Source organism: Streptomyces sp. NBC_00576 (assembly GCF_036345175.1).
Lineage (GTDB): Bacteria > Actinomycetota > Actinomycetes > Streptomycetales > Streptomycetaceae > Streptomyces.
This window is the reverse complement of record NZ_CP107780.1, coordinates 9,940,661-10,053,714: the sequence shown is the minus strand read 5'-3', so window position 1 is coordinate 10,053,714 and position 113,054 is coordinate 9,940,661. Positions and strand designations below refer to the sequence as shown.

Below are 113,054 nucleotides of genomic sequence, written 5' to 3'. Positions count from 1 at the left end.
CGCAGGCCCGCGAGGGCGCCGGCCGCGACGCCCACCAGGGCCACGATCACGAGCTGGGTGGGCGGCAGTGCGAAGGCGAAGTCGCTGTCGCTCGTGCCGTCCGAGGCCTTCACCAGCACCCAGCCGAGAAAGCCGCCGAGGGCGAGCCCGCCCACCGTGCCGAATGCGGCGACGAGGACCGACTCCCAGCGGACCATGGCGCGCAGTTGGGCGCGCGTCTGGCCGACGGCCCTCAACAGGCCGAGTTCGCGGGTGCGTTCGTGGATGGCGAGGGTCAGCGTGTTGGCGATGCCGAGCAGTGCGATGAGCACCGCGAGGGCGAGGAGCGCGTAGACGAGGGTGAGCATCATGTCGATGCCTCCGGCCGACGACTCGGCGAACTCGTCCCGGGTCTGCACCTCGGGGTCGCCGTACCGCGCGGCGACCTGTTTCACGGCGGCCTTGCCCGCGTCCGTGCTCACGCCGTCCTTGAAGGAGACCGCGATCAACGTGTCGGAGTCCTGGGTGCGGTGCGGGGCCCAGGCGGCTCGGGTGATGACGTAGTCGCCGGCGAGTTCCGACTGGCCGTAGACCGCGCGGACCGTGAAGTTCTCCTTCTCACCGTCGGTGAAGGTGAGTTGGGCGGTGTCGCCGGTCTTCAGGCGCTGCCGGTCGGCCTCCGCCTCGGTGATGGCGATACCGCCGGTGCCGAGGTCGTCGAGCGAGCCGCGGATCTGGCCGAGGTCGAATACCCGGCCGAGGGTGACGGGGTCGGTGACGGTCAACGCCCGTCCCTTGCCGTCGACTTCGGCGACACCTCGGCCGAGTCCGACCGCGTCCGCCACCTCGGGCCGCTGGGCGATGGCGGGTGCGAGGCCGGGGCTGAGTCCGCTGCCGCCCGCCCCGAACAACGGGGTGCTCACGGCCACTTGGCCCGCGAAGGACCGCGACACGGTCTGGTCCATCGTCGCCTTCAGGGAGGCGCCGAACACCGTGAACAACGAGACGACGGCAACGCCGATCATCAGGGCACTCGCGGTGGCGGCGGTCCGCTTCGGGCTGCGCAGGGCGTTGCGCCGGGCAAGGCCACCGGTGACTCCGCGCAGCCGGTCGAGGGGGATGCCGAGTATCCGTACGGCCGTCGTCGACGCGACCGGGCCCAGGACGACAAAGGCCGCAAGCGCCAGCACGGCGCCAAGTCCCGCCAGCCACAATGACGGCGAGACCAGGACGCCGGTCAGGGTCATGGCGATCGCGAGGGCGCCGAGGCCCGCGCCGGTGACCGCCCGGACGAGTGAGGTGCCCGACTGGTCGACGGCCGTCTCGCGGAGCGCGGCCAGGGGCGCGGTGCGGCCGGCACGCACGGCGGGCAGCAGGGCGGAGCCCAGGCAGACCACGATGCCGACCGCGAGCGGCAGCGCCATGGACAACCAGCTGATCACCAAGTCCCCCTCGGGGAAGGGGAATCCGATGGCCGGGAACAGTGCCTGGAGGCCTGCGGCGACGCCGATGCCGCCTGCGAGGCCCGCGATCGACGCCAGCACGGCGACCGCGGTCGCCTCGACGAGCGTGGCCGCGGTGATTTGACGGCGAGAGGCGCCCAGGGCCCGCAACAGGGCGTTCTCGCGGGTGCGTTGGGCGATGACGATCGCGAAGGTGTTGTGGATGGAGAAGGTCGCGACCAGGATCGCCACGCCCGAGAAGACGAGAAGGAAGAGGGTGAAGACGGTCAGGAACTGGCTGGAGATCATCTCGGTGTTCTCCTCGGCCGACTCCTGGCCGGTGATGGCTTCAACTCCGCTGGGCAGTGCGGGAGTCAGCCGGTCGACCAGTTCCTGCTGACCGACCCCGGGGCCGGCCCGTACCTGGATGCTCGCCGCCCGGCCGGGTGTGGAGGTCAGGTATTTCTCGGCGTCGGCCTGGGTCATCCCGGTGAACGTCACCTGTGCCATGCCGTCCTCGCCGGCGAAGGTCGCGAGGCCGACGATCGTCACCCTGACCGGGTCGGGCGTACGCAGGATCGTCCTGTCGCCGATCCTCAGGTCGCCCTTCTTGGCCGTACCCCGGTTGACGACGACCTCCCCGGACTTCGACGGGGCTCGTCCTTCGGCGAGTTGGTACGGGTTCAGCTTCGGGTCGGTGATCCAGTTGCCGGCGAGGGTGGGCGGGCCCTGGCCGCCGATGGGGTCGCCGTCGGAGCCGATTAGCTGGCCCGCGCCCTGGATGTTGGGCGCGGCGGCGGCGACCCCGGGGATCTGCTCGACGGCCTTGACCAGGTCGGTGGGGACCGGCTGGCGTACGCCCTCGCTCTCGCCGGGGGTGGTGATGGCGTCGGCGCTGCGGACGACGGCGTCGGTGCCGCTCGTCGCCTCGCCGAACATGGTGTCGAAACCGGCTCGCAGGGTGTCGCCCATGACCAGGGTCCCGGCCAGGAAGGCGACACCGAGGAACACCGCCAGGAACGTACCGGCGAAGCGCCGCTTGTGGGCGCGCAGCGAGGAGAGGCTGATGCGGACAGTGGGACGGAGGGTGCGTGGAGGACTGTTCATGACGGCACCTCGAAGGCTTTCAACCGGTCCAGGACCCTGTCGGCGGTCGGGGACTCCATCCGGTCGACCAGGCGGCCGTCGGCCAGGAAGAGGACCTGGTCGGCGTGGGCGGCGGCGACCGGGTCGTGGGTGACCATGACGACCGTGCGGTCCATCTCCCGCACCGCGCGGCCGAGCAGGCCGAGGACCTCCTCGCCGGAGCGCGAGTCGAGATTGCCGGTCGGTTCGTCGGCGAAGACGACGTCGGGCCGGCCGGCGAACGCCCGGGCCACGGCGACACGTTGCTGCTGGCCGCCGGAGAGTTCGGAGGGGCGGTGGTGGAGCCGGTCGCGCAGGCCGACCACGTCGATGAGCGCGTCGATCCACTCCGGGTCGCCTTGTCCGCCCGCCAGGTCGATCGGCAGCGTGATGTTCTCGGCGACGGTCAGCGTCGGTACCAGGTTGAACGCCTGGAAGACGAAGCCGATCCGGTCGCGGCGCAGGAGGGTGAGGCGCCGGTCATCGAGCGCGCCCAGTTGGGTGTCGCCGATGAACGCGGCGCCGGAGGTGAGAGTGTCCAGGCCTGCCGCGCAGTGCATCAGGGTGGACTTGCCGGAGCCCGAGGGCCCCATGATCGCGGTGAAGCGTCCGGCCGGAAACCCGACGCTCACCGCGTCGAGGGCCCGTACGGCGGTGTCGCCACCGCCGTACACCTTCACCGCGTCGACGACATGGGCCGCCGTACGGGTCGTGGTGGCGGTGGTGGTCATACCGCACCGCCCTTGCCGGCTCGGCCGCCCGTGGCGCCGAACTGTTCGTCCAGGACGGAGAGCCGCCGCCAGTACTCGTCCTCGTCGATCTCGCCGGAGGCGAAGCGCCGGCCCAGTACGGCGAGCGGCGCGTCGCCGGAGAGGCGGTCCTGGGCGTCGTGGCGGCCGTCCATGGCGCGCCATGGGCCGCGGCGCCCGCGCCAGACCGTGCGGCGCAGGACGGTGACGACGCCGATCACGACGGCCGCCCAGATCAGCGGGAAGAAGAGGATCCACGGCCCGGGGCCGCCGTTCCAGTTCGCGAGGGTCTGCATGTCGAGTCATCTCCCAGGTCGGGTTGTCCGTGATGACTCCACGTTCGCGCCGGGAGGGGGTCCGGGTCGTCGTACGGCCAGCGGCAGTGCGCGTACCTCCCCGGGAGTACGCGGGCCCCTTCCGGCTGCTTCCCGGAGGGTGTCACGGGAGACGGCGGGCCCCGACGACTACTGCGCCAGCGCTCCGAGGGGATCGTCGAGCACCGGTTGCCACGCCAACTCGGCTGCTCCGACGAGGCTGTTGTGGTCCAGCGTGCAGGCCAGGATGGGGACGCCACCGCTGCGGCCCCACAGACTGCGGTCGGCGACCACCGCGCGCAGGCGGTCCGGGTCGGCGTCGAGGAGGGTGCGGTGCAGGCCGCCGAGGACGATGCGGTCCGGGTTGAGGATGTTGACGAGGCCTGCCAGGCCCAGGCCCAGCCGGTCGATCAGGGTCTCGGCGGCCGTGCGGATCGCCGGGTCCTGGTACTGGTCGCGGATCAGGTCGTTGGCCTGCTGGAGCAGGGACACCTCGGGGCCGGGGTCGCGGCCCGCCGCAGTGAGGAAGGCGAGCGGGTCGGCCTCGACATCCAGGCAGCCCCGGCTGCCGCAGTGGCAGGGGCGCCCCTCGGGGTTCACGGTGAGGTGGCCGACTTCGAGCGCGAGGCCCGAACTACCGGTGTGCAGGCGCCCGTCGAGGACCAGCGCCCCGCCGACCCCCCGGTGCCCGGTGGCCACGCACAGCAGGTCGCGGGCGCCGCGTCCGGCGCCGTGCCGGTGTTCGGCGAGCGCGGCGAGGTTGACGTCGTTGCCGGCGAAGGCCGGTCCGGCGATGCCCGCCGCCCTTACCCGCTCGGCGAATATCTCCCGTACCGGCGAGCCCGCAGGCCAGGCCAGGTGCAGCGGGTTCAGGGCCAGGCCCTCGGGTTCGGCGACTGCGGACGGCACGGCGAGACCGGCCCCCACGCATCGCCGTCCGGTGTCGCGCAGCAGCTCGGTGCCCGCGTCGACGACCGAGCCGAGCACCTTCGCCGGGTCGGCGTCAACGGTCTCGCAGCCGGGCGCGGTGGCGACGATCCGCCCGCCGAGCCCGACCAGCGCGGCCCGGAATCCGTCGGCGTGCACCTGCGCTGCCAGTACGACCGGGCCGTCCTCGGCGACGTCGAGCCGGTGCGAGGGGCGCCCCTGCGAGCCGGCCGCCGCGCCGGGCCGGGCGTCGACACTGATCAGCCCGAGCGCCTCCAGCTCGGCGGCCACCGCGCCGGCCGTCGCCCGGGTGACCCCCAGCTCGGCGGTGAGCACGGCCCGGGTGGGTGCCCGGCCGGTGTGCACGAGCTCCAGGGCGGGCCCGAGCGCCCCGCGCCCCCGGTCCAACCGCGTCCTTGAGGTCGTCCCCTCAGCCTTGCCGCTCATGAGGGCGAGTCTCCCATGATCCGTACGGCCGGGAGCGCGCCATCGGTCTAGAAACCGCTGACCCGAAGGGTGACGTTCAGCCGGCCGGTCAGCCCCAGCTCCGGCGGCGCCGTGCCCTCGTACACCCGTGGCACTCCGTGGTACGCGAGCCGGGAGTCACCGCCGAACACGAACAGGTCCCCGCTGCGCAGCTCGACGTCCGTGTACGGCCGGGTCCGCGTCGCGGTGTTCCCGAAGCGGAAGAGGCAGGTGTCGCCGAGGCTCAGGGACACCACGGGCGCGTCCGACTTCTCGTCGCTGTCGCGATGCATGCCCATGCGGGCGTCGGCGTCGTAGAAGTTGATCAGCGCGATGTCGTAGTCGACGTCACCGTCGTACGCCGCTGCCGTGGCCGCCTCTCTCCCCAGCTCGCCCAGCCACTCGGGGAACGGTTTCACGGGCGCGCCGTCGCCGTCGGCCACTGTGCGGGCGTAGGCGTACGGGTACCAGTGCCAGCCGAGGCAGACCTGCCGGGCGGTCATCGTGCCGCCGCCGGGGGTCCGGACCGTGCGCAGGCCGGCGGGTGGGCGCGCCCAGTCGCGGCAGGCGTCCAGCAGCTCGCGCTGACGCCCCGCGTCCAGCCAGTCCGGTACATGCACCGCGCCCGGCGCGATCTCCGTACGGGCTCTGGGGAACAGCTCGGCGTCCATGGATCCCATCCTGCCCGACGGGGCCGACGGGGCGTGAGCTGCGGCTCGATAGGGTGGGGCCACGATGAACGACCGTATGGCGACTCCCTGGTCCGAGCTGACACTGACCCGCTTCCCCGCCGACCCGCGTGAGCGGTTGCGTGCGTGGGACGCCTCCGACGAGTACCTCCTCGGGCATCTCGCGGAGTCCGGGACCGATCTGTCGGGCACGGTCGTGGTCGTCGGTGACCGCTGGGGCGCGCTCACCACGGCGCTGGCCGCGCACCGGCCGACGCAGATCACCGACTCGTTCCTGACCCAGGAGGCGACCCGGGCGAACCTGCGGCGGGCCGGCGCGGACGAGGATTCCGTACGACTGCTCACCACCCGGGACACTCCGCCCGAACCCATCGACGTGCTGCTCCTGCGGATGCCGAAGAGTCTGGCGCTCCTTGAGGACCAGCTGCTGCGGGTGGCGCCCGCGCTGCACGAGGGCACGGTCGTCGTGGGCACCGGCATGGTGAAGGAGATCCACACCTCGACACTGAAGCTGTTCGAGCGAATCATCGGCCCGACCCGGACCTCCCTCGCGGAGAGGAAAGCCCGGCTCATCCACTCCACCGTCAATCCGTCGATGGAGCGGCGTGCCAGTCCCTGGCCGTACCGCTACGCGCTTCCCGACGGGATCGGCCCGGCTTCCGGGCGCACCGTCGTCAACCACGCCGGCGTCTTCTGCGCCGAGCGCCTCGACATCGGCACCCGGTTCTTCCTCCAGCATCTGCCGGAGCCGTCGGGCGCCCCCCGTGTGGTGGATCTGGGCTGCGGGAACGGCGTGGTCGGTACGGCGGTGGCGCTGGCCGCGCCGGAGGCCGAGCTGCTGTTCGTCGACGAGTCGTTCCAGGCGGTGGCCTCGGCAGAGGCGACGTACCGGACCAACGGGCTGCTGGACGGGCGTGCCGAGTTCCGGGTCGGGGACGGGCTGGCCGGGATCGCGGAGGGGAGTGTCGACGTCGTGCTCAACAATCCGCCCTTCCACACCCACCAGGCGACGACGGATGCCACGGCCTGGCGAATGTTCACCGGCGCGCGGCGGGCGCTGCGGCCCGGCGGTGAGCTGTGGGTGATCGGCAACCGGCATCTCGGCTATCACATCAAGCTGCGGAAGCTGTTCGGCAACAGCCGACTCGTCGCGAGCGATGCGAAGTTCGTGGTCCTGAAGGCTGTGAAGCAGTGACGTGGTGAAGTGGTGCGGTGAATTTTGACCACTTTACAGAACGGTCGCGGACGTCTCTCCCCGTAGGGCGCGTGGTGACGCGCCGAGTTCGCGTCGGCATGCCTTGTTGAAGGCCTGCAGGTCGGGGATGCCGACGGAGGCGGCCACGGCGGGGATGGAGAGGGTCGAGGCACGCAGCAGGTGGTTTGCGCGGTCCAGTCTGCGGCGGCGGACATAGCCGACCACCGTGTCGCCGGTCGCGGCCTTGAACAGCCTGGTCAGGTGGTTGTGTGAGACGCCTGCCGCCTGGGCGACGGCCGGCACGGTGAGCGGGGCGGCCAGCCGGCCCTCGATGTACGCGATGGCGGCACTGACCGCCGGGTGCGGGCCGGGGCCGGGGCGTTCGGCGGCCGGGGTGAGGTCGGCGACGCGCCACAGCGCCGTCCAGATCTCGGCCCTCGTGCGCTCGGGTGCGCGCGGCACGGCAGCGATCGCCGCGAGCAACAGGCCGGTGAGGGTGGGGAGTTCGAGGCCGGCGTCCTGGACTACGGGCACCGTGCGGGACGGGCCGACGGCCGGGATGCGCAGGTGTGCGTAGAGGTGCTCGGAGTGGCCCTGGTAGCGGAAGCGGACGGTGGTGCCGGGCGGTACGAGGCTGACGCGGCCGGGGCGGACGACATGCGGTGTGCCGTCGACGATGAGCTCGGCCTCGTACTGGTAGAGGTGCAACTGCCACAGCTCCGGCAGCCGGAAGACGTCGGTGCGGCTCGCGACGCCGTGCACGCCGACGCCGGCGTTCGCCACGTGGGGCGGCTCACCGAGATACAGCTCCGTTTCACGCATGGTGAAAAACTACCAGTGACTGGTCTCCGTCAGCGGAGTACGCCGATGATCTGTGTCACCGCCCGCGCCATCGCCTCCCGGCCCACGCTCAGATACCTGCGCGAGTCGACCGCCTCTGGGTGGGCGGCGAGGAACTCCCTGATGGCGCCGGTCATGGCGATGTTGAGGGCCGTACCGACGTTGACCTTGGTGATGCCGCCCGCGACGGCGGCCATGAGTTGCTCGTCCGGCACACCGGACGAGCCGTGCAGGACGAGAGGGACGTCCAGGGTGGCGGACAGGCGTTTCAGGAGGTCCTGGTCGAGGGCCGCCGTACGGGTGGTCATGGCGTGCGAGCTGCCGACGGCAACGGCCAGGGCGTCCACCCCCGAGTCGGCGACAAAGGCACGGGCCTCGGCGGGGTCCGTACGGGCTCCGGGTTCGTGCGCGTCCAGCGGCGGCTGTCCGCCTTTGCCGCCCACCTGCCCCAACTCGGCCTCGATCCAGAGCCCTTGGGCATGCGCCCAGTCGGTGGCCGCCCGGGTCGCGGCGAGGTTCTCGGCGTACGGCAGCCGCGCCGCGTCGTACATCACGGAGCTGAATCCGGCGCCGGCCGCCTGCCGCAGCAGGTCGTCACTCTGTACGTGGTCGAGGTGCAACGCGACGGGTACGGCGGCGCGTTCGGCGGCCGAGGCGGCGGCTCGAGCCAGCGGGAGTAGTCGTCCGTAGCGGAACTTGACGGCGTTCTCGCTGACTTGGAGGACAACCGGCGAACTCACCTTCTCAGCACCGGCGATGACGGCCTCGACATGCTCCAGGGTGATGACGTTGAACGCGGCGACGGCCGAGCGCTCGGCGGCGGCCCGGGTGATGAGTTCGCCGGTGGTGACGATCGGCATGGCCACTCCATTCCGGTCAACGAGGGTGCGGTGACTGTGTATTGACGTGGCCTCAGGAGGCGAGGATCACCGAGCGGGTGAGGTGACGCGGGCTGTCCGGGTCGAGGCCTCGCGCCGCCGCCACCGCGACCGCGAGGCGCTGCGCGCGCACGAGTTCGGCGAGCGGGTCGAGGCCTCCGGCCACCCACAGGGCGCCGGTGTCCCGCACCTGTTCGGCCAGCCCCTCCGGTGCCTCGCCGAACATCCAGGTCGCCGTACCGTGGGTGGTGACGCTGATGGGACCGTGCCGGTACTCCATCGCCGGGTACGCCTCGGTCCAGGACAGGGACGCCTCGCGCATCTTCAGCCCGGCCTCGTTGGCGAGCCCCACCGTCCAGCCCCGGCCGAGGAAGGTGAACTGCGTGCACTCGACAAGCCCTTCGGGCAGCGGAGTCGCCAGCGCCGTACGGCAGTCGTCGACCACGGCCTCCCCGTGCAGTCCCAGGTGGGCGCGGAGAAGCGTGAGGGCGGTGGTGGCGAACCGTGTCTGCACGACGGACCGTTCGTCCGCGTAGTCGAGTACGACCAGGTCATCGGCGGCTTCCATCACGGGAGTTCGAGGGTCGGCGGTTATCGCGGTCGTCCGTGTCCGCGCACCGGCGGGCGTGCCGTCCCGCAGTCGCCCGAGCAGTTCGAGCACCTCGGTGGTGGTGCCGGACCGGGTGAGGGCGACGACCCGGTCGTACGGGCGGCCGTAGGGGAACTCGGAGGCGGCGAATGCGTCCGTCTCGCCCTGGCCCGCGCCTTCCCGCAGGGCCGCGACGGCCTGTGCCATGAAGTACGAGGTGCCGCAGCCCACGATCGCGACCCGTTCCCCCGCCGCCGGCAGCGCACCGGCATGCCCGGCCGCCTCCGCGGCGGCGCGGGTCCAGCACTTGGGCTGGCTGTTCAGCTCGTCCTCGACATGGGTCATGCCCTGTGCCTCCCCAGAGAGCCAACATGAAGCTTGATGCTCATTCCTGCAAGATATAGCCACTATTCAAGCAGAATCAAGCATTCAGGCAGCATGCTCTGTGAACTTTCGGTGCGCTAGGGTCGCGGAAGATCGAGGAACGGAGAGTCCGGATGTCCCGGGACGCCCGCTGGAAGTCCCTGCTGGAACTGCTCGTCGAGCGGGGCCGGCTGGAGGTCGAGGAGGTGGCGACCGAGCTGGAGGTGTCGGCCGCGACGATCCGCCGGGACTTCGACCAGCTCGCCGAGCAGCAGATGCTCGTGCGCACCAGGGGCGGCGCGGTCGTGCACGGCGTGTCGTACGAACTGCCGCTGCGCTACAAGACCGCCCGCCGCGCCTCCGAGAAACAGCGCATCGCGAGGGCGGTCGCGGGCCTGGTCTCCCCCGGTGAGGCGGTGGGTCTGACGGGCGGTACGACCACGACGGAGGTAGCGCGCGCGTTGGCCGTGCGCAGCGATCTGGCCGCCGCCTCGCCCGCGCTGACGATCGTCACGAACGCGCTGAACATCGCCAACGAGCTTGCTGTACGGCCCCAGTTCAAGATCGTGGTGACGGGCGGGGTCGCGCGCCCGCAGTCGTACGAGCTTGTCGGGCCGCTCGCCGACGGTGTGCTGAGCCAGATCACCATCGACGTCGCCGTGCTGGGCGTGGTCGCCTTCGACGTCACGCACGGGGCGGCGGCGAACGACGAGGCCGAGGCCGCGATCAACCGGCTGCTGTGCGAGCGCGCCGAGCGCGTGGTGGTCGCCGCCGACTCCAGCAAGCTGCGGCGGCGGGCGTTCGCCCGGATCTGCTCGGTGGGGGCCGTCGACATTCTGGTCACGGACACGGCGGCGGACGCGGAGACGGTGGGACGGTTCGAGGAGGCCGGACTCAGGGTGATCACGGTCTGAACGGCGGACCGGCGTCAGGCGCCGGTCGCCTCAACTCCCTTGATTCACGACGCACTTCTGCCGTTGTCGAGCCGTTCGACGCGGGCCACGTTCTCCCGGTCCGCGGCGTCCTCGCTCGCCTCGGCGGCGAACCAGGCGCCGAGGATCTCCTTGAGGAGCGGCTCCGAGGTCAGACGCAGACTGAGCGCGAGCACGTTGGCGTCGTTCCAGCGGCGCGCGCCGTCCGCTGTGTAGGCGTCCGTGCACAGGGCCGCGCGTACACCGGGCACCTTGTTCGCGGCGATCGACGCACCCGTACCGGTCCAGCAGCACACGACGGCCTGGTCGGCGGTTCCGGCGGCGACCTCTCGGGCGGCCGCCTCCGAGCAGGCGGCCCACTGCGGATCGTCGCCAGGGCTCAGCGCCCCGTAAGTCACCACCTCGTGGCCGCGGTCGCGCAGTAGCCCGAGGAGGGCGCGCGCCACGGGTTCGTCCATGTCAGAGGAAACGGAGATCCGCATAACCCGAGACTACCCAGCATGGAGAAGTCGCTGCCGAAGCAGATGTGTCCGGGTCCGTCGGGGGCGGCGAGGGGCGCGGCGTACGACAGCACGCCCGCGGCGATGGGCCGGCGGTCCATCATCGCGAGTGCGCTCGCCCCGTCCCGTGCGGGCGCGATCCGGTGGGATCAGGTGCTGGGGGACTCCGTGCCACAGGGCTGCGGTCGTCACCTCGGCAGGGCCGCGCACCTCATCCGCCGGGGCTCGCGCAGATGTCCTCCGGCGGCCGGAAGGAGCGGTCGGCGCCGGAGTTCTCGGCCGTCTGGGCACGTACGGACTCCAGTTGGCTCAGCAACGAGTCGAGATGTTTCGTCGAGTGGTCCCGGAAGAACTCCAGCACCGCACGGTAGAAGACGTCGCGCACCTCGGGCGGCATCACGTCGGACGCGTCGAAGCACAGGATGCGGGCCCGGGATGCGAGCAGGGAGTCGATCTCCTGGTCGATGGGGTCCGCGGTCGCCGCCGGGGGCAGTCCGGCCGCGTCCGGGAACAGCGGCCGTACCGCCGAGCCCGCCGCCGTCCGCCAGAGTTCGCGCCCGGCCGGGCCGGACAACCGCTCCACCAGTTCCTGGGCCGCCGGATCGGCACTGAACACGGCGGCCATGTCGCCCGCGACCTCGTACGCGTCCCGGTATTCGGACTGCCCGTCCAGGAAACGGGCGGACGGTTCCACTCGGACATCGTCGCCCGCGTAGACGTACCGGATGAAGGCGCTCTGGTGCTCGTGGGTGCAGTCGAAGCCCGGGGAGTCGAGCAGACCGCGCGGCTCTCCACCGGGTTGTGGTGTGCCTTCGTACGACGTGGTCAGGGACCGCTGGACCGACGTCCGGGAACGGTCGCCGAGCAGTTGCGCCCAGGTCTGCCAGGCCCGCTCGACCGCCGGGTGCTGCCAGCTCAGGGCGCCTGTGGCCCACTCGGTGTAACGGGCGGGGCCCGCCTGATGGAGCAGGATGTCCTCGATCCAGTCCGTGCCGGGCCAGCCCGAGGTCTGCTGCGAGGCGAGCCCCACGCACCACTCCGGATCCTCCGCGGAGGTGCCCTCTTTGCTCCACACGAGGCTCTTCAGATCGACCTTCAACGGCACCCAGTACGTCCGTCGTCTGCTGTCCACGATCAGGGTCGGCGCCCACGGCGGATAGGCGCGCTCGGCGGTCGCCTCGACGAGCGGCCTGAGTTTGTCGCGGCGCGCGTACTCGGTGAGTTCGCCGATGCTGTTGAGGATCGCCACGTCCGGTGGGGCCTCCGCCTCCAGCTGTGAGACGAGCGTCTCGCGCAGCGAGCGGGTTCCTTCATAGGTGTACGTCCGTCCTGTGCCGTCGTCCAGCTTCCGCAGGGCCGCCTCGAAAGCCTGGCCCTCCGCACCGGTCCAAGGGCCGAGAACGACCAGGGGGTCGGGGGCGTCCGACGAACAGCCGGGGACCAGGACGAGGAGGCAGGCCGCCAGCAGGGCGCGCAGCACGCGGCTCATGAGACGGCTCCTCTACGGGTCACAACGAGGTACTCGCGGCGGTACCCGTGCAGGGCGCCGCCGGTGACCGCCGCGCAGGCCAGACCCGCGGGGAACACGAACGGTGCCGCTCCGTCCAGGAAGGCGAGCCGTCCGTCGGCCAGGCCGTCGTCCAAGCGGGTCTCCAGTACTTCGATGGCCCCCGGATCGGGGCCGTCGAACGGGTGTTCCTCCACAATCGACTCCGTTGTCGGCGAGGTCCGCTCGGCGAGCGCGTCCGCCACCGGGACGGCTCCGTCCTGGGCGTGCTGCGCGAGCAGCGCGTCGGCCGTCAGGAACGGCAGGGCGAGCAGCGGCAGAGAGGCGGCGGTGAGGGGAATGCTGAGCCGGATGCGAAAGCGACGGCGCAGGAAGGACACGGTCCGCCAGAGACCGGCAGCGAGGAGCACGAAGGCGAGCCCGGAGACGATCGCGGCGGCGATCACCCCCGCGCCCCAGGCGGCCCGGTCCGCGAGCCGCTCCCGCAACCGCTCCTCCAGGCCCGACACCCGGTCCACGATCGCGGTCGCGCCGGAGCCGGTCCCGGGCTGACACTCCGGATAGCGGCTCGCGCGCTCCGCGGCGGCCGGCGCCGAGCAGAGCATGCTGCGCGCGTACGTCAGTTCCGCGTCCCGCAGGACCGGGTCGGCCGCATGGCCCTGCGCCCGGCCGATCCAGCCCGTGTAGTCCACGACCAGTGCGGACGCCACGCGCAGGTCCTGCTCCTCGGCGACGGTGAGCGCCCCGCCACGGGTGACCTGGTTCAGGCGCTGTGTCGCTCGCGCGATCCGCGTGCGGTACCGCTCGCTGAGCCCGCCGAGTTCCGCCGCCCGCCCCTCGTCGAGGCTCTGCTCGGCCTCGCCCTGCGCGATGAGCAGCGAGGCCTTGGCGTCCGCGAGGTCGACGAGCGCGGGCGCCACCCGGTCCCGGACGTACGCGGAGTCTCCGCGCACACCCGCGTAGGCCCACCCGAACGCCCCGAAGGCCACCACCGCGAGCAGCGGCACCGCGACCAGCCGGTCCCGCAGATACACGCGGTTGCGGCGGCCTGCGGCCTGTGGCCAGGCGTAGCGCCGGATGCGGCGGGCGAGTTCGGCGGCTACGGAGGCAGCGGCCCGTCCGAGGCGGACGGCGCCCTGTGCGAGGGCGCGGAGGCGGCCGTCCGGAGCCAGTCGGCGAGTCTCTTTCCGGGCCATGGGCTGTCCCTGCGGTGTCGGAAAGCGAGCGGACGCACCTCGTAGGCGCGGTCCAGAAGGACTTCGGCGACGGCCGCGTCCTCGGGCGCGGCGGAACGGGTGGCCTGGTGGGCGAGGGCGACGTGGAGCCGGGAGAGGTCCTTGCGCAGGCCGGGCTCGTCGGGCGGGAGGCCCAGCCGTGGATCGGCGTCGGCGGCCAGGGCGGCGAGTTCCGTCGCGTCGAGGGCGCCTCGGGCGAGCGCGCCCTGTACGGCCTCCCACGTTTCGAGGGTCATCCGGGCCCTGGCCTCCTCGTCGGTCAGCCCGTGGGCATGGAAGAGCAGGGCCAGCCGTCGCAGCACCTCGCGCAGCCGCTCCGGGAGCTCTCCGCTCCGCTCGGCGGTCCGCAGGTGCTCGACGCCGATGCGAACAGCCGCCGTGCGGGCGGCAGTTCGATGCCGCGAGTGCTGCGGTACCGCGTCCAGTTCGCGCACGGCCTCCTCGCGCGAGCGTTCACCGCCCAGGGCGAGGCGGGCCCGTGCGGCGCCGAAGGCCGCGCTGCCCAACGACGGGTTGCGCAGCCGCACCGCCTCGTAGAACGTCAGTGCCTCGCGGCACCGCCCGAGGCGCTCGGCGCAGTACCCGAGGGCCAGCTTCGGCGCGTACTCGCCGGGGATCGCCGCGTACACCCGGTCGAAGTGATGCCTGGCGTCCGCCACTTGGCCCCGCGCGAGGGCGAGCAGTCCGCGGTGCCAGTCGAGTCGCCAGTCGTACGGGGCGTGTTCGGGCCCGACCGACTCCTCGGCGGCCCGCAGCTCCCGTTCGGCGGCGTCGGGTGCCTCGCCCGCTGTCCTGAGGCGTAGGCGGCAGCGCAGCAGATGGACTTCGGTGGAGTTCTGCCAGTCACCGGTGTGCTGGAGGAGCGCCTCGGGGGCGGCGTCGGCCAGTCTGCTCAGCTCGGCGTGGTGGTCGTCGTGGCGGTCGGGCCTCGGGACGGGCAGACGGTACGCGACCTCGGCGGGTGACGGCGGCGCGTACGGCGAGAGGGCGCCCGGCGCGGCCCAGTGTGCGAGGGGCGGCGCGGATCCGAGCGCGCCGTCGAGCGCGTAGGACGACTGGAGGAACAGCGGTGAGGGTTCGAAGGTCTCGGTGCCGGTTCGCAGGGATCTCAACTCTCGGAAGACACCGCCTAATTGCTCCGCCATCTCGCGCGCGTCTGCGAATCTCTCGTTCGGCTCGCTCCGGGTCGCGCGGTGCAGCACACGGGCGAGCGAGACCAGCCCGAGCCCGCGAGGAGCGGGAGCGGTGATCTCGTCGGTCGCCGCAGCGGCCGAGCCGTCCGGAGTGCCGAGGTCGGCGAGGTCGCCGAGCCGGGCCAGGTCCTGGGGCGAGGTGCCGAGGCCGCTCAGCCGCCGCAGGGTCTCCCCCAGGCTGAACAGGTCGTCCTGGCCGGTGCATTCGCCGTTCGTGCCCACTGTCGGGGCACGGAATCCCCTCGTGGTCAGCCCCGGCAGCCCGGTGGCACGAACGCTCCCGACATCGATGATCTTCGTCGCGGTGCCGTCGTGCATGACGTTGTCCGGTTTCAGATCGCCGTATACCTTGCCGGGCAGATCGGTGTGCAGATGCCCGAGGGCGGACAGGATCCGCAGGCCGTACGCGAGCACGAACTCGTGGAACCGCGCACCGCCGAACTCATGCGGATTCAGTCGCGCCCGCGCCCGTACCTCCTCCAGGGTCAGCCCGTCCACGTACTGGAGCACGAGGAAGTCGCCGACCTCGGGGTGATGCCCGTAGTTGTAGACGCGGATGATGTCGTCGTGGCTGAGGTCGACCAGGGCCCGCCGTTCCCGGACCAGGGCGCCCGCCGCGACCGCCGCCTGCTCGGGGTGCAGGATCTTGATGGCGACCTCGCGGTCGTCGACCTTCGTGTCGAGCGCGAGGTAGACCTCGCCCATCCCGCCGTAGCCGAGCGGCCGGATCAGCAGGTACTGTCCGGCGAGCAACTGCCCGGGCGGCAGCGGCAGTTCCTCCGGGTCGATGCCCCGGGACACCGCGCGTTCCAGCAGCGTGATCGTGGGCAGCACGGTCGGATCGGGGTTCTCCTCGGGGAGCTCGACGCGCGCGGCCCGCAGGAACGTCGGCTGTCCGGCGACCACGAGCGGCCCGAACGACCACTCGGAGTCCGGCACTTCACCGGACACGCCTTTGCTCACATCCCCCGTCATGCCTCCCCAGAGTAGGCCCGAGGCCGCCAAATGACCCCTCGCGTTCCGTGTGGACCGTGCGGAACTCCTATGGCGGCGCTCTCAGCCCCCGCTCTCCGGACTGCAGCACCCCTCGCGCCGCATCTGACGGCTGACCTCCAGCCAGTCCTCGGCCGGGGCCGACCGCTGAAGGTCGTGGCGGCGCGTGGCAGTGGCGCCGAAGGCGTCGACCAGGTCCGCCTGCTCGAAGGGGACGCCGCCGCGCAGGACCGCGACGGTGCGGATCAGGGTGGCGAAGTCGGTGAACGGGTCGCCGTCCACGACTGTGAGGTCGGCGAGCTTGCCCTCCTCCAGCGTGCCCAGGTCGGCGTCGGCGCCGAAGACCCACGCGGGCAGCACGGTGGCGGTGCGCAGTGCCTCCGCCGGTGACAGGCCGGCTCGGTGCAGTGCGCGCAGGGACAGATGCAGGTGCAGGCCCACCGGGACGAGCGGCTGGTCCGTGCCGAGCGCGACCAGGCCGCCCCCCGCGAGGATCCGCCGGTAGACGTCCAACTCCCGGTTCAGAGTCGCCAGTTGGGCCCCGGTGGGCGGGAGCCCGGTCTGTTGCCGGACGAATGCGGTGTCCCACGGTGGCATGAGCGTGGTGACGCGCGGGTCGTCCGCGAGCGCGGGGTCGGCGCCGAGCAGGGGCAGCGCCGTGAACGGGGTGGCGACGAGGTGGAAGTCGGTACGGGTGTAGATCTCCTCCACATCCTGGTAGGCGCGCCCCGAGGCCGTGGTCGCGTGCCCGAACTCCAGCCGTTGCGTGGCCTGCAGATGGGTCGTCAGATCCTGTCCGAGCTGTACGCCGGGGCTGCACAGATGACTTCCGCTGCGCACGCCGAGCCGGTCGTGGGCGAAGTCGGCGGCCTCCTTCATCACCCAGCCGGGGGCTCGTACGTACGTCTTCACGAAGTCCCACTCCAGCGCCTTCGCCCGGGCCAGCGAGCGGCGCAGGCCCTCGGGGGTGCGGTGGGCGCGGGCCATGCTGTAGGCCACCCGGTCCCCGTCGAGCAGTTCGCCGGTGGACAGAAGTCGGGGTCCGGCGAGGGCGCCGGCGGCGACCGCCTCGCGGATGCGGGCCTGTTCGTAGGCGAAGCCGCCGAGCGAGACGGCCGTCGTGATGCCGTAGGCGACCTGCAGCGCGGTCTGGCGGCCCCCGTACGTGGACTGCCAGGGGTGGGTGTGCGCGTCCCACAGGCCCGGGATCACGGTGCGGTCGCTCGCGTCGACCCGGCGTACGGTCGGGCGGCCGGCCCGGTGCGCAGCGACCTCCGCGATCCGGCCGTCGCGGACCACGATGTCGATGTCCTCGCGGACGTCCGGCCCGGTGCCGTCCCAGAAGCGGCCGGCGTGCACGACCGTGTCGGCCGGCCGGGGTCTGCGGTAGTCCAGCGGGACGCGGACGGTACGGGTGCTGCCGTCGGCGATGTCGATCAGGCGCAGGGTGCCCGCGGAGAGGTAGAGGAGGGTGCGGGCGTCGGCGGACCAGGACGGGTGGTCGGCGGCTTCGGTGGTGAGTTGGCGGGGCTCACCGTCGGGAGTGCCGTCGGCGCGGACCGGCAGCAGCCACAGCGCGGACTCGGCGACGACGGCCATCCAGCGGCCGTCCGGGGACCAGGCGGGCCCGGAGTCGTAGCGGTCGGCGAGGGAGGTGTGCGGGGCGAGGGCGTGCAGAGCTGCGGTGCCGGTGGTGGTGTCGACGACCCGGATGAGGTTGTAGCCCTCGCGGAAGCGCTGGTTGACACGGTTCCGGTCGCACAGGGCCACGTACCGGCCGTCGGGCGACCAACTGGGGCGGCCGGGCAGGCCGCCCGCGCCGAGCGGTGCGGCGAGGACGCGTTCGGCGCCGTCGGGCAGGTCGCGCACGATCAGGTTGCCCGACATGTCCAGGCAGGCCAGGCGCGTCCCGTCGGGCGAGAGGGCGGGGAAGACGCGACCGCCCCCGGCGAGCACGGTCTCCGTACCGGAGTCGAGGTCGCGGCGCCGTACGGTGAACAGGCCGTCGCGGTCGTCGGCGTACACCAGCGCTGTGCCGTCGGACGTCCATGTCGGCGCCAACACATAGCGGGTGGTGGGGACTTGGAGCACTTTGCGGGGTGGACGGCCGCCCTTGGTACCGGCGGTCCACAGCGCGTTCAGCGCGGCGAAGGCGACGGATCGGCCGTCGGGTGAGAGAGCGGGCAGGTGGAGCGCGCGGACGGGGCGGGCGCCGGCGCCCTCGAAGTCGTATGCCTTCATACGGTACTTGGGGCGGTTGACGGGCAGTGTGGCCGTGAACGGGATCTCCTCGGCGGCGCCCGGCGCGTCCGGGTCGACCAGGCGGAAGTGGCCGTCGATGTTCAGCAGCAGCCGTTCGCCGTCCGTCCAGCGAGGCGGTGCCGGGAGAAGGTCGCCCTCGACGGCTACCGGCGTGCCGTCCACGACGAGGGTGCAGGAGGCTGCGGGCGCCGCCGTGGTGCGCAGGTACGCGAGGCGTCCGGCGGGCGAGACGGCGGGAGTCATGAGCTGGGCGCCGGAGTCGTCCGTGTGCTCGGTGGTGACCGGGCCCGAGCCGTCGGCGGCCACGGACGCGACGGTGGCCGCGCGCAGGGTGCCCGGCACCGGGACGGTCGCCCGCACGAACAGCACCCGCTCGCCGTCGGGCGACCAGGTCGGGTCGAAGTCCTCCCAGGCGGTGTCCTGCCCGGGGCCCTGCTGGCCGACGCGCCCGGTGAGCCGGGTCAGCGCGCCGGTGCGCACGTCCACGACCCAGACGCGGTACGGGGCGCCGGTCACCGTGTCGCCCCCGCGCTCGGAGGCGAACGCGATCCGGGTGCCGTCCGGCGACCAGGCCGGCCCCCGGTCGTCCCACGGTCCGTCGGTGAGCTGCCGCAGCCCGGTGCCGTCGGCCCGCAGCGTCAAGAGGTGGAAGCCTCCGCCACGGTAGGCGCAGACGACGAGACGGCTGCCGTCGGGCGAGAACTGCGGGCGGGTGGGTTCGAGGCCGGGCGAGGTCAGCGCGACGGCGGTGCCTTGGCCGCGCGGCACGGACCACAGCACGTTCTGGACCTCGGCGACCAGTCGGTCACCGGCGGGGGCGAGGGTCGCGGAGCCGCCCGTGGCGGCGGTGAAGGTGAGGATGGTCGCCTTACTGGGCTCGGCGGACGCGACCTGCGTACCGGCGGTGGCGAGTGCAGTGGCACCGACGGTGACCTGGAGGAATCTGCGGCGGGAGAGCGGGCCGAACCCGGTGTCGTCGTCCGTGATGCCTGAGGTGTCTTCGATGGCCAAGGGAGCTCCCGGTGCACGGAGTTGGCGTGTCGGACAGGTCGGACAGGAGAGACCGATGAGGGAAACGTACGGGGCGGAGCCCGCTTCCGGACCCCGCCCCGACGTTTCTCGGCTGATCTTCACCCGGTCGTGAGGCCGGTATTGGCGAAATGCTTTCGGTCCCCACAAGCCGCGCGGGCCAGGTGTCAGCAGCAGCGGCTCTGGGGGTGGGTCTCCCGGTGCAGGGTGCGCAGCACCTCGTACTCGCGCCGGGTCGGTACGGGGGTGTGCGGGTGGCGGCTGAGGTGGCGCTCGCGGTAGCGGTCGTACTCGGCTTCTCCGGTCAGTTCGCGCAGATACCAGCGCAGGTGCCGGAATCCGGCCCGGGCCCAGTGCCGGGCGTTCATGAGCGGGCCCCCACCAGCAGCTCGGCGGCGTCGTCCTCCCGTGTGCCGATGCGGGATTCGACGTACGGCGACTCGGTCGTCGGGAGCGGGACGGGCGAGCGTACGGCCCGTACGCAGACCACGGCCGCGTTGGCGATGACCACCGAGACCAGCAGCAGGAACAGGGCGATCAACACGCCGTCGACCGTGGAGTTGGTCACCACGGTGTGCATGTCGTCGAGGGTCTTGGCGGGTGGCAGTACCTGGCCGGAGTCGATGCCGTCGGCGTACTTGGCGCGCTGGGCGAAGAACCCGACCCGGGGGTCGTCGGAGAAGATCTTCTGCCAGCCGGCGGTGAAGGTGATCGCGACCACCCAGGCGAGCGGAACTCCGGTGACCCAGGCCCAGCGCAGCCGGCCGGACTTGATCAGCACTGTCGTGCAGACGGTGAGGGCGACGGCGGCCAGCAGTTGGTTGGCGATGCCGAACAGCGGGAAGAGCTGGTTGATTCCGCCGAGCGGGTCGGTGGCGCCGGTGTAGAGGAAGTAGCCCCAGGCGGCCACGACGAGTCCACTGCACAGCCAGATTCCGGGCTTCCAGTTGACCCGGCCGATGGGCTTCCAGACGTTGCCGAGCATGTCCTGGAGCATGAAGCGTCCGACCCGGGTGCCCGCGTCGACCGTCGTCAGGATGAACAGCGCCTCGAACATGATCGCGAAGTGGTACCAGAAGGCCTTCAGGGCCGCCCCGCCGAAGATGCCGGAGAAGATCTCCGACATGCCGACGGCCAGCGTCGGCGCACCGCCCGAGCGGGCGATCAGGGTCTGCTCCTCCACGGCCTTCGCCGCCTGCGTCAACTGGTCGGGGGTGATGGTGAAGCCGAGGCCCGCCACCGCGTGGGAGGCGGATTCGGCGGTGGTGCCGAGCAGTCCGGCGGGGGCGTTCATCGCGTAGTAGAGGCCGGGTTCGAGGGTGGCCGCGGCGATCAGGGCCATGATCGCGACGAACGACTCCATCAGCATGGCGCCGTAGCCGATCATCCGGACCTGGGACTCCTTCTGGATCAGCTTCGGAGTGGTCCCGGAGGCGACCAGCGCGTGGAATCCCGACAGGGCGCCGCAGGCGATGGTGATGAAGAGGAACGGGAAGAGCGACCCGGCGAAGACCGGGCCGGCGCCCGAGGAGGCGAAGTCGCTCACCGCGTCCGCCCGCATGACCGGCGCGGCGACCACGACGCCGACCGCGAGCAGCGCGATGGTGCCGATCTTCATGAAGGTGGAGAGGTAGTCGCGGGGCGCGAGCAGCATCCACACCGGGAGGACGGAGGCGACGAAGCCGTATCCGACCAGACAGAAGACCAGGGTCGTGGGGCTGAGGGTGAAGGTGTCGGCGAGCGAGGAGTTCTGGATCCAGCTGCCGCCGACGATCGCGAGCAGCAGCAGGGCGACGCCGATGAGGCTGGTCTCTACGACCCGGCCCGGTCGGATGACATGCATCCAGAAGCCCATGAACAGGGCGATGGGGATGGTCATGGCGACGGAGAAGGTGCCCCACGGCGAGTGGGCGAGCGCGTTGACCACGACCAGGGCCAGCACACCCAGCAGGATGATCATGATGGCGAACACGGCGATCAGTGCCGCGGCTCCGCCCGCCCTGCCGATCTCGTCCCGGGCCATCTGCCCGAGCGACTTCCCGTCCCGCCGCATGGACAGGAACAGCACCACCATGTCCTGCACCGCCCCGGCGAAGATCACTCCGGCGACGATCCACAGGGTGCCGGGCAGATACCCCATCTGGGCCGCGAGTACCGGACCCACCAGCGGACCGGCGCCCGCGATGGCGGCGAAGTGGTGGCCGAGGAGCACCCGGCGGTCGGTCGGCTGGAAGTCGACGCCGTCGTCGAGGCGTTCGGCGGGAGTGGCCCGGCGGTCGTCCGGCTTCAGGACGCGCCGGACGATGAAGCGGGAGTAGAAGCGGTAGGCGATGGCGTACGAGCCGAGGGCGGCCATCACCAGCCAGACCGCGGAGATCTCCTCGCCCCGGGCCAGCGCGAGGACGCCCCAGCCGACCGCGCCGACCAGGGCGACGGCGGCCCACAGCAGCATCGAGCGCGGTGTCATACGGCCGGGACCGGAGGGCGTGGACGGCGGGTCTTCCGGTGCCGGGAGAACGGATTCGGGCATGGCTGATGCGGGCATGGCGGCTCCTCACCTTGACGGTGGTGGGTGATGGCTGGGCGCGCGTCGGATGCGTGCGGCTCAGCGGAGGTGACGTCGGTGGCCGACCGACCCGGTCAGGGGTCGCGGCCTTCCTTCCTGGTCAGCGCGTAGGCGGCGAGCAGGCAGAGCCCGCTCCCCGGTACCCAGGCGAGCTGGTACCAGTAGAAGAACGGTGTCCCGGCGAGACGCGGGCTCGCACCGGCGTACCAGGGGACCCACAGCAGCCCTGCCGCGGGCGCGAGGAGCAGCACGGCGACGGCGACGTGCCGTAGCCGCTGGTGTCCGGTCCGTGCCATGACCTGCGCTCCCTTCCCGCTCGCTGTGGGTCTGTGCAAGAGTTGCCCACCCGCCGGAAACGGTTGACACCGAATTTCCAGAATATTTCCCGTCGGTTCCCTGTCCTCCGAACCGGCCACCCGCGCAACTCTCCGGCGAGGGGTTTCAGGCACACCAAGGACGGTGACCCATGGCGGACAGCGCCATGACCGCGACGTTCCTCGCCGTGATCGGCGGGGCGTCGCTGCTCGCCGTGACCGCGCGCCGCCTGCGCCCGAACGACCGGTTGCCCTCGCTGGAGGGGTGGGCGCTGGCCGACCGGAGCCTCGGCCCGGTGTGGACGTGGCTGCTGCTCGGCGGCACGATCTTCACCGCGTACACCTTCACCGCCGTGCCCGGACTGGCGTACGGCAACGGGGCGTCCGCCTTCTTCGCGGTGCCGTACACGGTGATCGTCTGCCCGCTCGCGTTCGTGCTGCTGACCCGGCTGTGGGCGGTGGCCCGGCGGCACGGCTACATCACCGTCGCCGACTTCGTGCGCGGGCGGTACGGTTCACCGCCGCTGGCGCTGGTGGTCGCGCTGACCGGGATCCTCGCCACGATGCCGTATCTGGCGCTGCAACTCCTGGGCATACGTGCCGTGTTGACCGCCGGGGGTCTCTATCCGCGGGGCGCCGCCGGGGACCTGGTCATGGTGGCGCTGTTCGCGGGGCTCGCGGTGGCCACGTACCGGTACGGGCTGCGCGCGCCCGCCGTGATCTCGGCGCTCAAGGCGGTGGCCGTCTTCGTCTCGCTGGGCGTCGTCTGCTGGCTGGTCCTCGACCGGTTCGGCGGGCCCGGCTCGGTTTTCGACGGGGCGGCGCGCCGGCTCGGCGGAACGGACGCCGCCCACTCGCCGCTGCTCCTGTCCCCTGCGCAGCAGCCGGCCTACGCCACGCTCGCCCTCGGCTCCGCACTGGCGCTGCTGATGTACCCGCATGTGCTCACCGCCGGTTTCGCGGCCGACGGTACGCGCACCGTCCGCAAGGTCACCGTGGCGCTGCCCGCGTGGACAGGGCTGCTGGCGCTCTTCGGCTTCCTCGGCATCGCGGCACTGGCGGCGGGGGTACGGGCACCGGAGGGCGGTGCTGAGGCCGCCGTGCCGATGCTGGTCGACCGGTTGATGCCCGGGCCGCTGGCGGGCCTGGTGTTCGGCGCGATCACCGTGGGCGCGCTGGTCCCGGCCGCCGTGATGTCGATCGCGGCCGCCACCAGCTTCGTACGCAATGTGTACGTCGAGTACGTGCATCCGACGGCCACGCCCAAGCGGCAGGTGCGCATCGCCAAGGCGGTGTCGCTCACCGCGAAGGTGGGGGCCGTCGCGTTCGTGTTCGGCCTGCGCGACCAGGACGCCGTCAATCTCCAACTGCTCGGCGGTGTCTGGATCCTGCAGATCTTCCCGGCCGTCGCCATCGGGCTGTTCACCGGCCGGCTGCATCCGCGCGCGCTGCTCGCCGGGTGGGCCACCGGTATGGCGGCCGGAACGTTCATGGTGGTGCGCGAGGGTTTCTCCTCCATCGTGCCGTTCGGTTCCGCCGACCAGCCCCTGCAGATCTACGCGGGGCTGGCCGCCCTTCTGCTCAACCTGGCCGTCGCCGTGCTCGGCACCGCGGCCCTGACACGTCTCGGCGTCCCGCGCGGCGCCGACGCGACCGACCTGCCGTCCCGCCTGACCGTCAGGCGACGCCCCGAGACGGGAGCGAACAACCCGTGAGACGCAGACAGCACACGCCCTTGCCGGTGATGCCACCGGTGGCCGCGGCCCTGGCCGAACCGGCCGGCACCGCGCCGAGCGTTCCGCGGCCGGCCGCCGCGAGCGAGGTCCTCGCCCCCGTGGTGGGCGATCCGGCCGAGCTCGAACGCGAAGCCGCCCTCGCCGGCCTCTTCGAGCTGCACTACGCCTCGATGTTGCGGCTGGCCGTCCTGCTCGGCGCGGACGACCCGGAGAACGTGGTGGCCGAGGCCTACTACCAGCTCTACCGGAAGTGGCGGCGGCTGCGCGAGACCGGGGCGGCGGAGGCGTATCTGCGCTCCACCGTGTGCAATCTGACCCGGATGCGCATACGTCACCTCCAGGTCGCCCGCAGACATGTGGAGAACCCGCCCCCGCCGGACGACTCCGTCGCCTCCGCCGAGAGCACCGCTCTGCTCCACGACGACCAGCGCGTACTGATCGGCGCCCTCCAGCAGCTGCCCGCCCGACAGCGCGAGGCTCTCGTCCTGCGGCACTGGCTGGGCCTCAAGGAGAGCGAGATCGCCGCCGCGATGGGCATCTCCTGCGGATCGGTCAAGACGCACACCGCACGCGGCATCGCCGCTCTGACCCAGGCGATGGAGACACGGCGATGAACGACATCAGCCCGGACCGGGCCGACAACAGCTTCGCGGAACAGCACCGCACGGAACGGGAGTTGCGCGCCGCCCTGGAGACGCTGGCCGGCGGAGTGAGCGCCGCCCCCTCCCCCGGCGCCTACCGCACGGCGCGCGGCGACTGGCTGCGACGGGAAAGACGCCGCCGGCTCGTCCTCGCCGTCCTGATCACCGTCGTCTTCACCCTCGCCGTACTGATCGGCCTGTGGGTCCTCAACCACGCCCCGTCCGACCCCGGCGTCATCTTCTCGGGCACCCGGAACGCGGTGGTTCCCGGCGCGGTGTCCGGGGGCTCGCCCTGACCGTCGCCCTCACCAGTGTTGCGGCACTGGCCGCCACGGCAGCCGTCATCGGATTCGTCACCCGACGCGCGGCAGAGCACTGATGCCACGCCCTTGCCGACTCAGCTCTGCGATGGAGTGAGCACCACGAAGTCCGCGTTCGACGGATCGAGGCAGACGGCCAGTCGGCCGACACCCTCCGCGTCCTCGGGTCCCATCTGCACACTGCCGCCGTTCTCGGTGACCTTGGCGACCGCGGCGTCGCAGTCGGCGACGTTGAAGACCGGGTGCCAGTACGGCCGCCCGTCCGCCAGGGCGAGGTTCTCCTCGGGGAGTTGCATGAGGCCGCCCTGCATACGCTCCTCGGGAAGCCCGGCAGGGGTGATGAGGATGTACGTGCCGCCGCCGCCCGGCAATTCCATGTCGCTGAACCGCCAGTCGAAGACTCTGCCGTAGAACTCCTTGGCGGCCGCGGCATCGGACGTGTACAGCTCGGTCCAGGACAATGAGCCCGGCTCGTCCGCCAGCTCGAAGCCCGAGTTCTTCCCCGGCTGCCAGACCGCGAACTGGCCCCCCAGCGGGTCGCTGTAGTGCGCCATCCGACCCCAGTCGTCGAGGTCTCTCGGCGCCACCCGCACCGTGCCTCCCGCCCGCTCCACGGCCTGGGTCGAGGCATCCGCGTCGGTGACGGTGTAATAGATCATCCAGGCCGGGCGCGCGCCCTCTTCGGTGAGCTTGCCGAGCCCGGCGACGATCTTGCCGTCTTTCCGGAACATCCCGCCTTCCATGTCCTCCCCCTCGCCCATGGACTCGTACTCCCAGCCGAGCACCGCGCCGTAGAAGGCCGCGGCGGCCGGGACGTCGGGGGCACCGAGGTCGAGCCAGCAGGGGGAGCCAGGTGCGAGGTCAGTGGTGATCACGACGATTCCCTTTCGCAGATCCGTGTGACATCAGCCTGGCATCCGGCACTGACAATCGCGCGTCGGCCGCTTCGCGGTGCGGACCAGTCCGTCGCACCCCACCCCGTCACCGTAGCCAGGACGTGGTCCGAGCCCCGGATGATTCAATCGGCGACGCGGTACGTGGTCTCGCCGAAGTCCGCGTGCAGGCCCCCGCCCGTCAGGTCCCAGGCCCACAGGCCGACGAACGCGCCGGTGAATCCCAAGGACCGGATCTGGCCACGATCTCCTCGGCGTGCTCGTCGGACTGTCGAACACGCTCGCAAGCAACGCCCTGTCCGCAGGCCGACCCAGCCCAAAACCGGTTGCCCAGCCGGAACACCGCTGCGACAGTCATGGCCATGTCTGCCTTCTCCGCGTACGACGGAACCAAGCTGGCCTGCCGCGTACTCGGGGAGGGACCGCCGCTCATCTGTCTGCCCGGCGGGCCGATGCAGGACTCCGTCTATCTCGGGGACCTCGGCGGTCTGTCCGCGCACCGGCGCCTGATCATGCTCGATCTCCGGGGCACCGGCCGGTCGGCGGTGCCGGAGGACCCCGCGTCCTATCGCTGCGACCGTCTCGTCGACGACGTCGAGGCCCTGCGCGAGCACCTCGGCCTCGACCGACTGGACCTGCTCGGCCACTCCGCCGGCACGAATCTGGCCGCGCTGTACGCGGCCCGGCACCCCGAGCGCGTCGGCAGACTCGCGCTGATCACCCCGAGCGTGGCGGCCGTCGGCATCACCGTCACCGGAGACGTCCGGGTCGAAACGGCACGGCTGCGCCAGGACGAGCCGTGGTTCCCGGAGGCGTTCGCGGCCCTGGAGGCACTCGTCGCCGGCCGGGCGGGCGCCGACACCTTCCAGGCCATCGCCCCTTTCTGGTACGGCCGTTGGGACGAGGCTGCCCGCGCGCACCGGGCCGCGGAGGACGGGCAGCGCAACGCCGACGCAGCGGCCGTTTTCGCCGCCGAGGGCGCCTTCGACCCGGCAGCAACCCGGGCGGCACTGGCCCGTCTCGCCTCACCGGTCCTCGTGCTGGCCGGGGAGGCCGACCTCAACTCCCCACCGCCCGCGATGGCCGAGCTCTCGGGACTGTTCCCGCATGCCGAACTGGTCGTCCAGCCTGGCGCCGGACACTTCCCGTGGCTCGACGACGCGGACCGGTTCATGGCAACCACCGAAGCGTTCCTGACGTAGGGAACGACCGCACTCTCGAATGGAGAACGCCTTGATGGAATCCTTGATGGAAACCTCGCGATTCGTGGAAATCCTGGACGCGGAGGGCCAGTTGCTCGCCACCGCCGCCGAGCGGGCGGGGACCGACGCGAAGGTGCCGACCTGCCCGGGCTGGCAGGTGCGCGAGCTGGTGCGGCACACGGGCGCCGTGCACCGCTGGGCGACCTCTCACGTCGCCGAACGCCATCTGTCGCCCCAGCCCTTCGGCGGCCCGCCCGACCTCGACGGCAGCGCACTGCTCACCTGGTTCCGGGAGGGCCATCGCACCCTCGTCGACACCCTCGCCTCGGCGCCGCCCGACCTCGAGTGCTGGAGCTTCATGCCGGCCCCCTCACCGCTCGCGTTCTGGGCCCGGCGGCAAGCCCATGAGACCGCCGTCCACCGCGTGGACGCCGAATCCGCCCTCGCCACCGCACCCACCCCACTCGCCCCGGACTTCGCCACGGACGGGATCGACGAACTGCTGCTCGGTTTCCACGCCCGCGCCAAGAGCCAGGTCCGCACGGACGAGCCCCGGGTACTGCACGTCCGGGCGACCGACAGGGACGACGCGGTGTGGACCGTACGGCTGTCGTCGGAGCCGCCTGCGGCCGAGCGAACCACGGATCGGGCAGCCCAGGAAGCCGACTGCGAGGTGACCGGCCCCGCCGCCGCCCTCTACCTGGCGCTGTGGAACCGGCAGCCCTTTCCCGGCGTGAGCGGCGATCCCGCGCTCGCCGCCCTGTGGCAGGAGAAGTCCGCCGTCTGAAGCCGACCTGTCATTTGTTGCACGAGCATTACATGCGTTTGCATTCGATGCATGCGCATGTACTGTCTCTGCCATGACCTCTCCGCTCAACACCCCGGCGTCCGACGGACGCTGGACTCCCCGCCTGTGGGGCACCCTGCTGGTGCTCTGCGCAGCGATGTTCCTGGACGCGCTGGACGTGTCGATGGTCGGTGTCGCACTGCCGTCCATCGGCTCCGAACTCGACCTCTCCACCTCGACGCTGCAATGGATCGTCAGCGGCTACATCCTGGGATACGGCGGACTCCTGCTCCTCGGCGGCAGGACCGCCGACCTGCTCGGCCGCCGCCAGGTGTTCCTGGTGGCGCTCGGCGTCTTCGCGCTCGCCTCGCTGCTCGGCGGGCTCGTCGACTCGGGTCCGCTGCTGATCGCCAGCCGTTTCATCAAGGGGCTCAGCGCCGCATTCACCGCCCCGGCAGGCCTGTCCATCATCACCACGACCTTCGCGGAGGGCCCGCTGCGCAACCGGGCCCTGTCCATCTACACCACCTGCGCGGCCACCGGCTTCTCGATGGGCCTGGTCCTCTCCGGCCTGCTCACCGAGGCGAGTTGGCGCCTCACCATGCTGCTGCCGGCGCCGGTCGCCGTGCTCGCCCTGGTCGCGGGTCTGAAGCTGCTGCCGCGCAGCGAACGCGAGAAGGACCACAACGGCTACGACATCCCCGGCGCGATTCTCGGCACCGCCTCGATGCTGCTGCTGGTCTTCACCGTCGTACAGGCCCCGGAAGTCGGCTGGGCATCGGCCCGCACACTGCTGTCCTTCCTCGCGGTGGCCGCCTTGCTGACCGTCTTCGTCCGCGTCGAGCGGCGCTCCGCCGGGCCGCTCGTCCGGCTCGGTGTGCTGCGCTCCGGCAACCAGATCCGCGCCCAGCTCGGCGCGCTGACGCTCTTCGGCTCGTATGTCGGATTCCAGTTCCTGGTGACCATCTACATGCAGTCACTGCTCGGCTGGTCGGCGCTGCACACGGCGCTCGCCTTCCTCCCCGCGGGTGCGGTCGTCGCGCTGTCCGCGACGAAGATGGGCGCGATCGTCGACCGGTTCGGCACCCAGCGGCTGATCGTGGCGGGCTTCGCGCTGATGATCACCGGGTACGCCCTGTTCCTGCGCGTCAGCCTCGACCCGAGCTACGCCACCCTCATCCTGCCGTCGATGCTGCTGATCGGCGGGGCCTTCGCGCTGATCTTCCCCTCACTGAACATCCAGGCCACGAACGGCGTCGACGACCACGAACAGGGCATGGTCTCCGGCCTGTTGAACACCTCGGTCCAGGTGGGCGGCGCGATCTTCCTGGCCGTCGTGACGGCGGTCGTCACCGCGGGTACCCCTGACAACCCCTCGCCGCAGGCCGTCCTCGACGCCTACCGGCCCGGGCTGGTCGTGGTGACGGGCATCGCCCTCGTCGGCCTGCTCGTCTCGCTCCCCGGTCTGCGCACCCGGCGTCCGAGCCGGTCCGTCGTCGTCGCGAAGTCCCTCCAGCCTCAGGAGGAGACGGTGACCGAACGGGTGGCGGCCCGCGACTAGGGTCTGTCCGTCGTTCGTGCCCGGCCGGGGTGGCTTGCCCGGCCGGGCGCCCGCCTGCTTGACTCGACGGATGGACAACCACGGGGGACACATAGGGCAGGGCCGCGCGCGAGACTCCCAGGCGCGACGGGACGCGGTCACCGTGGAGATCGGATACGCCCTGTGCAGCGCCCTGTTCCTGGCGGCCGTCGTCTTCGGGGTGGTGGCCGGTCCGGCATTGGTCTTCGCGCTGTCGGATGCCGTGCAGGGCACGCTCGTCGCCTCAGGGGCGACCCTGGGCGCCATCCTGTTTACAGTGCGGGTGGTGAGCGTGCTGAACCGCTTCGCCCGCGATAACGCCGACGCCGGTGGGGATCAGCCGAGCCAGCCTGGCCGGACCAACCCCGACTCGTAGGCCAGGACGACCAGTTGGGCCCGGTCCCGGGCGCCCAGCTTGACCATCGTCCGGCTCACATGGGTCTTCGCGGTGAGCGGGCTGACCACCAGGCGCCGGGCGATCTCCTCGTTGGACAGACCCATTCCGACCAGGGCCATCACCTCCCGCTCCCGCTCGGTGAGCGCGGCGAGGGCGTCGGCGGCGGCCGGTTCCTTCGAGCGGGCGGCGAACTCGCCGATCAGACGCCGGGTGACCCCGGGCGAGAGCAGCGCGTCACCCGCGACCACCGCCCGTACGGCGCGCAGGAGTTCGTCCGGTTCGGTGTCCTTCACCAGAAAGCCGGAGGCACCGCAGCGGATCGCCTCGAAGACGTACTCGTCGAGTTCGAAGGTGGTCAGCATGACCACCCTGACGTCGTTCAGCGCCGCGTCGCCGGTGATCCGCCGGGTCGCGGCGAGCCCGTCCAGCACGGGCATCCGGATGTCCATCAGGACGACATCGGGGCGCAGTTCGCGGACACCGCGCAGCGCCTCCTCCCCGTCGGCGGCCTCGCCGGCCACCTCGATGTCCGGCTGCGCGTCGAGCAGTGCCCTGAACCCCGCGCGGACCAACGACTGGTCGTCGGCGAGCAGTACACGGATCACCGGTCCTCCTTCACCCTGATCGGCAGCACGGCCAGCACCCGGAAACCGCCGTCCGCGCGCGGCCCCGCCTCGATGGTGCCACCGAGGGCGGCGGCCCGCTCCCGCATCCCGGCCAGCCCGTTCCCGCTGCCACCCGCGTCGGCGCCGGTCGCGGGCCCGTCGTCGTCGACGCGCAGCCGCAGGGCGCCGTCCGCTTCGTCGACATCGACCTGCACGCGCGCGCGGCGCGAACCGGAGTGCCGTACGACATTGGTGAGGGCCTCCTGAACGATCCGGAAGGCGGCGAGATCGGCACCCGGCGACAGCTTCGGGACCGTGCCCCGCACCTCGACGGTCAGCCCCGCCCCGGCCGCCTGCTCCACCAGCTCGGACAGGCGGTCAAGACCGGGCGCCGGAGCGCGCGGCGCGTCCCCCGGCGTACGCAGGGTGTCGAGCACCTGACGCACCTCCCCGAGCGCCTCCTTGCTGGCCGCCTTGATGGTGGTGAGCGCGGTGCGGGCCTGCTCGGGGTCGGAGTCGAGCAGCGCGAGACCGACCCCGGCCTGCACGTTGATGACCGAAATACTGTGGGCGAGTACGTCGTGCAGCTCACGCGCGATCCGCAGCCGCTCCTCGTCGGCGCGCCGCCGGGCGGCCTGGGCACGCTCGGCCCGCTCCCGGTCCCACTGCTCCCGCCGTACCCGGACCAGCTCGGCGACCGCCACGATGGCCACCACCCAGGCTGCGACGACGATCTCCTGCCCCCAGGAGGCGGCCTTGTCCCCGGACGGCGGAAGCCATCGGTACAGCCAGTGCGCGATCAGTACGTGCCCGGCCCAGAGCATCCCGACGGCCGCCCACGCAGCCTTCCGGTGCCCGGCGACGACAGCGCTGAAGCAGCCCAGGGCCACGGTCAGGAACACCGGCCCGTACGGGTATCCCGCGCCGAGATAGACCATGGCCGCCGTGGCGGTGCCGAAGACCACGAGCACCGGGCGCCGCTGCCGCCAGAGCAGCAGTCCCGAACCGGCGACGAGCAGGACACGCGCGAAGAGGTCCAGGTGGGCGCGGTCACCCGCCTGCTGGTCGGCGGCGAACTTCGAGCCGACGAGCACGAAGACGGTCAGCAGTACGGTGGACCGCCAGGGCCACCGGCCGACGCCCCCGTCCGCATCGGGCCGGCCCTCACCGCCCTCACCGTCACCACGCCCCCACCATCGAGGCGGGCCGCCCCCGCGCACGCGCTGCTCGTCCATGTCCGCCACGCTAGACGGCACCGCCCGGCGACGGCGTCCGCCGGGCGAGGTGATCACCCGTACTCCCCGGGGAGTACGCGGCCGGGGCCGCCGCCCCTCTCCTACACCCGCCCTTGCTCCTGCTCCTTCTCCGGGAACACCAGCCCCACCCCATGGGCGATCCGGCTCACGGAATACCGGAAGAACGTCTCCCGGTCCTCCACCACCCGGTTGAACTGACCGAACAGCTCGAACCCGATCAGCCCGTACAGCTGGGCCCAGGCCGCGACGAGCGCCACCGCCACCTCCGGCGGCAGGTCGGGGGCGAGGTCGGCGCCCAACCGCTCGGCCTCGGGGCGCAGTTCGGCGGGGATCGGGGTCCTCGCAACGCCGACGCCACGGTGGGCGTCGCGCACGATGGCGCTCAGCAGCAGGCCGACGCGGGAGGCGGACGGCACCGTCGTGTCGGGCGCCTTGTAGCCGGGGACCGGCGAACCGTAGATCAGCGCGTACTCGTGGGGATGGGCGAGCGCCCAGCCGCGCACCGCCTCGCACACCGTGACCCAGCGCCGCAGCGATCCGGTGCCCGCGACGGCGGCGTGGGCGGCCTCCGCGGTCTCGCCCATGGAGTCGTAGGCGTCGATGATGAGAGCGGTCAGCAGGTCGTCACGGCTGGGGAAGTAGCGGTACAGCGCGGAGGAGACCACGCCGAGCTCGCGGGCGACGGCCCGCAGGGAGAGTCTGGCGGCGCCTTCCGCCGCGAGCTGTCTGCGTGCCTCGTCCTTGATCGCCGAGGTGACTTCGATCCGGGCGCGGGCGCGGGCTCCTTGTGCACTGCTCATGGATGCGAGTGTTCCATGTTTTCAGAGCAGTGCACACAAACGAGAGCACTGAACTAAAAAGAGAGCAGTGCTCTTGCTTTGGATCACCGATCTCCGGCAGACTGCTCTCAAGCGAGAGCAGTGCTCTCGCAAGCAGTGCTCCCGCGTTCCCTGATGCCAGGGTTCCGGTTCCAGAAGTCCAGGAGGACACCATGCCGTCGTCGTCAGCCCACTACGTGAAGCCCAAGGCGTTCGACAAGGCCATGAACGGGTTCATCGGATGGCTCGCACGCCACGGCGTCAGCCTCATGGGCACCGCCGAACTCTCCGTACTCGGCCGCAAGAGCGGCGAATGGCGCGGGGTGCCCGTCAACCCGCTCCCGTACGAGGGCGGCCCGTACCTCGTCTCGGCGCGCGGCCACTCCGAATGGGTGCGGAACATGCGCGCCGCCGGCGGCGGACGGCTCAAGGTCGGCCGCCGCGTCCAGGAGTTCACCGCGGTCGAGCTGCCCGACGCGGAGAAGCCGGTCGTACTGCGCACCTACCTCAAGAAGTGGGGCTGGGAGGTAGGGCGCTTCTTCGGCGACGTCGACGTGAACTCCACCGACGAGGAACTGCTCGCCGCCGCGCCGAAGCACCCCGTCTTCCGGATCACCGTCAAGCCGTGAACACTCCGCAGGACCTGTACGGCGTTCAGGGCCTGTCGAGCACGGTCAGGGCGCGCCCGGCCATGGGGTGGCTGCGCACCAGTTCGCCGAGTGAGGTGGAGCCGCGCGTGATGTCCCGGAAGGCGTTCCACGCGGGGCGGAAGCCGGTCAGGGCAGCGTGGAAGATGCCGGGGCGCCGCTCGAACGCCTTCAGCATGCTCCGGCCGACGGCCATCTCGACGCCGAGCCCCGCCTTGATCGCGAACGCGTAGTTCAGGGCCTGACGGCGCGTGTCCACGGCATCGTTCGCCTCCGCGATCCGTACGGCCCACTCCCCCGCGAGCCGCCCCGAGCGCAGCGCGAACGAGATGCCCTCGCGGGTCCACGGCTCCAGCAGGCCCGCCGCGTCCCCGCACACCAGCACCCGGCCGCGGGAGAGCGGCGAGTCGTCGGCGCGGCAGCGCGTCAGATGGCCGGAGGAGATGCTCGGTTCGAAGCCGGCCAGTCCCAGCCGGGCGATGAAGTCCTCCAGGTACCGCTTCGTGGCCGCGCCCTCACCACGCGCCGAGATCACGCCCACCGTCAGTGTGTCCCCCTTGGGGAACACCCAGCCGTAACTGCCCGGCATCGGGCCCCAGTCGATGAGCACCCGCCCCTGCCAGTCCTCGGCGACGGTCTGAGGCACCGGGATCTCCGCCTCCAGGCCGAGATCCACCTGGTCGAGTTTCACCCCGACGTGTGCTCCTATGCGGCTGGCGCTGCCGTCCGCGCCCACGACCGCGCGAGCGAGCACGGTCTCGCCGCCCTGCAGGACGACGGCGACCGTCCGCCGGTCCGGCACCGCCGAGCCGTGCTGCTCGACCCGCGTCACGGTGACGCCCGTACGCAGCTCGGCGCCCGCTTTCTGGGCGTGCTCGACGAGCTGCTGGTCGAACTCCGGCCGGTTGATCAGGCCGAAGAGCATCTGCTTGGAGCGGCGGGTGCGGGTGAAGCGGCCGTTGTTGGAGAACGTGACCGCGTGCACCCGGTCCTGGAAGGGCAGTTCGAAACCGGGCGGCAGGGAGTCCCGCGAAGGCCCGATGATCCCACCGCCGCACGTCTTGTAGCGCGGCAGTTCCGCTTTCTCCAGCAACAGCACACTGCGGCCCGCGACTGCCGCCGCATATGCGGCCGAAGCCCCCGCGGGTCCCGCGCCCACCACAACGACGTCCCACACCTGCGCCACGTCGTCCGCCGAAGAGTTCTCGCTGCTCACGATGGTCTGCTGCTCCTGATCCATCCGCCTGCCGCACCTGTTCCTCCGCATCCTACGGCGGGCGTCGCCACAGTCCGCTGTGGGAGGATCACAGGACTTCTCTCGCTACAACGTCGCACCCACAAGGAGCGTGCCCATGTCCTCGAATCCGGTCGCCGAGACCGTCGCCTCCCTCATACCGAGGGCCCGGGCGGAGCTCACCGAACTGGTGGCGTTCAAGTCGGTGGCGGACTTCGAGCAGTTCCCGAGGAGCGAGAGCGAGGCCGCCGCGAACTGGGTCGCCGACGCGCTGCGCGCCGACGGGTTCCAGGACGTGGCCCTGCTCGACACCCCCGACGGCACACAGTCGGTGTACGGCTTCCTGCCCGGCCCCGAGGGCGCGAAGACCGTCCTCCTCTACGCCCACTACGACGTGCAGCCGCCGCTCGACGAGGCCGGCTGGGTGAGCCCGCCGTTCGAGCTGACCGAGCGCGACGGCCGCTGGTACGGGCGCGGCGCCGCCGACTGCAAGGGCGGCGTCATCATGCACCTGCTCGCGCTGCGCGCCCTCCAGGCGAACGGCGGCGTCCCGGTCAACGTCAAGGTGATCGCCGAGGGTTCGGAGGAAATGGGCACGGGCGGGCTGCAGCGGTACGCCGAGGAACACCCGGAGCTGCTCGCCGCCGACACGATCGTCATCGGCGACGCAGGCAACTTCCGGGTCGGTCTGCCGACGGTCACCTCGACCCTGCGCGGCATGACCATGCTGCGGGTCCGCATCGACACCCTTGAGGGCAACCTCCACTCGGGCCAGTTCGGCGGGGCCGCGCCCGACGCGCTGGGTGCGTTGATCCGCGTACTCGACTCGCTGCGGGCAAAGGACGGTTCGACGACGGTCGACGGGCTGACGGACGAGGCGTCGTGGGACGGGCTCCAGTACGACGAGGAGCAGTTCCGCACGGACGCCAAGGTGCTCGACGGAGTGGAGCTGATCGGCTCCGGCCCGGTCGCCGACCGGATCTGGTCGCGCCCGGCGGTCACGGTCCTGGGCATCGACTGCCCGCCGGTGGTCGGCGCCACCCCGTCCGTGCAGGCGAGCGCCCGCGCGCTGGTCAGCCTGCGGGTGCCGCCGGGCGTGGACGCGGCGGCGGCGACCAAGCTCCTGGAGGCGCATCTGACGGCGCACACGCCGTGGGGCGCGCGGGTGAGCATGGAGCAGATCGGCCAGGGCCAGCCGTTCCGCGCCGACACCGCCAGCCCTGCGTACGCGGCGATGGCCGAGGCCATGGCGGTCGCGTATCCGGGCGAGGAGATGCAGTACGCCGGCCAGGGCGGCTCGATCCCCCTCTGCAACACGCTCGCGTCGCTCTACCCGCAGGCCGAGATCCTGCTGATCGGCCTGAGCGAGCCGGAGGCCCAGATCCACGCGGTGAACGAGAGCGTGTCCCCGGAGGAACTGGAGCGCCTGTCGGTGACAGAGGCCCTGTTCCTCCGGAACTACGCCGCCTCCTGAGCCCGTCCGGAACCGCTACTCCACCTCGGCCTGTCCCACCGCCACCCCCGCCTCCAGATAGAGGGCGGCGCCCCGCTCGCGCGCCCGCAGCGCCCCGCGCAGGCGCTCGTAGCGGACGGGAGGGAGCAGGCCGGCGGCCTCCTCCTCGGTGACGAAGCGCCAGCCCCGCAGTTCGGGGCCGGGCAGCAACACTTGCGTGGCCTCGGCACTGTCGAGCCGGCCGCCGTCGAAGAGGAGGCGCAGCCCGCCGTGGCCGGGGGGCGCGGGCGGCTCCCAGTCGATGACGAGGAGCCGGGGTACGTCGGTGAGGTGGATGCCCGTCTCCTCGGCGACCTCACGGATGCCCGCGCGCGCGGGTGCCTCGCCCCGCTCGACGACGCCGCCGGGGAACTCCCAGCCGGCCTTGTAGGTGGGGTCGACGAGCAGGACCCGGTCCTGCTCGTCGAAGAGCAGGACCCCGGAGGCCACCGTCTCGCCGGTGGGTTCCGGGGTCTGCACGATGTCGCACACCGGCGCGGTCCCGGCGCTGACGGCTTCGGCGATCCGTACGGCCGTCTCGTACGGGGTGAGGGCGCTGGTGTCGACCGGGTGCGCGTCGGCGGTGAGCCACGAGGCGAGCGCCGTCCGGTACGGCTCTATCTGGTCGTACGACCACTGCCGTACGCGTATCTCTGCGTCCGGGAGGTCCGGTGGGACCTCCCGGGTGGCTATTCGTTCGCGCAGGATCGTTTCCGCCGGGGCTAGGAGCACATGCCGGACCGTGATCCGGCGGGCGGCGAGACCCCCGAAGATCTCGTCACGGTACTCCTGACGAAGGAGTGTCATGGGCACCACGAGGGTGCCGCCGAGCTCTGCGAGCATGGCGGCCGCGGTGTCCACGACGAGCCGCCGCCAGATCGGCAGGGCCTGGAAGTCGCCGACCTCGGCGAGGCGCTTGGGCGGCAGCAGTTGTGCGAGTGCCCCGCCGATGACCTCGGGGTCGAAGAGCGTGCTGTTCGGGATCAGTTCGATCAGTTCGCGTGCGGTGGTGGTCTTTCCCGCACCGAACGCGCCGTTGACCCAGACGATCACGTTTCCCCCTCTTCTGTTGGACCCCTGAGGCTTGCCCGTTCCACCCTGCCACGGAAACCAGATCCAGTTGAGGGCGCCGACACAGTGGCGCCGGTGCCCCGTCACACGGGACACCGGCGCCACTCGGACAACTTCCGGCTCGTCAGCCGTTGATGCTGTCGCCTCCCAGCGCGTCCTCGTCCACGGCCAGGCTGTCGCTGGCGACGGTGTGGTCGAGAGTGCTGAGCGTGTCGTCCACGCTCAGATCACCGAGGGCGTCGGCCCCGAGACCGTGGGAGGGGGTGATCGCCGCGACGACGAACCCGGTGGCGAGGGAGGCGATGGCGAGCATGCTGCGCTTCTTCATGCCCGGTTCAACTGCCGAACCGGGGCGGGGGTCACGGCGTTCGCGTATCGCGTCACATTCCCGGCGGCCGCATCGTCCTACTTCTGAGGCACCGTCCGCAGACCAGAGGAGCAACAGCATGTCGACAGCCGGGGCAACCAGCAACACAGCGACTCTCAACCGCCTCCACTCCGCCGTGAACAGCGGCGACCCGGACATCATCTCGAAGGCCATCGACGAGCTCGTCGCACCGGACGTGCTCTTCCACGCGCCGGTACCGATGGGCGCGACGGGAGCGGAGGCCCTGAAGCGGGTGTGGGAGGTGCTCCTGCGCGCGTTCCCCGACATTCACGTCACCGTCGAGGAGACGGTCGCGGAAGGCGACAAGGTCGCCTCCAGGAACACGGTGACCGGGACCCACCGGGGCGAGTACCAGGGCCTGTCGCCGACCGGACGGACCGTCGCCTACAGCGAGATCTTCATCGTCCGCTTCGCCGACGGGAGGATCGCCGAGATCCGGGGCGTCGTCGACGTCCTCGCGCAACTGCGCCAGCTCGGCGCCCTGCCGGCCTGACATCGCGCGGAATGAAGGACCTCCTGGCGCGGCCGGGTCCCGGCACCGCGGCTGCGCCAGGAGGTCCTGCCGGTCGCGTCACTTCACCGGCTTCCCGCGCCGGAACAGGCGACCGGCTCGTGGCTCTCAGACGCTCGCCTCAGCCGGGTCGGCCGCCCTGCGCGTCAGCGCCGCCGCTGCCGCGCCCACCAGGCCCGCGTCCGTGCCCATCTGCGCCGGTACGACCTCCAGGTGCTGGACGAACGACAGGGTCGCGTAGGTCTTCAGCGCCGCGCGCAGGGGCGTGAACAGGATGTCCCCGGCCTTGCCCACGCCGCCGCCGATCACGGCGACGTCGATCTCCACGAGGGTCGCGGTGGCGGCGATGCCCGCAGCGAGCGCCTGGGCCGCGCGCTCGAACGAGGCGACGGCGACCGGGTCGCCGGCCCGCGCCGCCTCGGCCACAGCGGCGGCCGAGATGTCGCCCTCGGGGCCCGGCTGCCAGCCGTTCGCCAGTGCGCGGCGCGCGATGTTGGGGCCGCTGGCAATGCGCTCCACGCAGCCGCGGGAGCCGCAGGCGCACGGGTCACCGTCCAGCTCGACGCTGATGTGCCCGATGTGGCCCGCGTTGCCGGTGGGGCCGGGGTGCAGTCGCCCGTTGAGGACCAGGCCGCCGCCGACACCGGTCGAGACGACCATGCACAGCGCGTTGTCGTGGCCGCGGGCGGCGCCCTGCCAGTGTTCGGCCGCCGTGATCGCCACGCCGTCGCCGATCAGTTCGACGGGCAGGCCACCGGTCGCGGCCCGGACACGTGCGACGAGTGGATAGCCGCGCCAGCCGGGCACGTTCACCGGGCTCACCGTGCCCGCCAACGCGTCCACCGGTCCCGCGCTGCCGATACCGACGGCTGTCGCGCGTCCCCACAGCGGGGCGCCGGTCAGCTCGGCGAGGACCTCCTCGACGGCCCGCATCACGGTCTCGCCGTCCTCCCGCGCGGGCGTCGGGCGCTGTGCGCGCAGCAGGATCCGGCCGTGGCCGTCCACCAGCGCTCCGGCGATCTTGGTGCCGCCGATGTCGAGCGCTGCCACGAGGTCGGTGTGCATCAGTGTCAGATCTCCCTGTCAACCATGGCAAAAAGGGGCAGGCCGGTCTGATTGTGGGGGCGCAGGCCGGAGATAGTGGTGGACAGTGTCCCCTGCATCTGACAACGTTGTCCAGGCTCTATGCTCGACGCCACATCCTCATACACAACCAGGGACGACGCATCCCCCGGGCGCAACATGGTCCGGAGCCTCGCAGTGGATCGCCGTGGACCGCCGTCATCCCGTGGACGACAGGACAGGACAGCGCATCGTGGCCGACACCGCCCGCCGCCCGGAGAACCGCTACGGCAACCGTCCGACCATGAAGGACGTGGCCGCGCGCGCGGGGGTCGGTCTGAAGACGGTCTCGCGTGTCGTCAACGCCGAACCGGGGGTGACCCCGGAGACCGAGCGCCGCGTGCAGGAAGCGATCGACGCGCTGGGATTCCGCCGCAACGACAGCGCGCGGGTGCTGCGCAAAGGCAGTACGGCGAGTATCGGCCTCGTCCTGGAGGACCTCGCCGACCCGTTCTACGGCCCCCTGAGCCGGGCGGTCGAGGAGATCGCCCGGGCGCACGGCGCCCTGCTGATCAACGGGTCGAGCGCCGAGGACCCGGACCGCGAGCAGGAGTTGGTGCTGGCACTGTGTGCGCGGCGCGTGGACGGGCTGGTGATCATTCCGGCCGGTGACGACCACCGTTATCTGGAGCCCGAGTTGAAGGCGGGCGTCGCCACGGTGTTCGTGGACCGGCCGGCCGGGCAGATCGACGCCGATGTCGTCCTGTCGGACAGTTTCGGCGGCGCGCGCGACGGTGTGGCCCACCTGATCTCGCACGGCCACCGCCGGATCGGCTTCATCGGCGACATGCCCCGCATCCACACCGCCGCCGAGCGACTTCGCGGCTACCGCGCCGCGATGGAGGACGCCGGCATACCGGTCGAGGGCGCGTGGATGTCGCTCGGCGTCACCGACCCGGAACGGGTGCGCCGCGCGGCCGAGGAGATGCTCACCGGACCGTCTCCGGTCACGGCGATCTTCGCGGGCAACAACCGGGTGACGGTCACGGTCGTCCGGGTCCTCAACGAGCAGCGCCGGCCCGTCGCCCTCGTGGGCTTCGACGACTTCGAACTCGCCGACCTGCTCCAGCCGGGCGTCACCGTCGTCGCCCAGGACGCGGCCCAACTCGGTCGTACGGCCGCCGAACGCCTCTTCCGCCAACTGGACGGCACACTGCTCACTCCGGAGCGCATCGAACTCCCGACCCGCCTGATCAGCCGGGGGTCGGGGGAACTCCCGCCGGCGGACTGAGACGTAGACAGAGATGCCCACACTCGAGTCCCTCGGCCTCGCCGAGGCCCCCCGCGAGCACCCGCTCACCTATCCGGGCGTGTGGCCGACCGAGTCCGGGATCCTGGACGGCGACCGCTTCCTCCCGCTCCCCGTCGGCCCGCCGCCCGACCTCGCCCTCCTCTTCCCCGACCGCCTGCCTGTCCTGGCCGTCGGGTCCAACGCCTGCCCAGGTCAGCTGCGGCACAAGATGGCGCAGTACGACATCAGCGAGCCGCTCCCGATGACCCGGGCCCTGGTCACCGGGATCGATGTCGGTGTCTCGGCCCATGTGAGCAGGCTGGGGTACGTCTCCGCATCGCCCTTCAACGCCCCCGGAAACGTACGAGAGTTGTTCATCACCTGGCTCGACGCGAACCAGCTCGCCGTCATCGACGCCAGCGAGGGAGTACCGGTACCCGCAGGCCCGTACGACCGCGCCTGGCTCCCCTCCCCCGCGGTGAGCGTCGAGTTGGAGTCCGGCGAGCGGCTCCCCGGCGTGTACGCGTACATCAACCGGCGCGGAGTGCTGCACGACGGGTCCGGAAGTCCGCGCCGGCATCCGGGAGAACACCAGCTGCTCACCGAACTCCTGGACGGGTCACCGGCGTTGAGGGACCTGTTCGGCGGCACGCCCGAGGAGTTCTGCGCCCGGGCCCGCTTCGACCGGGACCGGTGCGAGCGCGGTACCCGGCTGTTCGCGACGGAGGGGCTGGTGATCGCGTCCGGGCTGGAACCGTACGTAGGGGCTCAGCAGACCGGGAGTCCGGGCACCGGGGCGTCGTTGTCGCCGCCCTTGAGATAGACGTCGCTGACGTAGACGCCGGCGTTGCCGCTGTCGTCGTCGGTCTTCGCCCACCAGACGTTCGTCCACTCGCCGTATGTCTCGCGCCGGCCCAGATTCTGCTGGCAGTAGAAGTAGTTGGTGCCCGCGTTGAGGACCCCGACCTCGGTGCCGGACGCGGTGTACGACTTGGCGGTGCGCCAGACCGTGCAGTTGTACTTGCCGTCGCCTGTCGACTCGCACGCGGGGTCGGGGGCGGGGGTCGCGCCACCGCTTGTAGTGCTCCCGCTACTCCCGCTGCTCCCGCCGGTGGTGCCGGTTCCTCCGGTTGTCCCTGCTCCCCCGGTGGTGCCCGAACCTCCGGTCGTCCCGGTTCCGGTGTCGCCCGAGGTACCGCCCGAGGTGCCGCCGGCCGTCGTGCCGCTTCCGGACGTCTTCGAGGGGTCCGGGGTCGCCTTGTCCCCGGGCTCGGTGCCGTCCCCCTTGCCTGGCACCGTCGTCGGGGACGGTGACTTCCCGTCGCCCTTGGCAGTGGGCGTGGGGCTCGTGGAGAGGTCCAGGTCGGCCCGGCCGGTGCCCGTGGAGGGCGCCGCGTCGGCGCTGCTGCCCTCCGACGCCACCGGCCGGTCGCTCGCCTCGCTCTCGGCCCCGTCACCGACCAGCGCCACGGTGACTCCGGCGGCGGCGAGGACCACGGTGACGGCCGCGGCGGCGAGCAACGCGCGTCCCCTGCGGCGGGGTTGGGCGGAGGCGGGCGCCGGGGTGGAGAAGGTGGTCGGGGCCGCGAGGTGGCCGGGGTCCGGTGCGCCGGGGGCGGCCGAGGGGCCGGCGGGGCCGAAACCGGGCGTTCCGGATGTCATCGGCTCGGGCGGGCCGAAGCCTGGGGGCGCCTGCTGTGCGGCTTCGGTGGCGGGCAGCGCCTGCTCGGCGGGGCCGAACCCCGCCGGCACCAGAGGCGCGCCGGACTCCGCCGCCTCACCCTGCCCTGCCTCAGGCACCCCGGCCCCAGGCGCCCCGGACAGTCGCAGCCCCGTCGTGGGCGTGTCCGTCGTACCGCTCGTGTCCGTGGCACCGCTCGTGGCCGACGCCACCGCCTCCAACAGTCCGCGCGCCGTCTCCGCGTCCGGGCGGTCCTCCGGCCCCTTGGCCATCAGCTGTCGCAGGATCGGGCCCAGGGCACCGGCCTGGCGGGGGTCCGGGAGAGGTTCGGCCACGATCGCGGTGAGCGTGGACCAGGTCGACGTACGGCGGAAGGGCGACGTGCCCTCGACCGCCGCGTACAGCGTGGCGCCCAGGGCCCAGATGTCGGAGGCGGGGCCGGGGGCGTTGCCCTGGGCCCGTTCGGGGGCCAGGTAGTCCAGGGAGCCCACGAGTTCGCCGCTGCGGGTGAGGTTCGTGGTCGAGCCGTCGCCCGGGTCCTCCATCGTGGCGATGCCGAAGTCCGTCAGGACGACCCGGCCCGAGGGCTCCAGCAGGATGTTGCCGGGCTTCACGTCACGGTGCAGGACGCCGACGCGGTGGGCGGCGGCCAGCGCGTCCATGACCTGGGCGCCGATCCCGGCGGCCTCGCGCGGGTCCAGGGTGCCGCGCTCGTGCAGGACATCGTCCAGGGAACGGCCGTCCACCAGTTCCATGACGATCAGGGGGCGGCCGTCGATCTCGGCGACATCGTGCACGGCGACCACTCCGCGGTGGCGGATTCGGGCCGCCGCGCGGGCCTCGCGCTGCATCCGCAGCCGCAGGGCGGCCAGTTCGGGCGCGCCGGCGTCCGTGAACGTGCGCAGTTCCTTGACGGCGACCTCACGGCCGAGGACCTCGTCGACCGCACGCCAGACGACGCCCATGCCGCCGCGCCCGAGCCGGTCCACGACCCGGTAGCGGCCGGCCAGCAGACGACCGGTCCCGGTCGTCCCGTCCACCGCCCGTTCTGCCGGCTGCTCTTCCGGCTGTCCGGCCGTCTGTCCGTGCTCCGCCGAAGACACCGCTGCCCCGTTCCTGTGACCACTCGTGCGTTCGTACAGATTACGGGGCGGGTGTGACAGCGGGAGACCGTTGGCCGCTGTTGTGACAAGGGCGCTTCCTGGCCGACGCTGGGAGGTCGGTACTTCTCAGGTCCTGTCCGGCGGATCATGCGGAGACGCGGGGCTGCGGTGACATCAGCCGCTCTGCGGCGGGCGCCCTTCTGCAGCCAGACGCTCCTCCATTCGCCCCGCTCGCCTTCGTCTATTCGGCGCGCCTGACGGGCACTGGCCGCGCGAAGCCGTCCAGGTCGGCCCGGGTCAGGCCGTTCGTCGCCCGGGTCACCTCCCTGACGTCCAGGGCGCCGCAGTCCAGGCCGCGCAGCAGATAGCCGCTGAGGGCCTTGGCGGTGGCGGGCTCGTCCATGACGTCGCCGCCGGTGCGGTTGGCGTAGCGGGAGAGGCGGGCCGCGGCCTGTGCGTAGCCCTCGCGGTAGAAGGCGAAGACGGCCGCGTACCGGGTCGGGATGTGCCGGGGATGCATGTCCCAGCCCTGGTAGTAGGCGCGGGACAGGGCGCGGCGGGTGAGACCGTAGTGCAGGCGCCAGGCCGCGTGGACCTGCTCGGTCGGGCCGACCGGCAGGACGTTGGTGGAGCCGTCCGAGACGCGCACGCCGGTGCCCGCCGCCGCGACCTGCATGATCGCCTTGGCGTGGTCGGCAGCCGGGTGGTCGCTGGCCTGGTGGGCGGCGGAGACGCCCAGGCAGGCGCTGTAGTCGAAGGTGCCGTAGTGCAGGCCGGTGGCGCGGCCCTCGGCGGCCTGGATCAGCCGGGCGACCGTGGCTGTGCCGTCGGTGGCGAGGATGGACTGGCTGGTCTCGATCTGGATCTCGAAACCGATCCGGCCGGGCGTGAGACCGCGCGCCTTCTCGAACTCCTCCAGGAGCCTGACCATGGCGGTGACCTGCTCGGCGTACGTCACCTTGGGAAGGGTGAGTACCAGCCCCTCGGGCAGTCCGCCGGCCTCCATCAGACCGGTCAGGAAGATGTCGAGGGTGCGGATGCCCCGGTCACGCACCGGTGCCTCCATGCACTTCATACGGATGCCCATGTACGGGGCGGCCGTGCCCTTGTCGTACGCCTCGGCGATCAGACGGGCCGCGCGGGCCGCCGTCTCGTCCTCCTCGGCATCCGGGCGCGGGCCGTAGCCGTCCTCGAAGTCGACGCGCAGATCTTCGATCGGCTCGCGTTCGAGCTTGGCTCGGACCCGGTCGTGGACGGGTTCGGCGAGGTCGTCGGACAGACCGAGGACGACTGCGAAGGAAGCGGCGTCCGGGGCGTGTTCGTCGAGGGCGGCGAGGGCCTGGTCGCCCCAGGAGCGGATGGTGTCGGCGGCGAACGCGTCCCCGGGGACGTACACGGTGTGGACGGGCTGGCGGGTGCCGGGGTCTCCGGGGTAGCGGCGCTCCAGCTCCGCGTCGACCGGGGCGAGGGAGGCGCTGATCCCCTCGCTGACGGCACCCGCGAGGCTCGTCGCGACCTTCTCCTGCTGGCCCTGGCCCATCCCAAATCCTCCACTTTCCGCATTACGGAATCAACAATCCGTATAACGAAGCTAACTGCCGATCTTCACGCCGGTCAACACCGTCTCGAAGTGGGATTCCCCAAGCTCTCCCCCTGATCACTGCCGACCCGGCATCTTCTTCCGTATTCAGTAGGCAAGGTTCATCCTGACTCCGAAGGGGAGGAGATCGCGTGCCGAAAGAGGTCGGAGTGACGCGTCGCCACGGACTCAAGTCCGCGGTGGCCGCCGCCATCGCCGTGCCGCTGTTGACCACAGCGGGCTCATCGAAACCGGCGTCCGCCGGCGAGCACGCGGGCGCCCTGAACGTCATGACGTTCAACGTGCGCTTCGCGACCGTCGTCGACAAGACACCGCGCTGGTCCGTGCGCCGCCCGGTGATGCGGGAGCTGCTGCGCCGCGAGCGACCCCACATCATCGGCACCCAGGAGGGGCTCTATCAGCAGGTACGCATGATCGAGAAGGATCTCGGCGAGCACTACGACTGGATCGGCACCGGCCGAGGGGGCGGCAGCAAGGACGAGTTCATGGCGGTCTTCTACGACACCCGCAGACTCGACCCGATCGAGTTCGATCACTTCTGGCTGTCCGACACCCCGTACACGATCGCTTCCAACACCTGGAAGGCGGACTGGCTGCGCATGGTGACCTGGGTGAAGTTCGCCGATCTCGCCGACGGAGGGCGGGAGTTCTACGTCCTCAACACCCATCTGGACAACGTCAGCCAGTACGCCCGGGAGCGCTCCGCGAAGCTCATCGGCGAGACGATCGCCGGCTGGGACCCGTCGACGCCGGTCGTCGTCACCGGCGACTTCAACGCGGCCGCCCACGACAACCGGGTGTACGACCTGATGCTGGACAACGGGCTCGTGGACACCTGGGACGCGGCGGCTTCCCGTAGCCCGGCGTATGGGACGGCCCCCGCCTACCGGGCGCCCAGACCCGACGGCAGGCGCATCGACTGGATCCTGACCTCGCCCGGGGTGACCACGCACTGGGCGGCGATAAACACGTTCTCCGTCGACGGGATGTACCCGAGCGACCATCTGCCGGTGCAGGCCTCGCTGACCCTCGGATGACCCGAGGCCCCCGTGACCGGTCGTGCGGTCACGGGGGCCTCGAAGGACTCAGAAGGCTCAGCCCTTGCGGGTGTTGATCTCCTCGGTGAGCTGGGGGACGACGTCGAAGAGGTCGCCGACGACACCGTAGTCGACGAGGTCGAAGATGGGGGCTTCGGCGTCCTTGTTGACCGCCACGATCGTCTTCGAGGTCTGCATACCGGCACGGTGCTGGATGGCGCCCGAGATGCCGTTGGCGATGTAGAGCTGCGGCGAGACGGACTTGCCGGTCTGGCCGACCTGGTTGGTGTGCGGGTACCAGCCCGCGTCCACCGCGGCGCGTGAGGCGCCGACAGCCGCACCGAGGGAGTCGGCGAGCGCCTCGATGATCGGGAAGTTCTCCGAGCCGTTGACGCCACGGCCGCCGGAGACGACGATCGCGGCCTCGGTCAGCTCCGGACGGCCGGTCGACTCGCGCGGGGTGCGCGCGGTGACCTTGGTGCCCGTGGCCTGGGCGGAGAAGGTGACGGCGAGGGCCTCGACCGCGCCGGCGGCCGGGGCGGCCTCGACGGCGGCCGAGTTCGGCTTGACCGTGATGACCGGGGTGCCCTTGGGGACACGGGACTTGGTGGTGAAGGACGCGGCGAACGCGGACTGCGTGGCCACCGGGCCCTCGTCGCCGGCCTCCAGGTCGGTGGCGTCGGTGATGATGCCGGAGCCGATGCGCAGCGCGAGGCGGGCGGCGATCTCCTTGCCCTCGGCGGAGGACGGCACCAGCACGGCGGCCGGGGAGACAGCGTCGTACGCGGCCTGCAGGGCGTCGACCTTCGGGACGACCAGGTAGTCGGCGTACTCGGCGGCCTCGTGGGTGAGGACCTTGACCGCGCCGTGCTCGGCGAGGACGGAGGCGGTGTCGGCGGCGCCGGCACCCAGGGCGACGGCGACGGGCTCGCCGATGCGGCGGGCGAGGGTCAGCAGCTCCAGGGTGGGCTTGCGGACGGCGCCGTCCACGTGATCGACGTAGACGAGAACTTCAGCCATGGGACTTCTACTCTCCTGCTTGCGGAAGATGAGGGGCGGTCAGCGAGTCGGGGCTCGGCACGAGCCCCGGACGGGGCCTAGATGAACTTCTGGCCCGCGAGGAACTCGGCGAGCTGCTTGCCGCCCTCGCCCTCGTCCTTGACGATCGTGCCGGCCGTGCGCGCCGGGCGCTGGGTCGCGGAGTCGACCACCGTGTACGCGCCGTCCAGACCGACCTCCTCGGCCTCCAGGTCGAGGTCGGACAGGTCCCAGGCCGCCACCGGCTTCTTCTTGGCGGCCATGATGCCCTTGAAGGACGGGTAACGCGCCTCGCCCGACTGGTCGGTGACCGACACGACGGCCGGCAGGGACGCCTCCAACTGCTCGGAGGCGGAGTCGCCGTCGCGACGGCCCTTGACGACACCGTCCTCGACGGAGACCTCGGAGAGCAGGGTGACCTGCGGGACGCCCAGACGCTCGGCGAGCAGCGCCGGTACGACGCCCATGGTGCCGTCGGTGGAGGCCATGCCGGAGATGACCAGGTCGAAGCCGGCCTTCTCGATCGCCTTGGCCAGCACCAGGGAGGTGCCGATGGCGTCGGTGCCGTGCAGGTCGTCGTCCTCGACGTGGATCGCCTTGTCCGCGCCCATCGACAGGGCCTTGCGCAGCGCGTCCTTGGCGTCCTCGGGGCCGACGGTCAGGACCGTGATCTCCGCGTCGTCTGCCTCGCCGGCGATCTGCAGCGCCTGCTCGACCGCGTACTCGTCGAGCTCCGAGAGCAGACCGTCCACGTCGTCACGGTCGACGGTCAGGTCATCGGCGAAGTGCCGGTCGCCAGTGGCGTCGGGCACGTACTTCACAGTGACAACGATCCTCAAGCTCACGCCGGCTCTCCTACTGCATCGTCTGTTCCGGGCTGCCTTCCTGCAGGCAGCATAGGCGCCTCAAAGCGGCAGATCCCGATGGGGGCGACCCGCGCTCCCAACGAAATATTACTCGCCAGTACACCCACTCGGCGTCCACTGAGCAAGCGCTTTGACGTGTGACCTTCGCAACGCAGCGTAACCGGAACCCGGCAGCCCCGCAGTGTCGCCGAAATCACATTGTACCGACCGGTCGATCACTGTCGGTCAGTCTCGAAGCCCGTTGAAGCGGCCCTGGTGATAGAGCAACGGCCGTCCAGGACCCGCGGGATCACCCAGCACGACCTCGGCCAGCACGACCCGGTGGTCCCCGGCCGGTACCCGCGCGACAGGCCGGCACACCAGCCAGGCGAGGACGCCGTCGAGGACGGGAACCCCTTCGGGGCCCTCACGCCAGACGGTGGGCGCGCCGAACCGGTCGGCGCCGCTGCGGGCGAAGGTCGCGGCCAGCTCGTGCTGGTGCTCGCCGAGTATGTGCACGCCGACATGGTCGGCCCCTGATATCGCGGGCCAACTGGAGGCGCCGGTGCTGATGCCGAAGGAGACGAGCGGGGGTTCGGCGGAGACGGACGCGAGGGAGGTCGCGGTGAAGCCGACGGGACCGGCGCTCCCCCGGGCGGTGATCACGGCGACACCGGCCGCGTGCTGCCGGAAAACGGAGCGCAGGAGGTCGGGAGAGGCGGGAACGATGGACTGAGCGGTACCGAGAGCGGGCGTGGCCGTCATGGACTTGTCCTTCTGCGGGAGGCGGTGAGCTGGGCGGTGACTGCTCAACGACCCGGACAGCGCGCGCTCGCGGTGCGCAGGAGGTCCACGTGGACGCGCGCGTGGAGAAGGAGTTCCGGAGGCATAGGGTCAGGCTGACGATAGATGGCGGGCGCAGTCAAGTGGCTTCCGCCATCTGGGAGATGCGTCACCGAACGCACCGTCAGCGGTGATATCGGATACCCCGGTGGCCTCAAACGGCCTCCCCCAGCGCCGCGATGACCTCTTCCTTGCGCGGCTGCCCGGTCGCCCGCCGCACGATCCGCCCGTCGGCGTCGAGCACCAGCACGGTGGGCGTCTTGAGGATGTCGAGCCTGCGTACGAGGTCCAGGTGCTCCTCGGCGTCGATCTCGACGTGGGTGACACCGGGGACGACACCGGCCACCTCTCCGAGGACGCGGCGGGTGGCCCGGCAGGGCGCGCAGAAGGCGCTGGAGAACTGGACGAGTGTCGCCCGCTCGCCGAGGCTCTCGCCCAGTTCGGCGGCGCCGAGCCGCTTTCCGTCGTCGCGCCCGCGCACGCGCACTCTCCCACTCCGCCGCCGATGCAGCACTCCGAAGGCACTCGCCGCCGCGAGCACCGCCACGCACATCACGATTCCGGTCATCCCCGACTCCAGCGTTCATCAGACTGCAAAGATTCCCGCCTGCTCGAAACGTTTCTGCTGCGGAATGATCGCTTCATGGACATCGATGTGAGAGGGCCGCGCTTCGGAGCGGCCGTGACGACCGCCGTCCTGGCGGTCGTGCTGGTCACCGGAAGCGCCTGGCTGCTGGCCTGGCAGACGCTGGCGTTCGCGCTGGGCGCGGCAGGCGGAGTTGGGCGTTCCCCGTACGGCTGGCTGTTCCGCAAGGCTGTCCGTCCGCGGCTCGGCCCGCCGACGGAGTTCGAGGCGCCGGAGCCGCCGCGGTTCGCGCAGGCGGTCGGGCTCGTCTTCGCGGGCGTGGGGCTGGCCGGGTACGCGCTGGGTGTGGAGTGGCTGGGGCTCGTGGCGACCGGGGCTGCGCTGGCCGCGGCGTTTTTGAACGCCGCGTTCGGGTACTGCCTCGGGTGCGAGATATACCTGCTCGTCCGACGGGTGACGGTACGCGCAGAGTAAAAGCAGCTTAAAAGCACGAGGTGGATCAAGGGGCGACGTGACAAGAATCTCGCGCTTCACCGGCACGAGGGCTGGCCCCCTGTCCGTTCTTGGGGCACGATCTGCGCAATGCTGTAGAACCTACGGCTGCGTAACTTCCCGCCGGGAACGCCTTCCCAGGCAGAGCAGAGAGAAGGGTCATCCCCGTCCATGGCTGAGCTTGCCTACCGTCCCGCCATCGGTCTCGCCCGGACACTGTTCAAGGCCTGGGACCTGAAGATCGACGTGCAGGGGTCGGAGAACATCCCGCGCTCGGGCGGTGCGGTGCTGGTGAGCAACCACATCGGCTACCTGGACTTCATCTTCGACGGTCTCGCGGCTCTCCCGCAGAAGCGGCTGGTGCGCTTCATGGCGAAGGAGTCGGTGTTCCGGCACAAGGTCTCCGGCCCGCTGATGCGCAACATGAAGCACATCCCGGTGGACCGCAAGAACGGCGAGCTGGCGTACGCGCACGCCCTGGACTCACTGCGCTCCGGTGAAATCGTCGGCGTCTTCCCCGAGGCCACGATCTCGCAGTCGTTCACGCTGAAGAGCTTCAAGTCCGGTGCCGCGCGCATGGCCCAGGAGGCGGGCGTCCCGCTGATCCCGATGGCCGTGTGGGGCACTCAGCGCCTGTGGACCAAGGGTCATCCGCGCAACTTCACGCGCAGCCACATCCCGATCACGATCCGGGTCGGCGAGGCGATCGAGGCATCCCGCGACAAGTACGCGGGCGCGATCACCCGTCAGCTGCGCGAGCGCGTCAACGAGCTCCTGGAAGCCGCCCAGCGCGCGTACCCGGTCCGCCCCAAGGGCCCGGACGACACGTGGTGGATGCCGGCGCACCTCGGCGGCACGGCACCGACCCCGGAAGAGGTTCGGGCGGCCGAGGCACGCTGATCCCTCCGGGGGCTGTTCGGGCAGGCGGTTCGTTCACTGCGGGCCGGTGGGGGCTTGTCGCGACCACGCGGCGGAGCCGCAGATCGATACAGCCCCGCGCCCCTGCGGGGGTGCCCCCACACCCCGTACTCAGCCCTCGCGCCGGGCTGTGATCCGTGCCCCCGGGCTGAACTTCTCCAACAGTTCGACGAGTTCGGCGCCTGCCGCCTCTGCCTCCGTGTCCGCCATCGGGGGCAGGCACTCCAGGAGGAAGACCGCTGACGTGGTCTGCTCAGTGAGACGGGTGCGCGGGCCCTGGCGCCAGTTCCAGCGGCGGCAGGTCACGCCCGCGTCGTCGCACCACACGACCTCACCGGCGTCGGGGTGCTCGACGACCTCCTCGCCTCCGGCCACGGTCACGAAGTCCTCGGCGCCGGTGGCACGTACGAGCCGCATGCCGCCCTGGATGCGGTCGAGGTCCTCGCCGCCGACCGGGACCAGATGCGCGACGCTGATCGCGTTGTAGAGGTCGACCAGGACGTTGATCCGGGGCAGACCGGCATCCGTCAGCGCCCGCTTGGCGAGCGCCTCGGCCGAGTTGCGGGTGCGCGACGGCTTGGAGCCGAACGCCGTGTACGTGTCCCGCCAGGCGACCATGTGCGGGTCCTCGTGCGTGGCCCGGCCGCCCAGGCGTACGGCGAGTCGGCGGGCCGCGTCGTCCAGTAGTGCCGAACTGGCGTCGGTGCTGGGCCCGTTGACGAGTCCGTGCGCCTCGATCGCGACATGGGTGAAACCGGGCGCGAGCGCGCGCACCTCGTCGGACACGGTCAGGGTGAGAGTCATCGCTTGCCTCAGAGTGCGGTGGGGAGCGTCTTCCAGAGATACGGCCTGTCGGGCGCGGCCTTCAGCACGCCCAGCACAACCGGATGAGGTTCATCGTACAGTACCGAATAGTCCACCTCATTGGACTTCGGATCCGGGACCCACGCCAGCCGCTCACCATCGAGAGAGAACTGGGCGTCCACACCCGCCTTGTTGCCCCGCGGGTCCTGGCGATGCCAGGCACCGTTGAACCGCACGGCGACCAGACCGTGCACAGCATGACCGCCCCCGTCGTCATGCGCGAGCCGTTGATAGCACAGCGCCGTAGGGATGTCCTCGGCGCGCAGGAGCGCGGCCAGCGCATGGGCTTTCGCATAGCAGATGCCGGTGCGCTGCTCCAGGACGGTCGAGGCCCGCCAGGTCACCCGAAGGTCGCCGCTGTCGGCGGAGTGCGGGATGGCGTCGCGCACGAACTCGTACGCCGCCCGCGCATAGGCATACGAGTCCGCCGCGCCCTTGGCGAGCTGCGTGGCGGTCGCCCGTACGAGCGGGTGATAGTGGTCGATGACCTCGTCAGCGGCCAGGTACGCGGACAGGTCAGGGGTGTTCTGGATCAGCTCCATGGGTCCAGAGCATAGAAAAGCGATCACCCGACAGTCAATGACTTTTCAGGAGACCGCATATCTATGCATCCGAGAGGGTGCTACCGCGCCATCTCCTCCTTCAGCGCCGCCACGAAGGCGTCCACGTCGTCCTCGGTCGTGTCGAAGGCGCACATCCAGCGGACGTCGCCCGCGGGCTCGTCCCAGAAGTAGAAGCGGAAGCGCTTCTGAAGACGCTCGCTCACGTCGTGCGGAAGGCGGGCGAAGACCGCGTTCGCCTGGACCGGGTAGAGGATCTCGATCCCGTGCACGGCCCGCACACCCTCCGCCAGCCGCTGCGCCATCGCGTTGGAGTGGCGGGCGTTGCGCAGCCACAGATCCTTGGCGAGCAGCGCCTCCAACTGCACCGAGACGAAGCGCATCTTGGAAGCGAGCTGCATGGACAGCTTGCGCAGGTGCTTCATGTGGCTGACGGCGTCCTGGTTGATGACGACGACCGCCTCACCGAACAGCGCGCCGTTCTTCGTCCCGCCGAGGGAGAGGATGTCGACGCCGACCGCGTTGGTGAACGTCCGCATCGGAACGTCGAGCGAGGCCGCCGCGTTGGCTATGCGGGAGCCGTCCAGATGGACCTTCATGCCGTGCGCGTGGGCGTGGTCGCAGATCGCGCGGATCTCGTCCGGCGTGTAGAGGGTGCCCAGTTCCGTGCTCTGGGTGATCGAGACGACCTGCGGCATCGCGCGGTGTTCGTCGTCCCAGCCGTACGCCTGCCGGTCGATGAGGTCGGGGGTCAGCTTGCCGTCCGGTGTGGGCACCGTCAGCAGCTTGAGGCCGCCCATGCGTTCGGGGGCGCCGCCCTCGTCGACGTTGATGTGCGCGCTCTCGGCGCAGATCACTGCGCCCCAGCGGTCGGTGACCGCCTGGAGCGCAACGACGTTGGCCCCGGTGCCGTTGAAGACGGGGAACGCCTCCGCCGTGGCGCCGAAGTGGCTGCGGACGATCCGCTGAAGGTTCTCCGTGTAGTCGTCCTCGCCGTACGCGACCTGGTGCCCGCCGTTGGCCAGGGCCAGGGCGGCGAGCACCTCGGGGTGGGCCCCCGCGTAGTTGTCACTGGCGAAGCCTCGGACCTCCGGGTCGTGATGACGGCGGGCGTCGGTCTTCGGAGGGTTCACGGCTTCTCGGTCAGCCACAGACGTTTCCCGTTCACTTCGGCGGCGGGCTGCTCCCAGACGCCGACAATGGCCTCGGCCAGCTCCTTGACGTCGGTGAAGCCCGCGAACTTCGCGTTGGGTCGATCGGCGCGCATCGCGTCGTGCACCAACGCCTTCACGACCAGGATCGCAGCCGCCGATGTCGGCCCGCCGGCGCCCTCCGCGGCCCCGGCCTTGCGGAAGTAGTCGCCCATGGCCAGCGTCCACGCCTCGGCGGCGGCCTTGGCGGCGGAGTACGCGGCGTTGCCCGCCGTGGGGTTGCTCGCACCGGCGGCGCTGATGAGGACGTACCGGCCGCGTTCGCTGCGCTGGAGCGCCTCGTGGAAGGCGAGGGAGGTGTGCTGCACCGTGCGGATGAGCAGCAGTTCCAGCAGGTCCCAGTCGTCGAGGACCGTCTTGGTGAAGGTCTCGCTGCCGCGCCAGCCGCCGACGAGGTGGACCAGGCCGTCGACGCGCCCGAAGTCCTTCTCGACGCGGGTGGCCCAGTCATGGGTCGACTGCAGGTCGAGCAGGTCGACGGTGTCGCCGACGACGGTGGCGCCGCCGTGCGCGTAGCTCGCCGCGTCCACGGCCTCCGCGAGCCGCTCCGGGTCGTTGTCCGCGCCGACGACGGTCGCGCCCGCCTCGGCGAGCCTGAGCAGTGTCGCCCGGCCGGCCGGTCCGCCGGCGCCGGCGACCGCGATCACCGCACCGCTGAGAGCCCCGTTCCCCATGTCCATCGCCTCCTGAGCAGTGTTTTCGGTGGCGCGGCCGCTCATGCGGCGACCCGCTCGGCGCTCTCCGCGGTGATCCCCTTGGTGGAGGCGATCACGTTCTTCAGCTTTTTGGAGAGGGCCTCATAGAACATGCTCAGCGGAAACTCGTCCGGAAGCACGTCGTCGACGAGCTTGCGCGGCGGCTGGTTCAGGTCGAGGGCGTCGGGGCCCTTGGCCCAGCGGGAGCCCGGGTGCGGGGCGAGATGGGTGGAGACCAGTTCGTACGCCTTGAACCAGTGGACGAGTTTGGGCCGGTCGATGCCCTCGCGGTACAGGGTCTCGATCTCGGCGCAGAGCTGGTTGGTGACCTGCGGGGCGCGCTGCCAGTCGATCTGCAGCTTGTTGTCGGTCCAGCGGATCACGTCGTGCTGGTGGAGGTAGGCGAAGAGGAGCTGGCCGCCGAGGCCGTCATAGTTACGGACGCGTTCGCCGGTGACCGGGAAGCGGAACATCCGGTCGAAGAGCACCGCGAACTGCACGTCACGGGCCTGCGGGATGCCTTCCGCCTCCAGCTTCACGGCCTCCTTGAAGGCGGTGAGGTCACAGCGCAGCTCCTCCAGGCCGTACATCCAGAACGGCTGGCGCTGCTTGATCATGAAGGGGTCGAAGGGCAGGTCGCCGTGGCTGTGGGTGCGGTCGTGGACCATGTCCCACAGCACGAACGCCTCTTCGCAGCGCTTCTGGTCGTGGACCATCGCGGCGACGTCATCGGGCAGTTCGAGGCCGAGGATGTCGACGGCGGCGTCGGTGACACGGCGGAAGCGGGCGGCCTCGCGGTCGCAGAAGATGCCGCCCCAGGTGAACCGTTCCGGCGCCTCGCGCACGGCGATGGTCTCCGGGAAGAGGACGGCCGAGTTGGTGTCGTACCCGGCCGTGAAGTCCTCGAAGGAGATGCCGCAGAACAGCGGGTTGTCGTAGCGGGTGCGCTCCAGCTCGGCCAGCCAGTCGGGCCAGACCATGCGCAGGACGACCGCTTCGAGGTTGCGGTCCGGGTTGCCGTTCTGCGTGTACATCGGGAAGACGACCAGGTGCTGGAGGCCGTCCGCGCGGCTCGCGGCGGGCTGGAAGGCCAGCAGCGAGTCGAGGAAGTCCGGCACCCGGAAACCGCTGTCGGACCAGCGGCGCAGATCCTTGGCGAGGGCCTGGTGGTAGGCGGTGTCGTGCGGGAGCAGCGGGGAGAGTTCCGCGACGGCGTCCACGACCCGCCGTAGGGCGAGATCGACGTCCGCGGGGTCCGGGGCGTCCTCCCGGTCGAAGTCGATCGATCCGTCCTTGGCCTGCCATGGCCGGATCTGCTCCACGGCATCCTTGAGCACAGGCCATGCCGGGTGCTCCACCACCCTGTCGAGCGAAGAAACCCGCTCGTCCAAATTCGCCTGCACAAGAATTTCCGTCATGTCCCATCCTCCACGGGAGAACCTCGCGTACAGACACCGTATGTGTACGAGGTTCCCGACCACAAGGCGAGCCAGGAGAGATTGTCCTGTCTACCACCATGGTCACCATAATTTTTCCTGCCGGAAACCATAAGGGCAGTGATTCCACTACCCGACAGCGACCGGATCACACCCTCTCCGGGCTCACTGTTTCCGGCCAGCCGTTCCGGCGCGTCTGTACGGGTTCAATGCCGGGCCCGGCGGTTAGGCTGCGGCAGCCGAGCCGCCGTCGACGGAAGCGAGTTGGCCTTGAACTTCCTGACCATCGGGCACCGAGGAATCATGGGCGTGGAGCCCGAGAACACCCTGCGTTCGTTCGTCGCCGCCGAGCAGGCGGGCCTCGACATGATCGAACTCGATCTGCGTCTCAGCAAGGACGGCGCCCTCGTCGTCATGCACGACGCCGAAGTGGACCGCACAACGGACGGCACCGGCCCGATCGCCGAGAAGACCCTCGCCGAGCTGCGCGCCCTGGACGCGGGCCGCGACGAGCGTGTCCCGGTCTTCGAGGAGGTCCTGGACGCCGTCGGCGCACCGCTCCAGGCCGAGATCAAGGACACGGCGGCGGCGCGGGCGCTGGGCGAGGTGATGGAGCGCCGGGAGCTGGCCGGGCGGGTCGAGGTGTCCTCGTTCCACGCGGACACGATCTCCGAGATCACCCGCCTGGTGCCCGGGGTCCGCACGGCGCTCATCGCCAGCCGCTACGGCACCGACGTCGTGGACGACGCCACCCGGGCCGGCGCCTCGACCCTCTGCCTCAACATCCGCCGCCTCACCCTGGAGATCGTCGAGCGGGCGAGAAAGGCGGACCTGCGGATCATCGGCTGGGTGGTGAACACCCAGGACGACCTGCGTCTCGTACGCGCCCTCCAACTGGACGGCGCGACCACCGACTACCCGCAGATCAAACGCACGGGCCGCTTCACCGCGTAACGAGCGCCGCGGATCACACCAGTTCCTTGACCAGCAGCTCGAACCGCAGATCGTCGCGCAGCGGAATACCGAACCGCTCGTCGCCGTACGGGAAGGGGCTCATCTCTCCCGTACGGCGGTAGCCGCGCCGCTCGTACCAGGCGATCAGGTCGTTGCGTACGGAGATCACGGTCATGTGCATCGCCCGCGCGCCCCAGGTCTCGCGCGCCGATCGCTCCGCCTCGGCGATGATCACCTTGCCGAGGCCTGCCCCCTGGACTGCCGGGCTGACCGCGAACATGCCGAAGTAGGCGTGGTCGCCGCGGTGTTCGAGCTGGCAGCAGGCGACCACCCGGCCGTCCTGTTCGACGGTCAGCAGCCGGCTGTCGGGCGACTTGATGACGTCGAGCACGCCCTGCGGATCGGTCCGCTGTCCTTCGAGGATGTCCGCCTCGGTGGTCCAGCCGGCCCTGCTGGCGTCGCCCCGGTAGGCCGACTCGATCAGCGCGATCAGGGTGTCGATGTCGGCCTCGGTGGCGTCACGGAAGGTCGGTCCGGTGGCGGCGGTGTCCATGGCGGCGGTTCTCCGGGTTCTCGGGTTGCTCCTGCACGGCGCGGGCACCGTTGAGGGTAACGCCGATCGCGGGCGCTCCCACTAGGCTCCGGCTGCATGGTGCATGTACTGAGCAGCCGGGTCCTTCTCCACCCCATCGACCCTGAACATTCCCGGGTCTTCTACGGCGAGCGTCTGGGACTCGCCGTCCAGCGCGAGTTCGGGACGGGGCCGGAGCGGGGCACGGTCTACTTTCTCGGCGGAGGGTTCCTGGAGCTCTCGGGACGGGCCGAGGAGCCCCCGTCACCGTCCGTACGGCTGTGGCTCCAGGTGGCGGACGTGACGGCCGCGCACGACGAGCTGGCGTCCCGGGGCGTCGAGATCCTGCGGGGGCCGGTGAAGGAACCGTGGGGGCTCGTCGAGATGTGGATCGCCGACCCGGACGGCACCCGGATCGTGCTGGTGGAGGTGCCGGCCGATCATCCGCTGCGGTACCGGCCCGGAATCTGACGCCCGCGCGGTCAGAACCGCAGCGCACCCAGCCGCCCCTCCAGCCGGCCGAGCAGCTCGCCCAGCAGCCCCGCGAGTTCCCGCTGGGCGGCGCTGTCGATGCCGGACAGTACGGCCGTCTCGTACGTGAGCTGCTCGGGCACCACGCCGTCGACCAGGTCGCGTCCGGCGTCGGTGAGGCGCACGTGGGCGACCCGCCGGTCCCGGGTGTCGCCGCGCCGTTCGACCAGGGCCCGCTCGGTCAGCTGCTTGAGGCGCTTGGTGACGGCGGCCCCTGAGGAGAAGGTCTCGCGGGCGAGTTCGCTCGGGGTCAGTTCATGGCCGGTGCGCCTCAGTGCGCAGAGCAGCTCGAACTCGGGGCGGGTGAGTCCTACCCGGCGCAGCGGAGCGTCCTCGGCCTGCTGAAGAAGGGCGGCGCAGCGGTTGATACGGCCGATGATCTCGATGGGTCCGGTGTCGAGGCCGGGATGAACGGCCTGCCACTGCCTCACCACTGCGGCCACGGTGTCGTCCGCCCGGCCGGGAGAGGTCCGCGCCCCGGTCTCCGTCTCCTCGCCCGCCGCCCCTCTCCCGGGCGCCGCGCCCCCGTTCACTGCCGTCATGGCCGTACGTCCTCCGTCGCGCTGTCGTCCGTGCGTCTACTGGTGTCCGCCTACGGGCGTAGCCCCGGGCCTTGTGCCGTCGCCGCGAGCGTACGGTGTCCGGACCGTTCGGCGAGCACGACCCGCTCCTGGGGGCGGGTGCGCTGCCGCCACTCGCCGGCCGCCGCGTCGGCGGCGGAGCGCAGGTCGGCGAGGGCGGCGGCAAGGCTTCGCCGGGCGGCGTCCAGGGCTGCGGGTACAGGGTGTACGTCCGTCAGAGCGCGTTCGGCGTGGGCGCGGGCGTGTTCGACCGCCGTGAGCGCGTGCTCTACGCGGTCGCCCGCGCGGTGGTTGGTGACCGCGACGGCCGCGCCGAAACCGAACAACGCGCCGACGAACGTGTCCATGATCCGCTCGGTCATCAGACGGCCGGGTTCCTGGAACCCCGCGAACTCGGTGACGAGCAGCGCCACCGGAGTCACACAGACGCTGCCGAGCCAGTAGTTGCGGCTCATCAGCGCCTCGATGGCGAAGCTGAGCGCGAGGCAGCACAGAACGAGGGCGATGGGGCCGAGGTGCGCCAGTGGCACGACGGCGGCGAAGAGCAGTACGCCGACGAGGTTGCCGACGGTCCGCTGCACGGCCCGGTGCCAGGTGAGCGTGACGTTGGCCTGATAGAGGGAGGCCGCGGTGACGAGGGCCCAGTAGGGGCGGCCGACACCGAGGGCGAGGGAGGTGCAGCCGGCGAGGGCGCAGCCGATGGCGGTGCGTGCGGCGAGGGGCGCGAGGGGGCCGAGCCTGGTCCACAACGACTGGGGCGGGACGGCGGGTTCGGGGTCGAACGGCTTCCCGCCGAGGGGTTCGCCGAACGTCGGGAGCGGTCCGTCGCCGCGCAACTCCCGTGCCCAAGCACGCAGTTCGTCAGGCCTGCTCGTGGCGGGGGCGGCGAGCATGAACTCGGCCCGCACAAGTAGCCGTTCGAGGGCGCGCCGGGTGGTGGCGCGAGCGGTGCCCGGGCGCCCACCGGCCGACGTCAGCGTCTGCCGCGCCGTTTGGACCGCGGCATCGGCGGCGACCCGCGAACGGACGTACCCGTGGCCACCGATGCCGTCGCCGGTGCCGTACGCCTCGGCGTGAGCGGCGACGGCGTTCAGGGCATGGGCCGTCGCCCGGCGCTCCGGGCCGTGCGGGCGGACGAGGCCGGGAGCCATGCCGACGAGCCAGGCCCAGCCGCCCGCCCCGGCGGCCAGCGCCAGGTGGCCGGGCACCTGACCGAGCGTCTGCGGGGCGAACAGCGCGGCGGACGACACGAACGTGAGCACCACGTTCGCCGGCGGCCCGATGCGCGTGGCGTCGCACAGCGTCTTCTGCACGGCGGCCAACAGCGCGCCCACGGCGACCAGGACGACGGCGTTGTCAGCGAGCGAGGCGGTGACGAGGGCGACCGCCAGTCCGGCGAGCATGCCGAGGACCACTCCCGCCAGGGCACGGGCCCGGGCGGCGTACGGGCGGTTGTGGGCGTAGAGCGCGCACAGGGCCCCGGCCATGGTGTACATCGCCAGGTCCAGACGGTCGAGCGCCGCCAGGGTCAGACAGGGCGGAGCGGCGGCGGCAAGCACGCTCAGGGCCGGCTTGAACCAGATGTCGGACAGCCGGCCGACACTCAGGACGCCGGTCAGCGAGAGGCGCCGCGGGGACCGGGAGGCGGCGGAATCAAGGCTCGCTTCAGGGCTCACGAGAAGAGATTAGCAGGTGTTTTATCTGTAAAACATAGCCTCTCACCTGCGGTGCTCCGGCGTACGCTCCCCCGCGTACACCCTTGCGCTCGTATGCGCACCGCCCGGCGCGGGCATCCCTTCAACAGAGGTCTCAGGGGCGGGATCGAGGGGGAGATTCGTGTGCACGGTCCGGCTTCGCCCGGGTGGCTGCTGGTCGCGCTGTGCGCGGCGACCGGGGCGTACTGCCTGCTGCGGATGCGCAGCACCGTCGAGGAACAGCGCCGGGCCGCGGGCGGCGAGGCGCTGATGGGCTTCGGCATGGCCGCGATGGCCGTGCCCGCCGCCGTACTCACCCCGCCGCGCTGGGCCTGGCTGGTGTACGCGGCCGTGTTCGGTACCGCCGCGCTGCGCGCCCTGTGGGCGGCCCGCGCCGGGCCGCACCATCTGCACCACCTGATGGGCGCGTTCGCCATGGCCTACATGGCGGCCGCGATGGCCGCCGCCCCCGGCCACCACCATGGATCGGGCAGCTCCGGGACCCCTCTGCTGACGACGGCGTTGCTCCTGTACTTCATCGGGTACGTGCTGCTGTCCGGCGTCCGCCTGGTGTCCGTACCCGTCCTGGCCGTCGACGGCGGGGGCCGGACGGGCTCGCCCAGCTGGGGCGACCGGCCCGAACTGGCGCACGCCTGCCGTCTGTCCATGGGCATCGCGACGGTCGCCATGCTGATCACGCTCTGACTGTACGAAACCGTGGTCTGCGTCACTTTGCCGCGACGGACCGTAGGTCTGAGCGCCGCCCCGCTCATAGGCTGCACCCATGATGGTCCCCGCGGCACTGTTGCTGCTCGGCGCGCTGACCGCCGTCGTCGCCCCGCGGCTGCTCGCCCGCGCCGACTGGCCGGACCGCGAACCGGTGGTCGCCCTGTGGGTGTGGCAGTGCGTGGTGGCGGCCGTACTGATGTGCTGCGCGCTGTCGATGACGCTGAGCGCGGCGGCGGCCTGGCAGGCCGTTCGCGGCCATGTGTTCGCCCCGGCGCCGCACGCGGTCGTGGAGGCCTATGTCCTCGGCGCCTCCCGCCCATGGGCCGCGACGACGGCCGTGACGCTCGCCTGCGGCGGGCTGTGGACCGCGGCGATGCTGATCCGCGAGGTCGTCCGGGCGCGCAGCCGGCGCAGGCTGCGGCGTACCGAACTCCTCGTCCGCGCACCGCTGTTGCCCGGCGAGGAGCCGCGCCCCGACCGGCTCGTGGTCCTGGAGGGCGAGCGCGCCGACGCCTGGTGGCTGCCCGGCACCGCACCCGGGCTGGTCGTCACCACGGCCGCGCTGCGCCGCCTCAAGGGACGTCAGCTGGACGCCGTACTCGCGCACGAGCAGGGGCACGCGCGGGCCCGCCACGACTGGCTGCTGCACTGCTCGGGGGCGCTGGCCAACGGGTTTCCGCAGGTGCCGGTCTTCGCCTCGTTCCGGGACGAGATGCACCGGCTGGTGGAACTCGCCGCCGACGACATGGCCTCCCGTCGCTTCGGCCGCCTGACGACCGCCCTCGCCCTGGTCGAACTCAACGAGGACCGGGGGGTGTTCGGTCCGTCCCCGACCCCGCAGGCCCATGTCCCGCTGCGGGTGCACCGGTTGCTGACGGCACCGGACCGGCTGACGGCGGGCCGCCGGCTGCGACTGACGGCGGCTGCGGCCCTGGTGCCGGTGATCCCGGTACTGGTGGCGTTCGTACCGGGGTTGCGGGCACTCGGGTAGCACGTCGCCGTACACCTGGTTGGCCTCCCGCCCGGCGCGTCGGCGAGGATCGCACCATGCCTTCCCCCCACCTCGCCCCCCGACTTCGACACCCGGCCCGTCAACCGGCCGTCCGCGTCGCCGTCGCCCTGGCCCTCGCGTCCGTGCTGCTGCTGTCCCTGGTCGCCGTGGACTGGCACCCGTTGATCGCCCTCGACGGCGACATCGCGCGCGCCACCCATCGGTGGGCGGTCGACGAACCCGGGCTCACGCACACCTTCCGGATCCTCACCGACTGGGTGTGGGACCCGCTGACGATGCGCCTGCTGTGCGCGGCCGTGGCGGTGTGGCTGGTGTGGCGGCACTCGGCGTGGTGGCTCGCGCTGTGGCTGGTGGCCACCTGTGCGCTGGGCACACTGCTGCAGCAGGGGCTGAAGGCGGCGGTCGGCCGCGCCCGGCCCGTCTGGCCCGATCCCGTCGACTCCGCGCACTACGCGGCCTTCCCCTCCGGCCACGCCATGACCGCCACGGTGGTGTGCGGACTCCTGCTGTGGCTGCTGGGCCGCTACGGCGCCGGGCGCGTCCTGTGGCGTACGGCGGTCACTGTGGCTGTGGTCTCGGTCGCGGGCGCCGGCCTGACCCGGATCTGGCTCGGCGTCCACTGGCCCTCGGACGTGCTCGGCGGATGGCTTCTCGGGGCACTCATGGTGGCGCTGGCAGTGGCGTCGTACGCGCGGTTCGAGCGGGCGCCCGAGCGGCGCTGACCTCGGAGGTCAGCCGTCGCGCAGCGCCCCGAGGATCTCGCTCAGCGAGCCCGTCAGCCGCTCGTGGTCGGCCGGTGCGAGCGGTGCGACGAAGTACCGCTCGACGACCTGGCCGTGGATCTCCGCGGCACGGAGGAACACGGCAGCACCGTGATCGGTCGCTTCGACCAGGACGCTCCGGCGGTCCTCCGGTGACGGAACGCGACGGACCAGAGCGGCCTCTTCCATGCGGTCGATCAGCCGGGTGACGCCACTGCTGGTGAGCGTGAGGTCGCCGGCGAGCACTCGCTGCGAGACCTCCTCGTCCGGCTGCCGGCAGAGCCTGATGAGGACCTCGAACATCGTGTGAGTGATGCCGCACTCCCGCCGCAGGACGCTGTCGAGACGTTGTTCCAGTCGCATCGCGACCTTGATCAGCAGCCCGAAGTCCTGAATGAGCGGGCTGCTGGCAGCGCGGGCGGTCTCCCCGCCCCGCCGGGTTTCGGCATCCACCTGTTCCGTGTCCTCTCGCACTGGAGGCCCCCGTCCGAGCCGCCGACCCGACTTTACTTCTCAGTCACCTACCGATGTCTCAATTACTGAGCAGTCAATTGCTGAGCAGTCAATGAAACCCTATGGTGTGCGAACCACCGGGGGAATCCGAGGAAGGGGACATCTGTGGACCTGCAGCACTGGCTCGGCCGGGCCGACGACGCGATTCAGAAGTGGGCCGGCACCTTCGGCCCCTATCAGCCCCACCCGTCCCTGCACGTCGACGAGGACAGGTTCGCCGCCGCCTTCGAGGAGTTCACCGGGCGGCTGAAAGACAACTATCCCTTCTTCCACCCGCGTTACGCGGGCCAGATGCTCAAGCCTCCGCACCCCGCCGCGGTGGTCGGCTACCTCACCGCGATGCTGATCAACCCGAACAACCACGCCCTGGACGGCGGACCCGCCACCGCGGCGATGGAACGTGAGGCCGTCGCGCAGCTCGCCGCGATGTTCGGCTACGACACCCACCTCGGCCACCTCACCACCAGCGGCACGATCGCCAACCTCGAAGCCCTGTTCGTCGCCCGGGAACTCCACCCCGGCCGGGGCGTCGCCTACAGCGCCGAGGCCCACTACACCCACGGCCGCATGTGCCACGTCCTCGGCATGAAGGGGCATCCGATTCCCACCGACGGGCAAGGCCGTATCGACATGGGCGCGTTGGAGGAGGTCCTTCGCACCGGGGACGTCGGCACGGTCGTCCTCACCGCCGGGACCACCGGCCTCGGCGCCGTCGATCAGATACACATCGCTCTCGCCCTCAGGGAGCGCTACGGCGTCCGTCTCCACATAGACGCCGCCTACGGCGGTTTCTTCACGCTGCTCGCCGGCGCCGACACCCCCGAAGGTCTCCCGGCCGAGCCCTGGCACGCGATCGCCCAATGCGACTCCGTCGTCGTCGACCCGCACAAGCACGGGCTCCAGCCGTACGGGTGCGGCGCCGTCATCTTCCGCGACCCCGAGGTGGGGCGGTTCTTCCTGCACGACTCGCCCTACACCTACTTCACCTCAACCGAGCTCCATCTCGGCGAGATCAGCCTGGAGTGCTCCCGTGCGGGCGCCTCGGCCGCCGCCCTGTGGCTCACCTTCCAGCTCCTCCCGCCCACGCCCACCGGACTGGGCCGTGTCCTGGCGGCCGGCCGCCGCGCCGCGCTGCGGTGGGCCGACCTGATCGACGAGTCCGGCGTCCTTGAGCTGTACCAGCGGCCGGAGTTGGACATCGTCAGCTACTTCCCGACAGTGGAACCCGCCACGCTGACCGCCGTCGACGCCGCGTCCGCACGCGTCCTGGCTGACGGCATGACCCATCCCGATCCGGTGTTCCTGAGCACCCTCAGGGCCGACAGCGAGGCCTTCACGGCCCGCCATCCCGGGATCACCGCGGACGCCGACGGGGCGCGCATCCTCCGCAGCGTCCTGATGAAGCCGGAGTCCGAGCAGCACGTCGAGCGTCTCCACGACCGGGTCGAACAGCTCGCCCAGTCGCGCTGATCCGGCCCCGACCGGCTGCTCGGCTTGAGAAAACATCCACTGACCTGCGGAAACGCACAACGGCGGACGAGGCGGGCCGTACGCCGGATAGGGTCCAGCGCATGGCTGCCGTGCTGTTCGACTTCTCCGGGACCCTCTTCCGTATCGAGTCCACCGACTCCTGGCTGCGCGCCGTACTCGCCGAGCAGGGTCTCGCCCTGCCGGAGCCGCAGGTCGCCGTGGCGGCGCGGGCGCTGGAGGCAGCCGGGGCGCTGCCGGGCGGGGCAGCCCCGGAGCGGTTGCCGGAGGAGCTGGCCGGCGTGTGGGGGATCCGCGACGAGAGCGCCGAGCTGCACCGGGCCGCATACACCGGCCTCGCCCGTCAAGTGCCGCTGCCCGACCCTGCGTTGTACGACGCGCTGTACGCGCGGCACATGGCCCCGGCCGCGTGGGCCCCGTACGCCGATGCCGTCGAGGTGCTGGGCGAGCTGCGGGAGCGCGGGATCTCCGTCGGGGTGGTCAGCAACATCGGCTGGGACCTGCGTCCCGTCTTCCGGGCACACGGGCTGGACCCGTACGTCGACGCGTACGTCCTGTCGTACGAGCACGGCGTCCAGAAGCCGGACCCGCGTCTGTTCAAGGTGGCCTGCGAGGCGCTCGACGTCGCCCCGCGCGACGTGCTCATGGTCGGCGACGACCGGCGCGCGGACGGAGGCGCGGCGGACCTCGGGTGCGCGGTGCACTTCGTGGACCATCTGCCGGTGTCGGAGCGGCCGGACGGGCTACGGCCCGTACTGGAGCTGGCCGGCTGATCCCGGCTCCGAGAAGGACACGCCGGCCTGAGGTGATCCCCCGCGTCACCCCAGACAGGCGGCCGCCCGGAACCCCCCGTACGGGTTGCTCCGGCTGCGTCGACCACAGCCAACTGACAAAAAGTCAACGCAGAAGTAACAGCATGTCCCCACGCGGCGCCTCGGTCAATGAGGAATTGGTGTGGCGTTGGCGGGACATGCGCGTCCCGTCGGACACCGAGGTGCCCGACGGGACGCGGGAAAGGGGTTCGCCGGCGACGCTCAGTCGAAGTAGTCCGGCTGCGTCTGGACGTTCAGCTCGGGCACCCGGACCTTCTTGGCCGGGTTCGTTCGCCGGTCGTCGAGCTTCAGGACGTCGAAGCCCTTGGCGATGTCGTTCGAGTAGATGTAGCCGTTGTAGTAGTACGCCGACCAGGGGCCGGCGGTCGTGACGCGGTCGGTGGTCACCGGGCCGCGCTCGAAGTAGGCGATCTCCTTGGGCTTCGAGGAGTTGGTGAAGTCCCAGACGGAGACACCGCCCTGGTACCAGGCCTGGACCATGATGTCCTTGCCCTTGACCGGGATCAGCGAGCCGTTGTGAGCCACGCAGACCTCGGTGTCCGCCTGGTAGCGGGGGATCTTGAAGTAGCTCTTGAAGACGAGCTTGCGCTTGTCGCCCTTGCCAACGATGTCGTAGATGCCGTCGGCGCCGCGGTTCGGCCCGATCTGCGCGTTGCAGGTGGCCGCCCCGCCACCGCCCAACTCGTCGGTGAAGACGACCTTGTTGGCCTTCTGGTTGAAGGTCGCCGAGTGCCAGAACGCGAAGTTGACGTTGTCCTGGACCCGGTCGATGACCTTCGGGTGCTCCGGGTCCTTGATGGAGAACAGGATGCCGTCGCCCATGCAGGCGCCCGCCGCGAGGTCCTTGGAGGGCAGCACGGTGATGTCGTGGCAGCCGGTGGTCTTGGAGACGCCCGGGTTGGTGGGCGAGCCGGGGTTGCCACCGCCGTCGGGGCCCTCACCGGGGAAGAGGACCGGGAAGCCGACAACTGCCGCCTTCTCGGGGGCCTTTCGCGGCACCTTGATGACCGAGATGCCGTCGTGCGGCGGCTGGCAGTCGGGGAAGGTGGCGCTCGGCGAGTACGAGGAGACGTAGATGTAGACGTTCTTGCGCTCGGGCACCAGCGTGTGGGTGTGCGAGCCGCAGGCGGTCTCCACGGCGGCGACGTACTTCGGGTTCGCCTTGTCCGTGATGTCGAAGACCTTCATGCCCTCCCACGACGACTTCTCGGTCGCGGGCTGCGACGTGCTGTTGCAACTGCTGTCGTTGCGCGAGGAGTCGGTGGACAGGAAGAGCAGGTTCCCGGAGACGGAGATGTCGTTCTGGCTGCCGGGGCACAGTACCTGCGAGACGGTCTTCGGGGCCTTCGGGTTGCTGATGTCGAAGACGCGGAAGCCATCGTAGTTGCCGGAGAAGGCGTACTTCCCCTGGAAGGCGAGGTCCGAGTTGGTGCCCGGCAACGCGTCCTTGGGGATGTTGGTGAGGTGCGTGATGTTGTCGGAGTGGACGATCTCGTCCACTCCGGGTATCTCACCCTCGGCCAGGGCTTTTTTGACCTGGGTCTGGACGCTCTTGGAGATCTTCTCCGACACCGTCGGGCCGTCCCCCGGGTCGGGGGTCGCGGCCGCGGGGCCGGCGGTCAGCAGCGCGGCCAGGAGTCCGGTCGCGGCGGCGACAACTCCCAGACGTCTGTGCCGCGTTCGGGAATCATTTAACAGGGTCACTGCTTCCTCCCTGGTAGCCGTTCGAGTCAGAACGGTTCACGGTCCTCCGAAGTATCGTCTTCATCATGCACCGATCAAAAGGGAGCAACGCACTTGTAATGAAAGTTTCTGATCACTGGCGAATGGAAGCGTGCTAGGACGGACACAGAACTCACGAGGTTTCCCCCAACTCACCTGACACAGGAGGCTGTTGTGCCCGTCCGTCGCGCGTCCCGTACCTTCCGCCCGGTCCTGGTCGCGCTCACGCTCACCCTCACGCTCGGTGCCTGCGACTCGGACTCATCCTCGGACGCGGACGCCAAGTCCCCGAAAGCGACCGGGCCTTCGGTGATCGCACCCGGCCTGCCCGGTGAGGCGGCGCAGACACTCTCCCCGGAGGAAGCGAAGGCGCAACTGCCGGACGACTCTCCCAACTCGGCGGATTTCTCGTACGCCCGCAGGATGATCGAGCACCACGCCCAGGCGATCGAGATCACCGAACTCGTGCCGAAGCGCGCCCGCTCCACACCGGTGAAGCGGCTGGCCGAGCGCATCGCCGCCGCTCAGCGCCCCGAAATCGCCGCGATGCAGGGCTGGTTGGAGGACAACGGCAGCGACGACAGGCCCACCGAGCACGCCCACGAGGCGATGCCCGGCATGGCGACCGAGGCGCAGCTCGACAAATTGCGCGCGGCGAAGGGGAAGGCGTTCGACGAGCTGTTCCTGACGTTGATGATCACGCATCACGAGGGGGCCGTGACCATGGCCACCGAGGTGAAGGGGCAGGGCAACAACGTCCGGGTCGAGGAGATGGCCGACGATGTGATCGCGCAGCAGACGACCGAGATCAACAGGATGCGCGGAATGTAGTCGCCGCAGTGCGCCGAGTTGGACCGGCCTCCCCCAGGAAACCCGTGCTCAGCGCCGGGCATGACGGGGCGTCAGGAAACCGGCGTCACGGGCCTGCGAGATCAGCCTGAGCGACCGGCGCCGACTGTGCCCGGTCGCGCACATCACGGCGAGAACAGGGTCGGCGCCCTCTTCCTGGGCCGCGCGGTACTCCTCCGCGACCTGCCAGCGCCCCTCGATGCCGCGCGGCCAGGCGGGCCGGGCGCGCCGGGGCCGCAGGTACACGTCAGCCTTCCCGACCGCTGCGGGCCCGTCTCCGCACGCCTCGAAGAGCGGCCCCTCGATCCAGTCCGCGAGCGCCGACAGATCGCCGAGCGAGAGCGCCGGCTGCGCCCGTACGTCCTCGATGGAGACGCCCGCCTCGCGGACCACGGCGAGTACGTCGACCTGGGCGCCGTCGGTGAAAGCGAGCCGGACGTCGAACCACGCCGTCGTCGCCGAGCCCTCGTGCTCCCGCACTTCCCAGGCGGGCCGGACCGTCACCGCGCCCTCGGTCGGGCAGCGGCCGGAAAGATTAAGAAAGGATGCTTCTAGCACATACGGAACGTAACCGCATCATCACATTCCATACGAGTGGACACGCGCGCCCACCGCGCCCGGCACCCTGTCAGCGCAGCTGAGACGGTGCGATCCTGAAGGTGTCAGCAACAGCAGGTTCCGCAGTATCCCGCAGTAAGGGGTTTGCCGTGCTGCGTGTCGCCGTCGTGGGTTCGGGTCCGAGCGGGGTCTACACCGCCCAGAGCCTGGTCCAGCAGGACCCGGAGGTGTTGGTCGACGTCCTCGACCGACTGCCGGCGCCGTACGGTCTGGTGCGGTACGGCGTCGCGCCGGACCACGAGAAGATCAAGTCTCTGCAGAACAATCTCCGTACGGTCCTGGAGCATGAGCGGGTGCGTTTCCTGGGCGGTATTCGGGTCGGTTCCGGTCCGGGCGAGCTGCCGGGCGCCCGGCTGCGGGAGCTGTACCACGCGGTGGTGTACTGCGTGGGCGCCGCCACCGACCGCCACCTCGGCATTCCCGGTGAGGAGCTGCCGGGCAGCTGGTCGGCGACACAGTTCGTGTCCTGGTACAGCGCCCATCCGGACGCGGTCGACGCCGGCTTCGTCCGCGGGGCGCGCTCCGCCGTGGTCATCGGCGTCGGGAACGTGGCGGTCGACGTGGCCCGGATGCTGGCGCGCGGCCCGGCCGAGCTGAGCCCCACCGACATTCCGCAGGCGGCGCTCACCGCGCTGACCGCGAGCCGGGTCACCGACATCCACATGGTGGGCCGGCGCGGCCCCTCGCAGGCCCGCTTCACCACCAAGGAGCTGCGCGAGCTGGGTTCCCTGCCGGACACCCAAGTCGTCGTGGACGAGGCCGAGTTGGCGCTCGATCCGGCGTACGCCGACCCGTCGGGCCTGCCCGCCGTACAGCGCCGCAACGTGGAGGCGCTGCGCGCTTGGGCGGCCCTGCCACCCACGAGCACCGCCCGCCGCATCCGGCTGCGTTTCTTCCGCCGGCCGGTGGAGTTGCTCGCTGCCGGGGGCCGGGTGGGTGCGGTCCGTTTCGAGCGGACGGTGCCGGACGGGAGCGGCGGGGTGACGGGCTCAGGGCAGTACGAGGACATCGAGGCGCAGCTCGTGCTCCGCTCGGTCGGCTATCGCGGCGTCCCGCTCGAAGGGCTGCCGTTCGACGCGGCCCGCGGCACCGTGCCGCAGCTCGCGGGCCGCGTCCTGCGCGACGGCAGCCCCTCCCTGGGCGAGTACGTGGCCGGCTGGATCAAGCGCGGCCCGACCGGCGTCATCGGCACCAACCGCCCCTGCGCCAAGGAGACGGCGACGTCCCTGCTCGCGGACGCCGCAGTGCTCGTACGGCAGGAGCGACCCGAGGATCCGCTGACGGTGCTGCGCGCGGAGGGGTTCCGCCCGGTGGAGTGGGCGGGCTGGGAGGCCATCGAACGGGCCGAGGCGGAACTGGGCGCCACACTGGGGCGGGGCGTGGTGAAGCTGCCGGACTGGAACTCCCTGATGTCCGCAGCACGCGCTGCGGACATCCCCTAGAGGCGCGGGGCTGTGCTGAATTTGCGTACCGCCTCGCGGGCGCGCCCAGCCCCCACGACGGCCCGCAGATGACACACCGCCTCCGTCGGCATGACCGCCGGCGGCATCTCGCCGACGGGCTGCGGGCCGACCACAACCTGACGGTCGTGGCGGTCTCGGTGGCCGTGGGCATGCTGCCCGTCGGTGTGCCGACGGTGTACGCGAAGTTCCCGGACTGGTTCCAGACGGTCATGAACAGCGGGATCAGCGCGGGCTGCCTGACGGCGATCGTGCTGAACCTGCTCTTCAACCACCTTGCGGGGAAAGGCGGTTCAGCCGACGGCAACACCGCTGGAGCTGCCGGCCTGGCGGACGGCGGCGGCCAGAACGCTGTCGAGAAGCCCCGGGAAGAGGCCGTCCAGGTCGTCCCGGCGCAGGCCGTTCATCTTGGCCGTCCCCCGGTAGACCTGCCGGATCACCCCGCTCTCGCGCAGCACCCGGAAGTGGTGCGTGGTCGTGGACTTGGTGACCGGCAGCACGAAGTGCGAACAGGAGAGCTCGTCGCCGGTGGCGGCGAGCTCTCGCACGATCTGGAGCCGCATCGGGTCGGAGAGCGCGTGCAGCACACCCTCCAGCCGGATCTCCTCACGCACCGGGTGCGGAAGATCGCGGCTACCGGGGGCGGGGGCTGCGGTGGTCACGGCGGCTCCACTTCCTCTATGTCTTCATCTTCGTCTTCATCTCGGGAATCTCATTGTACGAGAACTATCGTAGTTTGACATTCACCGTACTACGATGCCTATCGTACGAGTCGTCCAGTGACCTCGTGACGTACGACGAGACGAAGGGAGTCCGCCCGTGAGCGCGCTCTTCGAGCCCTACCGCCTCCGCGACCTGACCATCCCCAACCGCGTGTGGATGCCCCCGATGTGCCAGTACTCGGCGGCGCCCGAGGGCCCGGAGACCGGCGCCCCGAACGACTGGCACTTCGCGCACTACGCGGCGCGCGCCGCCGGCGGCACCGGCCTGATCGTCGTCGAGGCGACCGCCGTCAGCCCCGAGGGCCGGATCACCCCGTACGACCTGGGCATCTGGAACGACACGCAGGTAGAGGCATTCCGCCGGATCACCCGCTTCCTGGTCTCCCAGGGAACCGTGCCCGGCATCCAGCTCGCCCACGCCGGCCGCAAGGCCTCCACCGGACTGCCCTGGAAGGGCGGTGCGCCGCTCGGCCCGGACGCGCTCGGCTGGCAGCCAATCGGTGCGAGCCCGTTGCCGTTCAACGAGGAGCACCTGGTTCCGACCGAGTTGACGGCCGATCAGATCCAGCACACGGTCGGCCAGTTCGCGGACGCGGCGCGGCGCGCCCTCGACGCGGGCTTCGAGGTCGCCGAGATCCACGGCGCGCACGGTTACCTCATCAACGGCTTCCTGTCCCCGCACTCCAACCACCGCACCGACGCCTACGGCGGCTCGTACGAGAACCGCGTCCGCTTCGCGCTCGAAGTCGTCGACGCCGTACGGGAGGTGTGGCCCGACGACAAGCCGCTGTTCTTCCGTGTCTCGGCGACCGACTGGCTGGACGACGGCGGCTGGAGCGCCGACGACACCGTGCGTTTCGCCGCCGACCTCCACGCCCACGGCGTCGACCTGCTGGACGTCTCGACCGGCGGCAACGTCTCCGGCGTACGCATCCCTACCGGCCCGGGCTACCAAGTCCCCTTTGCCGCACGGGTGAAGGCCGAGACCTCGCTGCCCGTCGCCGCCGTGGGGATGATCACCGATGCCGAGCAGGCCGAGAAGATCCTGGCCAACGGCGAGGCCGACGCGGTGCTGCTCGGCCGCGAACTGCTGCGCAACCCGTCGTGGGCCCGGCACGCGGCCCGTGAACTGGGCGGCGAGGTGCATGTGCCGGACCAGTACCACCGGTCCGTCTGAGTCACGTAAGTCCCTTGGATTCTCAGGGAGTTGGTTGCTCAGGGAGTTGGTTGCTCAGGGAGTTGGCGGCAGCGCCTGTTCCGCCCAGATGGTCTTGCCCGTGCCCGTCGGGCGGGTGCCCCAGCGGTCGGTGAGCTGGGCGACCAGGAGGAGGCCGCGCCCGCCCTCGTCGAAGGTGCGGGCCCGGCGCAGATGCGGCGAGGTGCTGCTGGCGTCGGAGACCTCGCAGATGAGGGTGCGGTCGCGGATCAGCCTCAGCTGGATGGGGTCGCCGCCGTAGCGGATGGCGTTGGTGACCAGCTCGCTCACCACCAGCTCCGTGACGAAGGCGGCCTCGTCGATGCCCCAGCGGGTCAGCTGGTCGGTGACGTGTTTGCGGGCGACGGCGACCACGGCCGGGTCGGCGGGCAGGTCCCAGACCGCGACCTGTTCGGCGTCCAGGGCACGGGTACGGGCGACCAGCAGGGCGACGTCGTCACCCGGTTTATCCGGGAGCAGGGAGCCGAGCACCGTGTCGCAGACGTCCTCCAGAGTCTCGGCCGGTGCGGCAAGTGCCGTACACAGGGCGGCCGTTCCGGCGTCGAGGTCACGATCACGGGCCTCGACCAGGCCGTCCGTGTAGAGGGCGAGCACAGCACCCTCTGGCAGCTCCAGCTCGGTTGCCTCGAAGGGCAGCCCGCCGACGCCGAGCATGGGACCCGCGCTCACCTCGACCACCTCGACCCTGCCGTCGGGGTACAGGACGACGGGCGGCGGGTGCCCGGCGGCGGCGAGCGTGCAGCGCCGGGACACCGGGTCGTAGACCGCGTACAGACACGTCGCGCCGATCTCGCCCGACTCGCCGCTCTCGTCCGTCCCCAGGTGGCCGACCAGATCGTCGAGGTGGGTGAGCAGCTCGTCGGGAGGCAGATCGACGTCCGCCAGCGTCCAGACCGCCGTACGCAGCCTGCCCATGGTCACCGAGGCGTGCAGACCGTGACCGACGACGTCCCCGACGACCAGCGCCACCCGGGTCCCGGACAGCGGGATCACGTCGAACCAGTCGCCGCCGACGCCCGCCTGGGACAGCGCGGGCAGATAACGGGAGGCGAACTCGACGGCCGCCTGACCGGCCACCGTCTGGGGCAACAGGCTGCGCTGGAGGGCCAGGGCGGTGGTGCGCTCGCGGGTGTAGCGGCGGGCGTTGTCCACGCACACAGCCGCGCGGCTGGCCAGTTCCCGGGCCAGTGACGCATCGTCCTCGTCGAAGGCGTCGGGTTTCTCGGGGGTCAGCAGCCGCACGAACACGGCCACGCCGAGTGTCGTACCGCGCGCCGTCAGCGGTACGGCCAGCAGCGCGAGGTCGTGGCTGTCCGTGCCGCTGTCGGTGCGCAGTTTCGCGGAGCGCGCCGTGTGCCGACCGAACCACCGATCAAGGTCCGGGTCGCCGGTGCGGGCGAAGACGGGCAGGCCGGTGACGAGAGCGCGGGCGGGCGGCGAGTACGGCGGGTAGACATCCGCGACGCCGAGGCCGATCGCCGCCTCCGGCGCCCCGGCCGTGAGCGAGTGGTGGGCGACCCGGCGCAGCTCCACACCGGCATCCACCTGCCCCACCACCGGTTCGTCACCCTGGAGCACCGAGTCCAGCAGGTCCACACTGGCGAAGTCGGCGAGCCGGGGCACGACCAGCTCGGCGAGCTCCCGGGCGGTCCGGACGACGTCGAGCCGGGTACCGATGCCCGCGGCTGCCTCGTTCAGCATGGCCAGTCGCTGCCTCGCCCAGTACTGCTCACTGCTGTCGAAGGCGGCGAGCGCGACGCCGAGCACTTCGTCGGCCGGATCCCGCAGCGGCCACATCTCGGTGGTCCAGGCGTGCATGCGCCGCCCCGAGGGCGACCGGGTCCAGCTCTCGTAGTGGACCGGCTGCCCCGTCTCCGCCACGATCTGCAGATGACGCAGGAAGCCCCGGCTGTGCTCGGCGTCCTCGACGGTGTCGGGGAAGTAGCGGTCCAGGAACTCGGCCTCGGGCTGCCCCATGACGGCACAGGCGATGTCGTTCATCCGCAGATACCGCTGCTCGGTGTCGAAAACGGACATCGACATGGAGGCCTGCCGGAACGCGAGCTCGCCGAGGGCCCGCGCGGCGTCATCGGGCGTCACGGTGACGACGTAGGCCCGCCGCTCGCCCGCCACCGGACACAGCCGCAGCGCCAGCTCCACGCGTCGCCCGTCCCGGTGCCGGACGGCCACGACGGCGGTGCCGGACGTGCGCAGCTCCCGCCAGGCCGCACGGGGGTCGTCGGCCACCAACTCCGCCGCAGGGCGCCCGGTGACCTCGGTGGTGGTGTACCCGGTGAGCCGGCGGGCGCCCTCGCTCCAGCCCGTGAGAGTGCCGCGCGCGTCGATCACCGCCAGCGCGTCACCGATCGGGACCACCCGTTCCTTCCCGCGCGGCCCATTCACCATATGCCCAAGAATGCGGGCATTGGTGACTGTCATCAACCCGGGATCAGCTCTTCCTGAACCAGTACGCGGGAACGGCGGCGGCCAGCGTCCGGTACCCCTCGGGGTTCAGATGCAGCCAGTCCCCGTCGTGGAGGTCCGCGCGCAGCCGCCGCGGGTCGGCAGGATCGCGGACCGCCCGGTCGAAGTCGACGACGGCGTCGAATGCGCCACCGGTCCGGATCCAGTGGTTGACCGCCTGCCGGGTCGTCTCGCGCAGGCCGCCCGGGTCGTCGTACGGGGTGCTGCCGCCGAAGGGCGTCAGGGTGGCGCCGTATACGCGGATGCCTTGGGCGTGCGCGCGGACGACGATCTGCCGGTAGGCGGCGATGAGGTCGTCGGTGACGCGCTGCTGGGCGGCCGGGGTGGCGTCGGCGGTGCCGATGTCGTTGACGCCCTCGAAGACGATCAGCCAGGAGACGCCGCTGTGCGCCAGGACGTCCCGGTCGAGCCGGGCGAGGGCGTTCGGCCCGAGGCCGTCGTTGAGGACCCGGTTGCCGCCCGCGGCCTGGTTGAGGACGGCGATCCGGTGGCCGCCCGGGAGGCCCCTGAGCCGGTCCAGGAGCTGGTCGGGCCAGCGGTTGTTGCCGTTGGTCGTGGAGCCCCGGCCGTCGGACAGCGAATCGCCCAGCACGGCGACGGCACGCGTGTCCCGCCCGGAGAGCACCTCGACGTCGCTGAGCAGGTACCAGTGGTTGACCGGGGTGGCCCCGGTCAGATCCGGCTCGGCCGTGCCGTCACCGGTGCGGAGGTACGAGGTGGTGCGCGAGCCCGGGTGCGAGGTGAGCGCGAGCGAGGCCTGTCCGTCGGCGAGGTACGTCGTCACGGTCAGGTTGGTCGCGGGGCGCAGCCCGAAGTCCAGCGGGTCGGAGACGACCTGGGCCCCGGCGGGGACGACGGTGGACCGGCGTCCGGCGAACGTCACCTCGCGCAGGGTGCCGGGTTCGACGGCGCTGACCCCGGCCCGGCCGTCCAGCGGGAGGGCGACCGTCACGGTGGTCAGGGGCAGCGGGGTGGTGCCGAAGGCGTTGGAGAAACGCAGCCGGATGCGCTCGCCGCCGGTGGAAACACGCACGGTCTGGCGCAGGGTGGTGTCGACGAGGACGGCGCGCTCCCCGGTGAAGGGCGCGGGCGGCAGGTTGCCGGGCTCGGTGAGCTGTGGCATCGACGTCCAGGTGTTGACCCACTGCGGGGCGGACCGGCCCGGGCCGGCGACCGTCGCCTGCGGGCTCCTGACCAGGGCCACCACGGCGGAGGACGCCACCACGAGGGCCAGCACGAACACGCAGGTGGCGACCAGGTAGGAGAGCGCTGCTCTGGCGGACGGCCGCTGGGGCCGGGGCGACTGCGCGAGGCGGGGCGATTTCACGGGCCGTGCCTTCCTCTGTCCGGACGTCTTCTTCGGATCCGTTGGGCGTCTTCGCCGGATCCGTTGGGCGTTCTTCGGATCGTGTGGAGCGGGAGGTGACCGGGTGCGCGCTCGTGGCACGCACCCGGCCGGGCGGGGCTCAACCGGCCGTGCAGGCCGTTCCGTTGAGCGTGAAGCCGGACGGCGCCGCGCTGTTGCCGGTGTGGCTCGCCTGGAAGCCGATGCCCACGCTCGCCCCGGGCGCGATGGCCGCGTTGTAGGTGACGTTGGTGGCGGTCACCGCACCGGAGGCGGGTGCGTAGGTGGCGCTCCAGCCGGAGGTGATGGTCTGGCCGGAGGGCAGCGTGAAGCCCAGCTTCCAGCCGTTCACGGCCGTCGTGCTGGTGTTGGTGACGGTCACGGACGCGGTCAGCCCGGTGTTCCAGGCGTTGCTCGTGACCGCCACCTTGCAGGGGCCGGCCGGCGGCTGGGGCACGGTCCCGCCACTGTCCAGGCCGAAGAAGGTGATCACGCGGGCGGCCATGCCGGTGGTGATCAGGTTGTGGCCGACGCCCTGGAGGCTGATGGCCTCGACGGGCGCCTTGTCACCGGTGGCGCCGTAGCGGGTGCGGGTCCAGCCCGACTGGGGCGAGTCGGTCGCGGACGGCGTCTGGCCGAGACCCTGCACGTTGGTCCACTGTTTGATCTCCTCCCCGAAGTTGGGGTAGCGCAGGGTGTCGTCCTCGGTGCCGTGCCAGAGCTGCATGCGCGGTCGGGCGCCGGTGTAGCCGGGGTAGGCATTGCGCACCAGGTTGCCCCACTCCTGAGGGGTGTGGATCACCGTCCCCTGAGCGCACTCGCTGTTCCACTCCGAGCCGTTGGTGGTGGCGAAGCAGCCGAACGGCACGCCCGCGAAGGCGGAACCGCCCGCGAAGACGTCTGGGTAGTCGCCGAGCAGGACGTTGGTCATCATCGCGCCCGAGGAGACCCCGGTGGCGAAGACCCTGCTGGTGTCGGCGTTGTAGGTGCGGGTGACCCAGTCGACCATGGACTTGATGCCCACCGGGTCGCTGCCGCCGCCCCGGGTGAGTGCCTGCGGCGAGGCGACGTCGAAGCACTTGCTGCTGCGGGTGACGGACGGGTAGATCACGATGAAGCCGTAGCGGTCGGCCAGCGAGGCGTACTCGGTGTTGGAGTAGAACACCGGGCCGGAGCCTGTGCACCAGTGCACGGCCACCAGAACCGCCGGGCGCGTGGTGACGCTGTCCGGCACGTAGACGTACATCTGCAGGTTGCTCGGATTGGTCCCGAAGTTCGTTATCTCGGTGAGTGCGGCGGCGGCCGCCACGGGGGCTGCCGCAGGCGTCTCGGTACGGGCCGACGCCGCGGGCGCGCTGAGGAATGTTGCCGCGAGTAACGGCAGCAGGCCTGCGAGAAGCGCGACGAGCACCGAACGCAACGGTCTCTTCGCGATGTTGCCGACAGTGGTGGACACGTCCCTGTCCCTTCCTGATCACGGCTCGTGGGGTACGCGTGGCGGAAGTCGAAGTCCCGCTCTGCGGGGCTGCCCGACCGCATCGTGGCATGAGCATGGCTGCCATGGAAGCGCTCCCACACATCGAAAAAATTCGCTGACCAGCGGTTGCAGGACCGATCGGCACACATTGCGCGCAAAGCGTTGACCAGAAAGCGCTTACCCCCTACCTTCCGTTCATCGATGTGACCCATCGATGTCGATCCGAATTCGACGAGACGGCCCCGAAACGCGCACCCCCAGGGACAGTGCACTCCCTGGAGCGTTAACGTCCCCCCACTTCGGGTCCACCGTCACCGCTCCACCAGCTCGCGCGCAGCACGCAACATGGCGCACAACATGGTGAATGAAATTCACATAGCTGATCACCCCCTCGATCAGCCAGCCCTCCCGAAGGGACGCACCCGCATGCGTACACGCCCCCCACGTACACAGAAGCAAAGATCTGCAGTGGCGGCAGCCGTGGCCACCGCTCTCGCGGCCGTCGCCGTTCTGGCCGCCCCCCAGTCGGCCGGGGCGGCCGAGAACGCACCCATCGGATTCGGTGCCGGAACGACCGGCGGCGGCAGCGCCACCCCGGTCACCGTGACGACGCTCGCCGCCTTCAAGACCGCCGTCACGGGCAACGCGGCCAAGGTGGTGCGAGTGAGCGGTCTGATCACTCTGAGCGGCCAGGTCGACCTCGGCTCCAACACCACGGTCCTGGGCGTCGGTTCGTCCTCCGGGTTCACCGGCGGCGGTCTCAGGATCAAGGAGGAGACGAACGTCGTCGTCCGCAACCTCAACATCAGCAAGCCGCTCGCGCCCTCGGACGGCGTGACCGTCCAGGAGTCCACGAAGGTGTGGATCGACCACAACTCCTTCTCCGCGGACCGCACGCACGACAAGGACTACTACGACGGTCTGCTGGACATCAACCACGGCTCCGACAACGTGACGGTGTCCTGGAACACCTTCAAGGACCACTTCAAGGGCTCGCTCGTCGGCCACAGCGACAACAACGCGTCCGAGGACACCGGCCACCTGAAGGTGACGTACCACCACAACCACTTCAACAACGTGTACTCGCGCATCCCCAGCCTGCGGTTCGGCACCGGCCACTTCTACGACAACTACGTCCAGGGTGCCGAGACCGCCGTGCACTCCCGCATGGGCGCCCAGATGCTCGTCGAGAACAACGTCTTCCGTACGACGCTGGTCGCGGTCACCACGAGCCGCAGCAGTGACGTCGACGGATACGCCAACCTGCGCGGCAACGACCTCGGCGGAGCCGCCACAGAGGTCTCGCGGGTCGGCACGTTCACCACCGCTCCGTACAGCTACACCGCGGAGCCGGCCTCGACCGTCGTCGCCTCGGTGACGTCGGGTGCGGGTGCCGGAAAACTCTGACAGCCCTGACAACCCCGCCAGCTCCGACAACCCTGCCGGCTCTGACAGTTCTGGCAGGTCGGCCAACTCCCCATACAGCAAGACCTACCCGGAAGAAGGCATCGGGACATGACTTCTGCTGTACATCCACGCGCGCGCGGGCGCGCACTGACCGGCACTCTGGCCACCCTCGGCCTTACGTTTGGCATGATCATGACTAGTGGCGCGCTCTCTCCGGCGAGCGCCGCGACCTGGCCGACCGCCAACGGCAGCCAGGGCGTCTCCGCGACCATCCCGGTCTCCGGCACCAAGGACTACGGGATGAAGCGTCTCTACGGCACCGGGGACCTCGGGTCCGACAACCAGGACGAGGACCAGGGCCCGATCCTGGAGCTGGCGGCGGGCGCCGTGCTCAAGAACGTCATCATCGGCGCCCCGGCTGCGGACGGCATCCACTGCAAGGGCAGCTGCACGCTGCAGAACGTGTGGTGGGAGGACGTCGGCGAGGACGCCGCCACCTTCCGGGGCAGCTCCTCGTCGAACGTCTACACCATCTCCGGCGGCGGCGCCAAGGAAGCCAGCGACAAGGTGTTCCAGTTCAACGGCGCCGGGACGCTCAACATCTCCAACTTCGCGGCGAAGAACTTCGGCACCTTCGTCCGGTCCTGCGGCAACTGCTCGACGCAGTACAAGCGGACCATCAACCTCACCAACATCGAGGCGACCTGGAAGGGCGGCAAGCTCGCCGGCATCAACACCAACTACGGCGACAGCGCGACCCTGAGGGGCATCACGATCGTCGGGGACTCCAGCAAGAAGATCGTCCCCTGCCAGAAGTACATCGGCAACAACACCGGCAAGGAGCCGACCACGAACGGCTCCAACCCCGACGGCACGTACTGCAAGTACGCGACGAGCGACATCACGTACCGCTGAGCCATCCCCCCTCCGGCGGCTGTACGAGGCGGCCCGCACCCGCCTCGTACGGCCGCCGTCCTCCTGGCTCGCGGACGGCGGCCGGCCGGCCCCGGATCCTCGCGTCAACGGTGCGTACGCACTCACGCTCCCGATTCCGCCTGATGTCAGAGCCGTGTGCCGCGCGCCTGCCAGCGGGTGGGGAACGAGTACTCGTCGGCGGCCGGGGACCCGGTGTGGGGGCCGTATATGCCTCATCCCCGCTCCCCCACCTCCCCCACCTCCCCCGCCTCCCCGCCTCCCCGCCTCCCCGCCTCCCCCGACAAGGGTCAGCGCGTGTTGCGCCCCCACATCGGGTCGAACCGCTCCCAGGCCTCGTCCCACTCCTCCATCCGCCGTCGCTCCAGCCGACCACGCAGCAGTCGCCAGCCGACGTACGGCACGGTCGCCCCGCTCGCGCCCGCCAGGGCGCCGACCAGCGCGGCTCTGAGGCGGGCCTCGGACTCGGTGGCGGGCTTCGTCACCAGGCGGCCCTGCGGGTCCGTCCAGACCGTCGCCGCGGTGCCCGCGGTGCTGCCCGAGTCGACGCGGGCCTGGCCCGAGTGCCGGGAGCCGTCGGCGGCGCTCCAGCGGACCTTCGCCCACACCTGCTCGCTGCCGACGGTGCCGGGCGCGTCCTCGACGACCAGCGCCGTCACCGGTCGCCACTCGGCGCGCTCTCTCGCCAGCCCCTGTTCGACGGAGTGGGTCGCCACCAGACCGACAAGGACTCCGGTGAGCGCGATAAGTGCCCAGGTGGCCAGTGCGGCCCATCCCTCCACGGCATCCACGCGGCGTCTCAGCGGATTGCGCCGCCAACGCCACAGCCACACCCTCGGACCACGGAATGCCGCCATCGAAGGCATCCTCCTCACGCGCACACGGACATGCCCTGCCGTCCTCCCATACGCGCGAGGTACCGCCGCTGCTCACGGTTCCCCCGAGGTGTCCGTCACACCTCGCCGACAAACCGCTCCGACCTGCGGCGACGCCGTTTCCAGAGGTGACTGTCAGTGGTGGGGTGCAGACTGGCCGATGACTGGACAAAGACGTCCCGGAGGTGATCGGCATGACCGAGGTACTGCTCACGGTCGGCACGCGCAAAGGCCTGTTCATCGGGCACCGGCGCGGTGGCACGTGGGAGTTCGACGACAGCCCTTCTTTCAACGCACAGGCCGTGTACTCGGTCGCGATCGACACCCGGCGCGAGACCCCGAGGCTGCTGGTCGGCGGCGACAGCGCGCACTGGGGGCCGTCGGTCTTCCACTCCGACGACCTGGGCCGGACCTGGACCGAACCGGAGCGGCCCGCGGTCAGGTTCCCCAAGGACACAGGCGCCTCGCTGGAGCGCGTCTGGCAGCTTCATCCGTCGACGGCGGAGGCGGACGTGGTGTACGCGGGCACCGAACCGGCCGCGCTGTACCGCTCCGAGGACCGCGGTGAGTCCTTCGAGCTGGTCCGCCCGCTGTGGGAGCACCCCACCCGCTCCCAGTGGGCACCGGGCGGCGGCGGTGAGGGCCTGCACACGATCGTCACCGACCAGCGCGACCCGCGCGCGGTGACGATTGCCGTATCGGCGGCCGGAGTGTTCCGCACTGCCGACGGCGGCGCGAGCTGGGCGCCGTCCAACTCCGGTGTCTCCGCGGTGTTCATGCCGGATCCGAACCCGGAGTTCGGCCAGTGCGTGCACAAGATCGCGAAGGACTCGGCCAACCCGGACCGGCTCTACCTCCAGAACCACTGGGGGGTGTACCGGAGCGACGACGCGGGCGGGCACTGGACGGACATCGGCGCCGGCCTCCCCTCGACGTTCGGTTTCGCGGTGGCGGCCCATCCGCACCGCGGCGACACGGCGTACGTCTTCCCGATCAACGCCGACGCCGACCGCGTCCCCGCCGACCACCGCTGCCGCGTATTCCGTACGGCGGACGCGGGCACGAACTGGGAACCCCTGTCTGCGGGCCTGCCCCAGGGGGACCACTACGGCACGGTGCTGCGCGACGCGTTGTGCACCGACAACGCGGACCCGGCGGGCGTCTACTTCGGCAACCGCAACGGCGAGGTGTACGCGTCGGCGGACGACGGCGACAGCTGGCAGCAGTTGGCATCCCATCTGCCGGACGTGCTGTGTGTGCGAGCCGCGGTGATCGGCTGAGGACCGGTAACAAAGGATTACGCTCGCTTCTCCGCGAGGGAGTGGACCAGGTTTCGGTAAATCACCTTGGGCCCAAGGACCTGACAACACAAGAGCAGGGCGAGGCCGCCCGGCTGCATCACAACGCTGCCGAGCGGACCTGGTTCATCAGTGCCGTGCACGTCGTGCGCCGCACGGTGATCTCACCGAGCGGCTTTTCCCCCTCCGCCCGCAACACACCGCCGGCGCCTCGGACTCGCCTGGATCGGCCACAGCCTGCTGCCCCGCTGCCGTTCCCGCGACTGCACTCGCAGATCAGGTCAGCCATCATCACCCCCCACCACCGTTGGGAGTGACAGCTGGAACAACGGCATTGGCAAGCCTTCGACCGGGGGAGACCGGCCATGCCGGCGGCCAGCGGCCTGTACCGGGCCTGTCCGGACCGCGACGACCATCAAGGTCCGCCACATCCGATCACAAGTCGACCAAAGTCAGTCCTACAATGCCCTCTTACACCTGCACGCCACCGACGCCGCAGCGCGTTCCGGTCCGTGTGGTTGGAACCGGGGGGTTTGGTGGGGGAACGAGGGGTGCCGGCGGGCATGTTGCGGTTCATCGCGCTGCGGGCGTGGGTGTACCGCGCGCTTCTCGGTGCCGCCCTGCTGACCGTGCTGCTGACCACGACCGTGCTGGCCGCGCTCACCGCCTACTCGGGCGCGATAGGCGATGCGGCACTGCGGCGGTCGCTCGCCGAGCAGCGCACCGCTGCCGAGGCCGCTCTGGTGGTCAAGGCCGACGTGCCGGCCGACGAACGCCAGGCGGCCGACGACGCCGTGCGGGCGGGGGCCCGCACCATCTTCGCCGGGCTGCCCGTGCGGGTGCGTACCCTGCTGCGTTCCGGCCCCTACGCCCTGCCGCTCGCGCTGCGGCCGGCCTCCGAGCGGGACGAGAACCCGGACCTCACGCACTTCGCGGCCCTGGATCGCACACAGGTGCGGACCGTCGCGGGGCGGCTCCCCGGTGAGACGGTGACCGCGGGGTCCATCGAGGCCGCACTGCCGCAGAGCGCCGCCCAGCGGCTCGGGGTGGCACCCGGCGCCCGGCTGACCCTCACCGACCGGCTGGGCGGCCCGGCGGTGCGCGTGCTGATCACCGGCGTGTACCGGCCGGTGGAAGTCCGGGCACCCTACTGGCAGTTGGACGACCTGGGCGGCCGCGGCGTGCAGGCGTCGAGCTTCACGACGTACGGTCCCCTGCTCACCGTTGCGGGCGTGCCGGCGTCGGGGCGGGTGAGCGTCGGCGCGTCGGGTTGGCTGGCGTCGGCCGACTACTCCTCGCTGACGACGGAGCGGATCGACGCGCTGCGCGAGGCTGTCCGCTCGGGGAGCGCGGAGCTGCGCAAGCAACCCGCGCTCAGCGGTGCGACCGTAGCGGCCACCGCGTTGCCCGAGGTACTGGACCGCATCGAACGCTCACTGCTCGTCACGCGTTCCAGCATGCTGATCGTCGCTGGTCAGCTCGGACTGCTCGCGGCCTGCGCCCTGTTGCTCGTCGCGCGGTCGCTCAGCTCCGAGCGCATGGCCGAGACCAGGTTGCTCCGTGCGCGCGGTGCCACTCGGGCACGGCTGGCAGGCCTGGCCGCGACGGAGGCCTTGCTGATCTCCGGGCCGGCGGTGGTGGCGGCGCCGCTGTTGTCGGGGCCGTTGACGCGGCTGCTGGTCGGGCAGGGAGCGCTGGGCCGGACCGGGGTGCGCGTCGACGTGCCGGTCGGGGGCCGACCCGAGGTGTGGGCGGTCGCCGCGGGTGTGGCCGCGCTGTGTGCGCTGGCGGTGGCTGTCCCCGCGTGGCGGGCGTCCTTCACGGGCGCCGTCACGGTGCGGGCCGGGGCGCTGCCCGCATCGGTGCGAGCCGGAGCGGATGTCGGGTTGGTCGCCGTGGCCGGTGTCGCTTTCTGGCTGCTGGGAAGCGAGCGCTCCGGTGCTGTCACGACAGACCGTGAGGGGGTCCTCGGCGTCGACCCGCTGCTGGTGGCAGCGCCCGCTCTGGTGCTGCTCGCCGGAACGGTTCTGGTGCTGCGGCTGCTGCCTTCGCTGGCGCGTGTCGGCGAGCGACTTCTGGCCCGCGGGCACGGGCTGACCGCGGCCATGGTCGGCTGGCAGTTCAGTCGCCGACCGATGCGGGGGGCGGGTCCGGTGCTGCTCCTGGTCATCTCCGTGGCGCTGGGCGTGATCGCGATCGGGCAGGGCGCGTCCTGGCAGCGTTCCCAGGCCGACCAGGCCGACTTCCGCGCGGGTGCCGAGGTGCGCGTCGTGACCTCCGGGAGCGGCGGTGTGGGCCGTACAGACGTCTACGCGGACCTCCCGCACGTCGATGCGGTCGCCCCCGCGGTCCGCGGCACCCTGTCGCTCTCCGGCAGCCGCACCGCGACCGTGGTGGCCCTGAACACGGCGGAGGCGGCCGGGGCGGTGCTGGCGCGGCGCGACCTGACGGACGGTCCGCTGCTCGCCGGGCTCGCGCCGCGCGGAGCGCCCGCGGGAATCGAGGTACCGGAGGGCACGGCCCGGCTCACGCTGACCGCTGCCCTGCGCAGCACCACACCGGGGCCGGGCGCGGACGTCACGCTCACGGTGCGGGACCGTTACGGAACCTCCTACGAGATACCGTCCGGCCGCCTCGCCGCCGACGGCCGCCCGCACCCGCTGACCCCTGATCTGAACGGCGCCCGGGGCCCGTTGGCGCTGACCGGGCTCACACTGAGTACGTCGCAGCCGACCGGTCGTGCCCACCGGCACAGCCTGGTCCTCGGCGCGCTCACGGCGACAGCGGGCGACGGTGACGTCCGGCAGTTGACCTTGCCGACGAAGTGGGCGACCGCGGTCGAGGCCGACTCGGTCGCCGTCGCCCCCGACGACAGCGCCCGGCCGACTCGCCCCCGGATCACGTCGACGGCACCCGTGACCATGACGTACAGCACCGGATACCTGCCGCCGGACATCCCGCCGGCCGTCTGGCCGCTGGAGGTCCGGCTGAAGGTCGCCCAGCCCGCGGCGCCCGAGATCGTCGCGGTCGCCACCCCCCGGTTCCTCACCGCGTCCGGTGCGCGCGAAGGCCAGCGCGTGGAGGTGACGTTCGACGGCCGTTCCGTGCCCGTACGCATCGTCCGCACCGCGAGCGCCCTGCCCACGACGGAAACCACCACGCTGAGCGGCGGGGCCCTGCTGGTCGATCTCCGGGCCGTCAACCGGGTACTGCAGGCCCGGTACGGAACCGGCCTTGCGCCCACCGAGTGGTGGTTGCGCACGGCCGCGCCCGGTGCCGCGGCGGCTGCCGTGCGGGCCCTGCCGGACGTCGAACCGGAGCAGGTGGTGGTGCGCGACGAGATAGCGGCCCAGCTGCGCGACGATCCGTTCGGGGCGGCCCCGGAAGCAGCGCTGATCGCGGCGGCCGCGGTGACGGTGCTCTTCGCCTCGCTCGGCTTCGCGGTGAGCGCGGCGGGCGCGATGCGGGTCCGGGACGGCGAGTTCGCCGTGCTGCGCGCCCTGGGGACACCACGCCGTCGGCTGGCCCGGCTGGTCGCCGTGGAGCACGCCGTGCTGGTGGCCCTGGCGCTGCTGGTCGGCACGGCCCTGGGTGCGGTGCTGACGTACGCGCTGGTTCCCCTCGTCGTCCTGACCGGGCAGGCCACCCGGCCGCTCCCGCCGGTGCTGGTCGAACTCCCGCTCCTGCGCCTGGCCACCCTCCTGGCGGCCCTCGCAGCGGGCCCCGCCCTCGTGACCGTGGCCCTCGCACTTCGCCGGGCGAAACCCGTGACGACTCTCAGGGACGAGGTGACGCAGTGACCGCGCAGCCGGTTCCCCCTCAGAGCGGAGGGACGAGGGCGGCGCCGCCGCCCGTACGTGCCGGGGTGTGGGCCCGGCTGAGGGCCTTCGCCGGTACGTCCGTGGCCCTCGCGCTGCTGGTGACGGTGACCGCAACGCTGGCTGCCGCGTACCCGCGTGCCGTCGACCGGTACGGAGACGCAGGGCTGCGCCGGGCGGTCGAGCAGGCCTCTCCCGACCGGACGACCGTGCAGGTGGACGCCCCTCCACCCTGGACGGACACGGCCAAGGAGATGGAGGCTGCCCTGCGCACCGGTCCGCTGGCCGCGGCGCGGGCCGAGGTTCTCGCCACCACGAGGGCGCCGCTGGTTCCCGACCCCGCGCAGTCGTCGTACGGCGTGCGCACGACCGTCGGCATGGAGGCGTCCGACCCCTGGCTCCCCCGGCCCGCCGGCCTGCCCGCCCAACTGGTACTCGCCGCTCAGCAGGACCTGGCCTCCCACGCCCGGCTCAGCGCGGGCCGGTTGCCAAGCACCGAGGGCGAAACGGTGACCGCGACGACCGCGCAGGTCGAGGCCGCCGTCACCATGGACACCGCCCGCACGCTCGACATCCGGGTGGGCTCGGTGCTCCACCTGCCGGGCTCGGGCCGCGCCCCGCTCGCCGTCCGGGTCACCGGGATCGTCGTCCCGCGCACCCCCACGGGCGCCTACTGGTCGGCACTGCCGGTGCTGCGCACCCCCGCGCTGAGCCGCCTGCCCGGCAGCCAGCTGTCGGAGGTCTACTGGCTCGGCGGCCTGCTCCTCGCCCCCGAAGCCGGCCCGGCCCTCCTGAGCACCCCCGGCCGCCCACTCCGGTACTGGCAGGTGGCCCCCGACGTCGCCACCCTGCGCGGCCACGATCTCGACCGTCTGGCGTCCGCCGTCGCCGCCTTCGAGTCGGGCCCGGGAGTGCAGCGCCTGCGGGCGGTCGTCGACCCGCGCCTGGAGATCCAGACCAGTCTCGACGAGGTCCTCGCAGACCATTCCGGACTACGGTCGGGGATCGACCCGCTGCTTGTCCTCGCCGCCGTCGGGACCGGCAGCCTCGCCGTGATCGTCCTGGCCATGGCCGCCGGCGTGGCTGCCGACCGCCGACGTGCGGAGCTGGCTCTGCTGCGTGCCCGCGGCGCCTCGCTGTCCGGTCTCGCCGGTCGGCTGCTGGCGGAGACGGCGGTGGTCGCCGTGCCGGCCGGCGCTCTCGGACTGACCGCCGCCCTGCTCGTCCTGCCCGGTGCCCGCAGCGCGCCCGCCGTCGCCGCCGCCCTCGCCGTCACCCTGTTCGCCTGCGTCGCGCTACCACTGCGCGGCGTGGTGGCGCACCGCACGGTACGGATGCACGACGGCCGGGAGGATCTGGCTTCCGCCCGGCCGTCGCGGCGCCGTACGGTGGCCGAACTGACCGTGTTGGTCATCGCGTCGGGTGCGGTCGTCGCACTGCGCCGACAGGGATCCGGCAGCACCGGTCTGGTGGCCGCCGCCCCGCTGCTGACGGGCGTGGTCGCGGCGCTGCTCCTGGCACGCCTCCACCCCCTGCCGCTGCGTGCGCTGAGCAAGGCGACCACTCGAATGCGCGGCCCGGTGATTCCGCTGTCGCTGGCCCATGTGGCCCGCGCCCCCGGCTTCGCGGTGCTGCCGCTGCTCGCCCTGCTCACCGCCCTGACCACGGCCGCGTTCGGCGGCTCGGTCCTGGCAGGGGTCACAGCAGCCCGCGATCAGGCCGCGCTCCTCGCCGTCGGCGCCGACGGCCGCATCGAGACGACCACCGGTGAACTCCCTCAAGCCCTGCCCGACCGCGTCCGCCGGCTGTCCGGCGTACGGGACATGACGGAAGCGAGTGTCATCAACGAGGCGAAGCCGCAACAGGGAAGTCAGCCGATACCACTGGCCGGTGTGGACCCCGACGCATATGCGCACCTGGCGCACCACACGGGCCTGGGGCCGTTCGACGCGGCGAGCCTGAGGCAGGAGGACGCCGATACGACGGCCAGCGCCGACCGGCCTCTGCCCGCGCTGGCCTCACCTCGCGTGGCCGAGGAGTACGGCACCGACCCCTACCCCGTCCTGCTCCCGGACGGCACCTCCGTCACCGTCCGGATCGTCCTGATCCGGGCGCGCACTCCGGCCGTGATCGGTGACGACTTCCTGATCGTGGACCGTGCCGCTCTTCCCCGCGGCGTGGCGCGTACGACGACCCTGCTGCTGACCGGTGACGCCCTGAACGGCAGGGCGCTGCGCTCGGCGACGGAAGGCACAGCGACAGCCGTCCGGCTGCGCATCGAGGAACGCGCGCGGCACGTCGACTCACCGCTGCAGTCCGGCGCGGAACGCCTGTACGGTGTCGCGGTCGCCGCGAGCGCCGGATACGCGATCCTCGCCCTCCTGCTGACCGTGCTGCGCACCGCGCCCGAACGCAGCGCCCTGCTCGCCCGGTTGCGCACGATGGGAATGAGCCGGTCCCAGGGCCGCCGACTACTGATCCTCACTGCCCTCCCGCAGGCGTTGCTGGCCGCGGCGGGCGGTCTGCTGACCGGCTGGGCCGGCATTCACCTGCTGTCGCCCGGCGTCGACCTCACGGCCATCGCCCTGGCCTCCCCGTCCGCCCTCGAGGGCGCCGCGCTGCGCACCGATCCGCTCTCGCTGGCGGTTCCGGCACTCACCGTGCTGCTGCTGGCCGTCGGTGTGCCCACCGGTCAGGCCTGGTGGACCAGCCGACGTGGCTCGGTGCGCGAACTGAGGATGGGTGACGACTAGACAGTGAACAGAACCTCGAGACCAAGCCCCCTCCGGCACCGGCCCGTATCCCTCTGTCCGCCCAGGAGCAGCCGATGACCAGCAGCCCGACCTTCCACGAGCTCACCGACCGTGCCCTCGCCGCGCGCGACGCCGCCGTCTACGGTCACGACGCCCTGATCACCTGCGACCGGCTGGTACGGATCTTCTCCGCCGACGGCGTGGAGGTCCAGGCACTGCAAGGCCTCGATCTCCTCGTTCGCAAGGGGGAGCTCATGGCCCTGGTCGGTGCCTCCGGCAGCGGCAAGTCCACCCTCATGAACATCCTGGCCGGACTGGACAGACCCACCGCCGGCGTAGCCCGCGTCGCCGACCACGACCTGGTCACGATGTCCGCCAAGGAACGCCTCGCCTACCGCCGCAAGACCGTCGGCTTCGTCTGGCAGCAGACCTCCCGCAATCTCCTGCCCTATCTCACCGCCGCGCAGAACGTCGCCCTGCCCTTGCAGTTGGCCCGCGCACAAGGCCGACGCCGAACCAGGGCCGATCGCGCCATGGAACTCCTCGACCTGCTGGACGTCGCCGAATGCCGCGACCGTCGGCCGCACCAGATGTCAGGCGGCCAGCAGCAGCGCGTCGCCCTCGCGGTCGCCCTCGCCAACGATCCCGCGGTCCTGCTCGCCGACGAGCCCACCGGCGAACTCGACTCCCACACCGCCGAACAGGTCTTCGCCGCGTTCCGCACCGCCAACGAGGAACTGGGGACCACCATCGTGATCGTCACCCACGATCAGTCCGTCGCCGGTGAGGTCCGCCGCACTGTCGCCATCCGGGACGGCCGCACATCGACGGAAGTCCTGCGCCACAGCGAAGTCGACTCCGCCACCGGCCAGGAGAACCTGGTCGCCCGCGAATACGCCATGCTCGACCGGGCTGGCCGCCTCCAGCTCCCCGCCGAGTACACCCGGGTCCTGGGGATGCGCGACCGCGTTGCCCTGGAACTGGAACCCGACCACATCGCCGTCCGCCCGGACGACACACGCAACGACCGTCACGGCCAGGGTTCAGCCGCGGACCAGTCGGGGTGATCCAAACGACTGGCCCTAAAAATCGGTAATCTCTCCGTCCTTCAGCTCCAGCACACGATCCGCAAGGTCAAGAAGTGTTCTGTCATGGGTGGCCACGAGAGCCGTGATCTGTTCGCTGCGGACGACCGCACGCAGCAGTTCCATCACGGAGTGCCCGGTTTCCGCGTCCAACTGGCCGGTCGGCTCGTCGGCGATGAGGATCGAGGGGCTGTTGGCCAAGGCGCGGGCGATGGCGACGCGCTGGCGCTGCCCGCCCGACAACTCGCTCGGGCGCTGCGCGGCCTGGTCCGCGAGCCCCACGAGAGACAGCAGCAGTTCGACGCGCTCCCGCCGCTCGCGCGGGTCCGCCCTTCGCAACCGCAGCGGCACGCCCACATTTTCGGCAGCCGTGAGGATGGGAATGAGTCCGAACGACTGGAAGACGAAGCCGATGCGCTCCCGGCGCAGCGCGAGGAGGGCGTCCTCACCCTGGTCCCGCAGATGCAGCCCGTCGACGGTGACGCGTCCGCTGTCCGGCTCGTCCAGACCACCGACGATGTTGAGCAGGGTGGTCTTGCCCGAGCCCGAGCGTCCCTTGAGTGCGACGAGCTCCCCCCGAGGGACCTCGAAGGAGACGCCACGCAGAGCATGAACGGCGCTGGCGCCTCGACCGTACGACTTGTGCACATCCGCCACCTGCAGCATGGCTGCGGTCACCGCCTGGCCCATCGCGCCCCCGTATGCTCCGCCGATTCCGCGGCGGGCCAGTATCTCACCAGGCACCACAACCGACAAAGCATCGTGTGCGACGGCGCTTCCGTTCCCTTGCGCCGGCCCATCCAGCGAGTGACGGTGGGGCAAAGGAAGCGCCCCTCGGCCTGTCACCCCGCAGCGCTTTCCCTGCCTGCCCGGTGTGCCGCGGCACGCTTCCCCGGTTGTCTCGGCCGTTGCGACGGCCATGCCCTACGGCAGTCGCCAGTCCACCGGCTGCGCACCCTGCTTGACGAGCAGCTCGTTGGCCCGGCTGAACGGCCGTGAGCCGAAGAAACCACGGTCCGCCGACATCGGGGACGGATGGGCCGACTCGATCGCCGGAAGCTCCCCCAGCAGCGGCCGCAGATTACGCGCGTCACGCCCCCACAGGATCGACACCAAGGGCTTGCCCCGTCCGGCCAGCGCCCGGATCGCCTGCTCGGTGACCTCCTCCCACCCCTTGCCCCGGTGCGCGGCGGGGCTGCGCGGTGCCGTCGTCAGCGCCCTGTTCAGCAACAGCACCCCCTGCTCCGTCCACGGCGTCAGATCACCGTTCGACGGCCTGGGCAGCCCCAAGTCGGAGTGCATCTCCCGGAAAATGTTCTCCAGACTGCCCGGCAACGAACGCACCTCGGGCGACACAGCGAAACTCAACCCGATCGCCATCCCCGGCGTGGGATAGGGATCCTGACCGACAATCAGGACACGGACGTCATCGAAGGGCTGCTGGAAAGCCCGCAGGACATTCGCCCCAGCCGGCAGATACGTCCGGCCCGCCGCTATCTCCGCCCGGAGGAAGTCGCCCATCGCAGCGATACGTTCGGCCGCAGGATCCAGAGCCTTCGCCCAGCCCGCTTCAACAAGTTCATGCAAAGGTCGAGGTGCCACAGCGCATCACCCTACTGGGACCCGCCGGGCTCCCGCACGAGCACAGCAGCCCCCGCACACGGACACCGGCTCCGGCGCTACTCTTCCTCCTCATCAAGGCCATCGAGATCAAGGCCATCGAGCCGGTCCAGCAGATCACGCAGCCGGTCACCGGGAAGGAGGGAAGCCCGTTGCACCCAATGATCAAGCCACTCGGCCATCACCATCGCGCCTCGCCACCCCTCGCCACCGAGTACCTACCTCCCGTGAACTCCCGCACACGCGGTGGGTCTGTCGTTCCCGGTCGCGCCCGAGGTGTGTGGGACTGGCGCCTGGCCTGACCGGACACAGGGACGCGGATGACCGAACGCCGCGCATAGTGACCGACATTCGAACCTGAATGACCGACATATGAGCCTGATGCCCGATTGCCGGACAGAAGACGACTCGTCCCTCTGCCGATCAAGTCCGCTCACCACACGGGGACTTGCCGGTCACGCGCGGTTGACCAGCACCGGAACACCCTGGCGGCCGAATCCGTCGCCGCGCGGCCGTGAAGTCATCACGTACCGATCACTTCTGATCCGTACGTAACTCATCAGACAAAAGCGGACGGATACCGCTCACCTGCACCCTCCCCGAACAGGGGAGCCCAATAAGCCAGTAACATGCGGCGCCATGAGCTCCCCCACTGGGCCCGCCGGCCTGCCAGTACGAATGCCGCGCCCCCGCCAGCCGGGCCGGCACCGCCGCCCCGAGCCGCTGGCGGCTCCCGAGGGTGCGCCCGCGCTCGTCCTCGCGGTGCCGGGCGCGCCCAGCCCCGCCACGCGGAGCCTCGCCGAGGAGGTCGTGAGCATCGCCCGCTCCGAGCTCCCCGGCCTCGACGCCCGCATCGGGTACCTCGACGGTGACGACGCGGAGTTCCCCACACTCCAGTCGATGCTCGCGCACGCCGCTCAGGAGCGCACGGCCCGCTACGAGCAGGCCCGCGCCGCCGGTGCGGACGTCAAGCCGCCCGAGGGACCCGTGGCCGTGGTCGTGCCGCTGCTCGCCGGTCCGGACAACGCGCTGCTGCGCCAGGTCCGTCAGGCCGTCATGGAGAGCCGTATCGCGGCCGACCTGACCGATGTCCTCGGCCCGCACCCGCTGCTCGCCGAAGGCCTGCACGTACGGCTGTCCGAGGCGGGCCTCGCGCGCGCCGACCGGGCCCGTCTGTTCACCGTGGCGACCGCCGCGGACGGCATCATCCTGGCCTCCGTGGGCGGCGAGGAGGCCGTTCAGGCGGCCGGTATCACGGGCATGCTGCTCGCCGCGCGCCTCGCCGTGCCGGTGATGGCGGCGGCCCTCGACCAGGAGGGCTCGATCGCGGCCATCGCCGAGCAGCTGCGCGCTTCGGGCTCGCAGAACCTCGCGCTCGCCCCGTATCTGATCGGCCCCGAGATCGACGCCGGTCTGCTGGAGGCCGCGGCCAAGGAAGCGGGCTGCGCCTCCTCCGACGCGCTCGGCCCGTACCCGGCCATCGGCAAGCTGGCGCTGGCCAAGTACACGACGGCACTGGGCATCGCCCCGCAGCAGCCGCAGGGCGCCCCGGTCCGCTGACCCGGACAGCACCCGTACTGCGAAGTACGACGGCCGGAACATCTGGTACGCCGAAGGGCCCGCTCCTTTCCGGGAGCGGGCCCTCGGCGTGTCCGGCCCGTGGGGCGTCCGCTCAGCCGAGGATCACGCAGGACACCGCCGGGACCTCGATCGAACCGGTCCGGCGCGGGATGCCGGTGTCGGGGTCGAGGGCGAACCACGTCACGTCCCCGGAGCGCTCGTTCGCGGTGTACAGGAATCCGTCCGAGGCGGCGAGCGCGCGGGGCCAGTGGCCTCCGCACGGCACCGTGTCCACCAGCCGCAACGCGGCTCCGGCGTCGTCGACGGCGAGCACGGACACGGCGTCCTGGCCGCGCGTCGCGGTCCATACGAAGCGGCCGTCGGGCGAGGCGACGATGCCCGACGGGTAGGCGTCGCCGTCCGGAGCGCCCCGCAGTACCGGTGTCTCGCGCAGGGGCGTCAGGAGGCCCTCTGCGGCGTCCCAGCGGCAGACGGTGACGGTCGGGGCGAGTTCGTTCAGCACGTACGCGTACGAGCCGTCCGGGTGGAAGGCCAGGTGGCGCGGCCCGGAGCCGGGGCGCAGAGCGGTCTCGCGGTGCGGTACGAGGCCGCCGTCGCGCAGTGCGCACACATGTACGGAGTCCGTGCCGAGGTCGACGCCGACGACCCACCGGCCGCTCGGGTCGGGCTGCACCTGGTGGGCGTGCGGCCCCCGCTGCCGGGCCGGGTGCGGGCCCGAACCAGTGTGCTGGAGCACGTCGGACGCGCTGCCGGCGAGGGTGCCGTCGGCGCGAACGGGTACCGCGGTGACGCTGCCGGAGCCGTAGTTGGCGGTCAGTACGTGTCCGGCGAAGAGTCCGAGGTGCGTGGGACCGCTGCCGCCGACCGGCACGGGCGGACCGGCGAGTTCGGGTTTGTCGCCGCTCACCCGATAGGCGGCCACCGCGCCCTGAGCGGTCTCGCTGACCGCGTAGAGCGTGTTCCCGTCGGCGGCGAGGGCGAGATACGACGGGTCGGGTACGTCGTCCGCCGCGCCGAGCACGGTCAGGGCACCGGTGTCGTCGTCCACTGCGGCGACCAGTACCCCTGGGCCACCTGCCGCCGTGAACGAACCGATGAACGCTCGCCGTCGCCCCACTGCCGCCCCCTCTCGGTCACTTGGTCGGTCGGGGCGACGGTACCTCATCGGTCTAGACCAACTGCCCGCGCGTACGAGGAGAACCTCAGGCTCCGACCAACGGCGAACCCGACGGGCCGCGCAGCGGCTTGGCCAGCTCGGCCAGGGCCCGTTCCAGTCCGTGCAGGTGGGCGAGGGCGGGCTCGGTGGCGTGGGACCGGTCCACGGGGGCCGTGACGGAATCGGCGCGGCCCTCCGTGAGCGCCTCCACCACGGTCTCCACGCGCCGACAGGCGGCGGCGAGCCGGACGTCGCTGGAGGCCTCCGGGTCGGCGGCCAAGGCGGCCAGACCGCGGATCTCGCGGGCGCAGTCGTCGAGGAGCGCGAGTACCCGGCGCGCTCGGCGCTTACGAGCGCGGACGGGGTTGAGTGGATGCACGAGCGGCGCGACCGAGACCCGGACACGCCCCAGCAGCAGCTCCAGTTCGGCCACGCGCGGCGCCGGGTCGGGAGACGTGCCGGTGCCGGGCACACCGGCGAGCCGGGCGGCGGCCTCGGCGGTACAGGCGTGGACACAGTGCAGGGCACGCTGGATCCAGGCGTCGGTGGTGGCGTGCGTGGTGATCGGCAGCACGAGGACCACGGCGAGCAGGGCGCCCAGGGCGCCGACACCGGTCTCCGCGAGCCGCACGGTGAGCAGTGCCGGATCGAGGACGCCGAGGAGCCCGTACAGCAGTTCGGCGAGCAGAGTGACCGAGAGCATCATCCACGTGTACGACACGGCGGCCGAGTAGCAGATGCCGAACACGCATACGGCGACGAGCACCCCGGTGGGGACGGCGGCCCCCGCCACCGGGACGGCGACAGCGAGGCCGAGCGCGATGCCGAGCACCGTGCCGAGGATGCGACGGAAGCCGCGGACCAGGGTCTCGCCGCGCGAGGTGGTGTTCACGAAGATCCACCAGGCGGCGCCGACCGCCCAGTACCAGCGGTCCCCGGACACCAGTTGACCCACGACCAGGGCGAAGCCGGCAGCGGCCGTCGCCTGGACGGCCTGACGTGTGGTGACGCGGGCCAGGCCGCGTTCGACGGCCGGGGCGACGGGGGCCGGGGGCGGGGGCGTACGGCGCTCGTAGCACCACAGCCCGAAGCGCACCGCCGAGGCGGTGAGCACGGACAGGACGACGGCGGCGTACAGCTCGGGCAGTTGCTCCGGTCCCGCGTGCAGGAACTGGGCGACGAAGAAGGTCATGAACGCGAAGACGCCCAGGCTGTGGCCGCGCGGGCCCCATCGGCGCGCGTACACGCCGGCGCCGACGACGGTGAGGAGGGCGAGCCCGCGGGCGAGCGGGTGGTCGTGCAGCACGGCAGCGGCGGCGAGGACCGGGAGCCCGACCGCGGGCAGCAGTGCGGTGGTGAGCGCCTGCCCGCGCACCGTGGCATCGGTGACCGTGAACAGGGCGAGCAGCGCGGCGAGTCCGCCGCTCACGGCCCCGGTGAGCGAGTACCCGGCGAGGCCGCAGACGGTGACGGCCAGACCGACGCCGAGCACGGCCCGCCCGGCGAAACGCAGCCGCGCCCGGCCCGGGTCCGGCGCCATGAACACCCTCTTCAGCACTGCTGTCCCGCCCCACTGGAATCGGCATGAAAAAGGCGCCGCGGAGTCCGCAGCGCCATCGACGGGGAACATTGCAGCACTACCGCCACCGATGGCTCAAGTGAGGTCGAATAGGCTGAACCATTGGCACAGACATATCGGTCCGTGAGCGTCCACTGCCGAGCCAACGGACCATGTACGAGGAGGACAGAACCATGGCTGTGGACGAGCTCGACACCCGCATTCTGCGCCTGCTGCTGGAGCAGCCCCGCACCAGCGTGCGCGAGTACGCCCGTGTCCTCGGCGTCGCGCGCGGCACCCTGCAGGCCCGTCTCGACCGCCTCGAACGGGACGGCGTGATCACCGGCACGGGTCCCTCGCTCTCCCCCGCCGCGCTCGGTCACCCCGTGCTCGCGTTCGTGCACATCGAGGTCACCCAGGGCCATCTCGACGAGGTCGGGAACGCGCTGGCGACCGTGCCGGAGATCGTCGAGGCGTTCTCGATCGCCGGCGGCGGTGATCTCCTCGCGCGGGTCGTGGCCCGCGACAACGCCCACCTGGAAGACGTGATCCAGGCGGTGATCAGCGTGCCTGGAGTGGTCCGCACCCGCACCGAGGTGGCGCTGCGCGAACGGGTCCCGCACCGGCTGCTGCCCCTGGTCGAGTCGCTCGGCCGCACGGCGACCGGCTGATCCTGGGCCCTGCTCGCTCCCGGCCCCTTGGCATCCTGGGAACCATGAGCACTCTCGGCACCACCGCGGTCATCTTCGATCTCGACGGAACACTCGTAGACAGCGAGCCGAACTATTTCGAGGCGAGCCGGCAGACCCTCGCCGCGTACGGCGTCACGGGCTTCACCTGGGCCGACCAGGAGGAGTCCGTGGGCATCAGCACGCGGGAGACGGTCACGCTGTGGCGGGAGCGGTACGGGCTGCGCGCACCGGTCGAGGAGTTGCTCGCGGAGAAGAACCGCCGCTATCTCGAGCTGGCCCGGGCCGACACGCCTGTCTATCCGGAGATGCGGAAGTTCGTGGAGCTGCTGGCGGGCGAGGGCATCCCCATGGCGGTGGCCTCGGGTTCCGCGCTGCGGGCCATCGACGCGATCCTGGCGGGCACGGGCCTGGACGCGTTTCTGCGGACCGTCGTGTCCTCCGACGAGGTCACCCGCGGCAAACCCGCACCGGACGTCTTTCTGGAGGCGGCGCGACGCCTCGGAGCGGCCCCGGCGGACTGCGTGGTCCTGGAGGACGCCGCTCCGGGCAGCGCCGCCGCGCACACGGCGGGCATGCGCTGCATCGCGATCCCGTACCTCGCCGCACAGGCCGACGATCCCGAGTTCGCGACGGCGGAGCTGCTCCTGCGTGGCGGCCAGCGGGAGTTCACGGCCAGGGCGGCGTACGACTGGCTCGTCCGCACGGCGAAGCAGCGCGGACAGACCGGGTAGGGCGGGCAGAGCCGGGGGAAACGGGTTCAGGGGAGTTGCCCGGCCCGGGCGGCTGCCGGGTGGTGCTCGGCGGAAGTAACCGAGGGCCGTCGCGGTGTCGCCGTCGGCGAGGGCCGGCAGACCCATGGCGAGCAGTACCCGTACGGCGCGGGCGAGTTCGGCCTCGTACCCGCCGCGCGCGTCGAGTCCGGCGCAGACCTCCGCGAGCGGGGCCAGCGCCGGTACGGACCGGCCGTGCGGCGGTAAGGAGGCACAGCCGTCGGTCTCCCAAAGTGAGGCGCGCAGTCGGTCGGCCGCCTCGTCGTGGTCGCCGGCCTCGCAGCGTCCCGCGGCGGAGCCGCAGACAGATGCAGCCCCGCGCCCGACTTCCGAGCCGCTCAGGGCGTGCGGCGGATGCTACGACTTGCGGCGGGGCTTGCCCTGGCGGGCGCCGCCGGCCTTGCCGGAACCGCCACTCCGGGCGCCCCTGCCCGCCGCTCCGCCCTTGCCGGCGCCCCGGCCCGCGGACCGTCCTGCGACGGGCTTGCGTGCGGTGCCCTCCGTGCCGGAGCGCTTCTTGGTCTTCGGCTGCTCCGCCTCGGGCTCCTGGCGGCGGCCACGTGAGCTGTTGACGGTGCGGCCCCGCACGATGCCGATGAAGTCCTCGACCAGGTCGGTCGTGCGGTCCTCCGGCCAGGACAGGGCGACCTGGGACTCGGGCGCGTCGGTGACCGGACGGTAGGTGAGGTCCTTGCGGTGATGGAGGCGGGCGAGGGACTGGGGGACGACCAGGACGCCGATCCCGGCCGCGACCAGTTCGATGGCGTCCTCGGTGGTCGCGGGGCGCTCGATCGCGGGGCGGCCGGGGAGGCTCTCCCAGGCGAGGGTGTCGTCGAGGGGGTGCAGCACGATGTCGTCGGCGAGGTCCTCGGCGGTCACCTCGTCGACGGCGGCCACGACATGGTCCTTGGGGACCACGACCACCGAGATCTCGGTGTAGAGGGAGATCGCGCTGAGCACCGTACGGTCGACCGGCAGCCGTACGAGGGCCGCGTCGGCGTCTCCGGTGAGCAGCAGGTCGCCCACGTCGGCGGCGGCCACCTGGAGCAGGGTCAGGGGGACGTCGGTTCGCCGCTCGTTCCAGATCCGCACCCACTTGGCGGGGATCACTCCCGGGACGTACGCGAGCCGGAACGCGGGGGAATCTTCCGAGCCAGTCACCGCGCCAGGCTACCTGCCGCACTCCTCCCGCCGCGCTCCCCTCCCCGTGCGCCCTGTCCACCCCGTCCACTGTGGTCGGCGCTGGTTCATACGCTCGATACCCTTGACACCATGACGACGCACCAGACCTCCCAGACCATGAAGCCCGCGACCGCGGCGAAGAAGCTGGGTGTGTACCTCCAGGCCACCCCCGCAGAGTTCCAGGAGGGTGTCGTCACGCGCGCCGAGCTGTCCGCGTTGCAGGCCGACCCGCCGGCTTGGCTGCGCGACCTGCGGCGCGACGGCCCGCACCCCCGTCCGGTGGTCGCGTCGAAGCTGGGTGTCTCCATCGCGGGGCTCGCCCGCGGCGGGGTCACCGAGGCCCTTACCACCGAGCAGATCGACGCCCTGAAGCAGGACGACCCCGAGTGGCTCCGCCAGGAGCGCTCCGTGCAGGCCGACGTACGCAAGGAAGCGGTGCGTATCAAGGAACTGCACCAGGAACAGAAGGAAAAGCGGGAGAACCAGGGCAGGTAGGCGGAGCGGGCCGAGGAATCGGCCCGGTCGCGCTCGTGACCGTGTGAAAGGGTTTCGGCCGGACCGGCGGAGTGCGCACGTCGACGGTTCCGACATGCGCGACGCCCCCGTCTCGCCGATCATTGTCCGTGCCGTGCGGCAAGCGCTACGACGACGAGAGGTGCGGAGGCCATGGACGCTTTCCGGCCGCTGCTCTTCGACGACGTCGAGGCACTGCTCGCCGGGCCGACCGCCGGGGACCTGCCCCGGCTGGTCGAGGAGTACGGCCTGCTGCGTCAGTTCGTCGAGGGCACGGCCGCCGGAGTGTTCGTCCTCGACACGGAGCTGCGGTTCCTGTACGTCAACCCGCACATGGTCCGGGTCAGCGGTCTGTCGGCCCAGGAGCTCCTGGGGCGGACGCTGGCCGAGGCGTCGCCAGGGGTCGAGCGGCCCGAGAGCGTGCTGCGGCAGGTGCTGCACGACGGGCAGCCCCGTGAGCTCGTGGGGACGGGGCACACCCGCGCGGACTCGCCCTTCATCCGTCGTGCCTGGCACGCCACCTATCACCGGCTCCAGGACGAGCAGGGTCGAGTTCTCGGTCTCGCCGGGGTCTTCCTTGAGATCAGTGCCCCGCAGCAGCACGTCGACGAGTTGGAGCGCGCGCACCGCCGGATGACCCTGCTGGACACGGCGACAGCGCGCATCGGCACCACGGCGGACGTGCAGGCGACCTGCGCCGAGCTGGCCCAGTTCATGGTGCCGGACCTGGCGGACGCGGCCGGTGTCGAGCTGAACCTCGAGGTGAAGGCCGGTCCGCACCGGCCGCCCCCGGGAGTGCTGCGGCTGCGCCGGGCGGCCCTCGCGGCGGTACCCGGCATCAAGGACGCGGTGCTCGCCCTGGCCGATATCGGCGACACCCTGGACTATCCGCCGGGCACCGAGCTCCGCGCGTGCCTGGACGCCGGACTCCCCTGGCTGAGCAACGGCATCTCCGAGGAGGAGTGGCAGTCCGGGGTGGTGCGCGCGGACCTGGCCTGCGATTACCAGGGCAGCGGCATCCACTCGGTCCTCGTCCTGCCTCTGATCGCAGGCAGGCGCCCTCTGGGCACTCTCTCCCTCGTGCGCGCGTTCGACTCCCCCGGATTCACGGTCGACGACGTGTCAGTGGCCCTCGAACTGGCCCACCGGGCCGCCGGCGCCCTGGAGCGCGCCGCCCTGCACACCCGCGAGCACAGCATGGCCCTGGAGCTCCAGCACGCGCTGCTCACCGACACCACGGCGCCGCCGAACCCGCGCGCACCGATCGCGTTCCGCTATCTGCCCGCCGACGACGTGGCCCTGATCGGAGGCGACTGGTTCGACAGTCTGCCCCTGCCCGACGGCCGGAATCTGCTGGTCATCGGGGATGTCATGGGCCACGGGGTCGAGGCCGCCGTCGCGATGAGCCACTACCGCTCCGCGCTGCGCGCCCTGGCCATGGCCGGTCTGCCCCCGCACCTGCTGCTCACCCACGCGGACCGCACGGTCGCCGACTCCGGGTTCGACCGGGTCGCCACCTGTCTGCTGGCCCTGGAGGATCCCGCCCACCAGACGGTGTCCTACGCGAACGCCGGCCATCTCCCGCCCGCCTTCCTCTCCCCGGACGGCACGGTCGCACTCGTCGACGTCCCGTCCGGCCCGCCCCTGGGCACCGGATTCGGCAGCTATACGACGCTCACCCGCCCAACGGTCCCGGACGGCGTGCTCCTGCTCTACACGGACGGGCTGGTGGAGCGGCGCGGTGAGGACATCGATGTGTCACTGCGCCGCCTCACCCGGCTCCGACTGTCGCCGCGTGCCTCCCTGGACGCCATCCTCGACGACGTACTGGCCCAGCTCGCGGACGCTCCCGCCGAGGACGACATCGCTGTACTGGCCGCCCGTTCACGGCCGGTCTGAACGGCGCCGGAGGCGGGCGGAGGGCGTTGTCTGTGGGCTCGCCCGTGGTTGCCGTCATTCGTGTCCGTCCCGTTCAGTGGCGGAGCCGGTCGAAGCGGAACGGTGCGAGGGCCTCCGGGCGGTTGCCGGTGCGGATGTACTCGGCGAGTCGGTGGCCGGTGGCGGGGCCCAGGGTGACGCCGAGCATGCCGTGACCGGTGGCCGCGTCGGCGTTGTCGTACCCGGGGAGGCGGTCGATCACCGGAAGTCCGTCGGGGAGGAACGGGCGCCCACCCACCCAGGGGTCGCGGATCAGGCTCACCAGGTCGTCCGGGTCGTCGAACCAGGGGCCCAGGTAGTGGCGGCTCGCCAGGGCCACGGCGACGATTCTGCGCCAGTCGAGCCGGTTGTTGTTGCCGCTCAGCTCCATCGTGCCGCCGATCCGCGTGGTGCCGCCGATCGGTGAGGCGACGGCCCTGCGTTCCCCGAAGTACAGGGTGTGCCGGGGCGCCGGGTCCAGGTCGACGGAGAAGCTGTAGCCCTTGCCCGCCTGGAGTGGCAGCCGGTGTCCCAGGGTGCGCAGCAGGTCGGGTGAGCGCATGCCGGCCGCGACGACGACCGTCGAGCAGGGGATGTCGCCCTGGTCCGTGGTCAGCGCGGTGACCTGCCCTCCCCCGGTCCTGAACCCCGTCACCTCGGCGTTCTCGTGGACCTTCACTCCGGCCGCGGCGAGGGCCTCGCCGAGGCCGCGGGCGAACGCCTCCGGATCGACCACCCCCTCCCCCTCGACGAGGTAGGCCGCGCGCACCCGGGGCGACAGCGCCCCGTCCAGCAGACGCGCCTCGGCGCCCGTGGTGACGTCCTCAGGCATCGGGTAGTGGCCGTCCGCCATCTCCCGCTGGACCGCGAGGTGGTGGCGGGCCTCGGCCGGGGACAGGAACGCGTGCACCTGGGCACGGTCGGGATCACCGGAACTCCCGCCCAGGTGCGCCGTTTCGGGCTGCTGGTGAAGTGCCAGACTGAGATCCTGCTCAGGGAGTCCGTGATGCTGCGCTCCCGGCTGCTCGCCGAGCGGGCGGCGGAGACCCTGCTCGCCGACATCGCCTCCTACGACCCCCAGGTCGTGGAGGGTGACTTCCTGGTGTTCCGGGCCGCCGAACTGGGCTTCGACCTGCGGCTGCAACGGGTCGCGGTGGCCATCGAGGTGAACGTGCCCGGCGCGGGCGTCCGACGCCAGGGCGCTCCGCCCGGGACATGGCGCTGGTCCGCTCGGAGTTGCTCCGCACCGTCCGCGAGGTTTTTACCGACCCGCAGGACATCGTCGCCTCCACGGCTCCCGGCTGGATCGGCGTACTGCGCCGCCTTCCGGCCCGGGCCGAGGTGGCTTCCCTGGCCGCCGACTGCCGGCGGATCACCGATGTCATCGCCGCGCAGGACGGCCTCATCGCCCGTGCGGGGATCGGCGAACCGGCCTTCTCCGTCGCCGGTCTGCGCGACTCCTGGCAGGACGCCCGGGACGCACTGTGCCTCGGCGCCCGCATGACGGGCGGCTCCGCCGTGCACCTGATCGCCGAGCTGCGCGTCCATCAGGTCCTGGCGGCGGTGAACCAGCCCGCCCGCCGCATGGTCGAACTGACCGCCGCGCAGCTACGGGCCCAGCCGGACTGGCCGGTGCTGCGCGACACGGTCACCGCCTGGTGCGAGAGCGGGTTCAACCTCGTCCGGACGTCCGCCGCCCTGCACATCCACCGCAACACCGTCGTCTACCTCTGATCTTGGCCGGTGCTCCGCCCTTCAGCTTCAGGGCGGGGGTGAAAGCCATCCTTGGCCCGGAGGCGCGGAGCGCCGGAGTGCTGTCCGTCTGCGGGGTGAGGGTCAGACGGGGCGCTGCTGGTTCTCGATGTACTGCTTGACAACGGTCAGGGGTGCCCCGCCGCACGATCCGGCGAAGTAGGAACCGGACCAGAAGTGTCCGCCCCACAGGTATCGGCGGACGTGGCTGTCGTACTCCTGGCGGAGTCTGCGGGAGCTGACGCCCTTGAGGGAGTTGACCAGTTTGGAGAGCTGGACTTTGGGCGGGTAGTGCACGAGCAGGTGGACGTGGTCGTGTTCGCCGTTGAATTCTTTCAGCTCGGCCTCGAAGTCGGTGCAGACCTCCCGCATGATCTCTTCGGTGCGGGTCAGCATGGCGTCGGTGAACGCTCTCCGTCGGTATTTGGTGACGAAAACCAAGTGAACGTGCAGGTTATGGACAACATGGCGACCGGCTCTGACATCGGGATGAGGGTTCCAGCGCGGTGACATAAACCAATGCTAGATTGCCGACTTGTGAGTAAATACACCCTGGTCAAGCGGCAGTTCGGGCACCGTGCCCGGCTTGCGCTGTCTCCTGCCAGGGTTCGCACAGCGGATGATCAGGCGCACGCGGCCCGCACGATGTGGAATCTTCTCCACGCGTGGTGGCGGATGATGCCGAAGGAAAAGCGGACTCTCGCACACGCCGACGCCGCGATCCGGCAAGCCCGCCAGGACATCGGCTTCCTTGCGGTCCTGCCCGCCCAAGCGGCGCAAGCGGTGCTCAAGACGTACTTCCAGGCGTGGAAGAACTGCTGGGAGGGCCGCGCAGACGCCCCGAACTTCAAGGGCCGCATCCGCACGGTGATGTCCGTGGACATTCCGCAGGGCCGGGACCTGAACATCACCCGCGTACACCGGCGCTGGGGCATGGTCAACATTCCCAAGGTGGGCCGGGTCCGCTTCCGCTGGACCAAAGACCTTCCGGTCGGCAAGCGTGCGGGCGCGGAGAACCGGATCACCGGGGCACGGCTGGTCAAGGACGCGCTCGGCTGGCACATCGCCTTCCGTGTCCAGACCCTTCAGGGCAAGCCCGAGCCCCACACCGGGCCGGATGTCGGCATCGACGTGGGCGTCACCGTGCCCATCGCCCTCTCGGACGGCGAAACGTACGAGCACGGCGCATGGCTGACCGGCAAGGAGAAGGCCAAGCTCCTGCACCTGGCGCAGCGCGCCGCACGGCGTAAGCGGCATCGCAGGCCCGGCGAGCGCACCAGCCGCCGACTGCACCACACCTACGACCAGATCGCAGGACTACGCGCGAAAGCCAAGCGCCGGGCCCTGGACTGGCAGCACCAGGCGACCACCGCCATCGCCAAGCAATACGGCACGGTCGTGGTCGAAGCCCTCACCATCACGAACATGGTCAAGTCCGCCAGGGGCACCATCGAGGAGCCGGGGACGAACGTCGCCCAGAAGTCTGGGCTGAACCGCTCCATCAGCCAGGAGGCATGGGGCCGGACGGTCACCATGCTGACGTACAAGAGCGCCCAGCACGGCGGCACCCTGGTCAAGGTCCCTGCCCCCGGCACCTCCCGACGCTGCTCCGCCTGCGGCTGCACCACGCCCGGCAGCCGGGAGTCCCAGGCCGTGTTCGTGTGCAAGAACCCGGACTGCGGCTGGTCGGGCAACGCCGACCACAACGCAGCCCGCAACGTCCTGCACCTGTACCGGACGGGCCTCGCGCTCATCCCGGCTGCCGGGAGGGCAGTCGTCAGGCGCGCCAAGCGCGTCAAGCCCGCTACCGCAAGGTAAGCAGGAATCTCCCGGCTTCAGCCGGGAGAGCACTTCAACGGATGAACAAGATCGAGCAGCTCACCGGCCGTCCGCTGCGCGAACACCGGATCACCATGGCCCTGTACCTCGCCTGTCTGGCCGACGAACTGGGCGAGGGCGCCACCCCCGGCGAAGGGTGACGCCCCCGAAGCCACGCTCCTGGTGTTATCCGGCGGACTCGCCCGCCGTGGGCCGACGCGAGGCCGCCATCGCCTCGTCGACGTCCGTCAGGGGACGCAGCCGGTAGCTGTACGAGTAGTCGCGGCCCGCGAACAGCTTGTACTCGTCGTGGGTGTGCGCGCCCCAGCTGTTGTCGCCGCCGACACCCATCTGACGGTGGCTCAGCCGCAGGACGACCTCATCGCGCGGGGTGAGCTGGTAGTCGTGGCGGGCCCCGACCGACAGGTCCTCCGGCGTGAAGTGCGAGGCGTTGACCTCCAGTAGCGGTTCGGCGGAGACCAGCAGGCCGGCGCCTCGGCGGTCGGTGAGGGCGATCCAGCGGACGTCGGTCTTGTTGCCGTTCTCCTGCGGGCGCAGGTAGCCGCTCCACTGCCCGTCGACGGTGCCGGAGTACAGGCCCACGTCGGTGGAGTTGTTGCGGTCCCAGTGGTTCTCCTCGGGGCCGCGCCCGTAGTAGTGCAGCCGGTCCAGGCGGCCGGGCAGGAGAAGCAGGGTGCCGACCTCCGGAATGTACGGCAGTGAACTCGCCCCCGGGTGCAGGGTGTTGTCGACCTTGATCTCACCGTTGCCGAAGACGGTGTAGGTGGTGGTGTACGTCGATGCCGACGTCGTCGGCAGCGTGCCGGCGACCTTGATCTCGACGGCCCGGTCCCGCAGGGCGCGGACACTCACGCCGGTCACCGCCCGCCGGGCGCCCGCGTCGCGCCAGGTCTGGTTGCGGGTGTGCTGGCCGTTGCCCCGGTCGTTGTCGGTGGGGGCCCGCCAGAAGTTCGGGGTCGGCCCGGACTCGATCAGCTGGGCGCCGCCCGCCTTGTACGACGTGATCACACCGGTCGCCTTGTCGACGGTGACCGAGAAGCCCTTGCCCTTGACGGTGACCGACGCGTCGCCGTCCTCGTGCCGGAGCGCCGGGACGCGGGCCAGCGGTACGGGCGTGACGGCGGGGCTGCCGGCGTCGAGGGCGAGTTGCTGCCGGGCCACCTCGAAGCCGGCCTTGGCCCACTTCGTGCTCTCCCTGGTGGTGAAGGACAGCTGCAGGAAGTACTCCTCACCCGGCGCCGGGTCGTCCGGCAGTTCGAAGGGCACGGTGATGGTCTTGGCGGACAGGGGCGCCACGTCCAGCTGGGCCCGGGTCAGCTTGCCGCGCCGGACCACCTTCCCGTCGGCGACCAGTTCCCAACGTCCGTCGAATTCGCGGAGGTTGGTGAAGAGGTATTCGTTGGTGAGGGTGACCGCGCCCGGCGCCGCACCCGAGGAGATCTGCACCGCCTGGTAGATCCGCTTGACCTCGGCGGACTTGCCGGTCAGCCTGCGGTCGGCGGTGATGATGCCGTCCCCGGCGAAGGCCCCGTCGTTGGGGTTGTCGCCCCAGTCGCCGCCGTAGGCGTAGAACGTCTTGTCGCGGGGCCGCTTCTCGGTGAGGCCGGCGGTGGCGGCGTCGAACCAGAACCGTACGCCGTCGTCGCCGGGGCCACGGCTCTCGGAGGCGAGTTCCGTGGCGCTCAGCGCGCGGGCGTACACGCGGGCCTTACGGATGGTGCCGCTGAACTCCCGGGTGGGGTTGTCGACGTCGGTGGCGAGGGCGAGGGACGCGGTGTTGTTGCTGGGCCGCTGGGTGGTGGCCCTGGTGGCCCGCGCCACGCCGTCGACATGGAGGGTCAGCGTGCCCGCCGTCGCGTCGAAGACACCGGCGATGTGGTGCTCCTTGCCGGTCCAGTCGTCGGGCAGCGCCCAGTACGCGCTGATCCACTGGCCGCCGCCGTAGATGAAGAACTCCAGGCCCCTGTCCGACTGCTTCAGGGCGTACTGGGTGTCGCCCTTGGCGATGACGGGCTGGTGGTAGCCCAGGAAGTGCGGGGTGATCCACGCCTCCAGCGTCAGGGAGCCGGTGAGGTCGAGGCTCTCGTCCCGGGCGAAGACGGTGCCCCCGGAAAGGCCCTTGTCGCGGGTGAAGGTGCCGGCGGGGGCGATGATCTCGCCCTGGAGCGCGGTGGGCCCGGTCTCGGTGAGGAGCTTGCGCGTCGGGGTGGGCCAGCTGAGGGCCTGGTCGACGAAGTCCCAGATCCAGCCGCCCTGGAGGACCGGGTAGCGGCGGACGAGATCCCAGTACTTCTTGAAGTTCCCGTTGGAGTTCCCCATGCCGTGGGAGTACTCGATCATCACGTACGGCCGGGTGTCGTTGGTGTCCTTCGCCCGTTGCTCGACGCGGGCGGGACTGTCGTACATCTCGGAGCGGATGTCGCTGATCCCGGGGCGGTCGTCGCCCTCGTACTGGATGACCCGGGTGGTGTCGTAGGAGCGGATCCAGTCGTACATGGCGTTGAACGTGGTGCCGCCGCCCGCCTCGTTGCCGAGCGACCAGATGACGACCGAGGCGTGGTTCTTGTCCCGGTGGACCATGTTCTGGGCGCGGGCCACGCATGCCGTGGTCCACTCGGAGTGGTTTCCGGGGTACTCGCCCCGGACGCCGTGGGTTTCGAGGTTGGTCTCGTCCACGAGGTACAGGCCGTACTCGTCGGCGAGTTCCAGCCACAGCGGGTTGTTCGGGTAGTGCGAGGTGCGGACGGTGTTGATGTTGAGCCGCTTGATGATGCCGATGTCCTGGACCATGTCCGCGCGGGTGAGGGCCGAGCCGTGGACGGGGTGCATCTCGTGCCGGTTGGTGCCCCGGAAGGAGACCGGCTTGCCGTTGATGCGCATCAGCCCGTCCTTGAGGGCGAACTCGCGCAGGCCGACCCGGTGGGAGAGGGTCTCGATCACCTTGCCGGCGGGATCGCGCAGGCGGAGCACGGCCGTGTAGAGGTTGGGGTGTTCCGCCGACCACAGACGCGGCGCGGGCACGGCCTTCGCGGCCTGTACGGACTTCTCCTGGCCTGCGTCGAGCGCGACGGTCTGCTGCAGCGGACGCGACCACACCGGGTGCCCGCCGGCGTCGTACAGCTGCGTTTCGACGGAGTACTGGCCGGCGCCCTTGCCGCCGTAGTCCCGCACGTTCGCGGTGACCGACAGTTCGGCCGCCGAGTAGTCGTCGCTCAGCGGGGTGTCGAGGCGGAAGTCGCGCAGGCGCACGGCAGGCGTCGAGTAGAGGTACACCGAGCGGAAGATGCCGCTCAGCCGGATCATGTCCTGGTCCTCCAGCCAGTCGCCGTCGGAGTAGCGGTAGACCTCCACGGCTATCTGGTTGGTGCCGGGCTTCAGATGCGGGGTGATGTCGTACTCGGAGGGGTCGTAGGAGTCCTCGTGGTAGCCGACCAGCGTGCCGTTGATCCATACGTAGTGGGCCGACTTGACGCCTTCGAAGTGCAGGAACGTACGTCGCCCCGACCAGTCGCGCGGGAGCGTGAAAGTGCGGCGGTACTGGCCCACGGGGTTGTGGACGGTCGGCGCGGCCGGCGGTTGCGCGTTCTCGCCCCGGCCGTTGGCGCCCCACCAGGGATAGTCACTGTTGATGTAGATCGGGCTGTCGTACCCGTGCAGCTGCCAGGCGGAGGGGACGGGGATGGTGTCCCAGGCACGGTCGTCGACGTCGGTGCGGTAGAAGTCGGTGTCCCGGTCGTCGGGGCGGTCGACGTACGCGAACTTCCAGGTGCCGTCGAGGCTCTGCCGGTACGGGGAGCGGGTGCGGTCGGCGGCGAGGGCCTGGGCGAGGGTCGCGTACGGCATCAGCGTGGTGTGCGCGGGTTCGGTGCCGACGCGGAAGACGTCGATGTGGCCGTTCCACTCGGGGGTGGCGTCCACCGTGTCCGCGGCGGCGGCCCGGTGGGCGGCGGCCGGTCCGGACAGGGCGAGCGCGCCGAGGACGGCGGCTCCTCCCTCCATGAGACGGCGGCGGCTGACGGCGAACTCGTGGGGGTGCGGCATGACCGTGGCCTTCCTCGGTACGACAGTGCGCTGTACGGACTGAGGGTGCGTCAGATCGTGTTCGTTACTGTTGACAATCGACCCGGAATCCGGCAGCGCTTTGGGCATCGGTGACGGCTCAACTCACCGGGGCGGTGCAGGAGTTGATATTGAGTCAGCGCACAACTGCTGGTGACAGTGGGAGCTGCCGAGCCAGGCTCACCCTAGGACTTCGAACACAGCCGAAGCAAGAATCTTGTCGGACTCTGTTGGATCCTGATGGCTCACCCAGCTCCCCACCTCGCTCAGTGACCCCGGGATGCCTCAGGCGGGACCGTCCCACAGCACATGCAGGGCGGACGGCTTGCGGAAGACCAGGCCCTGCGGGGTGGCGGGGCGGTCCGGATCGAGGCGCAGTGCGGACAGGCGTTCGAGGAGGCGGCGGAGGGCGATGCGGGTCTCCAGACGGGCGAGGTGCGCGGCGAGGCAGTAGTGCGGGCCGTGGGCGAAGGCCAGTTGGAGGCGGGCGTTCTCGCGGCGAACGTCGAACCGGTCGGGGTCGGGGAAGACGGCGGGGTCTCGGTTGGCGCCGGTCAGGGAGACGGTGACCAGGTCGCCGCGGCGGATCGAGGCCGAGCCGAGGACGGTGTCCCGGGTGGCGTAGCGGTCCACGACCGCCGCGCCGGGTTCGAGGCGCAGCGACTCCTCGATCGCGCCGTCCAGCAGGTCGAAGTCGGCTTGGACGAGTGCGAGTTGGGCGGGATGCCGGAGCAGGTGCAGGAGCGCATTGGTGATCATCGCCTCGGTGGTCTCGATGCCTCCGAACATCAGGACGGCTGCGTTGGAGGCCACCTCGGGCACGGTGAGCCGTCCGGCGGCGGAGCCGAGGAGGGAGGCGGCGCTCCGGTCGGCGACGGTGGCTTCCACGGCGGCCCTCAGCTGCGCATAGGCCGCGGTGCCTGCGGGACTCGCCGTATGTCCGGCGGTGATGTCGGAGACCGACCGCACGATGGCGTCGTACCAGGCGAGCACCGTGTCCGGGGTGGTGCCGGTGAGCCCCAGCGCCTCGGTGACGACGGTGACCGCGAGGGGTCCGGCGAAGGCGCGGCGCAGGTCCGCGGCGCCGGTCGGCGGGAGTGCGGTGATGAGCCGGTCGGTCTCGCGTTCGATGCAGGCGGTGAAGCCCTCGCGTACCTCTCTCGGGCGGAAGGGGGCAGTGAAGGGCTCGCGGTGACGGGCGTGTTCGTCACCGTCGAGGGAGAGCATGCTGGGGCCGACGACCTGGGCGGTGGAGAAGCGGGGGTCGTCGACGGTGAACGTCGTGGCGTCCCGCATCACGGTCAGCGCGAGATCCCGCCGGGTCACCAGCCAGCCGTTCAACTCCGGCAGCCAGGAGACGGGTTCATGGGCGCGGAGCAGCGCGAGGCGCGGATGCGGGTCGTCGGCGAGTTCGGCGAGGGTGGTGGCGGCGCCGAGCGGGCAGGAGTCGACGAGGTGGGCTGTCATGGCGTGCGAACTCCCTCTCGGTGGCCGGTGTTCGGGCGTGGGTCACTCACTCGACGAACAGTCCCCGTGCCGCGGCCCGCGCGTCGAGCTCCTCCAAGTGGGCCTGCGCGTCCGGCAGGGCGTCGCACATGGCCTCCAGGAGAACCTGCCCCAGCAGCATCGGGGCGCTCACGGTGTCGAACACCAGGCCGGTGCCCACGGCCGCCGGCAGCAGCAGATCGCTGTGGGCGGCCACCGGGGCGAACGTGCCGTCGGCGATCGTCACCACCGTCAGCCCCGCGTCACGGGCATGGTCGAGGGCGTCGAGGAGCTCGCGCGGGTGGCGCGGCAGCGCGAAGCACAGGAGCGCGCTCGCACCGGCCTGCCGGGCCGCGTCGATCCGGTCGGCGAGCAGCGAGCCGCCCTCGTCGAGCAGCCGTACGTCGGGATGGACCTTGGCCGTGAAGTAGGCGAACCCCCGTGCCTGGGCGGCGGAGGCGCGCAGCCCGAGCACCGGCAGCGGCCGGGAGGCGGCCAGCAGCCGGCCCGCGCGTTCCACGGGTCCGGGGTCCGCGAGCAGGGACGCCAGTTGCCGCAGGTTGTCGATCTCGGTCTGTACCGCCTGCTGGTACGGGTTGTTCGACCGGCCCTCCGCCTCCGTGCCGGTGGGGGCGACGTCCCGCAGGTGTCTGCGCAGCGCGGGATACCCGTCGAAGCCGAGGGCGACCGCGAACCGCGTCACCGACGGCTGGCTGACGCCTGCCAGTTGGGCCAGTTCCACGCTCGACAGGAAGGGCACGTCCGCCGCCTGCCTGACCAGACAGTGCGCGATACGACGCTGTGTCGGGGTGAGCCGGCGTCCCTCGAAGAGTTGGTGCAGCCGTACGGAGGAACCGGCCTGGGCGGCCGTGTCGGTGCCGGCGCCGTCACTCATCTGCTCCCCCAGGGGCGGTCGTGTTCGGCCCCCTCTCCCCTGCCCGGCGTGCCGGACGGGAGAGAGGGCGGACGGTCTGTACGCGGCCGAACCGGGTCAGCTCACGAGGCCGGCGCCGGTCAGCCACTCCTTGGCGACGGCGCTGGAGTCCTCCTTGTCGTTGACGAGCTTCTTCATCATCTCCAGCAGGTCCTCGGTGGTGAGCTTCGCCGAGAGGGCGTTGAGGGCGGCCTTGGCCGTGTCGTTGACCGCCGTCTTGTAGACCAGGGGCGTGACGTTCTGCGAGGAGAAGAGGTTCTTCGGGTCCTCCAGGACCACCAGCTTGTCCTCGACGATGGCGGGGTCGGTGGTGTAGAGGTTGGCGGCCTGCACGTCGTCCGACTTGAGCAGCTTCACCAGGGTGGTCTGGGCGCCCGCGTCCAGCGGCTGGAACTTCCCGAACTCCACGCCGTAGACCGTCTTCAGGCCGACCCCGCCCTGCGTGCGGGTCTTGAACTCCGAACCGGCCCCGATCGTCATGTCCTTGGCGACCGGCTTGAGGTCGGCGAGGGTCTTGAGCTTGTACTTGGCGGCGATCTCCGAGGTGACCGTCACCGAGTCCTTGTCCTCGGCCGGGGCTGAGTCGAGTATCTCCACCGACGAGGGGAGTTTCGCCTTCAGTTCGGCGTTGACCTGTTCCGTGCCGGTCGCGGTGCTGTTCTTGTCGACCGCCACGGACAGCAGGGCGCCGTTGTACTCCGGGAAGACGCCAATGCCTCCCTTGACGACCTGGTCGTAGTAGACCTCGCGGGCGCCGATGTCGAACTTCCGCGTCACCTTCAGGCCCTTGGCCTCCAGCGCCTGGGCGTAGATCTCGGCGAGCAGCTGGTTCTCGGGGAAGTTCGCCGAGCCGACGACGATGGATTTCCCGCTGCCACCGCTGCCCCCGCTGTCGCCCGTCAGCGGATTGCTGTCGCTGTCGTCGCCACCGCCGCAGGCGGTCAGCGAGAGGGCGGCGATCAGGCCGAACGCGGCGCCGCGGTAGATGCCTCGAATCGTGCTCATGGGTGTTTCCTTTCTCGGAGCCCGGAGGCTCAGCAACTCTGGAGGTGAAGCAATTCAGGATTTCGACGCCGTGACCCGAAGGCCCGGCGAGACAATGACGCGCCGCAGCGCGGTGAAGGCGACCTGGACGACAAGTGCCAGTGCCACGACGACAGTTGACCCGCCGATGACCAGCTCGTAGTCGTTGCGGGACAGCCCGTCGACGATGAAGCGGCCGAGACCGCCCAGACCGGGATAGGCGGCGACGGTCGCGGTGGCCACGACCTGGATCGCGGCGACCCTGAGGCCGAGGAGGATCAGCGGCAGCGCCATCGGCACCTCCACCCGCACCAGGACCTCCCACTCGGTCATACCGACCCCGCGCGCCGCGTCCCTGGTGTCGGGGTCCACGCCCCGGACGCCCTCGAAGGTGTTGATGAGGATCGGCGGGACCGCGAGCGCGACCAGGGCGACCAGTACCGGCGTGGTGCTGAGCCCGGCGAGGGTGACGACGAGGACCACCAGACCGAACGTGGGGATCGCGCGCGCCAGATTCGCCACGGTGGCCACGGCGAACGCCCCGCGGCCGGTGTGCCCGACGAGCAGCCCGAGGGTCAGCCCGATGACGGCGGCGAACAGCAGCGACAGGCCGCTGTAGGTGAGGTGTTCCAGGAGCCGCTGGGGGATGCCCTCGTCGCCGTGCCACTGCTTCGAGGACGCCAGCCAGTCCCCCACGAGCCGCATCTGGTTCAGGAAGTCGTTCATGGCGCCGTCACCTTGTTCCGGGACCACGGGGTGAGCAGCCGCTGCGCCAGGACCAGAACCGCGTCGGTGGTGAGTGCGAGCAGCATGATCAGCACGATCGCGGTGATGATCGGCGTCGGGAAGTCGAGTTGGAGACCACGGGTGATGTAGTACCCGAGACCGCCCTGTCCGATCAGCTGACCCACGGCGACGAGGCTGATGGACGAGACGGCTGCGACGCGTACGCCGGCGATCACGACGGGTACGGCGATCGGCAGTTCGACCTGGACGACACGGCGGATCGCGCCGAATCCCATCGCGGTGGCGGCGAGCCTGACCGGTTCGGGGACCGAGGCCAGCCCGTCCACGACGTTGGGCACCAGTACCGACAGCGTGTAGATCGTCAGCGGGATCATCACTGTGCGCTCGGTGAGCCCCGTGTACCGGACGAAGATCATGAACAGGGCCAGCGAGGGGATCGAGTACAGGATGTTGGCCACGGTCAGTACCGGTGGGTACAGCCAGCCATAGCGGTGGCAGAGGATGCCGAGAGGTACGGAGATGATCAGTCCGAACAGCACCGGCAGCAGGCCGAGTCTGAGATGGACTCCGGTGTAGTCCGCCAGCTCACCGGCGTGATCGCCGATCCACTGCCAGCGGATCAGCGGTTCGTCGTCGCTCATTTTTTCTCACCACCCGTCCCGGCGGCGTCGGCCGTCCCCGCGGACAGTTCGTGGGCGTCCGCGACTCCGACGACCGCGCCGTCCGCGTCCACGCCCACCGCGAGCCGGGCGGGCGACAGGAGCGCCGAGTCGAGGGCGGCCCGTGCCGAGTCGCCGACCAGGCTGAAGGTGTGGCCGAGGGGTGCCAGCGGTACGTCCGCGAGAGTGCCGCTCTGCGGCAGTTCGGCGACCTCCGCCCAGCCGAGCGGACGCCGGCCGTCGTCGACGACCAGGACCCAGGGCTCGTGACCCGTCCGTGCCGACGCCACGGGCGAGGTCACCGGCAGCACCGGACCGTCGCGCAGCGGCACATCGGCCGCGTTGACGAAGGACAGCCGGCGAATACCCCGGTCCTGCCCTACGAAGTCGGCCACGAAGTCGTCTGCGGGGTGGGCGAGCAGCCGCTCGGGGGTGTCGAACTGCGCCAGCTTGCCGCCCGTGCGGAACACCGCGATGTTGTCGCCGAGTTTGATCGCCTCGTCGATGTCGTGGGTGACGAACACGATCGTCTTGTGCAGTTCCTTCTGGAGCCGGATGAACTCCGCCTGCAGCTCCGCCCGGACGATCGGGTCGACCGCACTGAACGGCTCGTCCATCAGCAGCACCGGTGGGTCGGCGCCCAGCGCCCTGGCCACCCCGACGCGCTGCTGCTGTCCACCGGAGAGCTGGTTCGGATAGCGCTTGGCCATCTCGCTCGGCAGTCCCACCAGTTCCAGCAGTTCCGCCGCCCGCGCCCGGGCCTTCTTCCGGCTCCAGCCGAGCAGCAGCGGAACGGTGGCTATGTTGTCGAGGATCGTGCGGTGCGGGAACAGTCCCGCGTGCTGGATCACGTACCCGATGCCGCGGCGCAGCTCGGGGGCGTGGATCTCCCGGATGTCCTGGCCGCGCAGGC

Annotated in this window: 101 protein-coding genes and 2 pseudogenes (2 of these 103 running past the window's edge); 42 read left to right on the top strand and 61 right to left on the bottom strand. The window is 71.1% G+C overall.

The annotated features are described in order from the left end of the window. The 5 genes from OG734_RS43730 to OG734_RS43710 form a co-directional block, all read right to left on the bottom strand. Positions 1-2,528 carry the 5' portion of an ABC transporter permease gene (locus OG734_RS43730; RefSeq protein ID WP_330292931.1) on the bottom strand. The gene continues 55 nt to the left of window position 1, outside the view, so the window shows 2,528 of its 2,583 coding nt (coding positions 1-2,528); it begins with the start codon at positions 2,526-2,528; its stop codon lies beyond the left edge, outside the window. Continuing rightward, the gene (locus OG734_RS43725) at positions 2,525-3,277 is read right to left on the bottom strand and encodes an ABC transporter ATP-binding protein (RefSeq protein ID WP_330292930.1); all 753 of its coding nucleotides are present in this window, start codon (positions 3,275-3,277) and stop codon (positions 2,525-2,527) included. The genes OG734_RS43730 and OG734_RS43725 overlap by 4 nt, the downstream gene beginning before the upstream one ends. Then, a complete protein-coding gene (locus OG734_RS43720; protein ID WP_330292929.1) occupies positions 3,274-3,591 on the bottom strand; it encodes an SHOCT domain-containing protein in 318 nt (105 codons plus the stop codon). Before OG734_RS43720 ends, OG734_RS43725 begins: the two co-directional genes overlap by 4 nt. 168 nt (positions 3,592-3,759) lie before the next feature. Next, positions 3,760-4,983: an ROK family protein gene (locus tag OG734_RS43715; protein WP_330292928.1), complete on the bottom strand. Its 1,224-nt coding sequence runs from the start codon at positions 4,981-4,983 to the stop codon at positions 3,760-3,762. 47 nt (positions 4,984-5,030) lie between these two features. Then, positions 5,031-5,672: an alpha-ketoglutarate-dependent dioxygenase AlkB family protein gene (locus OG734_RS43710; protein WP_330292927.1), complete on the bottom strand. Its 642-nt coding sequence runs from the start codon at positions 5,670-5,672 to the stop codon at positions 5,031-5,033. A gap of 76 nt (positions 5,673-5,748) precedes the next feature. Here OG734_RS43710 and OG734_RS43705 point away from each other — a divergent pair, with 76 nt between their 5' ends. Further along, positions 5,749-6,885, top strand: a complete 1,137-nt coding sequence (locus OG734_RS43705) for a methyltransferase (protein WP_330294006.1) — start codon at positions 5,749-5,751, stop codon at positions 6,883-6,885. A 33-nt stretch (positions 6,886-6,918) separates the two neighbouring features. On the opposite strand, the gene OG734_RS43700 is transcribed toward OG734_RS43705, so the two are convergent. The 3 genes from OG734_RS43700 to OG734_RS43690 are packed head-to-tail and all read right to left on the bottom strand — an operon-like array spanning position 6,919 to position 9,537. Next, positions 6,919-7,707 carry an AraC family transcriptional regulator gene (locus tag OG734_RS43700; protein WP_330292926.1) on the bottom strand — a complete coding sequence of 263 codons (789 nt, stop codon included), beginning with the start codon at positions 7,705-7,707 and terminating at the stop codon, positions 6,919-6,921. A gap of 29 nt (positions 7,708-7,736) precedes the next feature. Beyond that, positions 7,737-8,585, bottom strand: coding sequence for a class II fructose-bisphosphate aldolase (locus OG734_RS43695; protein WP_330292925.1), 849 nt, complete (start codon positions 8,583-8,585; stop codon positions 7,737-7,739). Positions 8,586-8,637: 52 nt separating this feature from the next. Continuing rightward, positions 8,638-9,537, bottom strand: a complete 900-nt coding sequence (locus tag OG734_RS43690) for an SIS domain-containing protein (protein ID WP_330292924.1) — start codon at positions 9,535-9,537, stop codon at positions 8,638-8,640. Between the two features lie 152 nt (positions 9,538-9,689). Here OG734_RS43690 and OG734_RS43685 point away from each other — a divergent pair, with 152 nt between their 5' ends. Beyond that, positions 9,690-10,469 (top strand): DeoR/GlpR family DNA-binding transcription regulator, encoded by a 780-nt coding sequence (locus OG734_RS43685; protein WP_330292923.1) that lies wholly within the window; start codon positions 9,690-9,692, stop codon positions 10,467-10,469. A gap of 44 nt (positions 10,470-10,513) precedes the next feature. Here the strand turns inward: OG734_RS43685 and OG734_RS43680 are convergent, their stop codons facing one another. The 8 genes from OG734_RS43680 to OG734_RS43645 all read right to left on the bottom strand — a co-directional run bounded on the left by OG734_RS43680 (position 10,514) and on the right by OG734_RS43645 (position 22,068). After that, on the bottom strand, positions 10,514-10,969 hold the full coding sequence (locus tag OG734_RS43680) for an RpiB/LacA/LacB family sugar-phosphate isomerase (RefSeq protein ID WP_330292922.1): 456 nt from the start codon (positions 10,967-10,969) through the stop codon (positions 10,514-10,516). Between the two features lie 229 nt (positions 10,970-11,198). After that, positions 11,199-12,476 carry an alpha-glucoside ABC transporter substrate-binding protein gene (locus OG734_RS43675; protein ID WP_330292921.1) on the bottom strand — a complete coding sequence of 426 codons (1,278 nt, stop codon included), beginning with the start codon at positions 12,474-12,476 and terminating at the stop codon, positions 11,199-11,201. After that, positions 12,473-13,690, bottom strand: a complete 1,218-nt coding sequence (locus OG734_RS43670) for a hypothetical protein (RefSeq protein WP_330292920.1) — start codon at positions 13,688-13,690, stop codon at positions 12,473-12,475. The genes OG734_RS43675 and OG734_RS43670 overlap by 4 nt, the downstream gene beginning before the upstream one ends. Further along, on the bottom strand, positions 13,594-15,897 hold the full coding sequence (locus tag OG734_RS43665) for a serine/threonine protein kinase (protein ID WP_330292919.1): 2,304 nt from the start codon (positions 15,895-15,897) through the stop codon (positions 13,594-13,596). Before OG734_RS43665 ends, OG734_RS43670 begins: the two co-directional genes overlap by 97 nt. Positions 15,898-15,978: 81 nt before the next feature. Next, positions 15,979-19,188 (bottom strand): amidohydrolase family protein, encoded by a 3,210-nt coding sequence (locus OG734_RS43660; protein WP_330292918.1) that lies wholly within the window; start codon positions 19,186-19,188, stop codon positions 15,979-15,981. A gap of 185 nt (positions 19,189-19,373) precedes the next feature. Then, positions 19,374-19,574, bottom strand: coding sequence for a YbdD/YjiX family protein (locus OG734_RS43655; RefSeq protein WP_330292917.1), 201 nt, complete (start codon positions 19,572-19,574; stop codon positions 19,374-19,376). Next, positions 19,571-21,751, bottom strand: a complete 2,181-nt coding sequence (locus OG734_RS43650) for a carbon starvation CstA family protein (RefSeq protein ID WP_330292916.1) — start codon at positions 21,749-21,751, stop codon at positions 19,571-19,573. Before OG734_RS43650 ends, OG734_RS43655 begins: the two co-directional genes overlap by 4 nt. Positions 21,752-21,846: 95 nt before the next feature. Continuing rightward, positions 21,847-22,068 carry a DUF3311 domain-containing protein gene (locus OG734_RS43645; RefSeq protein ID WP_330292915.1) on the bottom strand — a complete coding sequence of 74 codons (222 nt, stop codon included), beginning with the start codon at positions 22,066-22,068 and terminating at the stop codon, positions 21,847-21,849. Between the two features lie 170 nt (positions 22,069-22,238). Between OG734_RS43645 and OG734_RS43640 the strand changes: the two genes are divergently transcribed. The 3 genes from OG734_RS43640 to OG734_RS43630 are packed head-to-tail and all read left to right on the top strand — an operon-like array spanning position 22,239 to position 24,759. Then, complete coding sequence (locus OG734_RS43640; protein ID WP_330292914.1) at positions 22,239-23,801, top strand: sodium:solute symporter family protein; 1,563 nt, start codon at positions 22,239-22,241, stop codon at positions 23,799-23,801. Beyond that, on the top strand, positions 23,798-24,436 hold the full coding sequence (locus tag OG734_RS43635; RefSeq protein WP_330292913.1) for a SigE family RNA polymerase sigma factor: 639 nt from the start codon (positions 23,798-23,800) through the stop codon (positions 24,434-24,436). The genes OG734_RS43640 and OG734_RS43635 overlap by 4 nt, the downstream gene beginning before the upstream one ends. Then, complete coding sequence (locus OG734_RS43630) at positions 24,433-24,759, top strand: hypothetical protein (RefSeq protein WP_330292912.1); 327 nt, start codon at positions 24,433-24,435, stop codon at positions 24,757-24,759. The genes OG734_RS43635 and OG734_RS43630 overlap by 4 nt, the downstream gene beginning before the upstream one ends. Positions 24,760-24,860: 101 nt before the next feature. On the opposite strand, the gene OG734_RS43625 is transcribed toward OG734_RS43630, so the two are convergent. Continuing rightward, positions 24,861-25,658 (bottom strand): VOC family protein, encoded by a 798-nt coding sequence (locus OG734_RS43625; protein WP_330292911.1) that lies wholly within the window; start codon positions 25,656-25,658, stop codon positions 24,861-24,863. A 380-nt stretch (positions 25,659-26,038) separates the two neighbouring features. Between OG734_RS43625 and OG734_RS43620 the strand changes: the two genes are divergently transcribed. The 4 genes from OG734_RS43620 to OG734_RS43605 all read left to right on the top strand — a co-directional run bounded on the left by OG734_RS43620 (position 26,039) and on the right by OG734_RS43605 (position 29,620). Next, positions 26,039-26,878 carry an alpha/beta fold hydrolase gene (locus tag OG734_RS43620; RefSeq protein WP_330292910.1) on the top strand — a complete coding sequence of 280 codons (840 nt, stop codon included), beginning with the start codon at positions 26,039-26,041 and terminating at the stop codon, positions 26,876-26,878. A gap of 46 nt (positions 26,879-26,924) precedes the next feature. Beyond that, complete coding sequence (locus OG734_RS43615; RefSeq protein WP_330292909.1) at positions 26,925-27,665, top strand: maleylpyruvate isomerase family mycothiol-dependent enzyme; 741 nt, start codon at positions 26,925-26,927, stop codon at positions 27,663-27,665. Positions 27,666-27,738: 73 nt separating this feature from the next. After that, positions 27,739-29,226: an MFS transporter gene (locus tag OG734_RS43610; RefSeq protein WP_330292908.1), complete on the top strand. Its 1,488-nt coding sequence runs from the start codon at positions 27,739-27,741 to the stop codon at positions 29,224-29,226. 70 nt (positions 29,227-29,296) lie between these two features. Continuing rightward, positions 29,297-29,620 carry a DUF6332 family protein gene (locus OG734_RS43605; RefSeq protein WP_330292907.1) on the top strand — a complete coding sequence of 108 codons (324 nt, stop codon included), beginning with the start codon at positions 29,297-29,299 and terminating at the stop codon, positions 29,618-29,620. Here the strand turns inward: OG734_RS43605 and OG734_RS43600 are convergent. The 3 genes from OG734_RS43600 to OG734_RS43590 all read right to left on the bottom strand — a co-directional run bounded on the left by OG734_RS43600 (position 29,581) and on the right by OG734_RS43590 (position 32,302). Then, positions 29,581-30,246, bottom strand: coding sequence for a response regulator transcription factor (locus tag OG734_RS43600; RefSeq protein WP_330292906.1), 666 nt, complete (start codon positions 30,244-30,246; stop codon positions 29,581-29,583). The two genes, OG734_RS43605 and OG734_RS43600, sit on opposite strands and share 40 nt — an antisense overlap. After that, a complete protein-coding gene (locus tag OG734_RS43595) occupies positions 30,243-31,481 on the bottom strand; it encodes a sensor histidine kinase (RefSeq protein WP_330292905.1) in 1,239 nt (412 codons plus the stop codon). The genes OG734_RS43600 and OG734_RS43595 overlap by 4 nt, the downstream gene beginning before the upstream one ends. 101 nt (positions 31,482-31,582) lie before the next feature. Further along, on the bottom strand, positions 31,583-32,302 hold the full coding sequence (locus tag OG734_RS43590; protein WP_330292904.1) for a TetR/AcrR family transcriptional regulator: 720 nt from the start codon (positions 32,300-32,302) through the stop codon (positions 31,583-31,585). 191 nt (positions 32,303-32,493) lie between these two features. Between OG734_RS43590 and OG734_RS43585 the strand changes: the two genes are divergently transcribed. Continuing rightward, entirely contained in the window at positions 32,494-32,949 is a 456-nt protein-coding gene (locus OG734_RS43585) for a nitroreductase family deazaflavin-dependent oxidoreductase (RefSeq protein ID WP_330292903.1), read from the top strand. Positions 32,950-32,974: 25 nt separating this feature from the next. Here the strand turns inward: OG734_RS43585 and OG734_RS43580 are convergent, their stop codons facing one another. Beyond that, entirely contained in the window at positions 32,975-34,183 is a 1,209-nt protein-coding gene (locus tag OG734_RS43580) for a geranylgeranyl reductase family protein (protein ID WP_330294005.1), read from the bottom strand. 136 nt (positions 34,184-34,319) lie between these two features. On the opposite strand from OG734_RS43580, the gene OG734_RS43575 reads away from it, so the two are divergent. Beyond that, positions 34,320-35,675 (top strand): dipeptidase, encoded by a 1,356-nt coding sequence (locus OG734_RS43575; RefSeq protein ID WP_330292902.1) that lies wholly within the window; start codon positions 34,320-34,322, stop codon positions 35,673-35,675. Between the two features lie 15 nt (positions 35,676-35,690). On the opposite strand, the gene OG734_RS43570 is transcribed toward OG734_RS43575, so the two are convergent. Further along, positions 35,691-36,746, bottom strand: a complete 1,056-nt coding sequence (locus OG734_RS43570; RefSeq protein ID WP_330292901.1) for an NUDIX hydrolase — start codon at positions 36,744-36,746, stop codon at positions 35,691-35,693. 142 nt (positions 36,747-36,888) lie between these two features. Beyond that, on the bottom strand, positions 36,889-37,092 hold the full coding sequence (locus OG734_RS43565) for a hypothetical protein (RefSeq protein ID WP_330292900.1): 204 nt from the start codon (positions 37,090-37,092) through the stop codon (positions 36,889-36,891). 118 nt (positions 37,093-37,210) lie between these two features. Between OG734_RS43565 and OG734_RS43560 the strand changes: the two genes are divergently transcribed. Beyond that, complete coding sequence (locus OG734_RS43560; RefSeq protein WP_330292899.1) at positions 37,211-37,645, top strand: ester cyclase; 435 nt, start codon at positions 37,211-37,213, stop codon at positions 37,643-37,645. Between the two features lie 126 nt (positions 37,646-37,771). Here the strand turns inward: OG734_RS43560 and OG734_RS43555 are convergent, their stop codons facing one another. Further along, on the bottom strand, positions 37,772-38,728 hold the full coding sequence (locus OG734_RS43555; protein ID WP_330292898.1) for an ROK family protein: 957 nt from the start codon (positions 38,726-38,728) through the stop codon (positions 37,772-37,774). Positions 38,729-38,951: 223 nt separating this feature from the next. On the opposite strand from OG734_RS43555, the gene OG734_RS43550 reads away from it, so the two are divergent. Both OG734_RS43550 and OG734_RS43545 read left to right on the top strand, forming a co-directional pair. Further along, a complete protein-coding gene (locus OG734_RS43550; RefSeq protein ID WP_330292897.1) occupies positions 38,952-40,016 on the top strand; it encodes a LacI family DNA-binding transcriptional regulator in 1,065 nt (354 codons plus the stop codon). Between the two features lie 13 nt (positions 40,017-40,029). After that, positions 40,030-40,839 carry a hypothetical protein gene (locus OG734_RS43545; RefSeq protein ID WP_330292896.1) on the top strand — a complete coding sequence of 270 codons (810 nt, stop codon included), beginning with the start codon at positions 40,030-40,032 and terminating at the stop codon, positions 40,837-40,839. Here OG734_RS43545 and OG734_RS43540 read toward each other — a convergent pair. Continuing rightward, the gene (locus OG734_RS43540; protein ID WP_443065029.1) at positions 40,785-42,800 is read right to left on the bottom strand and encodes a protein kinase domain-containing protein; all 2,016 of its coding nucleotides are present in this window, start codon (positions 42,798-42,800) and stop codon (positions 40,785-40,787) included. The genes OG734_RS43545 and OG734_RS43540 overlap by 55 nt on opposite strands. 241 nt (positions 42,801-43,041) lie before the next feature. After that, positions 43,042-44,340, bottom strand: coding sequence for a DUF6986 family protein (locus OG734_RS43535; RefSeq protein ID WP_330292895.1), 1,299 nt, complete (start codon positions 44,338-44,340; stop codon positions 43,042-43,044). 191 nt (positions 44,341-44,531) lie between these two features. On the opposite strand from OG734_RS43535, the gene OG734_RS43530 reads away from it, so the two are divergent. Then, positions 44,532-45,437 carry an endonuclease/exonuclease/phosphatase family protein gene (locus tag OG734_RS43530; RefSeq protein ID WP_330292894.1) on the top strand — a complete coding sequence of 302 codons (906 nt, stop codon included), beginning with the start codon at positions 44,532-44,534 and terminating at the stop codon, positions 45,435-45,437. A 57-nt stretch (positions 45,438-45,494) separates the two neighbouring features. Here OG734_RS43530 and OG734_RS43525 read toward each other — a convergent pair whose 3' ends face one another. The 4 genes from OG734_RS43525 to OG734_RS43510 all read right to left on the bottom strand — a co-directional run bounded on the left by OG734_RS43525 (position 45,495) and on the right by OG734_RS43510 (position 48,731). Beyond that, on the bottom strand, positions 45,495-46,457 hold the full coding sequence (locus tag OG734_RS43525) for an electron transfer flavoprotein subunit alpha/FixB family protein (protein WP_330292893.1): 963 nt from the start codon (positions 46,455-46,457) through the stop codon (positions 45,495-45,497). A 77-nt stretch (positions 46,458-46,534) separates the two neighbouring features. Beyond that, the gene (locus tag OG734_RS43520) at positions 46,535-47,320 is read right to left on the bottom strand and encodes an electron transfer flavoprotein subunit beta/FixA family protein (RefSeq protein ID WP_330292892.1); all 786 of its coding nucleotides are present in this window, start codon (positions 47,318-47,320) and stop codon (positions 46,535-46,537) included. Positions 47,321-47,566: 246 nt separating this feature from the next. Then, the gene (locus tag OG734_RS43515) at positions 47,567-48,085 is read right to left on the bottom strand and encodes a flavin reductase family protein (RefSeq protein ID WP_330292891.1); all 519 of its coding nucleotides are present in this window, start codon (positions 48,083-48,085) and stop codon (positions 47,567-47,569) included. Between the two features lie 232 nt (positions 48,086-48,317). Continuing rightward, the gene (locus OG734_RS43510; RefSeq protein WP_330292890.1) at positions 48,318-48,731 is read right to left on the bottom strand and encodes a TlpA family protein disulfide reductase; all 414 of its coding nucleotides are present in this window, start codon (positions 48,729-48,731) and stop codon (positions 48,318-48,320) included. 75 nt (positions 48,732-48,806) lie between these two features. Between OG734_RS43510 and OG734_RS43505 the strand changes: the two genes are divergently transcribed. Then, positions 48,807-49,223: a DUF4395 domain-containing protein gene (locus OG734_RS43505; RefSeq protein WP_330292889.1), complete on the top strand. Its 417-nt coding sequence runs from the start codon at positions 48,807-48,809 to the stop codon at positions 49,221-49,223. A gap of 189 nt (positions 49,224-49,412) precedes the next feature. Further along, positions 49,413-50,141 (top strand): lysophospholipid acyltransferase family protein, encoded by a 729-nt coding sequence (locus OG734_RS43500; RefSeq protein WP_330292888.1) that lies wholly within the window; start codon positions 49,413-49,415, stop codon positions 50,139-50,141. 129 nt (positions 50,142-50,270) lie between these two features. Here OG734_RS43500 and OG734_RS43495 read toward each other — a convergent pair whose 3' ends face one another. The 5 genes from OG734_RS43495 to OG734_RS43475 form a co-directional block, all read right to left on the bottom strand. Then, positions 50,271-50,963, bottom strand: a complete 693-nt coding sequence (locus OG734_RS43495) for a B3/B4 domain-containing protein (protein WP_330292887.1) — start codon at positions 50,961-50,963, stop codon at positions 50,271-50,273. An 8-nt stretch (positions 50,964-50,971) separates the two neighbouring features. Continuing rightward, positions 50,972-51,565, bottom strand: a complete 594-nt coding sequence (locus OG734_RS43490) for a transglutaminase domain-containing protein (RefSeq protein ID WP_330292886.1) — start codon at positions 51,563-51,565, stop codon at positions 50,972-50,974. 80 nt (positions 51,566-51,645) lie between these two features. Continuing rightward, a complete protein-coding gene (locus tag OG734_RS43485) occupies positions 51,646-52,716 on the bottom strand; it encodes a threonine aldolase family protein (RefSeq protein ID WP_330292885.1) in 1,071 nt (356 codons plus the stop codon). Continuing rightward, positions 52,713-53,468, bottom strand: coding sequence for an SDR family NAD(P)-dependent oxidoreductase (locus OG734_RS43480; RefSeq protein WP_330292884.1), 756 nt, complete (start codon positions 53,466-53,468; stop codon positions 52,713-52,715). The genes OG734_RS43485 and OG734_RS43480 overlap by 4 nt, the downstream gene beginning before the upstream one ends. Before the next feature lie 41 nt (positions 53,469-53,509). Further along, the gene (locus OG734_RS43475; RefSeq protein WP_330292883.1) at positions 53,510-54,907 is read right to left on the bottom strand and encodes a DUF6421 family protein; all 1,398 of its coding nucleotides are present in this window, start codon (positions 54,905-54,907) and stop codon (positions 53,510-53,512) included. A gap of 288 nt (positions 54,908-55,195) precedes the next feature. Here OG734_RS43475 and OG734_RS43470 point away from each other — a divergent pair, with 288 nt between their 5' ends. Then, positions 55,196-55,879 (top strand): glycerophosphodiester phosphodiesterase, encoded by a 684-nt coding sequence (locus tag OG734_RS43470; RefSeq protein WP_330292882.1) that lies wholly within the window; start codon positions 55,196-55,198, stop codon positions 55,877-55,879. A gap of 13 nt (positions 55,880-55,892) precedes the next feature. Here OG734_RS43470 and OG734_RS43465 read toward each other — a convergent pair whose 3' ends face one another. Beyond that, positions 55,893-56,432 (bottom strand): GNAT family N-acetyltransferase, encoded by a 540-nt coding sequence (locus OG734_RS43465; protein WP_330292881.1) that lies wholly within the window; start codon positions 56,430-56,432, stop codon positions 55,893-55,895. A 96-nt stretch (positions 56,433-56,528) separates the two neighbouring features. Between OG734_RS43465 and OG734_RS43460 the strand changes: the two genes are divergently transcribed. After that, positions 56,529-56,921: a VOC family protein gene (locus tag OG734_RS43460; RefSeq protein ID WP_330292880.1), complete on the top strand. Its 393-nt coding sequence runs from the start codon at positions 56,529-56,531 to the stop codon at positions 56,919-56,921. Between the two features lie 11 nt (positions 56,922-56,932). On the opposite strand, the gene OG734_RS43455 is transcribed toward OG734_RS43460, so the two are convergent. Next, complete coding sequence (locus OG734_RS43455; RefSeq protein WP_330292879.1) at positions 56,933-57,523, bottom strand: MarR family winged helix-turn-helix transcriptional regulator; 591 nt, start codon at positions 57,521-57,523, stop codon at positions 56,933-56,935. 50 nt (positions 57,524-57,573) lie between these two features. Next, entirely contained in the window at positions 57,574-59,238 is a 1,665-nt protein-coding gene (locus OG734_RS43450; protein ID WP_330292878.1) for an FUSC family protein, read from the bottom strand. A gap of 162 nt (positions 59,239-59,400) precedes the next feature. Between OG734_RS43450 and OG734_RS43445 the strand changes: the two genes are divergently transcribed. From OG734_RS43445 to OG734_RS43435, 3 genes are all read left to right on the top strand, one after another. Next, entirely contained in the window at positions 59,401-59,961 is a 561-nt protein-coding gene (locus OG734_RS43445; RefSeq protein WP_330292877.1) for a DUF5134 domain-containing protein, read from the top strand. A gap of 79 nt (positions 59,962-60,040) precedes the next feature. Beyond that, complete coding sequence (locus tag OG734_RS43440) at positions 60,041-60,976, top strand: M56 family metallopeptidase (RefSeq protein ID WP_330292876.1); 936 nt, start codon at positions 60,041-60,043, stop codon at positions 60,974-60,976. A gap of 56 nt (positions 60,977-61,032) precedes the next feature. Continuing rightward, positions 61,033-61,719 carry a phosphatase PAP2 family protein gene (locus tag OG734_RS43435; RefSeq protein WP_330292875.1) on the top strand — a complete coding sequence of 229 codons (687 nt, stop codon included), beginning with the start codon at positions 61,033-61,035 and terminating at the stop codon, positions 61,717-61,719. Between the two features lie 9 nt (positions 61,720-61,728). Here OG734_RS43435 and OG734_RS43430 read toward each other — a convergent pair whose 3' ends face one another. Next, positions 61,729-62,211 (bottom strand): MarR family winged helix-turn-helix transcriptional regulator, encoded by a 483-nt coding sequence (locus OG734_RS43430; RefSeq protein WP_330292874.1) that lies wholly within the window; start codon positions 62,209-62,211, stop codon positions 61,729-61,731. Between the two features lie 165 nt (positions 62,212-62,376). Between OG734_RS43430 and OG734_RS43425 the strand changes: the two genes are divergently transcribed. Both OG734_RS43425 and OG734_RS43420 read left to right on the top strand, forming a co-directional pair. Further along, positions 62,377-63,741, top strand: coding sequence for a pyridoxal phosphate-dependent decarboxylase family protein (locus tag OG734_RS43425; RefSeq protein WP_330292873.1), 1,365 nt, complete (start codon positions 62,377-62,379; stop codon positions 63,739-63,741). 101 nt (positions 63,742-63,842) lie between these two features. Beyond that, positions 63,843-64,532: an HAD family hydrolase gene (locus OG734_RS43420; protein WP_330292872.1), complete on the top strand. Its 690-nt coding sequence runs from the start codon at positions 63,843-63,845 to the stop codon at positions 64,530-64,532. Positions 64,533-64,793: 261 nt separating this feature from the next. Here OG734_RS43420 and OG734_RS43415 read toward each other — a convergent pair whose 3' ends face one another. Further along, on the bottom strand, positions 64,794-66,296 hold the full coding sequence (locus OG734_RS43415; RefSeq protein ID WP_330292871.1) for an LVIVD repeat-containing protein: 1,503 nt from the start codon (positions 66,294-66,296) through the stop codon (positions 64,794-64,796). 192 nt (positions 66,297-66,488) lie between these two features. Between OG734_RS43415 and OG734_RS43410 the strand changes: the two genes are divergently transcribed. Then, positions 66,489-67,145 (top strand): DUF305 domain-containing protein, encoded by a 657-nt coding sequence (locus tag OG734_RS43410; RefSeq protein WP_330292870.1) that lies wholly within the window; start codon positions 66,489-66,491, stop codon positions 67,143-67,145. A 48-nt stretch (positions 67,146-67,193) separates the two neighbouring features. On the opposite strand, the gene OG734_RS43405 is transcribed toward OG734_RS43410, so the two are convergent. Then, on the bottom strand, positions 67,194-67,667 hold the full coding sequence (locus OG734_RS43405) for a DUF6214 family protein (RefSeq protein ID WP_330294003.1): 474 nt from the start codon (positions 67,665-67,667) through the stop codon (positions 67,194-67,196). A gap of 203 nt (positions 67,668-67,870) precedes the next feature. Between OG734_RS43405 and OG734_RS43400 the strand changes: the two genes are divergently transcribed. Together OG734_RS43400 and OG734_RS43395 are read left to right on the top strand one after the other, a co-directional pair. Next, on the top strand, positions 67,871-69,223 hold the full coding sequence (locus OG734_RS43400) for an FAD-dependent oxidoreductase (RefSeq protein ID WP_330292869.1): 1,353 nt from the start codon (positions 67,871-67,873) through the stop codon (positions 69,221-69,223). A 122-nt stretch (positions 69,224-69,345) separates the two neighbouring features. Further along, positions 69,346-69,621, top strand: a pseudogene (locus OG734_RS43395) (purine permease); the annotation flags it as partial. On the opposite strand, the gene OG734_RS43390 reads toward OG734_RS43395, so the two are convergent. Then, positions 69,535-69,903 (bottom strand): ArsR/SmtB family transcription factor, encoded by a 369-nt coding sequence (locus tag OG734_RS43390; RefSeq protein WP_330292868.1) that lies wholly within the window; start codon positions 69,901-69,903, stop codon positions 69,535-69,537. The pseudogene OG734_RS43395 and the gene OG734_RS43390 overlap by 87 nt on opposite strands. 157 nt (positions 69,904-70,060) lie before the next feature. Between OG734_RS43390 and OG734_RS43385 the strand changes: the two genes are divergently transcribed. Beyond that, positions 70,061-71,140: an NADH:flavin oxidoreductase/NADH oxidase gene (locus OG734_RS43385; protein ID WP_330292867.1), complete on the top strand. Its 1,080-nt coding sequence runs from the start codon at positions 70,061-70,063 to the stop codon at positions 71,138-71,140. 54 nt (positions 71,141-71,194) lie between these two features. Here the strand turns inward: OG734_RS43385 and OG734_RS43380 are convergent, their stop codons facing one another. The 3 genes from OG734_RS43380 to OG734_RS43370 all read right to left on the bottom strand — a co-directional run bounded on the left by OG734_RS43380 (position 71,195) and on the right by OG734_RS43370 (position 76,464). Further along, the gene (locus OG734_RS43380) at positions 71,195-73,585 is read right to left on the bottom strand and encodes a SpoIIE family protein phosphatase (RefSeq protein ID WP_330292866.1); all 2,391 of its coding nucleotides are present in this window, start codon (positions 73,583-73,585) and stop codon (positions 71,195-71,197) included. A gap of 43 nt (positions 73,586-73,628) precedes the next feature. Further along, positions 73,629-74,921 carry an SGNH/GDSL hydrolase family protein gene (locus OG734_RS43375; RefSeq protein WP_330294002.1) on the bottom strand — a complete coding sequence of 431 codons (1,293 nt, stop codon included), beginning with the start codon at positions 74,919-74,921 and terminating at the stop codon, positions 73,629-73,631. 208 nt (positions 74,922-75,129) lie between these two features. Next, positions 75,130-76,464: an extracellular catalytic domain type 1 short-chain-length polyhydroxyalkanoate depolymerase gene (locus tag OG734_RS43370; RefSeq protein ID WP_330292865.1), complete on the bottom strand. Its 1,335-nt coding sequence runs from the start codon at positions 76,462-76,464 to the stop codon at positions 75,130-75,132. Positions 76,465-76,911: 447 nt separating this feature from the next. On the opposite strand from OG734_RS43370, the gene OG734_RS43365 reads away from it, so the two are divergent. Both OG734_RS43365 and OG734_RS43360 read left to right on the top strand, forming a co-directional pair. Further along, entirely contained in the window at positions 76,912-77,892 is a 981-nt protein-coding gene (locus OG734_RS43365) for a pectate lyase family protein (protein WP_330292864.1), read from the top strand. A 108-nt stretch (positions 77,893-78,000) separates the two neighbouring features. After that, entirely contained in the window at positions 78,001-78,807 is an 807-nt protein-coding gene (locus OG734_RS43360; protein WP_330292863.1) for a pectate lyase, read from the top strand. A 308-nt stretch (positions 78,808-79,115) separates the two neighbouring features. On the opposite strand, the gene OG734_RS43355 is transcribed toward OG734_RS43360, so the two are convergent. Further along, positions 79,116-79,682: an Rv1733c family protein gene (locus OG734_RS43355; protein WP_330292862.1), complete on the bottom strand. Its 567-nt coding sequence runs from the start codon at positions 79,680-79,682 to the stop codon at positions 79,116-79,118. A gap of 212 nt (positions 79,683-79,894) precedes the next feature. On the opposite strand from OG734_RS43355, the gene OG734_RS43350 reads away from it, so the two are divergent. From OG734_RS43350 to OG734_RS43335, 4 genes are all read left to right on the top strand, one after another. Continuing rightward, the gene (locus OG734_RS43350; RefSeq protein WP_330292861.1) at positions 79,895-80,980 is read left to right on the top strand and encodes a WD40/YVTN/BNR-like repeat-containing protein; all 1,086 of its coding nucleotides are present in this window, start codon (positions 79,895-79,897) and stop codon (positions 80,978-80,980) included. A gap of 581 nt (positions 80,981-81,561) precedes the next feature. Continuing rightward, complete coding sequence (locus OG734_RS43345) at positions 81,562-84,798, top strand: FtsX-like permease family protein (protein ID WP_330292860.1); 3,237 nt, start codon at positions 81,562-81,564, stop codon at positions 84,796-84,798. Beyond that, a complete protein-coding gene (locus OG734_RS43340) occupies positions 84,795-87,569 on the top strand; it encodes an FtsX-like permease family protein (protein ID WP_330292859.1) in 2,775 nt (924 codons plus the stop codon). The genes OG734_RS43345 and OG734_RS43340 overlap by 4 nt, the downstream gene beginning before the upstream one ends. Positions 87,570-87,643: 74 nt before the next feature. Then, the gene (locus tag OG734_RS43335; RefSeq protein ID WP_330292858.1) at positions 87,644-88,636 is read left to right on the top strand and encodes an ABC transporter ATP-binding protein; all 993 of its coding nucleotides are present in this window, start codon (positions 87,644-87,646) and stop codon (positions 88,634-88,636) included. A gap of 15 nt (positions 88,637-88,651) precedes the next feature. Here the strand turns inward: OG734_RS43335 and OG734_RS43330 are convergent, their stop codons facing one another. The 3 genes from OG734_RS43330 to OG734_RS43320 all read right to left on the bottom strand — a co-directional run bounded on the left by OG734_RS43330 (position 88,652) and on the right by OG734_RS43320 (position 90,462). Next, the gene (locus OG734_RS43330) at positions 88,652-89,344 is read right to left on the bottom strand and encodes an ABC transporter ATP-binding protein (RefSeq protein WP_330292857.1); all 693 of its coding nucleotides are present in this window, start codon (positions 89,342-89,344) and stop codon (positions 88,652-88,654) included. Between the two features lie 234 nt (positions 89,345-89,578). Continuing rightward, complete coding sequence (locus tag OG734_RS43325; protein ID WP_330292856.1) at positions 89,579-90,256, bottom strand: uracil-DNA glycosylase; 678 nt, start codon at positions 90,254-90,256, stop codon at positions 89,579-89,581. Between the two features lie 77 nt (positions 90,257-90,333). After that, positions 90,334-90,462, bottom strand: coding sequence for a hypothetical protein (locus tag OG734_RS43320; RefSeq protein ID WP_330292855.1), 129 nt, complete (start codon positions 90,460-90,462; stop codon positions 90,334-90,336). Positions 90,463-90,913: 451 nt separating this feature from the next. Here OG734_RS43320 and OG734_RS43315 point away from each other — a divergent pair, with 451 nt between their 5' ends. Next, positions 90,914-91,834: a sirohydrochlorin chelatase gene (locus OG734_RS43315; protein ID WP_330292854.1), complete on the top strand. Its 921-nt coding sequence runs from the start codon at positions 90,914-90,916 to the stop codon at positions 91,832-91,834. A 112-nt stretch (positions 91,835-91,946) separates the two neighbouring features. On the opposite strand, the gene OG734_RS43310 is transcribed toward OG734_RS43315, so the two are convergent. Continuing rightward, on the bottom strand, positions 91,947-93,020 hold the full coding sequence (locus OG734_RS43310) for a lactonase family protein (RefSeq protein WP_330292853.1): 1,074 nt from the start codon (positions 93,018-93,020) through the stop codon (positions 91,947-91,949). A gap of 37 nt (positions 93,021-93,057) precedes the next feature. Next, on the bottom strand, positions 93,058-94,569 hold the full coding sequence (locus tag OG734_RS43305; protein ID WP_330292852.1) for an FUSC family protein: 1,512 nt from the start codon (positions 94,567-94,569) through the stop codon (positions 93,058-93,060). Between the two features lie 194 nt (positions 94,570-94,763). On the opposite strand from OG734_RS43305, the gene OG734_RS43300 reads away from it, so the two are divergent. After that, entirely contained in the window at positions 94,764-95,240 is a 477-nt protein-coding gene (locus tag OG734_RS43300; protein ID WP_330292851.1) for an Lrp/AsnC family transcriptional regulator, read from the top strand. A gap of 44 nt (positions 95,241-95,284) precedes the next feature. After that, on the top strand, positions 95,285-95,992 hold the full coding sequence (locus OG734_RS43295) for an HAD family hydrolase (protein ID WP_330292850.1): 708 nt from the start codon (positions 95,285-95,287) through the stop codon (positions 95,990-95,992). Positions 95,993-96,388: 396 nt separating this feature from the next. Here OG734_RS43295 and OG734_RS43290 read toward each other — a convergent pair whose 3' ends face one another. Then, on the bottom strand, positions 96,389-97,192 hold the full coding sequence (locus tag OG734_RS43290; RefSeq protein WP_330292849.1) for a LysR substrate-binding domain-containing protein: 804 nt from the start codon (positions 97,190-97,192) through the stop codon (positions 96,389-96,391). Positions 97,193-97,303: 111 nt separating this feature from the next. Here OG734_RS43290 and OG734_RS43285 point away from each other — a divergent pair, with 111 nt between their 5' ends. Then, positions 97,304-97,708: a DUF5997 family protein gene (locus OG734_RS43285; RefSeq protein ID WP_330292848.1), complete on the top strand. Its 405-nt coding sequence runs from the start codon at positions 97,304-97,306 to the stop codon at positions 97,706-97,708. Between the two features lie 171 nt (positions 97,709-97,879). Beyond that, the gene (locus OG734_RS43280; RefSeq protein ID WP_330292847.1) at positions 97,880-99,625 is read left to right on the top strand and encodes a SpoIIE family protein phosphatase; all 1,746 of its coding nucleotides are present in this window, start codon (positions 97,880-97,882) and stop codon (positions 99,623-99,625) included. Between the two features lie 73 nt (positions 99,626-99,698). Here the strand turns inward: OG734_RS43280 and OG734_RS43275 are convergent, their stop codons facing one another. Further along, positions 99,699-100,475, bottom strand: a complete 777-nt coding sequence (locus OG734_RS43275) for an NAD(P)/FAD-dependent oxidoreductase (RefSeq protein ID WP_443065127.1) — start codon at positions 100,473-100,475, stop codon at positions 99,699-99,701. 6 nt (positions 100,476-100,481) lie between these two features. Here OG734_RS43275 and OG734_RS43270 point away from each other — a divergent pair. Further along, positions 100,482-100,643, top strand: a pseudogene (locus tag OG734_RS43270) (sugar diacid recognition domain-containing protein); the annotation flags it as partial. A gap of 215 nt (positions 100,644-100,858) precedes the next feature. Continuing rightward, complete coding sequence (locus tag OG734_RS43265) at positions 100,859-101,377, top strand: PucR family transcriptional regulator (protein ID WP_330292846.1); 519 nt, start codon at positions 100,859-100,861, stop codon at positions 101,375-101,377. A 102-nt stretch (positions 101,378-101,479) separates the two neighbouring features. Here OG734_RS43265 and tnpA read toward each other — a convergent pair whose 3' ends face one another. Next, a complete protein-coding gene (gene tnpA, locus OG734_RS43260) occupies positions 101,480-101,908 on the bottom strand; it encodes an IS200/IS605 family transposase (RefSeq protein WP_330292845.1) in 429 nt (142 codons plus the stop codon). Between the two features lie 24 nt (positions 101,909-101,932). Between tnpA and OG734_RS43255 the strand changes: the two genes are divergently transcribed. Further along, positions 101,933-103,213: an RNA-guided endonuclease InsQ/TnpB family protein gene (locus OG734_RS43255; protein WP_330292844.1), complete on the top strand. Its 1,281-nt coding sequence runs from the start codon at positions 101,933-101,935 to the stop codon at positions 103,211-103,213. A 186-nt stretch (positions 103,214-103,399) separates the two neighbouring features. Here the strand turns inward: OG734_RS43255 and OG734_RS43250 are convergent, their stop codons facing one another. The 7 genes from OG734_RS43250 to OG734_RS43220 form a co-directional block, all read right to left on the bottom strand. After that, the gene (locus OG734_RS43250) at positions 103,400-107,275 is read right to left on the bottom strand and encodes a glycoside hydrolase family 2 TIM barrel-domain containing protein (protein ID WP_330292843.1); all 3,876 of its coding nucleotides are present in this window, start codon (positions 107,273-107,275) and stop codon (positions 103,400-103,402) included. Positions 107,276-107,578: 303 nt separating this feature from the next. Further along, the gene (locus OG734_RS43245; protein ID WP_330292842.1) at positions 107,579-108,760 is read right to left on the bottom strand and encodes a cytochrome P450; all 1,182 of its coding nucleotides are present in this window, start codon (positions 108,758-108,760) and stop codon (positions 107,579-107,581) included. A gap of 46 nt (positions 108,761-108,806) precedes the next feature. Then, on the bottom strand, positions 108,807-109,673 hold the full coding sequence (locus OG734_RS43240) for a MurR/RpiR family transcriptional regulator (protein ID WP_330292841.1): 867 nt from the start codon (positions 109,671-109,673) through the stop codon (positions 108,807-108,809). A 96-nt stretch (positions 109,674-109,769) separates the two neighbouring features. After that, positions 109,770-110,717 (bottom strand): ABC transporter substrate-binding protein, encoded by a 948-nt coding sequence (locus OG734_RS43235; RefSeq protein ID WP_330292840.1) that lies wholly within the window; start codon positions 110,715-110,717, stop codon positions 109,770-109,772. A 54-nt stretch (positions 110,718-110,771) separates the two neighbouring features. Further along, positions 110,772-111,461: an ABC transporter permease gene (locus OG734_RS43230; protein WP_330292839.1), complete on the bottom strand. Its 690-nt coding sequence runs from the start codon at positions 111,459-111,461 to the stop codon at positions 110,772-110,774. After that, positions 111,458-112,123 (bottom strand): ABC transporter permease, encoded by a 666-nt coding sequence (locus tag OG734_RS43225; RefSeq protein ID WP_330292838.1) that lies wholly within the window; start codon positions 112,121-112,123, stop codon positions 111,458-111,460. The genes OG734_RS43230 and OG734_RS43225 overlap by 4 nt, the downstream gene beginning before the upstream one ends. After that, a protein-coding gene (locus tag OG734_RS43220) for an ABC transporter ATP-binding protein (RefSeq protein ID WP_330292837.1) crosses the window boundary here: on the bottom strand, positions 112,120-113,054 show its 3' portion. It continues 178 nt past the right edge of the window; 935 of the gene's 1,113 nt are visible here — the last part of the coding sequence; the start codon falls outside the window, past its right edge; its stop codon occupies positions 112,120-112,122. The genes OG734_RS43225 and OG734_RS43220 overlap by 4 nt, the downstream gene beginning before the upstream one ends.

What these genes read in the sequence shown, in the direction of transcription:
- OG734_RS43295 (WP_330292850.1), top strand. Translation starts at nt 95,285, where the DNA reads ATGAGCACTCTCGGCACCACCGCGGTCATCTTCGATCTCGACGGAACA.
- OG734_RS43605 (WP_330292907.1), top strand. Translation starts at nt 29,297, where the DNA reads ATGGACAACCACGGGGGACACATAGGGCAGGGCCGCGCGCGAGACTCC.
- OG734_RS43250 (WP_330292843.1), bottom strand. Translation starts at nt 107,275, where the DNA reads ATGCCGCACCCCCACGAGTTCGCCGTCAGCCGCCGCCGTCTCATGGAG.
- tnpA (WP_330292845.1), bottom strand. Translation starts at nt 101,908, where the DNA reads ATGTCACCGCGCTGGAACCCTCATCCCGATGTCAGAGCCGGTCGCCAT.
- OG734_RS43680 (WP_330292922.1), bottom strand. Translation starts at nt 10,969, where the DNA reads ATGCGGATCTCCGTTTCCTCTGACATGGACGAACCCGTGGCGCGCGCC.
- OG734_RS43525 (WP_330292893.1), bottom strand. Translation starts at nt 46,457, where the DNA reads ATGGCTGAAGTTCTCGTCTACGTCGATCACGTGGACGGCGCCGTCCGC.
- OG734_RS43230 (WP_330292839.1), bottom strand. Translation starts at nt 111,461, where the DNA reads ATGAACGACTTCCTGAACCAGATGCGGCTCGTGGGGGACTGGCTGGCG.
- OG734_RS43595 (WP_330292905.1), bottom strand. Translation starts at nt 31,481, where the DNA reads ATGGACGAGCAGCGCGTGCGCGGGGGCGGCCCGCCTCGATGGTGGGGG.
- OG734_RS43690 (WP_330292924.1), bottom strand. Translation starts at nt 9,537, where the DNA reads ATGACCCATGTCGAGGACGAGCTGAACAGCCAGCCCAAGTGCTGGACC.
- OG734_RS43315 (WP_330292854.1), top strand. Translation starts at nt 90,914, where the DNA reads ATGAGCTCCCCCACTGGGCCCGCCGGCCTGCCAGTACGAATGCCGCGC.
- OG734_RS43275 (WP_443065127.1), bottom strand. Translation starts at nt 100,475, where the DNA reads ATGCCTGAGGACGTCACCACGGGCGCCGAGGCGCGTCTGCTGGACGGG.
- OG734_RS43475 (WP_330292883.1), bottom strand. Translation starts at nt 54,907, where the DNA reads ATGACGGAAATTCTTGTGCAGGCGAATTTGGACGAGCGGGTTTCTTCG.
- OG734_RS43240 (WP_330292841.1), bottom strand. Translation starts at nt 109,673, where the DNA reads ATGAGTGACGGCGCCGGCACCGACACGGCCGCCCAGGCCGGTTCCTCC.
- OG734_RS43510 (WP_330292890.1), bottom strand. Translation starts at nt 48,731, where the DNA reads ATGACCGGAATCGTGATGTGCGTGGCGGTGCTCGCGGCGGCGAGTGCC.
- OG734_RS43265 (WP_330292846.1), top strand. Translation starts at nt 100,859, where the DNA reads ATGGCGCTGGTCCGCTCGGAGTTGCTCCGCACCGTCCGCGAGGTTTTT.
- OG734_RS43615 (WP_330292909.1), top strand. Translation starts at nt 26,925, where the DNA reads ATGGAAACCTCGCGATTCGTGGAAATCCTGGACGCGGAGGGCCAGTTG.
- OG734_RS43590 (WP_330292904.1), bottom strand. Translation starts at nt 32,302, where the DNA reads ATGAGCAGTGCACAAGGAGCCCGCGCCCGCGCCCGGATCGAAGTCACC.
- OG734_RS43700 (WP_330292926.1), bottom strand. Translation starts at nt 7,707, where the DNA reads ATGCGTGAAACGGAGCTGTATCTCGGTGAGCCGCCCCACGTGGCGAAC.
- OG734_RS43720 (WP_330292929.1), bottom strand. Translation starts at nt 3,591, where the DNA reads ATGCAGACCCTCGCGAACTGGAACGGCGGCCCCGGGCCGTGGATCCTC.
- OG734_RS43560 (WP_330292899.1), top strand. Translation starts at nt 37,211, where the DNA reads ATGTCGACAGCCGGGGCAACCAGCAACACAGCGACTCTCAACCGCCTC.
- OG734_RS43280 (WP_330292847.1), top strand. Translation starts at nt 97,880, where the DNA reads ATGGACGCTTTCCGGCCGCTGCTCTTCGACGACGTCGAGGCACTGCTC.
- OG734_RS43725 (WP_330292930.1), bottom strand. Translation starts at nt 3,277, where the DNA reads ATGACCACCACCGCCACCACGACCCGTACGGCGGCCCATGTCGTCGAC.
- OG734_RS43345 (WP_330292860.1), top strand. Translation starts at nt 81,562, where the DNA reads ATGTTGCGGTTCATCGCGCTGCGGGCGTGGGTGTACCGCGCGCTTCTC.
- OG734_RS43420 (WP_330292872.1), top strand. Translation starts at nt 63,843, where the DNA reads ATGGCTGCCGTGCTGTTCGACTTCTCCGGGACCCTCTTCCGTATCGAG.
- OG734_RS43515 (WP_330292891.1), bottom strand. Translation starts at nt 48,085, where the DNA reads ATGACGGCCACGCCCGCTCTCGGTACCGCTCAGTCCATCGTTCCCGCC.
- OG734_RS43585 (WP_330292903.1), top strand. Translation starts at nt 32,494, where the DNA reads ATGCCGTCGTCGTCAGCCCACTACGTGAAGCCCAAGGCGTTCGACAAG.
- OG734_RS43650 (WP_330292916.1), bottom strand. Translation starts at nt 21,751, where the DNA reads ATGCCCGCATCAGCCATGCCCGAATCCGTTCTCCCGGCACCGGAAGAC.
- OG734_RS43225 (WP_330292838.1), bottom strand. Translation starts at nt 112,123, where the DNA reads ATGAGCGACGACGAACCGCTGATCCGCTGGCAGTGGATCGGCGATCAC.
- OG734_RS43610 (WP_330292908.1), top strand. Translation starts at nt 27,739, where the DNA reads ATGACCTCTCCGCTCAACACCCCGGCGTCCGACGGACGCTGGACTCCC.
- OG734_RS43380 (WP_330292866.1), bottom strand. Translation starts at nt 73,585, where the DNA reads ATGGTGAATGGGCCGCGCGGGAAGGAACGGGTGGTCCCGATCGGTGAC.
- OG734_RS43695 (WP_330292925.1), bottom strand. Translation starts at nt 8,585, where the DNA reads ATGCCGATCGTCACCACCGGCGAACTCATCACCCGGGCCGCCGCCGAG.
- OG734_RS43630 (WP_330292912.1), top strand. Translation starts at nt 24,433, where the DNA reads ATGAACGACATCAGCCCGGACCGGGCCGACAACAGCTTCGCGGAACAG.
- OG734_RS43555 (WP_330292898.1), bottom strand. Translation starts at nt 38,728, where the DNA reads ATGCACACCGACCTCGTGGCAGCGCTCGACATCGGCGGCACCAAGATC.
- OG734_RS43535 (WP_330292895.1), bottom strand. Translation starts at nt 44,340, where the DNA reads ATGGGCCAGGGCCAGCAGGAGAAGGTCGCGACGAGCCTCGCGGGTGCC.
- OG734_RS43330 (WP_330292857.1), bottom strand. Translation starts at nt 89,344, where the DNA reads ATGGGCCAGGCGGTGACCGCAGCCATGCTGCAGGTGGCGGATGTGCAC.
- OG734_RS43495 (WP_330292887.1), bottom strand. Translation starts at nt 50,963, where the DNA reads ATGACTCTCACCCTGACCGTGTCCGACGAGGTGCGCGCGCTCGCGCCC.
- OG734_RS43640 (WP_330292914.1), top strand. Translation starts at nt 22,239, where the DNA reads ATGGCGGACAGCGCCATGACCGCGACGTTCCTCGCCGTGATCGGCGGG.
- OG734_RS43460 (WP_330292880.1), top strand. Translation starts at nt 56,529, where the DNA reads ATGGTGCATGTACTGAGCAGCCGGGTCCTTCTCCACCCCATCGACCCT.
- OG734_RS43355 (WP_330292862.1), bottom strand. Translation starts at nt 79,682, where the DNA reads ATGGCGGCATTCCGTGGTCCGAGGGTGTGGCTGTGGCGTTGGCGGCGC.
- OG734_RS43575 (WP_330292902.1), top strand. Translation starts at nt 34,320, where the DNA reads ATGTCCTCGAATCCGGTCGCCGAGACCGTCGCCTCCCTCATACCGAGG.
- OG734_RS43245 (WP_330292842.1), bottom strand. Translation starts at nt 108,760, where the DNA reads ATGACAGCCCACCTCGTCGACTCCTGCCCGCTCGGCGCCGCCACCACC.
- OG734_RS43665 (WP_330292919.1), bottom strand. Translation starts at nt 15,897, where the DNA reads ATGACGGGGGATGTGAGCAAAGGCGTGTCCGGTGAAGTGCCGGACTCC.
- OG734_RS43715 (WP_330292928.1), bottom strand. Translation starts at nt 4,983, where the DNA reads ATGAGCGGCAAGGCTGAGGGGACGACCTCAAGGACGCGGTTGGACCGG.
- OG734_RS43285 (WP_330292848.1), top strand. Translation starts at nt 97,304, where the DNA reads ATGACGACGCACCAGACCTCCCAGACCATGAAGCCCGCGACCGCGGCG.
- OG734_RS43350 (WP_330292861.1), top strand. Translation starts at nt 79,895, where the DNA reads ATGACCGAGGTACTGCTCACGGTCGGCACGCGCAAAGGCCTGTTCATC.
- OG734_RS43320 (WP_330292855.1), bottom strand. Translation starts at nt 90,462, where the DNA reads ATGGTGATGGCCGAGTGGCTTGATCATTGGGTGCAACGGGCTTCCCTC.
- OG734_RS43465 (WP_330292881.1), bottom strand. Translation starts at nt 56,432, where the DNA reads ATGGACACCGCCGCCACCGGACCGACCTTCCGTGACGCCACCGAGGCC.
- OG734_RS43300 (WP_330292851.1), top strand. Translation starts at nt 94,764, where the DNA reads ATGGCTGTGGACGAGCTCGACACCCGCATTCTGCGCCTGCTGCTGGAG.
- OG734_RS43505 (WP_330292889.1), top strand. Translation starts at nt 48,807, where the DNA reads ATGGACATCGATGTGAGAGGGCCGCGCTTCGGAGCGGCCGTGACGACC.
- OG734_RS43500 (WP_330292888.1), top strand. Translation starts at nt 49,413, where the DNA reads ATGGCTGAGCTTGCCTACCGTCCCGCCATCGGTCTCGCCCGGACACTG.
- OG734_RS43675 (WP_330292921.1), bottom strand. Translation starts at nt 12,476, where the DNA reads ATGAGCCGCGTGCTGCGCGCCCTGCTGGCGGCCTGCCTCCTCGTCCTG.
- OG734_RS43645 (WP_330292915.1), bottom strand. Translation starts at nt 22,068, where the DNA reads ATGGCACGGACCGGACACCAGCGGCTACGGCACGTCGCCGTCGCCGTG.
- OG734_RS43545 (WP_330292896.1), top strand. Translation starts at nt 40,030, where the DNA reads ATGCCCACACTCGAGTCCCTCGGCCTCGCCGAGGCCCCCCGCGAGCAC.
- OG734_RS43310 (WP_330292853.1), bottom strand. Translation starts at nt 93,020, where the DNA reads ATGAGGTACCGTCGCCCCGACCGACCAAGTGACCGAGAGGGGGCGGCA.
- OG734_RS43335 (WP_330292858.1), top strand. Translation starts at nt 87,644, where the DNA reads ATGACCAGCAGCCCGACCTTCCACGAGCTCACCGACCGTGCCCTCGCC.
- OG734_RS43365 (WP_330292864.1), top strand. Translation starts at nt 76,912, where the DNA reads ATGCGTACACGCCCCCCACGTACACAGAAGCAAAGATCTGCAGTGGCG.
- OG734_RS43710 (WP_330292927.1), bottom strand. Translation starts at nt 5,672, where the DNA reads ATGGACGCCGAGCTGTTCCCCAGAGCCCGTACGGAGATCGCGCCGGGC.
- OG734_RS43455 (WP_330292879.1), bottom strand. Translation starts at nt 57,523, where the DNA reads ATGACGGCAGTGAACGGGGGCGCGGCGCCCGGGAGAGGGGCGGCGGGC.
- OG734_RS43235 (WP_330292840.1), bottom strand. Translation starts at nt 110,717, where the DNA reads ATGAGCACGATTCGAGGCATCTACCGCGGCGCCGCGTTCGGCCTGATC.
- OG734_RS43670 (WP_330292920.1), bottom strand. Translation starts at nt 13,690, where the DNA reads ATGGCCCGGAAAGAGACTCGCCGACTGGCTCCGGACGGCCGCCTCCGC.
- OG734_RS43705 (WP_330294006.1), top strand. Translation starts at nt 5,749, where the DNA reads ATGGCGACTCCCTGGTCCGAGCTGACACTGACCCGCTTCCCCGCCGAC.
- OG734_RS43440 (WP_330292876.1), top strand. Translation starts at nt 60,041, where the DNA reads ATGATGGTCCCCGCGGCACTGTTGCTGCTCGGCGCGCTGACCGCCGTC.
- OG734_RS43435 (WP_330292875.1), top strand. Translation starts at nt 61,033, where the DNA reads ATGCCTTCCCCCCACCTCGCCCCCCGACTTCGACACCCGGCCCGTCAA.
- OG734_RS43655 (WP_330292917.1), bottom strand. Translation starts at nt 19,574, where the DNA reads ATGAACGCCCGGCACTGGGCCCGGGCCGGATTCCGGCACCTGCGCTGG.
- OG734_RS43620 (WP_330292910.1), top strand. Translation starts at nt 26,039, where the DNA reads ATGTCTGCCTTCTCCGCGTACGACGGAACCAAGCTGGCCTGCCGCGTA.
- OG734_RS43685 (WP_330292923.1), top strand. Translation starts at nt 9,690, where the DNA reads ATGTCCCGGGACGCCCGCTGGAAGTCCCTGCTGGAACTGCTCGTCGAG.
- OG734_RS43480 (WP_330292884.1), bottom strand. Translation starts at nt 53,468, where the DNA reads ATGGGGAACGGGGCTCTCAGCGGTGCGGTGATCGCGGTCGCCGGCGCC.
- OG734_RS43360 (WP_330292863.1), top strand. Translation starts at nt 78,001, where the DNA reads ATGACTTCTGCTGTACATCCACGCGCGCGCGGGCGCGCACTGACCGGC.
- OG734_RS43565 (WP_330292900.1), bottom strand. Translation starts at nt 37,092, where the DNA reads ATGAAGAAGCGCAGCATGCTCGCCATCGCCTCCCTCGCCACCGGGTTC.
- OG734_RS43490 (WP_330292886.1), bottom strand. Translation starts at nt 51,565, where the DNA reads ATGGAGCTGATCCAGAACACCCCTGACCTGTCCGCGTACCTGGCCGCT.